Source organism: Marinobacter bohaiensis (assembly GCF_003258515.1).
GTDB lineage: Bacteria > Pseudomonadota > Gammaproteobacteria > Pseudomonadales > Oleiphilaceae > Marinobacter_A > Marinobacter_A bohaiensis.
This window is the reverse complement of record NZ_QGEH01000006.1, coordinates 1-115343: the sequence shown is the minus strand read 5'-3', so window position 1 is coordinate 115343 and position 115343 is coordinate 1. Positions and strand designations below refer to the sequence as shown.

General features: G+C 62.9%; 101 protein-coding genes and 1 riboswitch (1 of these 102 running past the window's edge). Of the genes, 69 read left to right on the top strand and 32 right to left on the bottom strand.

Annotated elements, in window-relative coordinates; genetic code table 11:
* The 8 genes from DKK67_RS19790 to DKK67_RS19755 form a co-directional block, all read left to right on the top strand.
* A protein-coding gene (locus DKK67_RS19790; RefSeq protein ID WP_111498261.1) for a stealth family protein crosses the window boundary here: on the top strand, positions 1–312 show its end. The gene continues 666 nt to the left of window position 1, outside the view; 312 of the gene's 978 nt are visible here — the last part of the coding sequence; its start codon lies beyond the left edge, outside the window; its stop codon occupies positions 310–312.
* A gap of 197 nt (positions 313–509) precedes the next feature.
* Positions 510–1565, top strand: a complete 1056-nt coding sequence (locus DKK67_RS19785) for an O-antigen ligase family protein (protein WP_111498260.1) — start codon at positions 510–512, stop codon at positions 1563–1565.
* Between the two features lie 128 nt (positions 1566–1693).
* On the top strand, positions 1694–2401 hold the full coding sequence (locus DKK67_RS19780; protein ID WP_111498259.1) for a lipopolysaccharide core heptose(II) kinase RfaY: 708 nt from the start codon (positions 1694–1696) through the stop codon (positions 2399–2401).
* Between the two features lie 123 nt (positions 2402–2524).
* Positions 2525–3607, top strand: a complete 1083-nt coding sequence (locus DKK67_RS19775; protein ID WP_111498258.1) for a glycosyltransferase — start codon at positions 2525–2527, stop codon at positions 3605–3607.
* 243 nt (positions 3608–3850) lie between these two features.
* Entirely contained in the window at positions 3851–4318 is a 468-nt protein-coding gene (locus DKK67_RS19770; RefSeq protein WP_228160718.1) for a PAS domain-containing protein, read from the top strand.
* Positions 4319–4423: 105 nt separating this feature from the next.
* Positions 4424–7516, top strand: a complete 3093-nt coding sequence (locus DKK67_RS19765; RefSeq protein WP_111498256.1) for a PEP-utilizing enzyme — start codon at positions 4424–4426, stop codon at positions 7514–7516.
* A 1-nt stretch (position 7517) separates the two neighbouring features.
* A complete protein-coding gene (locus DKK67_RS19760; protein WP_111498255.1) occupies positions 7518–8150 on the top strand; it encodes a gamma-glutamyl-gamma-aminobutyrate hydrolase family protein in 633 nt (210 codons plus the stop codon).
* On the top strand, positions 8147–8926 hold the full coding sequence (locus DKK67_RS19755) for a phosphocholine cytidylyltransferase family protein (RefSeq protein WP_111498254.1): 780 nt from the start codon (positions 8147–8149) through the stop codon (positions 8924–8926). Before DKK67_RS19760 ends, DKK67_RS19755 begins: the two co-directional genes overlap by 4 nt.
* Positions 8927–8980: 54 nt before the next feature.
* On the opposite strand, the gene DKK67_RS19750 is transcribed toward DKK67_RS19755, so the two are convergent.
* The 6 genes from DKK67_RS19750 to DKK67_RS19725 all read right to left on the bottom strand — a co-directional run bounded on the left by DKK67_RS19750 (position 8981) and on the right by DKK67_RS19725 (position 14887).
* A complete protein-coding gene (locus tag DKK67_RS19750; protein WP_111498253.1) occupies positions 8981–9901 on the bottom strand; it encodes a sulfotransferase in 921 nt (306 codons plus the stop codon).
* Entirely contained in the window at positions 9898–11052 is a 1155-nt protein-coding gene (locus DKK67_RS19745; protein WP_111498252.1) for a glycosyltransferase, read from the bottom strand. The genes DKK67_RS19750 and DKK67_RS19745 overlap by 4 nt, the downstream gene beginning before the upstream one ends.
* A gap of 19 nt (positions 11053–11071) precedes the next feature.
* Positions 11072–11911, bottom strand: coding sequence for a glycosyltransferase family 2 protein (locus DKK67_RS19740; RefSeq protein WP_111498251.1), 840 nt, complete (start codon positions 11909–11911; stop codon positions 11072–11074).
* A 101-nt stretch (positions 11912–12012) separates the two neighbouring features.
* Positions 12013–13134, bottom strand: coding sequence for a glycosyltransferase family 4 protein (locus tag DKK67_RS19735; RefSeq protein ID WP_111498250.1), 1122 nt, complete (start codon positions 13132–13134; stop codon positions 12013–12015).
* A 107-nt stretch (positions 13135–13241) separates the two neighbouring features.
* Positions 13242–14147, bottom strand: coding sequence for a lysophospholipid acyltransferase family protein (locus tag DKK67_RS19730; RefSeq protein WP_111498249.1), 906 nt, complete (start codon positions 14145–14147; stop codon positions 13242–13244).
* Between the two features lie 74 nt (positions 14148–14221).
* Positions 14222–14887, bottom strand: coding sequence for a YrbL family protein (locus DKK67_RS19725; protein ID WP_111498248.1), 666 nt, complete (start codon positions 14885–14887; stop codon positions 14222–14224).
* 72 nt (positions 14888–14959) lie between these two features.
* On the opposite strand from DKK67_RS19725, the gene DKK67_RS19720 reads away from it, so the two are divergent.
* Positions 14960–15634, top strand: a complete 675-nt coding sequence (locus tag DKK67_RS19720) for an SGNH/GDSL hydrolase family protein (RefSeq protein WP_111498247.1) — start codon at positions 14960–14962, stop codon at positions 15632–15634.
* Here DKK67_RS19720 and DKK67_RS19715 read toward each other — a convergent pair.
* The 4 genes from DKK67_RS19715 to lpxL are packed head-to-tail and all read right to left on the bottom strand — an operon-like array spanning position 15597 to position 19708.
* Positions 15597–16670, bottom strand: a complete 1074-nt coding sequence (locus DKK67_RS19715) for a glycosyltransferase (RefSeq protein ID WP_111498246.1) — start codon at positions 16668–16670, stop codon at positions 15597–15599. The genes DKK67_RS19720 and DKK67_RS19715 overlap by 38 nt on opposite strands.
* Complete coding sequence (locus tag DKK67_RS19710) at positions 16667–17785, bottom strand: glycosyltransferase family 4 protein (protein ID WP_111498245.1); 1119 nt, start codon at positions 17783–17785, stop codon at positions 16667–16669. The genes DKK67_RS19715 and DKK67_RS19710 overlap by 4 nt, the downstream gene beginning before the upstream one ends.
* Before the next feature lie 16 nt (positions 17786–17801).
* Positions 17802–18734 (bottom strand): ELM1/GtrOC1 family putative glycosyltransferase, encoded by a 933-nt coding sequence (locus DKK67_RS19705; protein WP_111498244.1) that lies wholly within the window; start codon positions 18732–18734, stop codon positions 17802–17804.
* The gene (gene lpxL, locus DKK67_RS19700) at positions 18731–19708 is read right to left on the bottom strand and encodes an LpxL/LpxP family Kdo(2)-lipid IV(A) lauroyl/palmitoleoyl acyltransferase (RefSeq protein WP_228160716.1); all 978 of its coding nucleotides are present in this window, start codon (positions 19706–19708) and stop codon (positions 18731–18733) included. The genes DKK67_RS19705 and lpxL overlap by 4 nt, the downstream gene beginning before the upstream one ends.
* A 196-nt stretch (positions 19709–19904) precedes the next feature.
* Here lpxL and waaA point away from each other — a divergent pair, with 196 nt between their 5' ends.
* Positions 19905–21164: a lipid IV(A) 3-deoxy-D-manno-octulosonic acid transferase gene (gene waaA, locus DKK67_RS19695; RefSeq protein WP_111498242.1), complete on the top strand. Its 1260-nt coding sequence runs from the start codon at positions 19905–19907 to the stop codon at positions 21162–21164.
* 25 nt (positions 21165–21189) lie between these two features.
* Here waaA and DKK67_RS19690 read toward each other — a convergent pair whose 3' ends face one another.
* Positions 21190–22572 (bottom strand): TolC family outer membrane protein, encoded by a 1383-nt coding sequence (locus tag DKK67_RS19690; protein ID WP_111498241.1) that lies wholly within the window; start codon positions 22570–22572, stop codon positions 21190–21192.
* 199 nt (positions 22573–22771) lie between these two features.
* Positions 22772–22874: riboswitch (TPP riboswitch) on the top strand.
* A gap of 188 nt (positions 22875–23062) precedes the next feature.
* Between DKK67_RS19690 and thiC the strand changes: the two genes are divergently transcribed.
* The 7 genes from thiC to DKK67_RS19655 all read left to right on the top strand — a co-directional run bounded on the left by thiC (position 23063) and on the right by DKK67_RS19655 (position 29530).
* Positions 23063–24925 (top strand): phosphomethylpyrimidine synthase ThiC, encoded by a 1863-nt coding sequence (thiC, locus tag DKK67_RS19685; RefSeq protein ID WP_162628892.1) that lies wholly within the window; start codon positions 23063–23065, stop codon positions 24923–24925.
* Between the two features lie 104 nt (positions 24926–25029).
* Entirely contained in the window at positions 25030–25659 is a 630-nt protein-coding gene (nudF, locus tag DKK67_RS19680) for an ADP-ribose diphosphatase (protein WP_111498239.1), read from the top strand.
* Positions 25659–26147 carry a DUF1249 domain-containing protein gene (locus tag DKK67_RS19675; protein ID WP_111498238.1) on the top strand — a complete coding sequence of 163 codons (489 nt, stop codon included), beginning with the start codon at positions 25659–25661 and terminating at the stop codon, positions 26145–26147. The genes nudF and DKK67_RS19675 overlap by 1 nt, the downstream gene beginning before the upstream one ends.
* 142 nt (positions 26148–26289) lie before the next feature.
* Positions 26290–27120, top strand: coding sequence for a 3',5'-cyclic-AMP phosphodiesterase (gene cpdA / locus DKK67_RS19670; RefSeq protein WP_111498237.1), 831 nt, complete (start codon positions 26290–26292; stop codon positions 27118–27120).
* A 47-nt stretch (positions 27121–27167) separates the two neighbouring features.
* Positions 27168–27758, top strand: a complete 591-nt coding sequence (locus DKK67_RS19665; RefSeq protein ID WP_111498236.1) for a YqiA/YcfP family alpha/beta fold hydrolase — start codon at positions 27168–27170, stop codon at positions 27756–27758.
* 75 nt (positions 27759–27833) lie between these two features.
* Complete coding sequence (gene gcvH, locus DKK67_RS19660) at positions 27834–28226, top strand: glycine cleavage system protein GcvH (RefSeq protein WP_111498235.1); 393 nt, start codon at positions 27834–27836, stop codon at positions 28224–28226.
* Positions 28227–28336: 110 nt separating this feature from the next.
* On the top strand, positions 28337–29530 hold the full coding sequence (locus DKK67_RS19655) for a class I SAM-dependent rRNA methyltransferase (RefSeq protein WP_111498234.1): 1194 nt from the start codon (positions 28337–28339) through the stop codon (positions 29528–29530).
* Between the two features lie 16 nt (positions 29531–29546).
* Here the strand turns inward: DKK67_RS19655 and DKK67_RS19650 are convergent, their stop codons facing one another.
* Both DKK67_RS19650 and DKK67_RS19645 read right to left on the bottom strand, forming a co-directional pair.
* On the bottom strand, positions 29547–30641 hold the full coding sequence (locus DKK67_RS19650) for an imelysin family protein (protein WP_162628889.1): 1095 nt from the start codon (positions 30639–30641) through the stop codon (positions 29547–29549).
* A gap of 15 nt (positions 30642–30656) precedes the next feature.
* On the bottom strand, positions 30657–31313 hold the full coding sequence (locus DKK67_RS19645; RefSeq protein WP_111498232.1) for a histidinol-phosphatase: 657 nt from the start codon (positions 31311–31313) through the stop codon (positions 30657–30659).
* A 247-nt stretch (positions 31314–31560) separates the two neighbouring features.
* Here DKK67_RS19645 and DKK67_RS19640 point away from each other — a divergent pair, with 247 nt between their 5' ends.
* The 3 genes from DKK67_RS19640 (at position 31561) to DKK67_RS19630 (ending at position 35761) form a co-directional block, all read left to right on the top strand.
* Positions 31561–32082, top strand: a complete 522-nt coding sequence (locus DKK67_RS19640; protein WP_111498231.1) for an RNA pyrophosphohydrolase — start codon at positions 31561–31563, stop codon at positions 32080–32082.
* A 6-nt stretch (positions 32083–32088) separates the two neighbouring features.
* A complete protein-coding gene (gene ptsP, locus DKK67_RS19635) occupies positions 32089–34410 on the top strand; it encodes a phosphoenolpyruvate--protein phosphotransferase (protein ID WP_111498230.1) in 2322 nt (773 codons plus the stop codon).
* Positions 34411–34519: 109 nt separating this feature from the next.
* The gene (locus DKK67_RS19630) at positions 34520–35761 is read left to right on the top strand and encodes a patatin-like phospholipase family protein (RefSeq protein WP_111498229.1); all 1242 of its coding nucleotides are present in this window, start codon (positions 34520–34522) and stop codon (positions 35759–35761) included.
* Positions 35762–35764: 3 nt separating this feature from the next.
* Here DKK67_RS19630 and DKK67_RS19625 read toward each other — a convergent pair whose 3' ends face one another.
* From DKK67_RS19625 to DKK67_RS19600, 6 genes are all read right to left on the bottom strand, one after another.
* Positions 35765–36154: a gamma-butyrobetaine hydroxylase-like domain-containing protein gene (locus tag DKK67_RS19625; protein ID WP_111498228.1), complete on the bottom strand. Its 390-nt coding sequence runs from the start codon at positions 36152–36154 to the stop codon at positions 35765–35767.
* 62 nt (positions 36155–36216) lie between these two features.
* Complete coding sequence (gene hslU / locus DKK67_RS19620; protein ID WP_111498227.1) at positions 36217–37545, bottom strand: ATP-dependent protease ATPase subunit HslU; 1329 nt, start codon at positions 37543–37545, stop codon at positions 36217–36219.
* An 11-nt stretch (positions 37546–37556) separates the two neighbouring features.
* Positions 37557–38087, bottom strand: a complete 531-nt coding sequence (gene hslV / locus DKK67_RS19615) for an ATP-dependent protease subunit HslV (RefSeq protein WP_111498226.1) — start codon at positions 38085–38087, stop codon at positions 37557–37559.
* Between the two features lie 179 nt (positions 38088–38266).
* Positions 38267–38920: an SPOR domain-containing protein gene (locus DKK67_RS19610; protein WP_111498225.1), complete on the bottom strand. Its 654-nt coding sequence runs from the start codon at positions 38918–38920 to the stop codon at positions 38267–38269.
* A gap of 31 nt (positions 38921–38951) precedes the next feature.
* Entirely contained in the window at positions 38952–40637 is a 1686-nt protein-coding gene (gene argS, locus DKK67_RS19605; protein ID WP_111498224.1) for an arginine--tRNA ligase, read from the bottom strand.
* 109 nt (positions 40638–40746) lie between these two features.
* Positions 40747–42918, bottom strand: coding sequence for a primosomal protein N' (locus tag DKK67_RS19600; protein ID WP_111498223.1), 2172 nt, complete (start codon positions 42916–42918; stop codon positions 40747–40749).
* A 208-nt stretch (positions 42919–43126) separates the two neighbouring features.
* On the opposite strand from DKK67_RS19600, the gene rpmE reads away from it, so the two are divergent.
* Both rpmE and DKK67_RS19590 read left to right on the top strand, forming a co-directional pair.
* Positions 43127–43345, top strand: a complete 219-nt coding sequence (rpmE, locus tag DKK67_RS19595) for a 50S ribosomal protein L31 (protein WP_111498222.1) — start codon at positions 43127–43129, stop codon at positions 43343–43345.
* Positions 43346–43684: 339 nt separating this feature from the next.
* The gene (locus DKK67_RS19590) at positions 43685–44950 is read left to right on the top strand and encodes a malic enzyme-like NAD(P)-binding protein (protein WP_111498221.1); all 1266 of its coding nucleotides are present in this window, start codon (positions 43685–43687) and stop codon (positions 44948–44950) included.
* 74 nt (positions 44951–45024) lie between these two features.
* Here the strand turns inward: DKK67_RS19590 and DKK67_RS19585 are convergent, their stop codons facing one another.
* Entirely contained in the window at positions 45025–47484 is a 2460-nt protein-coding gene (locus DKK67_RS19585; RefSeq protein ID WP_456085480.1) for a penicillin-binding protein 1A, read from the bottom strand.
* 199 nt (positions 47485–47683) lie between these two features.
* On the opposite strand from DKK67_RS19585, the gene DKK67_RS19580 reads away from it, so the two are divergent.
* The 12 genes from DKK67_RS19580 to DKK67_RS19525 all read left to right on the top strand — a co-directional run bounded on the left by DKK67_RS19580 (position 47684) and on the right by DKK67_RS19525 (position 63976).
* The gene (locus tag DKK67_RS19580; RefSeq protein WP_111498219.1) at positions 47684–48751 is read left to right on the top strand and encodes a pilus assembly protein PilM; all 1068 of its coding nucleotides are present in this window, start codon (positions 47684–47686) and stop codon (positions 48749–48751) included.
* Positions 48751–49314 (top strand): PilN domain-containing protein, encoded by a 564-nt coding sequence (locus DKK67_RS19575; protein ID WP_111498218.1) that lies wholly within the window; start codon positions 48751–48753, stop codon positions 49312–49314. The genes DKK67_RS19580 and DKK67_RS19575 overlap by 1 nt, the downstream gene beginning before the upstream one ends.
* Positions 49314–49925, top strand: a complete 612-nt coding sequence (locus DKK67_RS19570) for a type IV pilus inner membrane component PilO (RefSeq protein ID WP_111498217.1) — start codon at positions 49314–49316, stop codon at positions 49923–49925. Before DKK67_RS19575 ends, DKK67_RS19570 begins: the two co-directional genes overlap by 1 nt.
* Positions 49926–49927: 2 nt before the next feature.
* Complete coding sequence (locus tag DKK67_RS19565) at positions 49928–50479, top strand: pilus assembly protein PilP (RefSeq protein ID WP_111498216.1); 552 nt, start codon at positions 49928–49930, stop codon at positions 50477–50479.
* Positions 50480–50544: 65 nt separating this feature from the next.
* On the top strand, positions 50545–52620 hold the full coding sequence (gene pilQ / locus DKK67_RS19560) for a type IV pilus secretin PilQ (RefSeq protein ID WP_111498215.1): 2076 nt from the start codon (positions 50545–50547) through the stop codon (positions 52618–52620).
* A 141-nt stretch (positions 52621–52761) separates the two neighbouring features.
* On the top strand, positions 52762–53328 hold the full coding sequence (gene aroK / locus DKK67_RS19555; RefSeq protein WP_111498214.1) for a shikimate kinase AroK: 567 nt from the start codon (positions 52762–52764) through the stop codon (positions 53326–53328).
* On the top strand, positions 53321–54409 hold the full coding sequence (gene aroB, locus DKK67_RS19550; RefSeq protein ID WP_111498213.1) for a 3-dehydroquinate synthase: 1089 nt from the start codon (positions 53321–53323) through the stop codon (positions 54407–54409). The genes aroK and aroB overlap by 8 nt, the downstream gene beginning before the upstream one ends.
* A 36-nt stretch (positions 54410–54445) precedes the next feature.
* Positions 54446–56188, top strand: coding sequence for an AAA family ATPase (locus DKK67_RS19545; RefSeq protein WP_111498212.1), 1743 nt, complete (start codon positions 54446–54448; stop codon positions 56186–56188).
* Between the two features lie 270 nt (positions 56189–56458).
* The gene (gltB, locus tag DKK67_RS19540) at positions 56459–60907 is read left to right on the top strand and encodes a glutamate synthase large subunit (RefSeq protein ID WP_111498211.1); all 4449 of its coding nucleotides are present in this window, start codon (positions 56459–56461) and stop codon (positions 60905–60907) included.
* 71 nt (positions 60908–60978) lie between these two features.
* Positions 60979–62397, top strand: coding sequence for an FAD-dependent oxidoreductase (locus DKK67_RS19535; RefSeq protein ID WP_111498210.1), 1419 nt, complete (start codon positions 60979–60981; stop codon positions 62395–62397).
* A 32-nt stretch (positions 62398–62429) separates the two neighbouring features.
* A complete protein-coding gene (hemE, locus tag DKK67_RS19530; protein ID WP_111498209.1) occupies positions 62430–63494 on the top strand; it encodes a uroporphyrinogen decarboxylase in 1065 nt (354 codons plus the stop codon).
* Positions 63495–63610: 116 nt separating this feature from the next.
* Positions 63611–63976 carry a PilZ domain-containing protein gene (locus DKK67_RS19525; protein ID WP_204355885.1) on the top strand — a complete coding sequence of 122 codons (366 nt, stop codon included), beginning with the start codon at positions 63611–63613 and terminating at the stop codon, positions 63974–63976.
* 34 nt (positions 63977–64010) lie between these two features.
* Here the strand turns inward: DKK67_RS19525 and radA are convergent, their stop codons facing one another.
* Together radA and ettA are read right to left on the bottom strand one after the other, a co-directional pair.
* Positions 64011–65390, bottom strand: a complete 1380-nt coding sequence (radA, locus tag DKK67_RS19520; RefSeq protein WP_111498207.1) for a DNA repair protein RadA — start codon at positions 65388–65390, stop codon at positions 64011–64013.
* A gap of 70 nt (positions 65391–65460) precedes the next feature.
* The gene (gene ettA, locus DKK67_RS19515; RefSeq protein ID WP_111498206.1) at positions 65461–67122 is read right to left on the bottom strand and encodes an energy-dependent translational throttle protein EttA; all 1662 of its coding nucleotides are present in this window, start codon (positions 67120–67122) and stop codon (positions 65461–65463) included.
* Between the two features lie 277 nt (positions 67123–67399).
* On the opposite strand from ettA, the gene glyA reads away from it, so the two are divergent.
* The 8 genes from glyA to DKK67_RS19475 all read left to right on the top strand — a co-directional run bounded on the left by glyA (position 67400) and on the right by DKK67_RS19475 (position 74122).
* Entirely contained in the window at positions 67400–68656 is a 1257-nt protein-coding gene (gene glyA / locus DKK67_RS19510; protein ID WP_111498205.1) for a serine hydroxymethyltransferase, read from the top strand.
* A 60-nt stretch (positions 68657–68716) separates the two neighbouring features.
* Entirely contained in the window at positions 68717–69235 is a 519-nt protein-coding gene (gene nrdR / locus DKK67_RS19505; RefSeq protein WP_111498204.1) for a transcriptional regulator NrdR, read from the top strand.
* 51 nt (positions 69236–69286) lie between these two features.
* Positions 69287–70390 carry a bifunctional diaminohydroxyphosphoribosylaminopyrimidine deaminase/5-amino-6-(5-phosphoribosylamino)uracil reductase RibD gene (gene ribD, locus DKK67_RS19500; protein ID WP_111498203.1) on the top strand — a complete coding sequence of 368 codons (1104 nt, stop codon included), beginning with the start codon at positions 69287–69289 and terminating at the stop codon, positions 70388–70390.
* Positions 70391–70472: 82 nt separating this feature from the next.
* Positions 70473–71585, top strand: a complete 1113-nt coding sequence (gene ribBA / locus DKK67_RS19495; RefSeq protein WP_111498202.1) for a bifunctional 3,4-dihydroxy-2-butanone-4-phosphate synthase/GTP cyclohydrolase II — start codon at positions 70473–70475, stop codon at positions 71583–71585.
* Between the two features lie 43 nt (positions 71586–71628).
* Positions 71629–72105 (top strand): 6,7-dimethyl-8-ribityllumazine synthase, encoded by a 477-nt coding sequence (gene ribH / locus DKK67_RS19490; RefSeq protein WP_111498201.1) that lies wholly within the window; start codon positions 71629–71631, stop codon positions 72103–72105.
* Positions 72105–72584, top strand: coding sequence for a transcription antitermination factor NusB (nusB, locus tag DKK67_RS19485; RefSeq protein WP_111498332.1), 480 nt, complete (start codon positions 72105–72107; stop codon positions 72582–72584). The genes ribH and nusB overlap by 1 nt, the downstream gene beginning before the upstream one ends.
* Positions 72585–72622: 38 nt before the next feature.
* Positions 72623–73582, top strand: a complete 960-nt coding sequence (thiL, locus tag DKK67_RS19480) for a thiamine-phosphate kinase (protein WP_111498200.1) — start codon at positions 72623–72625, stop codon at positions 73580–73582.
* Between the two features lie 12 nt (positions 73583–73594).
* Positions 73595–74122 (top strand): phosphatidylglycerophosphatase A family protein, encoded by a 528-nt coding sequence (locus tag DKK67_RS19475; RefSeq protein ID WP_111498199.1) that lies wholly within the window; start codon positions 73595–73597, stop codon positions 74120–74122.
* Positions 74123–74134: 12 nt separating this feature from the next.
* Here DKK67_RS19475 and DKK67_RS19470 read toward each other — a convergent pair whose 3' ends face one another.
* Complete coding sequence (locus tag DKK67_RS19470; protein ID WP_111498198.1) at positions 74135–74338, bottom strand: DUF6316 family protein; 204 nt, start codon at positions 74336–74338, stop codon at positions 74135–74137.
* 76 nt (positions 74339–74414) lie between these two features.
* On the opposite strand from DKK67_RS19470, the gene DKK67_RS21690 reads away from it, so the two are divergent.
* Together DKK67_RS21690 and DKK67_RS19465 are read left to right on the top strand one after the other, a co-directional pair.
* On the top strand, positions 74415–74726 hold the full coding sequence (locus DKK67_RS21690; protein ID WP_162628888.1) for a hypothetical protein: 312 nt from the start codon (positions 74415–74417) through the stop codon (positions 74724–74726).
* Positions 74713–75387, top strand: a complete 675-nt coding sequence (locus DKK67_RS19465; RefSeq protein ID WP_162628887.1) for a DUF2057 family protein — start codon at positions 74713–74715, stop codon at positions 75385–75387. The genes DKK67_RS21690 and DKK67_RS19465 overlap by 14 nt, the downstream gene beginning before the upstream one ends.
* A 73-nt stretch (positions 75388–75460) precedes the next feature.
* Here the strand turns inward: DKK67_RS19465 and DKK67_RS19460 are convergent, their stop codons facing one another.
* The gene (locus DKK67_RS19460) at positions 75461–76999 is read right to left on the bottom strand and encodes a WS/DGAT/MGAT family O-acyltransferase (protein ID WP_111498196.1); all 1539 of its coding nucleotides are present in this window, start codon (positions 76997–76999) and stop codon (positions 75461–75463) included.
* 134 nt (positions 77000–77133) lie between these two features.
* Positions 77134–78075 (bottom strand): LysR family transcriptional regulator, encoded by a 942-nt coding sequence (locus DKK67_RS19455; RefSeq protein ID WP_111498195.1) that lies wholly within the window; start codon positions 78073–78075, stop codon positions 77134–77136.
* Positions 78076–78213: 138 nt separating this feature from the next.
* On the opposite strand from DKK67_RS19455, the gene DKK67_RS19450 reads away from it, so the two are divergent.
* Positions 78214–79215 carry a glutathione S-transferase family protein gene (locus DKK67_RS19450; RefSeq protein WP_111498194.1) on the top strand — a complete coding sequence of 334 codons (1002 nt, stop codon included), beginning with the start codon at positions 78214–78216 and terminating at the stop codon, positions 79213–79215.
* Between the two features lie 14 nt (positions 79216–79229).
* Here DKK67_RS19450 and ispB read toward each other — a convergent pair whose 3' ends face one another.
* Complete coding sequence (ispB, locus tag DKK67_RS19445) at positions 79230–80198, bottom strand: octaprenyl diphosphate synthase (protein ID WP_111498193.1); 969 nt, start codon at positions 80196–80198, stop codon at positions 79230–79232.
* Positions 80199–80507: 309 nt separating this feature from the next.
* On the opposite strand from ispB, the gene rplU reads away from it, so the two are divergent.
* The 4 genes from rplU (at position 80508) to proB (ending at position 83646) form a co-directional block, all read left to right on the top strand.
* Positions 80508–80819, top strand: coding sequence for a 50S ribosomal protein L21 (gene rplU, locus DKK67_RS19440; protein WP_111498192.1), 312 nt, complete (start codon positions 80508–80510; stop codon positions 80817–80819).
* Between the two features lie 31 nt (positions 80820–80850).
* Positions 80851–81111 (top strand): 50S ribosomal protein L27, encoded by a 261-nt coding sequence (gene rpmA, locus DKK67_RS19435; protein ID WP_111498191.1) that lies wholly within the window; start codon positions 80851–80853, stop codon positions 81109–81111.
* Positions 81112–81246: 135 nt separating this feature from the next.
* A complete protein-coding gene (gene cgtA, locus DKK67_RS19430; RefSeq protein WP_111498190.1) occupies positions 81247–82443 on the top strand; it encodes an Obg family GTPase CgtA in 1197 nt (398 codons plus the stop codon).
* Positions 82444–82521: 78 nt separating this feature from the next.
* Positions 82522–83646, top strand: a complete 1125-nt coding sequence (gene proB, locus DKK67_RS19425) for a glutamate 5-kinase (protein ID WP_111498189.1) — start codon at positions 82522–82524, stop codon at positions 83644–83646.
* Between the two features lie 86 nt (positions 83647–83732).
* Here the strand turns inward: proB and rpsT are convergent, their stop codons facing one another.
* Positions 83733–84002, bottom strand: coding sequence for a 30S ribosomal protein S20 (gene rpsT / locus DKK67_RS19420; RefSeq protein WP_111498188.1), 270 nt, complete (start codon positions 84000–84002; stop codon positions 83733–83735).
* Positions 84003–84239: 237 nt separating this feature from the next.
* On the opposite strand from rpsT, the gene murJ reads away from it, so the two are divergent.
* From murJ to DKK67_RS19360, 12 genes are all read left to right on the top strand, one after another.
* Positions 84240–85820, top strand: a complete 1581-nt coding sequence (murJ, locus tag DKK67_RS19415; RefSeq protein WP_111498187.1) for a murein biosynthesis integral membrane protein MurJ — start codon at positions 84240–84242, stop codon at positions 85818–85820.
* 94 nt (positions 85821–85914) lie between these two features.
* Positions 85915–86865 (top strand): bifunctional riboflavin kinase/FAD synthetase, encoded by a 951-nt coding sequence (ribF, locus tag DKK67_RS19410; protein WP_111498186.1) that lies wholly within the window; start codon positions 85915–85917, stop codon positions 86863–86865.
* Between the two features lie 54 nt (positions 86866–86919).
* On the top strand, positions 86920–89739 hold the full coding sequence (gene ileS / locus DKK67_RS19405; RefSeq protein ID WP_111498185.1) for an isoleucine--tRNA ligase: 2820 nt from the start codon (positions 86920–86922) through the stop codon (positions 89737–89739).
* Positions 89740–89741: 2 nt separating this feature from the next.
* On the top strand, positions 89742–90260 hold the full coding sequence (lspA, locus tag DKK67_RS19400; protein WP_111498331.1) for a signal peptidase II: 519 nt from the start codon (positions 89742–89744) through the stop codon (positions 90258–90260).
* A 5-nt stretch (positions 90261–90265) separates the two neighbouring features.
* Positions 90266–90718 (top strand): FKBP-type peptidyl-prolyl cis-trans isomerase, encoded by a 453-nt coding sequence (gene fkpB, locus DKK67_RS19395; protein WP_111498184.1) that lies wholly within the window; start codon positions 90266–90268, stop codon positions 90716–90718.
* Positions 90719–90754: 36 nt separating this feature from the next.
* Positions 90755–91708 (top strand): 4-hydroxy-3-methylbut-2-enyl diphosphate reductase, encoded by a 954-nt coding sequence (gene ispH / locus DKK67_RS19390; RefSeq protein WP_111498183.1) that lies wholly within the window; start codon positions 90755–90757, stop codon positions 91706–91708.
* A 239-nt stretch (positions 91709–91947) separates the two neighbouring features.
* A complete protein-coding gene (locus DKK67_RS19385; RefSeq protein WP_162628886.1) occupies positions 91948–92406 on the top strand; it encodes a GspH/FimT family pseudopilin in 459 nt (152 codons plus the stop codon).
* Positions 92397–92828 carry a type IV pilus modification protein PilV gene (gene pilV / locus DKK67_RS19380; RefSeq protein ID WP_111498181.1) on the top strand — a complete coding sequence of 144 codons (432 nt, stop codon included), beginning with the start codon at positions 92397–92399 and terminating at the stop codon, positions 92826–92828. Before DKK67_RS19385 ends, pilV begins: the two co-directional genes overlap by 10 nt.
* On the top strand, positions 92825–93901 hold the full coding sequence (locus tag DKK67_RS21975; RefSeq protein WP_111498180.1) for a PilW family protein: 1077 nt from the start codon (positions 92825–92827) through the stop codon (positions 93899–93901). Before pilV ends, DKK67_RS21975 begins: the two co-directional genes overlap by 4 nt.
* Position 93902: 1 nt before the next feature.
* Entirely contained in the window at positions 93903–94445 is a 543-nt protein-coding gene (locus DKK67_RS19370) for a pilus assembly PilX family protein (protein WP_111498179.1), read from the top strand.
* Between the two features lie 3 nt (positions 94446–94448).
* The gene (locus tag DKK67_RS19365; protein WP_111498178.1) at positions 94449–97886 is read left to right on the top strand and encodes a pilus assembly protein; all 3438 of its coding nucleotides are present in this window, start codon (positions 94449–94451) and stop codon (positions 97884–97886) included.
* A gap of 118 nt (positions 97887–98004) precedes the next feature.
* Positions 98005–98418, top strand: coding sequence for a type IV pilin protein (locus DKK67_RS19360; protein WP_111498177.1), 414 nt, complete (start codon positions 98005–98007; stop codon positions 98416–98418).
* Positions 98419–98437: 19 nt separating this feature from the next.
* Here the strand turns inward: DKK67_RS19360 and DKK67_RS19355 are convergent, their stop codons facing one another.
* The 3 genes from DKK67_RS19355 to DKK67_RS19345 form a co-directional block, all read right to left on the bottom strand.
* Positions 98438–98995 carry a GspH/FimT family protein gene (locus DKK67_RS19355; RefSeq protein ID WP_111498330.1) on the bottom strand — a complete coding sequence of 186 codons (558 nt, stop codon included), beginning with the start codon at positions 98993–98995 and terminating at the stop codon, positions 98438–98440.
* A gap of 139 nt (positions 98996–99134) precedes the next feature.
* Positions 99135–100514: a sigma-54-dependent transcriptional regulator gene (locus DKK67_RS19350; protein WP_111498176.1), complete on the bottom strand. Its 1380-nt coding sequence runs from the start codon at positions 100512–100514 to the stop codon at positions 99135–99137.
* Between the two features lie 55 nt (positions 100515–100569).
* Positions 100570–102201, bottom strand: a complete 1632-nt coding sequence (locus DKK67_RS19345) for a sensor histidine kinase (RefSeq protein WP_407657900.1) — start codon at positions 102199–102201, stop codon at positions 100570–100572.
* Positions 102202–102298: 97 nt separating this feature from the next.
* On the opposite strand from DKK67_RS19345, the gene DKK67_RS19340 reads away from it, so the two are divergent.
* Complete coding sequence (locus DKK67_RS19340; protein ID WP_111498175.1) at positions 102299–103954, top strand: NAD+ synthase; 1656 nt, start codon at positions 102299–102301, stop codon at positions 103952–103954.
* Between the two features lie 48 nt (positions 103955–104002).
* Here DKK67_RS19340 and DKK67_RS19335 read toward each other — a convergent pair whose 3' ends face one another.
* Positions 104003–104836, bottom strand: a complete 834-nt coding sequence (locus DKK67_RS19335; protein ID WP_111498174.1) for an outer membrane protein assembly factor BamD — start codon at positions 104834–104836, stop codon at positions 104003–104005.
* 100 nt (positions 104837–104936) lie between these two features.
* Here DKK67_RS19335 and rluD point away from each other — a divergent pair, with 100 nt between their 5' ends.
* From rluD to clpB, 3 genes are all read left to right on the top strand, one after another.
* Positions 104937–105908: a 23S rRNA pseudouridine(1911/1915/1917) synthase RluD gene (gene rluD, locus DKK67_RS19330; RefSeq protein ID WP_111498173.1), complete on the top strand. Its 972-nt coding sequence runs from the start codon at positions 104937–104939 to the stop codon at positions 105906–105908.
* Positions 105905–106645, top strand: a complete 741-nt coding sequence (gene pgeF, locus DKK67_RS19325; protein ID WP_111498172.1) for a peptidoglycan editing factor PgeF — start codon at positions 105905–105907, stop codon at positions 106643–106645. The genes rluD and pgeF overlap by 4 nt, the downstream gene beginning before the upstream one ends.
* Positions 106646–106835: 190 nt before the next feature.
* Positions 106836–109418: an ATP-dependent chaperone ClpB gene (gene clpB, locus DKK67_RS19320; protein ID WP_111498171.1), complete on the top strand. Its 2583-nt coding sequence runs from the start codon at positions 106836–106838 to the stop codon at positions 109416–109418.
* A gap of 108 nt (positions 109419–109526) precedes the next feature.
* Here clpB and DKK67_RS19315 read toward each other — a convergent pair whose 3' ends face one another.
* Positions 109527–109973 (bottom strand): DUF4124 domain-containing protein, encoded by a 447-nt coding sequence (locus DKK67_RS19315; protein WP_111498170.1) that lies wholly within the window; start codon positions 109971–109973, stop codon positions 109527–109529.
* A gap of 530 nt (positions 109974–110503) precedes the next feature.
* Between DKK67_RS19315 and DKK67_RS19310 the strand changes: the two genes are divergently transcribed.
* The 4 genes from DKK67_RS19310 to pssA all read left to right on the top strand — a co-directional run bounded on the left by DKK67_RS19310 (position 110504) and on the right by pssA (position 114786).
* Positions 110504–112222, top strand: a complete 1719-nt coding sequence (locus tag DKK67_RS19310) for an acetolactate synthase 3 large subunit (protein ID WP_111498169.1) — start codon at positions 110504–110506, stop codon at positions 112220–112222.
* Between the two features lie 5 nt (positions 112223–112227).
* The gene (gene ilvN / locus DKK67_RS19305; protein ID WP_111498168.1) at positions 112228–112719 is read left to right on the top strand and encodes an acetolactate synthase small subunit; all 492 of its coding nucleotides are present in this window, start codon (positions 112228–112230) and stop codon (positions 112717–112719) included.
* Between the two features lie 66 nt (positions 112720–112785).
* Complete coding sequence (gene ilvC / locus DKK67_RS19300) at positions 112786–113802, top strand: ketol-acid reductoisomerase (protein ID WP_111498167.1); 1017 nt, start codon at positions 112786–112788, stop codon at positions 113800–113802.
* Between the two features lie 150 nt (positions 113803–113952).
* Positions 113953–114786 (top strand): CDP-diacylglycerol--serine O-phosphatidyltransferase, encoded by an 834-nt coding sequence (gene pssA / locus DKK67_RS19295; protein WP_111498166.1) that lies wholly within the window; start codon positions 113953–113955, stop codon positions 114784–114786.
* Positions 114787–115343 lie beyond the last annotated feature (557 nt).

Here is a 115343-nt window from a genome sequence, read left to right as displayed (position 1 = left end):
GAGCACCCCCAGCAGTTGCGTTCCAACGCGGCTTATCGCTTCAGGAGCATCAAGCAGCTATGGACGGTTTCATTGGCCAATCATCTGGAGTTGGCCCATGAAACCGCTAGAATCTCGGGCTCGCCCGAATACCTTTACTTGGGATCCGCGCCGGGCAGTAAGGAAATACAGTTGCTGGCCTCCGTCGATGAGCGTCCCGAGTGCCGTTTTTTATGCGCTCAGAGCCTGGATGGGGCCAGTGAAGAATTCATGGCGTTCTGGGTGTCGTGGATGGATCGAACCGTTGGCCGTTTTCAGGGGGATCAGTATTGAGTGAAGTGAGCCTGCCGTGGGCGGGGCGTCGGGGTGTTTCAGGGAGTCTCCGAGCTCCGCGTTGGGTCAACGTATCCCTGTTGCTTTTCCTGTCTTTTTCGTTGTTACTACCTTGGAAGGCCGTTTACGGCGTTTTTCTGTTCGCGGGTGTGTTTCCCGGCGTCCTCTGGGTTTGCATCGCGCCCCGGAGTCGGCGGTTGGTCAACGACAGAACGATCTGGCTGGCCCTCGCCATGCTTGGCTACATGACGGTGGGCACTTTTCTGCCGGATGGACTGAAGCAAGACGAGCAGTTTCAGGTTGTGCGCTGGGCACTGAGCACGTCGATCTTCATGCTGGCGGTTTTCGTGGCCGCACAGCGATGGCTCGATCAACCCCGTTACCATGCCCGCCTGATCGTGAGTGTTGCTTTTGTGGCGTCCCTGCTGGCCATTGCCCATTATTTCTGGGCGGGCCAGTATCCATCCCGGATCAGCGGTTTCGGCTATTTGAGCCATCCCATTCTGGGGCCGTCGGCGCTGATTGCCTTCTGGGCGGTCGGCATGGTGACGTACCGCCTGGATGAAAACCGCGAGCGCTTTGACCACCTCGTTATGGGGCTGTCGGCACTGAGCATCCTGATCCTGGTGATTCTCTCGCAGAGTCGTGGGCCGTTGGGGGCGCTGCTTGCCTTTATGGTGCTTTACTCGGCCTCGGTACTGCTGGTGAGTCGCCGCGCCCGGGCGCGTCAGTACCTGGTCGGCGGCGTGATTCTCGCGCTTGTGTTCGCAGCGGCGGCCTATCCCTTTCTCAGTGACCTGCTGGCGGGCATGGTGGCGCGCGGGTTTTCCCATCGTCCGCAGATCTGGATGACCGTGATCCAGAACCCGCCTGAATCCATCTGGATCGGCGCCGGAGCGGCTTCCGATTTCAGGAACTCCGAGGCGGGCCTGTTGCTCCATGAGCAGATGGGCGTTGCGATCAAGCACCCTCACGACCTGCTGCTCAGCGCCTGGCACTACTCCGGGTTCATCGGCGCCGGCCTGTTGCTGCTGCTACTGGGCTGGGTGCTGGTGCGCATCGTGAGGCAGCTGGGCACGGCGCATCGCCGCCTCGTGCCGTTCGCCCTGTTGCTGCTCCTGCTGATTGGCCTGCTCAACCTGACCGACGGCCACATGGTGATTGCGCCGCCCAGTCCCGACTGGCTGTTTTTCTGGCTGCCACTGGCGTATCTGATGGCACTCGCCCGATGCTGCGAGTCTCGTGGCGAGTGAATCGGGTAGGGCGGCCCGCCTGTATGACGAAGAGCGCATCAGCCCGCTGGGGCTTTCGTCCCTGTAACGGCGCTGGCCGGCGTCGCCGCCCATTCGCTTCCAGGCCTTTTGCTGGCTAAGGTTTTGATATGTCCCTTTCCTTTGATCACGGGGAGTACCGGGTTGTTTCCCGTTTGAACGAAGCCCAAAGCGGCCGGCTGGTTGAGGCCGTGGTGGCGGGAGACGTCGATCGCGAGACGGTGTTTCGCGACAACTGGCGCACCCTGAGCGCCCGCGTGCGGTTTGAAAACCAGTCTTTGTTGCTGAAAGTGCCGAGGGCACGGAACGGACGGCGTTGGGAGCGTTTCCTGACGCGGTTTCGCGGAAGCGATGCGGTGCGGACGTTCCGGCATCTCGAGCGCATGGCCGCGATGGGGTTTTCGGCACCGGAGCCGGTGCTGGCCTGCGAGCAGAGACAGGGAGGCGCTGTGGTCGATTCCTTTGTCTGCTACCGGTTTGTCGATGGGCGTCCGGCGCGGCCGGAAGATGCGCCGAAGGTCATCGCGGCTCTGCAGGCCCTGCACCAGAAAGGGTACCTGCGAAGCGATGCGCAGATGGCCAACTTTATCGTGAACGGGGAGCGCATCACCTTCATCGATTTTCGACTGAAGAAACCCCGGTTCCTGCCCGCCTTGCAGAAGGCGCGAGAGCTGGACCGTTTCCTGAGGAGCTGTCCCGAGGCACGTCGCAGCCTGGACCCATCGCTGGCGTCGTCGGGATGGCTGAGGCTGGCCACGCGATTGGAAGATGCCCGGTTTGCCCTGAGAAACCTGAAGAGACGGCTCCGGAAGCGATAGGTTCGATCGTCAGGACGCCAGAGTGGGTCGTGGAAAAGACGGATATTGGAAACGACAGCCAGCGAATAAAAAGGGTGGTGAATGAGACCCCAGTGGATAGACCCGGAAGGACCCTGATTGACCATGAAAAAAGCGGTATTGTTTTGCCCGTCCCGTGTCTGGGGCGGCATCGAAAAGAACGTACTCCTGAGAGCCCGTTTTCTGGCTGAGACCGGTGTTCAGGTCTACGTGATTCTGCTCAAGGGCTCGTTTGCCGAGCGTTTCGCCGGTATCCCCAATGTCGATGTGGTCGAGGTCAAGTCCAGGGGCGGGGATTTCAATCTCTCGGTGGTGACGAACTACGTCCGGATTCTGAAGCGCATCCGGCCGGATGTTGTTTTCGCGGCGCTGAAGAAAGACTGGTGGCTGGTCTCGCTGGCCTCGACCCTGGCCGGTGTCGATCGCGTGATCCTCTACCTGGGCATTTCCCGGCGCGTCAAAAGCCCGATCAAGTACTTCGCGATCTTCCGGCTGATGAAGTCGGTGCTGATGGTCAACAGCGACTCCCTCAAGCAGGAGATGCTGAAGCATCGGCTGTTTTTTCACGAGGGCAATGTGTTCCGGGTTTATAACGGATTCGACGTCGACGCGAAGACGCCGGACCGGACGGATTACCGCAGGCTGTTTGACCTGCCGGACGATGCCGTGATCGTTGGTTGTGCCGGACGTTTCAGCCCCCAGAAAGGGTTTGATCAGTTGCCGGATGTGTTGGCGGCACTGCCGGGCAACGTCCATATCGTGCACGCCGGGGAAGGGGAGTACGAGGACGAGATCAAGGCGGGGATTATGGCCCGTGAGGAAGCGAGCCGGATTCATTTTCTGGGCTACCAGAAAGACATGGCGTCGTTTTTCAGCGGAATCGACCTGTTCCTGCTGTGTTCGCGTAATGAGGGCATGGCCAATGTGCTCAATGAGGCCATGAGTTACGGCAAACCGGTTGTCTCGACACGGGTACCGGGCAGTGAAGAGCTCCTGGCCCATGGGCGCTACGGCATACTCGTCGATATTGACGACGTGCCGGCCATGGCCGCCGGAATACGATCGCTCGTCAACCGCGAGCAATCGTTTGACCCGTCAGACCTGCAGGCGTGGATTCGCGAAGAGTTCGGCATGCAGAAGATGGTTCGCGAGACCAACCGGCTCTTTTTTGAAACGGATCTGGGGTGATGTCGAGTTTGGGCGTGTGGGCGTAGCCCGGACATCACGGTTATTGGGCGCCTCTCGATATACGGGGTTGTTTTGGCAGTAAAATATCACCTCAGGGCTTTCTGGATAGATTCCTGGAACCGGCTTCGTTTTGGCGCGGATGCGCCGCGTTACGCCGAACGAATCTGGGTGCCCCCCGGCGCTTGCAAACGGTACGTTGAAGCGGCGGACCTGGCGAGTTTCTTTGGCGCACGGGTTCGCCAGATGTCCGGCCGCGTCGTGCGCGATTGGCCGGAGCACCTCGAGCAGCCTTTCGAGAATCATCCCAAGCTCACCTATTGCTGGGGGCACTGGCGCGATGGCAAGGACTGGCAGGCGTCCGGCGCGATCGACTTCATGCTCAGCCGGATCGCGGTGTCTCCCACCGGGGTGACGGACAAATGCCGCACGCTTGAAGACGTCGAGCGGCGTTACGCGGCGCTGGATGACATCTGGGACGACGTGCGATCCCGCGGCCGGCTACCCACGAGGCAGGAGCTGGAGCCCGGTACCTTCCGTGAAGTGGGCGGCGTTCTCATGCACCTGGGCCCAGGAGGCGAACCGATTTTCTCCGGAGCCGGCTGCCATCGCTTTGCCATGGCGATGCTGCTCGATGCGTCGTTCCCGGCCCAGCTTGGTTGCGTCCACGTCTCCGCCCTGGAACAGATGGCCGAGTGGCGAAGCCAGCGCTGAACCGCGCTGTCGAACTCTGGGCGGATAGGGCCGCCGGAAAACAATCGTGTAAACTGGGCGCCGCCCGAAAACCCGGCGGCTGGCCTGCGCTGCAGGCCAGCCCGAATGCCGGACCGTTCACCCTTTGATTCTGGTCACGTTTTGAAAAACGATCTCGCGAAGCTGGTTATCCTGGGAGCCGGTCGCCCGTTCCGGGGCGATCAACACAGTGTATTGCGCAGTGCCTCCGGCCAGAGCCGGGTGCTGGACTGGGTGCTGCAGGCGGCACGTTCCGTTGTGGACGATGTGCATTTCGTGGGCGGCTATCAACTGGACGAAATCTGCCGGGTTTATCCGGATATCCAGTATTCGGTCAACCCAGCCTGGCAAAGTACCGGCGCCGCGGCATCGTTGCTGACCGCGCCCTTGAGCGCGAGCGGACGCTATGTGGTGTCCTACGCCGATGTGCTGTTCCGTTCGTCCTCGATCCAGACCCTGGCGGCCAGCGACGCCGATGTGGCGGTGGCGGTGGACAGCCAGTGGCGACAGCGTTTCGAAGGGCGCTCGCAGGCGGACCTGGCACGCTGCGAGAAGGTGAACCTGCACGGCTCGCAGATTACCCGCCTGGGGCGGGACATTCTGCCGGCCACGGCGGACGCCGAGTTTGTGGGGCTGGTGTCGTTCGGATCCCGGGTGGCGGAGTACCTGGCGGCCCAGGGCGCGTCGTTCCCGGAAGAAATCCGTCGTGGCAACCTGAGCCAACTGCTGGAACTCCTGCGCGTGCGCGGGTTCAGCATGGAGGCGGTCGATGTCGAGGGTGATTGGGCGGAAATGAACGAGCCGCAGGACCTGACACGCTTCATCATGGGCACCAAGGCCCAGACCCTGAGGCGCCTGCAGGGCCTGATCACCCACAGCCGCATTGAGGACCAGGTCAGTTTCACCGTGGCTGAGTGGCAGTCCGAACCACAGGGCGTGCTCGAACGTATCCGGCGCAAACTGGGCGACCGGGCTTTGGTGGTGCGTAGTAGCGCCTTGACGGAGGATGGCTTTGCCTCGGCCAATGCCGGCGCCTACACCAGCGTTCTGGGTGTGGACGGCGCATCGCCCGGGGCGGTCAAAACGGCGATTGCCGAGGTGGCCGCGTCCTACCCGGATAACGATCCGCGCAACCAGGTGCTGGTCCAGCCCATGGTGGACAAGGTATGCGCCAGCGGTGTGGCCTTCACCCGTACCCTGGCCCATGGCGCGCCTTATTACGTCATCAATTATGACGACATCACCCGCAGCACCGAGTCGATCACCAGCGGCGCGAGCCGCGATCACAAGACGTTGCTGGTCTATCGCGGGGATGGCGTGGAGGGCGCCCGGTTGCCGCGGCCGGTCGATAAACTGTTGCCGGCCCTGCGGGAACTGGAAGGCCTGCTCGATTACGATTCCCTGGATGTGGAGTTCGCCATCAGCGAGGGCGGCCAGGTTCACGTCCTGCAGGTGCGCCCGATCGCGGTGGAGCACGAAGAGAACGATGCCGGAGCGGTGGACGCCGTGCTGCAACAGGCGATGGCCCGTTTCCGCCGGGCCCAGGCGCCGTCGCCGTTCGTCGTTGGTGAGAAGGCCTACTTCGGCGTGATGCCCGACTGGAACCCGGCGGAGATCATCGGCACCCGGCCGGGGCGGCTGGCCATGAGCCTGTACCGCTTCCTGATCATGGACGACATCTGGGCCACCCAGCGCGCCGAGTACGGTTATCGGGATGTTCGTCCGCAGCCGCTGCTGACGGCCTTTGCCGGGCATCCTTACGTGGATATACGCGCCAGCTTCAACTCCTTTATTCCCGCCACCCTGGGCGACGACCTGGCGGGCCGGCTGGTGGATTTCTACCTGGACTGGCTGCGAAAGCACCCGCACCTGCACGACAAGGTCGAATTCGACGTGGTGCCCACCTGCTTCGCCCTGGACTTTGAGCGTTGGCGCCAGCGGCTGACGAACGAGGGCGGTTTCGCCGGCGCTGAGGTGGAGGCGCTGGAATCCGGACTCAAAGCCGTCACGGCCGGTGCGTTTGAACGGACGCCGGCCGACCTGGCCGCGGTGGACACCCTGGAGGCGCGATTCCAGCGGATCATGGAGCGAGACCTGCCGCCGCTGGAGCGGGCCCTGGTGCTGCTCGACGATTGCCGCAGCCTGGGCACGCGTCTGTTCGCGCATCTGGCCCGCAGCGCGTTCGTCGCGGTGACCTTGCTGCGCTCGGCGGTCAGCGCCGGCCTTCTCGATCAGGAGGCGGTCGACGCCTTCCTCAACTCGATCCGCACGGTCACCCATCGATTCACCGACGATGCGGCGCAGACGGCGTCGGGCGCGTTGGCGTGGGAAACGTTCGTCGAGCGGTACGGTCACCTGCGCCCGGGCACCTACGACATCACGTCGCTGAGCTACGCCGACGATCCGGAGCATTTCCTGCGTCCGGTGGTGGAGCGCGCCAGCGGTGACACCGCCGTGCATGCCGACACCGCCGCCTGGGACCGGTCCCGTTCGGCGTTTGCCGAAGCCCTGGGTACAGTGGGGCTGCCGGGCGATATCGAGGTGGTGGAACGTTTCATGCGAGCGGCCATCGAGGGGCGTGAGTACGCCAAGTTCGTGTTCACACGCCACCTGTCGGCGGCGCTGGACGCGCTGGTCGAGTTCGGCCAGTCCCGCGGGCTGGATCGCGAGGCGCTGTCGCACATCCCGCTGGGTGCCTTCCGGGACGTGTCTGCCGGTACCGTCAGTGAAGTGGACGAAACCGCCTGGCTGACCGGCGAAGCGGAGCGTGGGCGTCATGCCCAGCAGCGGGCCGGCCTGGTGGAGTTACCGCCGCTGCTGTTGGACGAGTCGGACTTCCGGGTGTTCCTGTACCCGTCCAGTCAGGCGAACTTCGTCGGCAGTGGTCGCATCACCGCGTCCTGCCTGGCGCTGGACAAGACGTCCCCCGAAAGCGGTGCGCTGGAAGGCAGGATCGCCCTGATTCCCCAGGCGGATCCGGGCTACGACTGGCTGTTCGGCCAGGGCATCGCCGGCCTGATCACCATGTACGGCGGCGCCAACTCGCATATGGCGATCCGGGCCGCGGAGTTCGGCCTGCCGGCGGCCATCGGCGTGGGTGAGGCCCGCTACGAGGCATTGGCGGTCGCCTCCGTGCTGGAGCTCGATGCCGCCAACCGCCGTATCCAGGTGGTGCGCTGAGATGCGGATCGGGATCACCCAGCGTGTCGAGGTCGTGGCCAGCTATGGCGAACGCCGCGACTGTCTGGACCAGGCCTGGACGGCGCTGCTGGGGCGTCTGTCGCTGGTGCCGGTTCCCGTGCCCAACAGCCTTGAGCGCATCGACGACTGGCTGCTGGCCAACGACCTGGACGGTTTCATCCTGACCGGCGGCAACGACATCGCCTCCCTGCCAGGCGCGCGCAATACCGCGCCGGAGCGGGACCGCACCGAGACGGCCATCCTCGACCACGCCGCCGCCCGCGCCAAGCCGGTGCTGGCGGTGTGCCGCGGTTTCCAGATGCTGGTGTTGCACGAGCACGGCCAGCTGGCACCGGCGGAGGGGCACACCGCCGTGCGTCATCCGGTCCGGCCGGTGGCCGATGAACCGCTGTTCCAGGCGTTTGCTGAGGTCAACAGCTTCCACGACTGGGGCGTGGTCAGCGTGGGCGACCGGGGCCTGGTGGCGACGGCGTTCTGTGACGACGGCACCATTGAGGCGGTCCGCCACCGCCAGCATCCCTGGATCGGCACCATGTGGCACCCCGAGCGGGAACAGCCCTTCGCTGAGGCCGATCTGACACTGATTCACACTCTGTTCCGAGGTCCTTCGTGAGAACCATTATCCTGGCTGCCGGACAAGGCACCCGACTGCGCCCCTACACCGATCACACCCCCAAGTGCATGGTCGAACTGGCCGGCACGCCGTTGCTGCACCGGCAACTGGCGACCCTCGACGCCGCCGGCCTGGGTGACCGGCGCGTACTGGTGGGCGGCTACTGCGCCGACAGGCTCGACGGGCAGGGCGCCGACGTGGTGCTCAACCCCCGCTACGACCAGACCAACATGGTCGCCACCCTGTTCTGCGCCCGCGACAATATGGTCGACGGCGAGGATCTGCTGGTCTGCTACGGCGACATCATCTACGAGCCCAACGTCCTGCAGGCCATCCTCGACGGTGACGCGCCCCTGTGCCTGGCGGCGGACCGGGAATGGCGCCGGCTCTGGCAGCTGCGCATGGAAGAGCCCCTGGACGATGCCGAGACCTTCGTCATGGACGCCGACCGGCGTGTGGCCGAGTTGGGCAAGAAGCCGCAGTCCTACGACCAGGTACACGCCCAGTACATGGGCCTGATCAAGGTGCGCGGCGACCGGGTCGCCGACTTCAAGGCCGCCTACGATGCCCTGGATCGAGACGCGATCTACGACGGCAAGGACTTCGACAACATGTACATGACCAGCTTCATCCAGCACCTGATCGACAGCGGCTGGGACACCCGCGCCTGTCTGGTGGACAACGGCTGGCTGGAAGTGGATACCGCCGACGAACTGGAGACCTACCAGCGCATGGCGGAGGACGGTTCGTTGCAGGACTACTGCCGGCTGGCCTGATCGGTACGGCGGTCGGCTTTTGATGGGGGTGTCCCATCCCGAAGGAAGGTCGGGCTAGAGGCGGTCGCGCAGGGCCTGCATGACGGCCAGCCGCTCCCGGTGCGGCGCCAGCAGGGACTGGATCTCTTCGGTCCGGCCGATGCCGATGTTGCGCACGGACTTCGACGGATCGAAGGGGGCGCCCTCGCGCTGGGCATTGTTCAGCCCGAGGAAGCGGCCAATGCGCTCGGCCTCGCGCTCGTGGCGCTGCACGAAGGACTCGAAAGACACCGGCAGCACCAGTGATTCGCCCAGCTGTTCGCGCAGCGCCAGCAGGCTTTCCAGCTTGCGCTGGATGCCGTCCAGCACGTAGGCCACGGGATCGCTCATGTCGCCCTGGAAGGCCGGGTCGGATTTGCGCTTGCCCAGCTTGCCCTGGCGCACCACCTCGGCGAACTGATCCTGCAGATCACGGTGCACCACTATCAGCCTGGCTGGCGCAAACACCTGCGGCCAGATATCGGCGTGCTCGCCCACCCAGACCGGCTGGTCCCAGACCACGGCTCGCTTGCCGGGCGCGTAGGCAGTGCCCAGGGCGTGCATCCAGTCGTTCCAGATCGCGGGGTCGCGGTGGTCGCCGCCCTGCGCCAGATGGCGCCGGTAGCGGTTGATGTAGTCGCGTTTCAGGCGGTTGTGGTTCACCTGATTCTTCAGCGGCAGTTTGCCGGTGTCGGCACCCCGCCACTGTTTCAGGTAGGCCTGGGGCAGGCGGCCGAACACGGTTTCGATCCACAGCAGCCGGGCCATACGCCGCGCGCTGGCGCGATCGGGTGTCGACAGCATGCTGGCGATGCGGCCGCGACGTTTGAAATCGGTGAATTCGCCGCGGAAGGCGACGCAGTCCGGGTGGCCCTTGAGGTAGTCCACCACCGCGCCGGAGCCGGACCAGTAGATGCCGGCCACCAGGATGTTGGCGGGAAACGCGTTTGCCGTCATGCCGGGTCCCGGTCCTGCCCCAGGAACTGGGCGACGACCGTATCGCTGTTAAACGGCGCCAGCCACTCCGGCTTGACCTCGATGGGCAGTTGCGCCAGCGCCCGGGTCATGCCCTCGGCCAGCCCGCGCGGCGTGCGTGGCGTCAGGTATTGCGCCAGGTCGCCCCGGAACACGTCGGTCACGCCGCCGCGGCTTTCCACCGACAGGATCGGCGTGCCACAGGCCAGGGCTTCGGTCAGCACGATGCCCAGCCCCTCGTATTCCGAAGCCAGCACGAACAGGTCGGCCTGACGCATCCAGGGGTAGGGATTGGCGCGTTTGCCGGCAAACAACACTCGGTCGGCAATACCCAGCTCCTGCGCCCGGGTTTCCAGCGCCGATTGGCGCTCGCCCTCGCCGACAATCACCAGATCCTGCTCTGGCTGGGCCAGGGCATAGGCGTCCAGCAGCAGGTCCTGGCCTTTCTGCGGGACCAGCCGCGCCACGTTCAGGATATAGGGGCGCTGTGGCAGGTCCGGGTCCTCCTGCCGGGCCAGCTTGCGGATCGCGCCGGTCGGGCAGGGGTTGGTAACCACACGCAGGGACAGCGGCCGAATCCGGCCCTGGGCGAAGGCGTCCTCGGCGGAAGCCTGCACGCCGGAGGAGACGCACACCAGGTGGCGGCGATCGAACACCCGTTTCCATTCCAGGCGTTTCTGCCAGGCGGGCCGGTCGTGGTGGATCACGTTTTCCAGCACGTAGATGTTGCGATCGTCGCGGAAGGACCAGAAATATTTATAGGTGCCCAGGCCGCGGAAAATGATGCGGTCGAAGCGCCCGTAGCGTTTTTCGATGCGACGGATCCTGCCCTTCAGCAGCCAGCCCAGCAGCCAGCCCACCCACAGGAAATGGGATTTGGGCAGCAGCACGCCCAGCAGCAGCCGCGACAGCAGGAACACGGGGATGCCGATCACCGACTTGAGCAGCGCCTGTAACTGGTCGAAATGATGCAGGATGACTCCCGGCTGGGCGGGCTGCAGGTCATTGGGGCGGTTGCGGCAGGCCATCAGGTGGCTTTCATGACCTTCCTCGGCAAAGGCGTCGGCCAGGTTGACGGCGACCCGCTCCATGCCGCCCATCTTCAGGCTGTGAACGATGACGAGTGTTCTCATCGGATGTCCTGTCCCTGGATCAGTTCTGCGCGGGCGCGCCGTCCTTGCGGATGCCATTGGCGGCCCAGAAGGTGCGCTGCTCTTTCACCGCCTTGCGGATGGCCTTGTTGCGGGCCCAGATGTCCGGTTTGGAGTAACCCCGGGCGTGATCCAGGTGCAGGCATACGGTGCTGTAGCGGATCTGCTTCGACTTGTGGCCGTAGTTCCAGAGGCGCTCGCCCAGCTCCCGGTCGAGGCCGCCGTACTGCATGTCTTCGTTGAAGCCGTTGACGGCGATCAGGTCGCGGGTCCAGGTGGAGCTGTTCATGCCATTCCAGCTGGCGGCCGCCGGCGTGATGGCGTTGAGCAGGCTGCGCTTGAATTCGCTGGGGGTCAGCTTCCACAGCTTGTGGGTCCGGGGCTGGCCATGGGCGACCAGCCACTCGGGATCGAAGATGGCGCCGGAGCGGATGGCGGCCTCGTCGATGGTCTCGCTGACCGGCATGGTGAGCTTGATGTAGCCCCCGGACAGGAAATAGCCCGGCTCGGCCAGGGCCCGGTGGGTGGCGATGAAGTGCGGCTGGGGGATGCAGTCGCCGTCGGTGAAGATCAGGTAATCGCACTCGGTCTCGGCGATGGCCTTGTTGAGGATCTGGCATTTACGGAAGCCGTCGTCCTCGTGCCACACGTGGTCGATGGTCAGCCTGCCGGCCGCCTTGAACTCGTCGATCAGCGCCCGGGTGTCGTCGGTGGAGCCGTCGTCGGCAACGATAACCCGGAAATCCGGATCGGTCTGGGCCTCATAGCCAATCAGGACCTTGCGCAGCCAGACTGGGGAATTGTAGGTGGTGATAACAACGCCAATGTGTGTCGGGGACATGGAATCGACCAAATTCGTGGGTAATACGGTGGACTCCGGGACGGCCCGGAATGGCCCAGATTATACAGATTTTACGGGGAAAGGGGCGTTTGCCGAGCGTTTCAGGCGGGGTGTCGCCGCCGACTGGAACGTGCCAGACGCGCGGCGCCGGGCCGACCGGCCTGGTGCAGAGGCTGGCAGGCCTCCAGGGTGCGCTCGACGGTGCGTTCGTGGGAGAACAGACGGGCCAGTTGGCGTTGCCCTTCCAGACCCAGGCGTCGGCGTTGGACGGAGTCGCCATGCAGGGTCTGCAGGGTGCGGGCCAGGGCGTCCGGATCGGCGGGCGGGATCAAGGCGCCGCAACGTTGATCGCTGATCAGGTCGCGGTTGCCCAGGATGTCGGTGGCGATGACCGGCACCGCCACGGCCATGGCTTCCTTGATGGCCCGGGGCAGACCTTCCCGCAGCGACGGCTGGATGTAGATATCGGCCCGGTGCAGCCATTGGGCGGCTTCGTGCTGACGGCCGGCCAGGGTGATGGCGCCGGCCGCCGGGCCCTGGGCGACCCACTCCGGGGCTTGCGGGTCATGATCCCCGAGGACGACCAGGTGGGCCCCGGGCAGATTGGCGCGGTGGAAGCCTTCAATCAGCGATTGCAGCCCCTTGTAGGGGCGCCCGGCGGTGTTGCCGATGAACATGCAGACGCAGGTGTTGTCGGGCAGGTTAGCCAGGACCGGATGGCTGGGTGCGGACGCCTCCGGTAGCCACGCCGGGTCGAAACCCTTGGGGTTAAGCACCAGTTTGCGACGCGGAACGAAGCGGCTCATGTAGTCGTAGACACTGCTGCTGACGCAGAAAATACGGGCCACCCGCGGGTTGAGAATACCCAGCCAGAAGGTGGGGTCGAGTTGGCGGATGCGCGACAGGGTGCCCCGATAGCCCACCACGTGCACGCCGCTGAACAGTGTGGCCCAGAGCGCATTGGCCAGCGACGACGAATCGATGGCGTAGATCAGGGAGATGCGGTCCTCGCGGATAACGCGGCGCATCTGGCGAATCAGGGCGGGGCGCAGTTTGCCCTTGATGGCCGCCATTTCCTCGAACAGCCCGCGGCGCTCCAGTTCCTCTCGTCCCTGAGTGGTCCGCGCCGCCAGTACCCGCACGCACAGCCCCCGGTCATGGAGACTGAGTGCCAGGGCCAGCTCGGACTGGTCCAGGTGGGGTTTGCAGATGAGAATGCGCATGCGGGCCGCTCGATCGGGGATTTGACCCGATTCTGGCCGAACCGTGTGACGCGGCGGTTAAGGTCGCATGACGATTGTTTTGCGAAGCGATCGATTGGCGGGGCGAATTACTTGCAGAGCTTGCCCGGATGGTACGGGTTCGGCAGCCCGGTGGGGCGATGGCGGAAGCGTTTGTATTCCCACTGGTACTGGTCCGGGATACGCCGTACGGAGCGTTCCACCGAGGCGTTCAGGGCGGTTGCCGCGATGACCGGGTCGTTCTCCGCCATACCCGGTTCGCATTCGCGGATCACGATCCTGTAGCCCGCCGCATCCGGCAGCCGCTCGGCGTAGGTGATCAGCACGGCGGCGCCGGATTTCTGCAGCAGCTTGGCGGCCAGGGTCATGGTGCGCACATCCATACCGAAGAAGGGCGCGTAGGCATTGCCTTTGCCGCGCGGGCTCTGGTCCGGGAGGATGCCGGCCACGCCGCCTTCGCGCAGCAGGGTGATCAGGCGCGCCAGCCCGCGGCGGTCGCCGCGTACCAGCTCCGAGCCCAGCCGGCCGCGCACGCGGATCATGTAGTCCTCGAACTCCGGCATGTGAGGCGGGCTGTACAGCGCGGCCATCTTGTAGCGCGAGGAGAAATAGAGCCCGGCCAGCTCCCAGTTGCCCAGGTGCGGCGCCAGCAGAATCAGGCCCTGGTTCGGGTCACGGCGGCTGAGTAGTTCTTCGCCGTCAATCTCTTTAATCAGGTCCAGGCAGCGTTCCACCGGCCATTCCCACATCAGCGGGATTTCCATGAAGGTGCGGCCGGTCTGCTTCATGCTGGCCCGGGCCAGGTCGCGACGTTGATCTTCGGGCATGTCCGGGAAGCCAATGCCCAGGTTGATCTCCGTCACCCGCCGGGATTCGCTGCGGCACCACCAGCCCAGCAGGCCCAGGCCGGTGCCCAGAGCCTGGGCGACACGCAACGGCAGCTTGCCGGCGAGCTTCAGCAATGTGGTCAGGATCGAGATTTTCGACAGGGCCATGTGCCTTGCTTCCTGGGTGGGTACGGACAGGGCTGGAAACTACATGATCCGTGCGTTGAGTGCCAGTATCCGGCTCACGGTGAGCGGCGGATGCGCGAAGCATCCTCCCAGGAGCCGGAGCGACCACCGGCCTCCCAGGCAATGCGCTGATGGAAGCGGGTGATCTTGCGGTCGATGTAGCGATCCCGGTAGGCGGGGAGTCGCGACAGCGCGTCGGGTACTGACGGCGCGCCCAGGCCGTCCACCAGGAACAGCTCCGGCTGGTCGTCGCGGGTGACCACGACCAGGTTGTGAGGCAGCAGGTTACGGGTCAGCACGCCGGTCTCGCGCAGCCAGTCGCAGAAGCGGGCCACGGCGCCGTCGATGGCGGCGGTCTGTCCCCGCTCCTTGAGATACTGCTCCAGGGTCGGGCCGGGGCGGCCGTCTGTCTCGAGAATCAGGTCGCTGACGTTCGCCTCGCCCAAGGAAGTGACGACGCTCGGGTACAGTTTCGGCAGATGGCGCCAGGCTTCGTCTCCGGCGTGCTTCAGGGCGGGTTGCTGGTAGGCCCGCCATTCCTGTCTATTATCATTGATGCGTTGCTTGCCCAGCAGCTTCTTGTACCAGGCTTGCCGGGCGTAGCGGGCGTCGATGTTTTCCGGGCGCAAGACCTTCAGGCAGCGTCGCGGGTCGTCCGGGTGGACGTAGCAGTATCGGTTGAAGCCCGCGGCGAAAGGGGCGTGCTGGCTCAGGTCAATCATTCGGGCGCATCCAGTCAGTGTGCCGCCAATGTACCATGATGGCAGAGGCCTTCGGGCCCGGGAGTTGATCCGATGTCAGGCGCTGGCTGCGTGGCCTACGGCGACTGCAACACCGAAGGTGTCGACGGCTATGCCGGCGCGCTCTGGGCCGCGCTGGTAGCGGATGCATGGGGGCTCCGCCTGACCAACTGTGGGCACACGATGAGCACTACCCGGGAACTGCGCCGCTACGCTGAGTTCTTTCCGCCGGCGGACTATTCGCTGGCGCTGATCCAGTACGGCCTGGTGGACGCCTGGCTGACCTTCCGCGGCGCGCCCTACGTGCTTTACTACCCGGACAACCCCTGGCGCAGGTTCCTGCGCAAATGGGTCAAGAAGATCAAGAAACGGGCTCGACGTTTCCGGTTGCACGAGCGGCTGGGATCGGTGGAGCAGGTACCCCTGCCCGAGTACCTGGCGCATATCCGTCAGGTGGTGACGTCCGCGCCGGACACCCTGTTCGTGCTTGTGGCCACGGCGCCCAATCGCGATGAGTCGCGCAATCCGCACATCCGGCGCTATAACGCGGCGCTTGAAACCCTGGCGCGGGAACTGGACAACGCCGTCTATGCCGATGCCTACGAAGCGATCTGGGCGCAGCGGGACCGGACCCTTATGGCGGACGGCACCCACCTCACCGAAGCCGGCCACCGCTTGCTGGCGGACCGGGTTATCCGCGCTCTGCGTCAGCGCCAGCAGGCGGCGTGAGGGCCTTGAGGCGTTCGTAGAAGGCCAGGGTACGCTGCACCATGCCATCCAGCGTCAACTCGCGTTCGGCCTTGGCGAAGGCTTCTTGTTGCTGGTCTCGTAGCGCGTCCGGATCGGCCAGCGCGCGGCGCAGCAGCGTGGCGAGCGCCTCGGCGTCGTGTCCCGCCGCCAGTGCCGACTCCGGCAGGAAAGCAGCCACGCCGCTGACCGGCGTGGACAGCACCGGGCAGCCCTGCAGCAGCGCTTCGATCAGAATGTAGGGAAACCCCTCGCGCTCGGAGCTGATGATGCAGGCGTCGGCCCGGGCCAGCCAGGGGGCGATGTTGGCCTCGTAACCGGGCAGGGCGATGCGGGCTTGCTGGCCGGTGTCTTCAATCTGCCGGGCCAGGGCCTCGCGCTGGCCACCTTCCCCGAGGATGACCAACTGGCCGGCGTCATCCGGCAGCCGGGCCCAGGCATTGATCAACGAGTGGAAGCCCTTCACCGGCTCCAGGCGCCCGGCGGCAACGGTCAGCGGGTGTCGTGCCGGAACCGGCCAGGTGGTGCGGGTGTCGGGGCCGGCTGGCGCTGCGCCGTTGTAGATCACGGTGGCGTTGGGATGGTCGAGACGGGCGGCGAGCTCGTCGCTGACGGCGATGACGCCGTCCATCTTGGCGAAGGCGCGATGGGAGGATTTGGTGCCGTGCAGCGTGCCGACGTATGTGCACTGGGCCGCATCGCGACGGCGCTTGACGTTGCCCAGCAGTTGCGCGGCCTTGTTGCCCTGGGCGTGAACAATGTCCGGGCGAATGCGCCGCAGCAGGCGCCGGATACGCAGACCCAGCCAGGGGTGGCGGCGGCTGAAATGGACCGGGATCGGGTGGACGTGGGCCATCTCCTGGAAGCGTTCGGAATAGTCCGGTGCCGCCAGGATATGGATCTCGTGCCCCGCCTGGGCCAGGCCCCGCGCCAGTTCCAGGGTGTGTTTCTCCATGCCGCCCCAGGTGGTTCCGGGGGTGGCGAGTATGAGAGCGATCCGCCGCGTCGGGCCCGTCACGCGGCCGACTTCCCGTGTCTGGCCAGCAGTTGGCGATAGACCACCAGGGTCGCCTCGGTCTGGGCTTCCAGGCGGAAGCGCTCGGGGATCTGGATGGCCGGCTCCGCTTTGCCCAGCAGTGCCTGGATCTTGTGCACGAAGGCGGTGGTGTCGTCCGGCGGCACCAGGCCGTCGGGAAAACAGGCCTGCAGGGTTTCTGCGGCTCCCCCGCGCTCGTAGGCGACCACCGGCGTGCCGGACGCCAGGGCTTCGGTCAGGGTGCGGCCGAAGGGTTCGGGCTTGGTGGACAGGTGGCACACCAGGTCGGCAAACAGGTAGAGCTCGTGCATGTCGCTGCGCTGCCCCAGGAAGGTGACGTGCTGTTCCAGCTTCAGGTCGCGCACGCGCTGTTCCAGTTCCCGCATGAAGTGCACCTTGCCGCCTTCCAGTCCGCCGGCGATAACGCCGTGGATACGGTCGTCGTCGCGCACCAGGCGGGCGACGATGTCGAGGAACGTGAGCTGGCCTTTCCAGCGGGACAGCCGACCGGGCATGAGCAGGATCCGGCGGTCATCCAGCTGAGGATAATCTGCCAGCAACGCGCGACGCCAATCCGGGTCCAGCGGGGCCTCGCGGAAGGTCCGGGTATCCACACCGCGCTGGATCACGGTGACGTCGTCGGGCTTGACCGGGTAGCTGTCCAGAATGTACTGGCGCACGCAGTCGGACACGGCGATCAGGTGCTCGGCCTTGCTCATGATGGCGCTGTAGCGGTTCACCGAGTACATGCCGTGGAAGGTGCTGACCAGGGCCGGACGTTGCTCCGGTGGCAGCTTGTTCCAGGCCAGGTAGACAATCCACGCCGGCAGGCGCGAGCGCACGTGAATGACGTCCGGCTGCAGTTCCCGGATCAGACGGCGCACCGGTCGCACCTGCTTCAGCGACGCCAGCGACTTGCGGTGCACCGGGCGGGTGATGTGATGCGAACCGCGCGCTTCGAGCGCCTGCACCATGGGCCCGCCGGACGACAGCACGTAGGACTCGTGGCCGCGCTTGACCAGCTCGCTGGCCAGTTCCACGGTGCCACGTTCGACGCCGCCGCTGGTCAGGGCCGGCAGAACCTGGAGGATTCTCATGTCCCGCCTCCCAGCATCATGGTCGGGCTCCGTCCGCTTGCGACAACAGCCAGCGGGCGGCGCGGTCGGCCTCCCAGAGGGGCTCAGGCTGCGCTGCGCCCTCGGTCATGATGGACGGGGCCTGCGCAAAGGGCGCAACGCGATGCTCGTCCAGTAATTGCGTCACGCCGTGCGCCACGCGACTGCCGTCGCGGGGGCTGAGATCGAACACCCCGGTGGGAATGCCGGCCGTGAGGGATTCGTAGACCATGGACACGCTGTCCGGCGTGATCCAGCAGGCACGGCTGTCCGCCAGCGCATGGCTCAGCCAAAGGCTGTGGGTGTCGCGATGATCCCTGAAGGTGAAGTGCGCCCCGGCTCGGCTCCTGAGTGCCACGATAACCTCCTCCGGTGTACGGCGGCTGGATGAGACGGTCCAGTGCCACTGAGGATAGCCTGTGCGAAGTCGGTCCACCTGGTCCAGTATCGAGTCCGCATTCCAAGCGAAATGTTTGGACGGCCCGCCGATCAGCATCAGGCCGTGACGCTTCTGCGACAGTCGTGCCATGGGCGTCATGGTGTTGAGGGCTCCGACGGTGACCAGCGTACGGCCGTCGGCCTGCGGCCGATCGTGGGCCGGGATGATGGCGTAATCCACCCAGCGTCGCGGGAAACCCGGGCGCATCAGCACCACCGTGCGAGCCCGCCGACGCAGGGACAGCAGCAGCCGATGGGTGCCGCTGCCGGCGGCAACGATCCAGTCGGGACTTTCCAGCGCTGGATCTGGCATGATCGGCGCCCGCCCCAGCCAGGCCCGCCAGCGGCTGACTCTTATGGCGCTGGCGTCGATCCAGTAAACGCGCGCGCCGGCCAGGGCCTGCAACCGGTTGGTCAGGCCCCGCAACTGGCTCTGGTGACCGGGGCGGTCGTCGTGCAGGCACCAGACGATCGGCGGCGCGCGTTCACTCATGATCGCTTCTTGCGCTTTTTGCGTTTGCGGTAGAACCCCGGATCGTCCCGCGATGGCCGCGTCTTGAAGCGGCGGTGCATCCACAGGTACTGGTCCGGGTGCCTGCGGATCTCACGCTCGATGGTCTGGTTGATGCGTGTGGCATCGGCCAGGTCATCCCCGGAGGGAAATTCCTCGAACGGAGCGTGGAAATAGATGTCGTAACCGATGCCATCCTCGCTCCGGAAGTGGCTGAACGGGATCACGGCGCAGTCGCTGCGTTCGACGATGCGGGCGGTGGCGGTGATGCTGGCGGCCGGCACATTGAAAAAGGGCGCGAAGACGATGCCCTTACGGCCGTAATCCTGGTCGGTGGCGTACCAGACGATGCGGTTGGCCTTCAGGCGCCGGAACAGGCCGCGCAGGTCCTTGCTGTCCAGGGCCACGCCGTAGCGCCGTTCCCGGGCCCGGGTCATGATGGCGTTCATCAGCGGGTTGTTGTGATCGCGCTGCATCACGTCCGCCTCAATGAACATGCACACCAGGCTGCCACCCAGGTCCAGCGTGCTGTAATGCCCGCCCAGCAGCAGGATGCCCTTGCCCCGGGCGAGGGCGGCATCGACGTGTTCCAGGCCATGCACGCGGGTGATGGGGCGCAGGTCTTCCGGGTTGCGGAACCAGGCCAGGCCGATTTCCATGACACCAATGCCGTTGGAGTGGAACGACTTGCGGACCAGGGCCTCGCGCTCGGCGGCGCCCAGCTCGGGGAAGCACAGGTCGATGTTGGTGCGGGTGATGTGGCGGCGGCTGGACAGGGTGCGGTAGGCCAGCTCGCCGATCAGTTTGCCGATCGCCCACTGCAGTCGCATGGGCAGTCGCGACAGCAGCCAGATCAGCCCAATGGACAGCCAGGTGGGCCACCAGCGTGGATGCCGGTAATGGGACAGGTCCGTGTCGCGGACGCGTTTGCGTTTCCTGGTTTTCGTCGAACTCACATCGGCTCCGGTCGATTCAGTCATCGGCGAAAGTTTATCAGCAAATCCGGCATTTAGCCGGGCAACGTCTTGATAACGGCGGCGCACGGGTGGTCTATGCTGTTGCTGTCACTCCGGAGACGGGGTGTGGAGGGGCGTAATGTGCGGCACGATTCGTTAGAATCGCCGCCAATCCTGATTCCGGCCTGGAGTTCCGATGCTTCGTTTTGTCTATTCCGTGACCTTTCGTCTGATCCTGCCGTTTGTGCTGATACGCCTGTGGTGGTTTGGCAGACGGTCCCCGGACGCATTGAAGCACTGGCAGGACCGGATCGGCCTGATTCCGTCGGTCGAGGGTCCGGTCATCTGGGTGCACGCGGTCTCCGTGGGGGAAACCATCGCCGCGGCGCCGCTGATCAAAACCCTGCTGGCGCGCCGCCCGGATGTCACCGTGCTGATGAGCGCGATGACGGCCACCGGTCGGGCGCGGGCGCAGGCACTGTTCGGGGACAAGGTGCGTTACGCCTACTCCCCCTACGATACGCCCGGTTCGGTGCGCCGCTTCCTGAGGCGTGCCCGGCCCGAGGCACTGGTGATCATGGAAACCGAGCTGTGGCCCAACATGATCTATGAAACCGCCGCGGCGCAGACGCCCATCTTCCTCGTCAACGCGCGCATGTCTGAACGCTCCGCCCGGGGCTACAAGCGCTTTGGCCATGCCAGCCGCCGCCTGTTGCAGCAGATTAACTGGATCGCCGCCCAGGCCAGCAGTGATGCCCGCCGTTTTGTGGATATCGGTGCTGAAGAGGATGGCGTATCGGTGACCGGCAGCATCAAGTTCGACGTGCGCGTTACCGAGGCCCTGCGCGAGCAGGCGGCGGCCCTGCGCGAGGCCCTGGGGCGGGAGCGGCCGGTCTGGATCGCGGCCAGTACCCACGACGGCGAGGATCGCCAGATTCTCGAGGCCCATGCCCGCCTTCGCGAGCGGATGGACGATGCCTTGCTGATCCTGGTGCCGCGCCATCCGGAGCGGTTCGACGATGTGGCGGATCTGGTCGGGCAGCAGGGATTCAATCTCCTGCGCCGTTCATCCGGTACCGTAAACCACGATTGCCAGGTCTACCTGGGCGATTCCATGGGAGAGTTGATGCTGCTCTACGGCGTTGCGGATGTGGCCTTCGTGGGCGGGTCGCTGATCGAGCGGGGCGGGCACAATCCGCTGGAGCCGGCGGCCTGGGGCATGCCGGTGATGACCGGACCGCATGTGTTCAACTTCGACGATATCTACGACCGCCTGGAGCGCGGCGAGGCGCTGGTCCGGGTTGGCGACAGTGGGGAGCTGGCCACGGCGGTGGCCGACTGTTTGCAAAACGAGGCCCGGCGCGAGGCGCTGGGACGCCATGCACTGGCGGTGGTGGACGCCAATCGGGGAGCTCTGGAGAAGGTGGTCAACGGCATCCTCGCCAAGCTCGACTGAACCTGGGGGATGCCGTGGTTTCCGTTTACTGATCCTGCATAGGATCGACGGTCTTGCTCTCGTCGGCAATTGCTTCGATGCCGGGTGCGGAGGCGCTGAGCCAGCGGTTCAGGTCCACCAGGTCCTGCGGGCTCAGGGTGCCGGCGGTCAGCTTCAGGTTCAGGGTGTTCACCACATAGTCGTAACGGGCGTTGGCGTAGTCCCGCAGGGCTTCGTAGTAGTTCCGCTCGGCATCGAGTACTTCCACGATGTTGCGGGTGCCCACCTCGTAGCCGGCCCGGGTCGCATCCAGGGCACTGCGCCGGGACACGATCGTCTGCGCCTGGGAGTTCACCGACTCGATGTTGGTGTTGACCGTGCGGTAGAAGCTGCGGGTGTTGACGCTGACGTCGCGCCGCACGGTGTTCAGGCTCTCCTGGGCGGCCACCACCTGCGCCCGCTGCTGGCGGATGCTGGCTTCGGTGCCGCTACCCTCGTACAGGGGCACATTCAGGTTCAGCGCAATCACACCCTCGGTGTAGGTCCCGTCCTGGGTACCCTGGGTCGGCGACTGCTGGTTGATGCCGTCGTATTCCGTGTTGCCGTAGCTGGCACTCAGGTCCAGGGTCGGGTAGTGGCCGGCCTTGGCCACATCCAGCAGCGAGCGGTTGGACTGCAACTGGTAGGCGGCGGACTGGATGCGCCAGTTCTGTTGCAGGGCGATGTTTTCCCAGGCGGCCGGGTCCATGGGCTGTGGCCGCGACAGAGGGAAGTCCTGTTCCAGGTTCTGCAGGTCTTCGGCGTTCTCGCCGATCAGGCGGCTGAGCTGTTCCCGCGCCACGTCCAGGTCGCCTTCGGCGGCGATGCGCTCGCTCTTGCTGGCGTCGTAGGAGGCGCGTGATTCGTATACCTCGGTGATGGCGATCAGGCCCACCTCGAAACGCTCCTGGGCCTGGTCGTACTGGCGTTCGAAAGCGGCTTCGGCGGCCTTGACCGTGGTCAGGTTGTCTTCCGCCCGCAGCACGTTGAAGTAGGCGGTGGCGACATCCAGGATCAGCTGTTGCTGGGCCAGGCTGTAGTCGGCCCGGGCGCTTTCGCTCTGGAACTCGCTGGCGTCCAGGTTGAACCAGGCGTCCAGACGGAACACCGGCTGGGTCAGCTCCAGGCCGTAGGTGTAGCTCTTGTACGACTCGTCCGTGGCCGGCCCGTCGGTGTCCGTGTGGCTGGCGGTGCCGACGGCGTCCAGTTGGGGCAGGAGGTTGCTGCGGGTGACGTCAACGTTGGCCTGCTGGGCCTCGTAGGTGGCTCGGGCCGAGGCGATGCCAGAATCGTAGGCCAGTGCTTTCTCGTAGGCGTCGATCAGGTCGAGGGCCATCGATGGCTGGGCGACGAACAGGCCTACCAGGCCGGTGAGCAAGGGTTTCTTCATGAATTCTCCTGCCTGCGCGTTTTTTTTGGTGAGCGTCCTGCCTGCCGACCCGGGCGTCGGCCGGATGGGGGAAGAACCCCGGCGCTGGACATTATGGACAATAATACGGCGTATCTCTACACTCCGGATGACCACCGGAGACATATGGGGCGCTCGGCTTGGTTCCGCGTCCCGATCGAATGCCTCCGATGATCCAGTTTGCGTCTTGACGGGGTGCCGGCGTGCCGGCTGAGATTGCCTCAGGCAAAACCCGAGAACCTGATCCGGTTAGTACCGGCGTAGGAATCACAGACACGCTTCTCTATGTAGCGGCTCAGTTGTGGCAGTTGTTCAACGGTCCTGCCCGTTTCGGGCGCCGGGATCGGCCAGACCGCCACCTCGTCATACGCGCTCCGTCCAGAAGGGCATTCCGCCTCGATGGATTTCAGTTCGCCGCCGGCTTCTCCGGCGGGCAACGAAAGAGGACGCTACCATGACGAGTACCAAGCCCATGTTCCTGAGCGAAGCCGCCCGGGTCGACCAGGCCGCGGTGGACCCGCTGCCCAGTTCCCGCAAGATCTATGTCACCGGCAGCCGGCCGGACCTGCGCGTGCCCATGCGCGAGATTCGCCTGAGCGATACCACCACATCGGACGGGCCGCAGCCCAATGCCCCGCTGGTGGTTTATGACACCTCCGGCCCTTATACCGACCCGGCCGCCGACATCGACCTGCGCCGGGGCCTGACGCCGGTGCGTTCGGCCTGGATCGCCGAGCGTGACGACACCGAAGAGCTGCCCGGTTACAGCTCCGACTACACCCGCCGCCGCCTGCGCGATCCGGCGCTGGACACCCTGCGGTTCGACGATCATCGCAAGCCGCGCCGGGCCCGTGCGGGTCGCAACGTCAGCCAGATCCACTACGCGCGCCAGGGCATCGTCACGCCGGAAATGGAGTATGTGGCCATCCGCGAGAACCTGAAGTTGCAGGAGGCGCGGGAGCAGGGTTGGCTGGACGACCAGCACCCCGGCCAGTCCCACGGTGCGGCGATCCCCAGTGAGATCACGCCGGAGTTCGTGCGCGAGGAAATCGCCCGGGGCCGGGCCATCCTGCCGGCCAACATCAACCATCCGGAAGTTGAGCCGATGATCATCGGCCGTAACTTCCTGGTGAAGATCAACGGCAATATCGGCAACTCGGCGGTCAGCTCGTCCATCGAGGAAGAGGTGGAGAAGCTGACCTGGGGCATTCGCTGGGGCTCGGACACGGTGATGGATCTGTCCACCGGCAAGAACATCCACGAAACCCGCGAGTGGATCATCCGCAACTCGCCGGTACCGATTGGCACGGTGCCCATCTATCAGGCCCTGGAAAAGGTCAACGGTGTGGCCGAGGACCTGACCTGGGAGATCTTCCGCGACACCCTGATCGAACAGGCCGAGCAGGGCGTGGATTACTTCACCATCCATGCCGGCGTGCGTTTGCACCACGTGCCGCTGACCGCCAAACGCGTCACCGGCATCGTCTCCCGCGGTGGCTCGATCATGGCCAAGTGGTGTCTGGCCCATCACCGCGAAAGCTTCCTCTACGAGCACTTCGAGGACATCTGCGAGATCATGAAGGCGTACGACGTGTCCTTCAGCCTCGGCGACGGCCTGCGCCCGGGCAGCATCGCCGATGCCAACGATGCCGCCCAGTTCGGCGAGCTGGAAACCCTGGGTGAGCTGACCAAGATCGCCTGGAAACACGATGTCCAGTGCATGATCGAGGGGCCGGGCCACGTGCCCATGCACCTGGTCAAGGAAAACATGGACAAGCAGCTGGACTGCTGCGACGAGGCGCCGTTCTACACCCTCGGGCCGCTGGTTACCGACATTGCGCCGGGCTACGACCACATCACTTCAGGCATCGGCGCGGCGATGATCGGCTGGTACGGCTGCGCGATGCTCTGTTACGTCACGCCCAAGGAGCACCTGGGACTGCCCAACAAAGACGACGTCAAGACCGGGATCATCACCTACAAGATCGCGGCCCACGCCGCCGATCTGGCCAAGGGGCATCCCGGCGCCCAGTTGCGGGACGACGCTTTGTCGCGGGCGCGCTTCGAGTTCCGCTGGGAGGACCAGTTCAACCTGGGCCTGGACCCGGATACCGCGCGCGCCTACCACGACGAGACCCTGCCCAAGGATTCGGCCAAGGTGGCGCATTTCTGTTCCATGTGCGGGCCCAAGTTCTGCTCCATGAAAATTACCCAGGAAGTTCGGGATTACGCCAGTGAGCAGGGGCTGGAAACCCGTGACGCGATCGATCGCGGCCTGCGCGAGAAGTCCTCCGAGTTCAAGGACGGCGGCGCCCGGCTTTACGATCGGGTGTAGCCCCGGGCGACATCGCTGACCTGACCTGTCGACAGGGGCGGGGCTTGAAATATCGGCCTCGCGCCCTCTATTGTTCTGCTTCACTCCCGCAAACAGGCAGGCTCATGTCCGAGACGACCCGCAAACCCTTCCAGTTCTCCCAGGATGACGTTCGCATCGACAAGCGCGAGACCGTCTTCCAGGGCTTTTTCCGCATGGAGCGGCTGCACCTGAGCCACGCAATGTTCGCCGGCGGTCAGACCGGGGCGTTCGAGCGTGAGCTGTTTCTGCGCGGCGATGCCACCTGCGTGCTGCCGTATGACCCGGTGCGCGACGAGGTCGTGCTGCTGGAGCAGTTCCGGCCCGGGGCTCTGTGGCGCGATCAGTCGCCGTGGCTGCTGGAACTGGTGGCTGGTATGAATGAGCCGGGGGAAACGCCGGAGGATGTGGCCCACCGCGAGGCGGATGAGGAAGCCGGTCTGACCTTCCGGCGTCTGGAGAAAATCTGCCAGTATCTGGTGTCACCGGGTGGGACGACCGAGATGGTGTCACTGTACTGCGGACACGTCAGTACCGAGGGCGCCGGCGGCCTGTACGGGCTCGCCGAAGAGAACGAAGATATTCGCGCACATGTAATGGCGGCGGAGGATGCTTTGCGTATGATAGCGGATGGACGGATCAATAACGCCGCCGCGATCATCGCGCTGCAATGGCTGGCCATGCAGCGCAACCGACTGAAGGAAGAGTGGAGCTGATGGCTCAGGACACCGGCACGACATTACAGCGCAAGAAGGCCTATGTGCCGGACCTCCGGCGTTTCGGGGCGCTTTGCGAGGCCAACTACGGCCGCATCCGGCGCCTGCGCCTGTTGGCGGAGGAGCATCCGGACGTGGCGGAATTCGAGTTGCGCGACGGCGATGCCTATTTCGGACGTGTGCGTATCGAGCAGCTGCAGCAGTCGCGCTTTACCGAGACCCTGCTGCTGGAGCAAATCCACAACGCCGGCCGCTGGCTCAACAACCCGCACCTGACGGTCCGGGTCTACCACGACGCCGGACTGGCGGAAGTGATCAGCTGCTACCGCTACAACCGGATCGAGGCGATCAACGACTACCCCAACCGGTTCATGCATCACCCGGACGAGAAAACCCAGGTCAATGCCTTCCTGGCGGACTGGCTGGCGTTCTGCCTGCGTTTCGGGCACGTCCCCGCCGGGCGCATTGCCTGGCCGGTCGCCGACTGATAGCGCCATTCACGTCAGGGCGTTGATCTCCCGTCGAATGTGACAGGTTTTCAGGAAAATCCGCGGTGGATCGGTTACTGTATACACAATCGAAATTGTGTACCGTTATGGATCAGATCCGTCCTGGAGTTGCGGCCCTGTCATGCACACCCCATTCACGCCTTCGTTAACAGAACGTCCTGCCGGCGCGCCGCTGCGCGTCCTGCAGGTGACGGATCCGCACCTGATGGACGACCCCGATGGCGTCCTGCTGGGCATTAAGACCAGCGAAAGCCTGCAGGCGGTACTGGACCTGATCGACCGTGCAGAGGACGCGCCGGACCTGGTGCTGGCCAGCGGCGATATCTCGCAGGATGGCAGTGAGGGATCGTATCGCCAGTTCCAGGCGATCATGGCGCGGTTTGCCTGCCCGGTCATCTGGATGGCCGGCAACCACGACGATGCCGCGGTGATGGCGAAGGTGATCGCCGGTACGGACGCCGCCCAGCGCCGGATCATGGCGGGCGGCTGGCAGATCGTGTGTCTCGACTCGTCGGTGCCCGGCCACGTGCATGGCGAGATCGCACCGCAGGAGCTGGCTTTTCTGCGCGACTGCCTGGACGACGCTCCCGACACCCCGACGTTGGTGGTTTTTCATCATCACCCGGTAGACATCGGTTGCCCCTGGATGGAGCGGATTGGTCTGGTCAACCGCGCCGAGCTGCGGGTCGCCATTGCCGGCCATGCCCAGGTGCGCGGGTTGCTGTGGGGGCATGTCCACCAGGAGTGGGACGACCAGCGTGACGGTATGCGCCTGATGGCCACGCCGTCCACCTGCATCCAGTTCGAGCCCGGATCCACCGACTTCTCCCTGGACGACAGGGCGCCCGGTTATCGCTGGCTCGAACTCTATCCCGACGGCGGGCTGGTCTCCCATGTGCGCCGTACGACCGACTACCAATACAACATCGAGCGTGATAGCCACGGTTACTGATGTCCCGCTAACCGGCGTCGCTGAACGTCGTTACGATTGAGAGCCTTATGTCCCAACAGCCCCGTCTGATCTACCTGCACGGTTTCCGGAGTTCGCCGCAGTCCCAGAAAGTCACCGAGCTGCGCGAGTGGCTGGCGGCGCGTGACGTACCGGTGGAGCTGGTGACGCCCGAACTCGGTTTTGCCCCCGACGAGGCGGTCGCCCGGGTGGCGTCGCTGGTGGACGAGGCCGGTGATCGCCCGGTGGGGCTGATGGGCAGCTCGCTGGGGGGCTATTACGCGACCGTGGTCGCCGCGCGCAGCGGTCTTCCCGCGGTCCTGGTCAACCCGGCCGTGGCGCCTTACCGGCTGCTGCGGGGCTACCTCGGCGTGCAGGAGAATCTGTACACCGGTGAACGCTTCGAAGTCACCGAGACGCACATGCACCAGCTCAGTGACATGGATCCGGGTCCACTGGCGCACCCGGAGCGGTTCCTGGTGTTGCTGCAAACCGGCGACGAGACCCTCGACTTCCGGGAGGCGGTGACCCGCTATGCCGGCGCCAGCCAGTGGATCCAGCCTGGCGGTGACCATCGCTTCCAGGATTTCCCCCGGGTGTTGCCCGCGGCCCTCGCTTTTTTGGGCATGGGAAGCTTCTGAAGCCCGATGTGCGGTTCTTTGAGCCGTATGGATTGAGGTAAACTGGCACAAAATTCCCTCAAAGGACATGCAACCATGAGTCAGATCCCTGCGGACCTGAAGTACATCGAAACGCACCAGTGGGTCCGCGTGGCGGCCGACGGCACGGCGACGGTGGGCATCACCGACTTCGCCCAGGACCAGCTGGGTGACGTGGTTTTCGTGGAACTGCCGGAAGTGGGCGCCCAGGTCAACGGTGGCGAAGAGGCCGGCGTGGCGGAATCGGTGAAATCCGCGTCCGACGTGTTCAGCCCGGTCAGCGGCGAGGTGATCGGAATCAACGAGTCCCTGGAAGAAGCTCCGGAGCTGCTCAACGAAGATCCCTATGGTGAAGGCTGGCTGTTCCGGGTGCGCCTGAAGGACGAAGGCGAGCTCGATGGCCTGATGGAGGCCGACGCCTACGGTGAGCTGATCGCCGACACCGAGTAATCGATTCGGCGGGGGCGGCCAGATCGTCTGGTGACGGCCCGCCTGCTTTCCTGTCCCCGGCCGGGCCCCGTATAATTCCCGCCTTTCCCCTCTCTATAAATGGTCTGTTTATGTTTCCCCAGCTTTATCTTCGCAAGGGGGCCGAGCGCCGTGTTCGCGCCGGTCATCTCTGGATCTACAGCAATGAAGTCGATACCCGGCGCACGCCGCTGACCGGCTTCGAGGCGGGGACGCAGGCCTGTCTGATGGCGGCCAACGGTAAGCCGTTGGGCACGATTTTCGTCAATCCCCACGCCCTGATCTGTGGCCGCCTGATCAGTCGCAACCCGGATCAGGGCATGACGCCGCAGCGGCTGACGGAGCGGCTGGAGACCGCGCTGTCGATCCGCGAGCGGCTGTTTGAACGTCCGTTCTACCGCTGGGTGTTCGGCGACGGGGACGGCCTGTCCGGTCTGGTGATCGACCGGTTCGGCGACGTGGTGGTGGTGCAGGTCTCCACCGCCGGCATGGAAACCCTGCGCGACTCGCTGGTGCGCGCCATACAGAAGCTGGTGCACCCGCGCTGCATCGTGTTCAAGAACGACGGCAAGATGCGCCAGGTGGAAGGGCTCGACAGCTACGTCACGGCTGCCCTGGGCGAGTTGCCCGAACAGCTCGAGGTGGAGGAGAACGGAGTCAAGTTCCTGGCGCCGCTGGCCGGCGGGCAGAAAACCGGCTGGTTCTACGACCACCGCATGAACCGCCAGCGTTTGCAGGCCTACGCGCCGGGCAAACGGGTGCTGGACGTGTTCAGCTATGTCGGCGGTTGGGGGGTGCAGGCGGCCGCGGCCGGGGCCAGCTCGGTGACCTGCGTGGACAGCTCCGCGCAGGCGTTGTCCGCCGTGCGTGAAAACGCCGGACTCAACGGCTTGCAGAACGTGGACACGCTGGAAGGGGACGCCTTCGCGGTGCTCAAGGACCTGTGCGACCAGAAGGAAAAATACGATGTGGTGGTGCTGGACCCGCCGGCGTTGATCCCGCGGCGTCGTGACCAGAAAGCCGGTGAGCAGGCCTACGCCCGGCTCAACCAGCTGGGCCTGCGGTTGTTGTCCCGGGACGGGCTGCTGGTGTCCGCATCCTGTTCCATGCACCTGTCGGGCGAACGGCTGGTGGACATCATTCGCGGCAGCGGCCGACGCATCGACCGGTTCGTGCAATTGCTCGAGCAGGGCCATCAGGCGCCGGATCATCCGGTCATCCCGGGCATTCCGGAAACCGACTACATCAAGAGCTGCTTTGTGCGGTCGCTGACCGGGTTTCTTTGATCCGGCGATCGGCCAACTAGCCGGCGTCTCCGCCCGTGCTCAGGCGCTGGCTGACCCTGTCGAGTTGTTGTCGGGCGGCCGTCAGCGCCTCGGTATCCAGGGGGCGCTGCATCGGATCGATGGCTTCCAGCCGCGCCGCCAGCTCGTTCAACGCCTGGTCGATGGGCGCGCGGACCTCGCTGTTGGGCAGGCCCATCGGAAGCCACTGCTGGCGGATGTCGGCGATCAGGCGACGATACTCCGTGATATCCGTCCCGGCCTGGGGGCTGTGCAAAAGCGGCATGCCGTTGCGGTCTTCGGCGTCGGGGTTTGAGATCAGTGCGTCCAGCGCAGTCCCCAGGGTGGCACCCAGCGCTTCGTCAAGCGACGCCATAAACCGGCGAGGATCTTCCAGTAGCGGCGCCAGGCCCGTCACCAGATAGGCTTCATTGCCGGTGCTGCATAGCGCGCTGGCGTCCCGCTTGAGTTCCCCCGCGATGACGCGCAGCAAGGCCTGGCGCCGGGCCGGCGCATCGACCACCTCATCGCTTTCCGGTGCCGTGCTGCCGGTAAATCGTTCCACCGTTGCCTGGGGATCGCTCTCCCCCGCGGGCCAGAGCAGGGCTTCCAGCGGGTGGAATCCCAGCGTCAGGTAATAGAAGTCGATGGACTGGTGTTCCTTGCGCAGGTGGGCCGGTGTCAGCGGCACTTCGGAGTAGGCAAGGCCGCTGTGGGGGTAGCCGGGGACCTGGTCAAGGTAGCCGGGCAACTGCCGGTGGGCATCGATGGGGTCCCGGTCATTCTTTTCCTGCGGCATGGCCAGGCCCGCCAGGCGATAGCCGAACGCCAGCGACTGATAGCGGGCGTGCGCCGTTTGCCAGTGCTGCCGTGCCGTTTCCAGCTTGGCGACATCCGGTGCATCGACGAAAGCCTGGCTGGCGCCGGTCAGCGCGGCGGTGGTGTCACAGGTCTGCCGGGCGAGCAGCCGGACCTGTTTCTGGAGTCCGTCGGGGACGCGGGTCGCGTGCTCCATCGGTGCCGACGCTTCCCGCTCGCCAGCCGGCTCCTGCTTGGAGCAGCCGGCGGCCAACAGCAGCGCGCCGAGCAGGCAGGGCAGGGCGCTTTTACCCATCCTTGGCATCATGGATCAGTCTCGCAGCGTGATGATCGGCCAGTCGCGGTCTTTGGCCAGGGCGCCGAGCTTGGGATCGGGGTCCACCGCGACCGGGTGGGCGACCTGCTCCAGCAGTGGCACATCGTTATGGGAGTCGCTGTAGAACCATGCGTCGCCGGCACTGCGGCCCTGAGCGTCGAGCCACTCCGCCAGCCGCGTGACCTTGCCGTCCTGGAAGCTGGGGACGCCGGCCACACCGCCGGTGTAGACGCCGTTGACCATTTCCGGTTCGGTGGCGATCAGGTCGTCCACGCCCAGCAGGTCGGCGATGGGCTGAGTGACGAAGCGGTTGGTGGCGGTGATGATCAGCAGGAAGTGCCCCTGGCGCCGGTGCTTTTCCAGCAGGTCGAAGGCGGCGTCCAGCAGCATCGGCCGCACCCGCGTCTCGACAAACCGCTGACGCAGGGTGTCGAGCGTGTCCAGATCGTGCCGGGTCAGCGGCTCGAGAGAGAACTCCAGGTAGCGCCGGATGTCCAGGTCGCCGTTGAGGTAGTCCTGGTAGAACTGGTCATTGGCCTTTTCGTAGACCGTCGCGTCGACGACGCCCTCATTGACGAGGAAGTCGCCCCAGGCGTGGTCGCTGTCGCCCCGGATCAGGGTGTTGTCGAGATCGAAGATTGCCAGGGTCACTGTTCGCTGTCCTTTCCGAAAACTGAGGCATTCGGGACCCGTCGGTGGCGAGTCCGGGAGGCGGATTCTAGCATGGCCCGCGGCATAGGGTCTGGTTTGCCCGCCGGTACGCTTTCTGCAAGAATGAAGGCAACTTAGGCAAATTGCGGTTTCTCGTTGTCCGTCCGGGCAGGCGCTGTGAGCGGGCAATACAGGGCGCCGCGAGAGGACGAACGAGCCGCTGCTGACAACATTACAGGACAATAAAGTGATCGACTCCGACGGCTTCAGACCCAACGTCGGAATCATTCTGGCCAATGATCGGGGTGAAGTGCTCTGGGCAAGACGGATCGGGCAGGACGCATGGCAGTTTCCCCAGGGCGGGATCAACAGCAACGAAACGCCAGAGGAAGCGCTGTATCGTGAGCTGGGCGAAGAAGTCGGACTGGTGCAGCAGGATGTGGAAATCATCAGCTGCACAAGAGGCTGGCTGAGATACCGTCTACCCCGGCGAATGGTTCGCCATCATTCGCACCCGGTCTGTATCGGGCAAAAACAGAAATGGTTCCTGCTGCGGTTAGTGTCACCCGACGCCCACGTCTGCGTCGACCGGACAGACTCGCCGGAATTCGACGGCTGGGAGTGGGTGAGTTACTGGTACCCGCTCGGTCAGGTCGTTTCCTTCAAGCGGGAGGTTTATCGGCGGGCCCTGCGGGAGCTGGCCCCTCGATTATTCCACAATATGGAGCGCTGGCAGGGAAGGTCGGCGTTCACGGACAGGACGGATTAACTGCGTATGTTGAGCACGCTGCGAACGATCGTTCAGGAAGTCAATGGTGCCCGGGATCTTCAGGAAGCCCTGGATATCATCGTCTCCCGCGTGCAGCATGCCATGAACACGGAAGTCTGCTCGGTGTACCTGCTGGATCCGGATTCCAACCGGTATATCCTGATGGCCACCGAGGGCCTCTACAAGAAGGCGGTGGGACACGTCAGCCTGGCGCATTCCGAGGGGCTGATCGGCCTGGTGGGCTCCCGGGAAGAGCCCATCAACCTGGAAGACGCCACCGCCCACCCGCGCTACCGCTATTTCCCCGAAACCGGTGAAGAACGTTTCCGCTCTTTCCTCGGTGTGCCCATTATCCACCACCGCCGTGTGCTCGGCGTGCTGGTCGTGCAGCAGCGCGAGAGCTCGCGCTGTTTCGACGAGGGCGAGGAAGCCTTCCTGGTCACCATTTCCGCCCAGTTGGCCGGCGTCATCGCTCACAGTGAGGCCACCGGCGCCATCAGCGGGCTGTCGCTGACCGGTCAGGAAGCCCAGGACGTCAGCTTTAAAGGGGTGGCCGGGGCGCCTGGCGTGGCGATCGGCAAGGGCGTGGTGGTCTATCCCCCGGCCGACCTGGACGCGGTGCCGGACAAGACCGTCGAAGACGTCGCCGCCGAGGAGGAGCTGTTCCGCCATGCCGTCAGCGCGGTGCGCGAGGATATCCAGTTGGTGGCGGAGCGCCTGGCGCCGCAGTTGCGACCGGAGGAGCAGGCCCTGTTCGAGGTCTACCTGCGGATGCTGGACGACAACGCGCTGCCCGGAGAGGTCATGCACCGCATTGCGGAAGGCCACTGGGCCCAGGGCGCCCTCAAGCAGGTGGTGCAGCAGTACGTGCGCCACTTCGAGATGATGGGGGATCTCTACCTGCGTGAGCGCGCCGTGGATATCCGCGACCTGGGCCGGCGCCTGCTGTCGCATCTGCAGGAAGGTGGCCCGCAGGATGTGGCCTACCCCGAGCAAACCGTGCTGGTCTCCGACGAGCTGACTCCGGCGATGCTGGGTGAGGTGCCGCGCGGGCAGCTCGTGGGGCTGGTGTCGGTGCGCGGCTCCAGCAACTCCCACGTGGCCATCCTGGCGCGGGCCATGGGGGTGCCCACGGTGATGGGCATGATCGACATGCCGGTCAACCAGTTGGACGGGCGCGACCTGATCGTCGACGGCTTCGAGGGGCAGATCTACGCCTCGCCCTCCGCCGACCTGCGCTCCTTCTACCAGGAAATCTGCGACGAGGAAGCGGCCCTGTTCCGTGGCCTCGAGGAGCTGCGCGACAAACCCTGTGTCACCACCGACGGCGTGCGGGTGTCGCTGCTGGTGAACACCGGCCTGATGACCGACGTGGTGCGCTCGCTCAGCCACGGTGCCGAAGGCATTGGCCTGTACCGTACCGAAGTGCCGTTCATGATCAACGAGCGCTTCCCGTCGGAGCAGGAACAGCGGGAATACTATCGCGAGCAGCTTGAGGCCTTCGCGCCCAATGAAGTCACCATGCGCACCCTGGATATCGGCGGTGACAAGGCGCTGACCTATTTCCCCATCAGCGAAGAGAACCCGTTCCTGGGCTGGCGCGGGATCCGGGTGACCCTGGATCATCCGGAAATCTTCCTGGTGCAGGTGCGCGCGATGCTCAAGGCCAGCGAAGGGCTCAATAACCTGCGCATCATGCTGCCCATGATCAGCAATATTTCCGAGGTGGAGGAGTCCCTGCACCTGATCTATCGCGTCTACCACGAGGTGCGCGAAGAGGGCTACGACATCCAGATGCCCAAGGTAGGGGTGATGATCGAGGTGCCGGCGGCGGTGTACCAGATCCGTGAGCTGTCCAACCGGGTCGATTTCCTGTCCGTGGGCTCCAACGACCTGACCCAGTACCTGCTGGCGGTGGATCGCAACAACCCTCGGGTGGCCTCGCTCTACCATTCGTTCCACCCGGCGGTGCTGCAGGCGCTGTTGCGGATCGTTGACGATGCCCATGCGGTCGGCACGCCGGTGAGTATCTGCGGCGAATTGGCGGGAGACCCCGGCGGTGCCGCACTGTGCATGGCCATGGGCTATGACGCCCTGTCGATGAACGCCGCCAGCCTGCCCAAAGTGAAATCCGTGATCCGCAGCATCGATTCGGCCTGGGCCCGTCAGTTGCTGGAAGACGTGCTGGAGCTGGACTCCCCCCATGTCATCAAGAGCTGCGTTGACCTGGCGCTGCGCAATGCCGGTTTTGGCCGCTACCTTCGGCCCGGGCGGGCGTTGCCCGAGGCGGCGGCACTCAGTCAGGTCCGGCAGTCGCGAGGGGCCTGATTGGCTGCCCGACTAGGGTGTTTACTCTAGGCGAGACTGTTAGCTTGGACGCATCCTGATCCAACAGGCGGCAGCACGGTTCCTGTCGCCCTGCAACGCGCGGAGTTCTATGGTGGCCACTCAGACAGACATCAAACGGAAACTTCGCATCGGCCTGGCCCTTGGCGGCGGCGGTCCGCTGGGGGGCATTTATGAGATTGGTGCATTGCGGGCGCTGGATGAAGCCCTCGACGGCATCAACTTCAACGATCTGGATGTCTACGTCGGGGTGAATGCCGGCTCGTTCGTGTCCGCCAATCTCGCCAACCAGATGACCACCGCCCAGCTGTGCCGGATTTTCGTGAAGAACGAGTCGGAGGTGCACCCCTTCCATCCGGAGGTTTTCTATCGGCCGGCGTTCCGGGAAATCGGCAACCGCCTGCTGGCGGTGCCCGGGCTGGTGGCCAGCGCCCTGGGCCGTTTCGTGCGTAACCCCTATGACCAGAGTTTTCTGGAGGCCATGACCATCCTGGCTCAGGCGGCACCGGCCGGGCTGTTTGACAACGAAGGGCTGCACGATTACCTGGCCCGCGCCTTCAGCATGCTCGGGCGGACCAATGATTTCCGCCAGCTGCGGCGCAGTCTCTATATTGTCGCGGCGGATGTGGAAAGTACCGAAGCGGTGTGTTTCGGCGCGCCGGGCTTCGACCACGTGCCGATTTCCCGGGCCATCCAGGCCAGCACCGCGTCGCCGGGTCTCTACGTGCCGGTTCAGATCGACGGCCGCTATTACGTGGATGGCACTCTGCGCAAGGGGCTGCACGCCTCGGTGGCGTTCGAGGACGGTGCGGATCTGGTGCTGGCGATCAATCCCCAGGTGCCCATCGACGCCAGCGCGGCGGTGCGGGCGGGTACCATGCAGCCCGGCGTGTTGACCCGCTCGGGCATGCCCAACGTGCTGGCGCAGACGTTCCGCACCATGGTGTATTCGCGAATGCAGTCCGGCATTGCCCAGTACGCCCGGGAATACCCGGACAAGGACATCCTGCTGTTCGAGCCCACCCGGGACGACGCTAAACTGTTCTTCTCCAACGTGTTCAGCTTCCAGTCCCGGCGGATGGTGTGCGAGCACGCCTACCAGATGACCCGGCGTGATCTGTTGGCCCGTGCGGACCAGATCGAGTCGGTTCTCGCGCCCTATGGCATCGAGCTGCGCCGTGATCGCCTGGAAGACGATCAGCGCACCATCAGTACCAGTCTCTATGGGGAGTTGCTGCCGGTGTACGTGGCGAAGAAGAACCGACGTTCCGCCCGGGATCGGTTGTCCTCGGGGCTGGATAACGTCAGCGATATCCTGCAGAAGGCGCTGTAAGGATCAGGGCGTCCAGCCCGAGACGTTGGCCGGGTCGCGGGAGCCACCTTCCCGCTCCAGCCGGTCGAGATAGTCCTGCCAGAAGCGGGCTTTCTGTTCGCCCAGCTCCTCCAGATAAGCCCAACTGAACAGGCCCGAGTCGTGGCCGTCGTCGAAGCTCAGCTTGAGCGCGTAGTTGCCCACCATCTCGGCGCCGGTGACCAGCACGTTCCGCTTGCCGGTCTGCAGGGTGCCCGGCCCTGCGCCGTGGCCCCGCACTTCGGCCGACGGGGAGTACACCCGCAACAGCTCAAACGGGAGCTCATGAACGTCGCCGTTGGCGTAGCTGAGCTGGAGGATGCGGCTCTGACGGCGGATCCGGATGTCGGTGGGGCGAGGGGTGGAGGTGGTCATAAGGTCTCCAGTGGCCCGTGAAAGGGCCGGGGCGCGACTGACGTCTCGCCCCGGCGAGGCCGTTACAGGATATAGCGGCTCAGGTCTTCGTCTTCGGACAGGTCGCCGAGCTTTTCGTCCACGTAGGCGGCGGTCACCTCAAAGTCGCCGGTCACGCCGTCGCCGGCATCGAAGGAAACGCTTTCCAGCAGGCGCTCCAGTACGGTGTGCAGACGGCGGGCGCCGATGTTCTCGGTGCTCTCGTTGACCTTCCAGGAGACCTGGGCCAGGCGCTCGATGGCGTCTTCGGTGAAGTTCAGCTTGAGGCCTTCTGTTTCCATCAGGGCCTCGTACTGCTGCACCAGGGAGGCATCCGGTTCGGTCAGGATGCGCTTGAAGTCTTCCGGCGTCAGGGCCTGCAGCTCCACGCGGATGGGCAGGCGGCCCTGCAGCTCCGGGATCAGGTCCGACGGTTTGGACAGGTGGAAGGCGCCGGAGGCGATGAACAGGATGTGGTCGGTGCGCACCATGCCGAACTTGGTGCTCACGGTGCTGCCCTCGATCAGCGGCAGCAGGTCGCGCTGCACGCCCTCGCGGGACACGTCCGCGGAACCGGTTTCCGAGCGCTTGGCCACCTTGTCAATCTCGTCGACGAAGACGATGCCGTTCTGCTCGACCACTTCGATGGCTTTCTGCTTGATCTCTTCCTCGTTCACCAGCTTGGCCGCTTCTTCCTCGCGGACCCGGACCAGTGCATCGGCGACCTTGATCTTGCGGGTCTTCTTGCGGTCCTTGGACATGTTGGAAAACATGTTCTGCAACTGGTTGGTCATCTCCTCCATACCCGGAGGCGCCATGATTTCCACGCCCGCGCCGCTGTTCTGCAGCTCGATTTCGATCTCTTTGTCGTCCAACTGGCCTTCGCGCAGCTTCTTGCGGAACAGCTGGCGGGTGGAAGAGTCTTCAGAGCGCTGGCTGTTCTCCTCGAAACTGCGAGCCGGCGGCAGCAGGGCGTCGAGGATGCGCTCCTCGGCGGCGTCCATGGCGCGGTGCTCGTTACGCTTGATCTCTTTCTCGCGCAGCATTTTGACCGCCATGTCCGCCAGGTCGCGAACGATGGATTCCACGTCGCGGCCCACATAGCCCACTTCGGTGAACTTGGTGGCTTCCACCTTGATGAACGGCGCGTCGGCCAGCTTGGCCAGGCGGCGGGCGATTTCGGTCTTGCCCACACCGGTGGGACCGATCATCAGGATGTTCTTGGGCGTGATTTCGTCACGCAGGGCCGGTTCCAGCTGCATGCGGCGCCAGCGGTTGCGCAGGGCCACGGCGACGGCCCGCTTGGCCTCTTCCTGGCCGACAATGTGTTTGTTGAGTTCGTGTACGATTTCGCGTGGGGTCATTCCAGACATGGGAACTCCAATCAGTCTTTGCCGGACAGCACTTCGAGGGTGCGGTTGTGGTTGGTGTAGATGCAGATGTCGGCCGCGATATCCAGGCCCTTCTCCACGATGTCTTCGGCGTTCAGTTCGGTATTTTCCAGCAAGGCCCGGGCTGCGGACTGGGCAAACGGGCCCCCGCTGCCGATGGCGATCAGGCCTTGTTCCGGTTCGATCACGTCGCCATTGCCGGTGATGATCAGCGAGGCGGTTTCGTCGGCCACGGCGAGCAGGGCTTCGAGTCGTCGCAGTGCCCGGTCCGTGCGCCAGTCCTTGGCCAGTTCCACCGCCGCCCGGGTCAGGTTGCCCTGGTGTTTTTCCAGCTGCGCCTCGAAGCGTTCGAACAGGGTAAAGGCATCCGCCGTACCGCCGGCAAAACCGGCCAGCACCTTGTTGTTGTACAGGCGCCGGACCTTCCGGGCATTGCCCTTCATGACGGTGTTGCCGAGGGAAACCTGGCCATCGCCGCCCATGGCAACTTCATCACCACGGCGAACGGAAAGAATCGTTGTCATACCTGCTCCAAATACGGGTGAGCTCGTTGGGGAAATCAGATTGTCTTAGATATGGCAGTGAAGGCGCCGATTTCAAGGGTTTGGCCCGATCGGGCCCGGGTGACATTTTGGCAATGCGAGCGGAGGCGGGGAGAGGGCGGAAAAGCCGTGCCGGGGTTGCCCGGCACGGTGTCGGCTGGTCAGCCTTCTTTCGGGACTTTGCGCACCAGGGGCTCGATGTTGATGCTGACGAGCTTGTCGACGGCGCTGTTCATCTTGCTGCGGTTCTCGAAGGGGCCGACGTTCACCCGGTACCAGATGCTGCCGCTGTCCAGGTGCACTTCTTCGATGCTGGCGTGCAGGCCCTGGAAGGCGATCTGGGCGCGTTGGCGTTCGGCGTCTTTCTCGCCACGGAAAGAGCCGGTCTGGACCAGATAGCGGTATTTGCGCTCAGCCGGGGCGGGGCCGGGATCGTAGGCTTCCACCTTGGGCGGCACCACTTCGGATTCCGGCAGCATTTCGTAGAACTCGAATGACTGCTTCTGCTCCGTTGTGCCGCTCCCGGGCTTGGCCGATTCCGGCTGGGCCGGTTTCGGGGCGGGTTGGGCCGCTTCACTCTGCGCGGCCTGCTGAGCCGGCGTTGGCAGCGAGTTCAGGTAGGCGATAAAGCCGATGAAGCCGCCCACCAGCGCCAGGGACAGAATCCAGCGCAGGGACAGGCCGCCGGACTGCTTGGGCGGTGCGCTCTTGCGCTTGGCCGGGGCCCGCTTGGCGGGTTTGGCCTTTTTGCCGCTGCTGGGGGTGGACGTCGCCGCCCCGCCGGAGCGGGACTTCTTGGCGTAATCACGGGACATCGATGGGCCTCGCGCTCAGTCTGCTCTGCGGTTACATCTCTTCCGGGGCGCTGACACCGATCAGGTCCAGGCCGTTGACCAGAACCTGCTTGACCGCCAGGCACAGGGCCACGCGGGCGTCGCGAATCGCGGTGTCTTCCACCAGAACCTTGTGCGCGTTGTAGTAGGTGTGGAACTGGCCGGCCAGGTCGCGCAGGTAGTGCGTCAGGTGATGCGGCTCACGCTGCACGGCGGCGTTGGCGATCAACTCCGGATACTGGGCCAGGCGGTTGGCCAGGTCGCGCTCTTCCTCCAGGGTGAGCCCGTCCAGGTTGCCGGCCAGGGCCAGCGGGTCCGGCGTGACGCCTTCGGCGGCCAGTTTGCGCAGCACGCTGCAGATCCGCGCATGGGCATACTGGATGTAGTAGACCGGGTTTTCATTGGTCTGGGAGCGCGCCAGGTCGATATCGAAGGTCAATTGCGAATCGACGCGCCGCGCGGCCAGGAAGAAACGGGTGGCATCACGGCCCACTTCGTCGATCAGGTCGCGCAGGGTGACGTAGCTGCCGGCGCGCTTGGACAGTTTCACTTCAACGCCGGAGCGGGTGACCAGCACCATCTGGTGCAGCACATAGTCCGGCCAGCCTTCGGGGATCCCTTTCTGCAGGGCCTGCAGGCCGGCCCGCACCCGGGTCACGGTGGAGTGGTGGTCGGCGCCCTGTTCGTTGATCACGGTGGTGAAGCCGCGCTGCCATTTGTCCAGGTGATAGGCCACGTCCGGCAGGAAGTAGGTGTAGCCACCCTCGGACTTGCGCATCACCCGGTCCTTGTCGTCGCCGAACTCGGTGGTGCGCAGCCAGGTGGCGCCGTCCTGCTCGTAGGTGAAACCGTTGTCGGTCAGCGCCTTGACCGTCGCCTCGACCTTGCCTTCCGTGTACAGGGAGGATTCCAGGAAGAAGACGTCGAAAGCCACGCCGAAGGCTTTCAGGTCCAGGTCCTGCTCGTGGCGCAGGTAGGCGACGGCGAACGCCTTGATGGCGTCCAGGTCGTCGGCGTCCGCCTTGGCGGTGACTTCGCGGTCGTCGGCGGTGACGGTATCGCCGGCCAGGTAGGCCTTGGCCACGTCGACGATGTAATCACCGCGGTAACCGTCGGCGGGCCAGCCGTCGTCTTCCGGCGTCATGCCCTTGGTGCGGGCCTGGACGGACAGCGCCAGGTTGTCGATCTGGGCGCCGGCGTCGTTGTAGTAGAACTCGCGGGAGACGTTATAGCCGTTGGCCTCCAGCAGCCGCGCCAGGCAGTCGCCAATGGCGGCACCACGGCCGTGGCCCACGTGTAGCGGCCCGGTTGGGTTGGCGGAGACGAACTCGATCTGCACCGATTCGCCCTGGCCACTGTCGTTGCGACCATACTGCGCGCCGGCCTCGATGATGGTGCGTACCACGTCGAAGCTGCTGGCGTCACTCATGAAGAAGTTGATGAACCCGGGCCCGGCGATGTCCACCTTGGTGACGGCGGCGCTTTCCGGCAGGCGCTCGATCAGGGCTTCCGCCAGCTGTCGCGGCGGTTTTCCAGCGGCCTTTGCGGTGGCCAGGGCGACGTTGGTGGCGAAGTCACCGTGGGCCTTGTCGCGGGTGTTGTCGACATTGGGCGTAAAGGTCTGGTCCTCGGGCAGAATGCCGTCGGCCTGGAGCGCCGAAATGGCGGCTTCGAGTAGCTGGGTTACCGTATCTTTCATGCTGGCAGATGACTCTGTCGGATCGGAGCATTGATGGGCGCACGCGCCCGACTTTTCGGGGATCGCGTATTATCGCGGAAAGCCCCCCCTTTCTCAATGCGGCATACCGTTACCCGGTTTCCAGCGGGTCCACGTCCACCTGCCACTTGAGCGATGCCGGTTGTTTCTCGGCCTCCAGCGTCATGCACAGTTGCGACAGGGCCTGTTGCAGGGGCGCCTTGCGCTCGCTGAGCAGGATCAGTTGGGCCCGGTGGCGGTCGGCGCGGCGGGCGATGACGGCCGGCAGTGGCCCCCAGACCTCCAGGGTGTCGGCCGGTAGTCGCGCCTTGGCGTTGTCGAGCAGCGCCAGGCTCTGCTCCATGGTGGGCGCCTCGGCCCGCAGCAGGGCCATGGCGCGGTAGGGGGGCATCTGCACGCTGGCCCGCTCGGCCAGGATGTGGTCCGCCATGGCGAGGTAGTCGCCGCCGCACAACTGGTTCAGCAGCGGGTGCTCGCTGTGGCAGGTCTGGATCAGGACGGAGCCGGGAATGCGCCCGCGCCCGGCGCGCCCGCTCACCTGCAACAGGGTCTGGACCAACTGCTCCGGGGCGCGGAAGTCGACGCTGAAGAGCCCGCCGTCGGCGTTGACCACCACCACCAGGGAGACGTTGGGGAAATCGTGCCCCTTGGCCAGCATCTGGGTGCCCACCAGGATGCAGGGCTCGCCGCTGTTCACGGTTTCGAGGATGCGGTCGATGCTGCCCCGGGTGCGGGTGCTGTCCCGGTCGACGCGAATCACCGGGGTGTCCGGGAAGCTGGCCTGTAGCACGTCCTCGGTGCGCTCGGTGCCCTGGCCGATGGGCTTGTAGGCCTCGCTTTGGCATTCCGGGCAGGTGTCGGGCGCGGCGGTCTGGAAATCGCAGTGGTGGCAGCGCAGGGCGCGGTCGCGGCGATGATAGGTGAGCTTGGAGTCGCAGCGTGGGCATTCGCTGAGGTGGCCGCAATCAAAGCACATCATGACCGGGGCGAAGCCGCGCCGGTTCACGTACACCAGCACCTGCTCGCCGCGTTCGATCCGTTCGCCGATAGTCTGCAGCGCTCGGGGCGACAGGCCGCCCTCCAGCGGGCGGCTGCGGATGTCGAGCAGTCGCATGGCCGGAGGTCGGGCGTCGCCGACCCGTTCCTCGAGCTTGACCAGTCGGTATTTGCCGGACTGGGCGTTGTGGTAGCTCTCGATCGAAGGCGTGGCCGAGCCGAGGATCACCGGGCAGTCGTTGCGGTGGGCCCGCAGCACCGCCAGGTCCCGGCCCGAATAGCGAAAGCCTTCGCCCTGTTTGAACGAGGTGTCGTGTTCCTCGTCGACGACGACGGCGCCCAGATCTGTAAAGGGCAGCGTCACCGCGGAGCGTGTGCCGATGACGATGACCGGCTCGCCGCGGCGGATGCGCAGCCAGGTTTTCAGACGCTCGCCGTCGTTCAGGGCCGAGTGCCAGACCGCGATGCGTGCGCCGAAGTAGCGGGTGAAACGGCGCACGGTCTGCGGTGTCAGGTTGATTTCCGGTACCAGCACCAGCGCCTGGCGGTCTTTCGGCAGGTACGCCTGTAAATAATGAAGATAGAGTTCGGTCTTGCCGCTGCCCGTGATGCCGTAGAGCAGGGTGGCGTTGAAGCCGTCGCCGGCACGGGGCAGTTGGTCGAAGGCGGTCTGTTGCGCTGGCGTCAGGTCCGGCAGCGTGTCCAGGTTCCCGTCGTCCGTACGCTGTGTGCCGGGGGAGGCCGCTTCGATCAGCCCGCGTTCGGCGAGCCCCTTGATCTGGGCGCTGGTAAAGCCAGCGTCGCGGATGCTGCGTTCACTGGCCGATGTGGGTTGGTGCCGCAGCCATTCCAGCAGTTCCTTCTGCCGCCGGGCCTGGGTCGGCAGGTCGCCGGCATCCGCCGAAGGAGGCGCTTGCCAGGCTTTTCCCTGGGGAATCTCGGCCGGCCGGCCGCGGCGCAACGCCGGTGGCAGGCCCATGAACAGGCACTCACCCAGTGGATGCTGGTAGTAGGCGGCGGCCCATTCCAGCAACTGGCGGGTTTCCTCCGGCAGGACGGGCCAGTCTTCCAGGACCTGCGCTATCGGCTTCAGCGCAATATGGGCCGGCGGTTCGACGCCGGTTTCCACGACAATGCCGACCAGGCTCTGACGCCCGAAGGGTACCCGGACCCGTTGTCCGGGGGTTACGGTCATGCCGTCCGGGACAAGATAGTCGAATAGCCGGCGCAGGGGGCGCGACAGCGCAATGCGTGCCGTTTGGCTCACAGAGACTCCATGCAGTTGGTCCTGAATTCGGGGATCAGTGGCGCAGTATAGGGGAAGCTTGCTACAGCCTCATCTATTGCGAAACGGTGCAGTTCTGCTATAGTTCGCCGTCTGATTTTGGCAGGAGCCCTCCTGTCAAGGCGTTTACTTTACAATGCGGTGCCTGGCAAAAGATCAGGTGGCGGCATGACCTAGCGAGGTTTTTCTCATGAGAGAAGGTATCCACCCCAAGTACGAAGACATCACCGCGACCTGCAGCTGCGGTAATGTCATCAAGACCCGTTCCACCATCGGTCGTGACATGCAGCTGGACGTTTGCTCCCAGTGTCACCCGTTCTTCACCGGTAAGCAGAAGGTGATGGACACCGCGGGTCGTATCGACCGTTTCCAGAAGCGTTTCGGCGGCCGTATCAAGAAAGGCAGCTGATCCGTTCATTGCAGCCGGTCTCCTCAGGGTGGTCGGTCACTGCGAAAAAGGCGCCTTCGGGCGCCTTTTTTTGTGCCTGGCTGTTTTTTTGTTCCACGCTATTCAAGCGACTTCGAGCTGTTCAGTAATTGTTCAGGAGCCCTTGTTTGCTCTGGGTAGGCGAGCCATAATGTCGCGCTCCCGTCAGCGCTGGCGGGGCTAAAATAAAGCGAGAATAAAGTCGAAGTTTCTGCCGTGCGATGCGGCGGTATAATGGAAAAAACCTTATAAAGCAGGTTACGTCTTCGACGGCAATAACGTATCTCCACTCTTTTAAACGTGACAAACGGAACAGTGGCAATGTCTCAAGATCTGAAAACAGCGGCCCTCGATTATCACGCCAACCCGCGCCCCGGTAAGCTGAGCGTCGAAATCACCAAGCCGACCCGGACATCCCGCGATCTCTCCCTGGCCTACAGCCCGGGCGTGGCTGAGCCGGTTCGCGAGATTGCGAAGGACCCCGAGAACGCCTACAAGTACACCGCCAAGGGCAACCTGGTGGCGGTCATCTCCGACGGTTCCGCCATTCTGGGGCTGGGCAACCTCGGGCCTCTGGCGAGCAAGCCGGTCATGGAAGGCAAGGGCGTCCTGTTCAAGCGTTTTGCCGGCATCGACGTGTTCGATATCGAGGTGGATTCCGAGAGCCCGCAAGCGTTCATCGAAACCGTTGCCCGCATCGCGGATACCTTTGGTGGCATCAACCTGGAAGACATCAAGGCGCCGGAATGCTTCGAGATTGAGCGTGCCCTGAAAGAGCAGTGCAACGTGCCGATCTTCCACGACGACCAGCACGGCACCGCGATCGTCACCGCCGCCGGCATGCTCAATGCGCTGGAGCTGCAGGGCAAGACGCCGGAAGAGGCCAAGGTGGTCTGCCTGGGCGCCGGTGCGGCGGCCATTGCCTGCATGAAGCTGCTGATCAGCTGCGGCATCCGTTCCGAGAATATCTTCATGCTGGACCGCAAAGGTGTCATCCACGCCGGTCGCGACGACCTCAACCAGTACAAGGCGATGTTCGCCAACGAGACCGACAGACGCACCCTGGATGACGCTATCGATGGCGCCGACGTGTTTCTGGGTGTCTCCGGTCCGGATCTGCTCAGCGCCGAGCAGCTCAAGAAGATGGCGCCCAACCCGATCGTGTTTGCCTGTTCCAACCCGGATCCCGAGATCAGCCCGGAAGTCGCCCTGGCGACCCGTGATGACCTGATCATGGCCACCGGCCGCTCGGACTACCCGAACCAGGTCAACAATGTGCTTGGCTTCCCGTTCATTTTCCGGGGCGCGCTGGACGTTCGTGCCACCGCCATCAACGAGGAAATGAAGGTGGCGGCGGTTCATGCCATCCAGAAACTGGCCAAGGAGCCGGTGCCGGCGGAGATCTGCGAGGCTTACGGCGTGGACAGCTTCGAGTTCGGCAAGGAGTACATCATTCCCAAGCCGATGGATGTGCGTCTGCTGGAGTTCGTTCCGGCGGCGGTAGCCCAGGCAGCGGTAGACTCGGGTGTGGCGCGTCACGCCTACCCGGCCCATTACCCGCTGAAGTCTCTGGACGACATCAAGTAAGGCTGCCGGTAGCCACAAAAAACCCGCCAGATCGCTGGCGGGTTTTTTTATGCCCGGAGTTTCGCTTCCCTAAGTCAGAACAGCTCCTGGGGCAGGACCGTATCGCCGTTGGCGTCGTTGCGAATGGTTTCGCTGGCCTGCTGCTCGGGGACGTTCTCTTCCCGGAACAGTTCGAATACCGCGTTCGTGTTGCCTGGCGCGGCGCGTTCACCGGTTTCCGGATCAATCTTGACCGTCACGATGCCGTTCGGGCGGGGCATGAACTCCGATGGTGTGTCCTTGAGCGCGACTTTCATGTAGTCGAGCCACACGGGCAGGGCGGCGACGGCGCCGTATTCACCGCGCCCCATGGGTTCCGGCGTGTCGAAACCGACGTAGGCGGTGGTCGCGATGCGGTGGTTGAAGCCGGAGAACCAGGCGTCGCGCTGCTCGTTGGTGGTGCCGGTCTTGCCAGCGATGTCGTCCCGGTTCAGGGCCAGGGCGCGCCGGCCGGTGCCGCGTTTGATAACGTCGCGCAGGATCGAATGCATGATGTACACCGCCCGCTGGTCAGCCAGGCGCGGTGCGGTGCGTATGGCGGGAAAACCTACTTCCGGCGTGGGCGACTGGTCGGCGATCTCGGCGCAGTTGTCGTCACACTGGATGACGCTGGGTGCGGCGTAGACGATGTGGCCCCGGCTGTCTTCGATCCGGTCGATCAGGTAGGGGGCAACGTCATAGCCGCCGTTGGCGATGACCGCGAATCCGCGGGCGACGTCCATGGGCGAGAAGGTCCCGCTGCCCAGCGCCAGGGTCAGGTCGTGGGGCAGGTTGGACGTGTCGAATTTCAACTGGTTGAGGTAGTCGATGGTGTAGTCGATGCCGATCGAGCGCAGCAGACGGATCGAGACCAGGTTGCGCGACTGGTACAGCGCCTTGCGCAGGCGCGTGGGGCCTGCAAAGCGGCTGCCGGAGTTTTCCGGGCGCCAGGAGGTGTCCATGTTGGTGTCGTTGAGGACGATGGGCGCGTCATTGATGACCGTCGCGGCGGTCTTGCCTTTCTCCAGGGCGGCCAGGTACAGGAACGGCTTGAAGTTGGAGCCGGGCTGGCGGCGCGCCTGGATGGCCCGGTTGTACTTGGACTCCTGGTAGCTGTAACCGCCGGACAGGGCCAGAATGCCTCCGTTCTGGGCGTCCAGGGAAATCAGCGCGCCCTGGACGTCGGGCAGCTGCGACAGGGCTACTTTCGGAGTGGGCGGCGCGGAGGTCTCGCCGTCATCGCCTGATGGGTTGGCGTCGCTGTCGCCGGACGGTGCTGGGTTGATGGTCTTGGCGTAGACGATGTCGCCCACCTTGAGGACGTCGGCGGGTTTCTTCGGTGCCGGACCGCGTCGGTCCTGATTGCGGTACTCGCGGGCCCAGGTCATGGTGTCGAACGGCATGTCCGTCTGCCCCAGCGACTGAGCGTAGACTGTTGCGGAATCATCATCCAGGGCGGTGACCACTACCGGCTGCAGGGCATCGTAGGATGGGTAGTTGCCCAGGAGTTTGTCGAACTCGCCACTCTCCAGCGTGTCCTCGTCGGCGGTGCCAAGCGGGCCACGATAGCCGTGGCGGTGGTCGAAGCTTTCCAGGCCGGCCTGCAGGGCATTGCTGGCGGCGGCCTGCTTGTCGCTGTCGATGGTCAGGTAAACCTTGTAGCCATCGGTGTAGGCGTCATCGCCGAAGCGGCGGACCATCTCCGAGCGCGCCATCTCGGCCACGTAGTCGGCTTTGAGTTCGGTTTCAGCGCCATGGTAGCTGGCGGTCACAGGGGTGTCGGTGGCCTGACTGTACTCCGTATCGGAGATGAAGCCCAGTTCGTGCATGCGCTGGAGGATCCAGTTGCGCCGGATCAGGGCGCGTTCCGGATTGGCCAGCGGATTGTAGGCGGAGGGCGCCTTGGGCAGACCGGCCAGCATGGCCATCTGTGCCACTTCCAACTGATCGACCGGCTTGCCGTAATACACGTTGGAGGCGGCCTGGATGCCGTATGCCCGATTCCCGAGATATATCTTGTTCAGATACAGTTCCAGGATCTGCTGTTTGGAAAGTTCACGTTCTATCTGAAGGGCAAGCAATATCTCATTGAACTTTCGAATAAACGTCCGATCACGTGTCAAAAAGTAATTTTTTGCAACCTGCATCGTGATGGTACTGCCCCCCGAACGGATCGATCCGGTGGTCACCAGTTCCACGGCAGCCCGCACCAGGCCTTTGATGTCGACTCCGGCGTGCTCGTAGAATCGCGAATCTTCGGCCGCCAGGAAGGCATGTAACTGAGTTTTAGGGATCTGTTCGATTGTGATCGGGGCCCTTCTCTTTTCACCGAATTCTGCTATTAATCTGTGGTCGCTTGAATAGACCCGAAGCGGTGTCTGGAGTCGGATGTCGACCAACTGGTCCACAGACGGTAATCCCGGCCTCAAATAAAGGTAGAAGCTGGAAAGCAGCATGGCGCCTATGGAAAGACCCAGTAAAAACAGCCATGTGGTGACGCGAGTAAAGCGGATCATTCGGGACATTTTTTCTGACAACTGTAGGATATAGGTCTATCATCTGAGAAATTGCTTTAGAAGGATAAGGCATCCTCAAAGTTCAACATGCCTTTCTTCTAATCACGAAGAAAGAGCATTGTAGACGCAAAGCAAAACAAATTCTCTCTGAATAAAAAATACGTAACCGGGTGCATTAAACCAGGTATAGGGTGAGCGCGTGTTCGGATTGTTCGGTAAGAAGTCCAGTGCCGTACTGGGCATCGACATCAGTTCTAGCTCGGTCAAGCTTCTGGAGCTCTCCAGACTGAGTGGCGAGCGGTATAAGGTAGAAAGCTATGCGGTTGAACCGCTGCCTGCCAATGCTGTTGTCGAAAAAAATATCACGGATGTGGAAGCTGTCGGCGACGCCATAAGGAAAGTGGTGAGCAAGGCCCGGACCGGGGGCAAGCAGGCAGCAGTGGCCGTATCGGGTTCGGCGGTGATCACCAAGGTGATCCAGATGACCGGCGGCCTGAACGAGTTTGAAATGGAAGACCAGATCGCACTGGAAGCGGATCAGTACGTTCCCTATCCCCTCGATGAAGTCGCTATCGACTTTGAGGTCCAGGGGCCTTCCGAAACCAACCCCGATCAGGTGGACGTCCTGCTTGCGGCCTGCCGCAAGGAGAACGTCGACATCCGCGAGGATGCGCTGTCCATTGCCGGACTGTCCGCCAAGGTCGTGGACGTGGAAGCCTACTCCCTCGAGCGGGCCTACACGCTCATCGAGTCGCAGTTGGACGCCCAGGGTGAAGAGCTGGTTGTCGCCATTGTCGACGTGGGTGCGACCATGACCACCCTGAGCGTGCTGGCCGATGGCAAGACGGTCTACACCCGCGAACAGATCTTCGGTGGCAAGCAGCTCACCGAGGAAATCCAGCGCCGCTACGGTCTGTCCCTGGAAGAGGCCGGCTTGGCCAAGAAACAGGGCGGCCTGCCGGATGACTATGAGTCCGAAGTCCTCTCGCCGTTCCGCGAGGCTGTCGTCCAGCAGGTCGCGCGGGCGCTCCAGTTCTTCTTCGGCGCAAGCCAGTACAACGCCGTGGACTATGTCGTCCTTGCCGGTGGTACCGCGTCTATCCAGGGGCTGACTGAAATGGTCGAGGAAAAGACCGCGACCGCCACGCTGGTGGCCAACCCCTTCGCCGATATGGCCGTGGGGTCCCGGGTAAACGCATCGGCTCTGAGCAATGACGCGCCGTCGTTGATGATTGCCTGTGGTCTGGCGATGAGGAGTTTTGACTGATGGCGAAGATTAACCTCAGACCCTGGCGGGAAGAACTACGGGCGGAGAAGCAGCAGCAATTTGTGGTGATGCTGGTGGGTGCCGTGATCGTAGCGGCGGGCCTTGGATTCCTGTGGAAGACTCAGGTCGATAACCAGATCAACTACCAGGAATCGCGTAACGCCTACATCAAGAATGCCACCAAGGAGCTGGATTCCCAGATCAAGGAAATCGAGAATCTGCGTCGCCAGCGCGACGAGCTGATCGCCCGCATGAAGGTCATCCAGGATCTGCAGGGCAAGCGCCCGGTGATCGTTCGGGTCTTCGACGAGCTGGTCAAGACGCTGCCGGATGGGTTGTTCTATACGGATCTCAAGAAAGCCGGGGACACCGTTGCCATCGTCGGTATGGCGGAATCCAACAGCCGGATTTCCAGCCTGATGCGTCAATTCGACGAGTCCGAGTGGTTTGCCAATCCCAACCTGACCAACGTGTCAGCGGCCGACAGCCGTCGTGCCGGGTACAGCCAGTTTAACCTGTCGGTCCAGCAGAAGACGCCGGAGCCCGAGGAGGAGGATAAGTAATGAGCCTCGCGGACTCACTGAAAAGCCTGAACGAATTCGACATCAACGATCTGGATGTCAACAACGCCGGCATCTGGCCGATGCCGGTGAAGATTATTGTGGCCCTGCTGCTGTTCGGCCTGATTCTCGGCGGCGGCTACTGGTTCTTCATCAAGGATCAGTACGCCCAGTTGGATCGGGTGGAGAAACAGGAGGTCGAGCTCAAAGGTGATTACGAGCAAAAGGCCTACAAGGTGGCCAATCTGCCGGTGTTCAAGAAACAGATGGCGGAAATGGAGGAAACCTTCGGCGCGCTCGTTAAACAGCTGCCCAGCGACACCGAAGTGCCGGGTTTGCTCGAAGATATTACCAACACGGCGCGGGGCAGTGGTCTCGAGCTCCAGGAGATCAAACTGCAGCCGGAGCAGCAGCGCGATTTCTACATCGAGCTGCCGATCAATATCCAGGTTCGCGGGACCTATCACGAGCTGGCGTCGTTCGTCAGCAGCATTGCAGGGCTGCCTCGTATCGTGACCCTGCACGACTTTACGATCAAACCGACAGGTGGTGAGGGGGATCTGCTGAACATGCAGGTTCAGGCCCGTACCTACCGTTACCGGGCTGGGGAGTGAGCATGATGAAACAGCATGCATGGAAAGCCTGGACCTGTGTCTGTATGGCGTCGTTACTCTCGGCCTGTTCGCAGAGCAGCGGCTTTTCCGATCTGGACCAGTTCATGGCTGAGGCTCGTGCAAAGCCGCGGGGCCACGTCGAACCGTTGCCGGAATTCAAGGCATACGAAGCGTTTACCTATTCGGCATCGGATCGTCGTGCGCCTTTCGAGGTGCCGATCGAAGTGCAGCTGACCATGGTGGATGATCAGCCGCAGAGCAACATCGAGCCGGACCTGGATCGGCCCAAGGAGGTTCTCGAGAGCTTCCAGCTGACCGATCTGAACATGGTGGGCACGCTCAAGCGGGCCGACGGCGGTAACGGTGGGTTGTACGCGCTGATCAAGGACAACACGGGTGGTATCCATCGGGTTCACAAGGGAAATCACATGGGACAGAACTACGGTCGCGTCATCGGCGTCAATGAGACGCGCCTAGAGCTTGTGGAAATTGTTCCCAACGGCCGTGGCGGTTGGGTAGAGCGTCCCCGAACCCTATCGCTGGATGAGGGCTAAGGAGCGGCAGAATGAACAAACAAAGAACAGGTTGTAAGCAAAACAGGTTGGGGTCGAGGCTAACGATGTTCAGAAAAATTGTAATGATGTTCGGCATGGCAGCGCTCGGCATGGCGTCCGGGTTGGCCCATGCCGTCAGCCTGAATGATGTCGAGTTCACTTCCCTGCCCGGAGAGGGGACGGAAGTGGTGCTGAAATTCGATGGCACACCGCCCCAGCCGACGGGTTACACCATCGAGCGTCCGGCGCGGATCGCGATAGACCTGAAAGGGGCCAGCAGCGCGCTGGAATCGCGTAGTCTCTCGCTGGGCAGCGGCAACGCGCAGAGCATGACGGTGGTTGAAACCAAGGATCGAACGCGCCTGATCTTCAACCTGGTGGAACTGGTTCCCTACAGCACCGACGTTGAAGGCGACGCGATTGTCATGAAGATCGGTGGCGAGTCGGGCTCCGGCAGCGCCGCCTCTGCAGCGACCGCGGCGGCCTCGACGTCCAGCGCGTCTTCATCATCATCGCGCGCGATCAAGGGCGATGCGATCTCCAACGTCGACTTCCGTCGCGGAGCCGATGGCGAAGGTCGTGTCGTGGTGTCACTGAGCAACCCCAAGGTGCCGGTGGACCTGTCCGAGAGCGGCGGCCGTATCCGTCTGGTCATGGACGGTGCCAATGTGCCCGAAGCCCTGCGCCGTCGTCTGGACGTTACTGACTTCGCCACGCCGGTCACCCGCGTGGATACCTTCATGCAGGGCGACAACGCGGTGATCGAGATCCGCCCGGAAGGCAACTACGACTACCTGGCCTACCAGGCCGGCAGCGAGTTCACCGTCGAGGTGGAGCCCCTGACCGAGGAAGAGGCGGAGAGCCGCCGCGAGGATAAATTCCCGTACACCGGTGAAAAGCTGTCCCTGAACTTCCAGGACATCGAAGTGCGCTCCGTCCTGCAGCTGATCGCGGACTTCACCGGCCTCAACCTGGTGGCCAGTGATACGGTGAGCGGCAGCATCACCCTGCGTCTCCAAAATGTGCCCTGGGATCAGGCGCTGGATCTGATTCTCAAGACCAAGGGTCTGGACAAGCGTCAGATCGGCAACGTCCTGCTGGTTGCGCCGGCCGATGAAATTGCCGCCCGCGAGCGTCTCGAACTGGAAACCTCCAAGCAGATTGCCGAGCTGGCCCCGGTGCGTCTGGATATCATCCAGGTGAACTACGCCAAGGCCGCGGACATCGTGGCGCTGATCCAGGCGGACGACGAACTGATTTCCGATCGTGGCTTTGTGTCTTCCGATGCACGTACCAACACCATCAGCGTGCGGGAAACCAGCGAGAAGCTGGAGCAGATCCGTCGACTGATCTCCACCTGGGATGTGCCGGTGCGTCAGGTGCTGATCGAGGCGCGGATTGTACGGGCCCAGACCAACCTGGCGGAAGAGTTCGGTGTTGAGTGGGGCTTCAGCGGTCGTGGTGACGCCAATGGCGGCGACAACAACGCGGTTGTGGGCGGCTCTGGAAGTGGCCTGTCCGGCATTACCGGAGGCGGCGCACTGGATCTGGCCAATAACGACCTGAACGTAAATCTGGGTGTTTCCGATTCCAACGCGTCCTCCATCGCGTTTGGCTACGTGGGTACCGACTTCATGGTCGACCTGGAGCTGTCAGCCTACGCCAGCGACGGCAAGGCCGAGATCGTGTCCCAGCCCAAGGTCGTGACGGCCGATCGCCAGACCGCCAAGATCCTGTCTGGTGAGGAAATCCCGTACGAAGAGGCGTCTTCCAGCGGTGCTACGTCCGTCTCCTTCAAGGAAGCGGTACTGTCTCTGGAGGTGACGCCGCAGATCACGCCGGACGACAAGATCATCATGGATCTGCAGGTCAACCAGGACTCCCGCGGCGAAGAAACCACAGCCGGTCCGGCCATCAACACCAACGAAGTGGCCACGCAGTTGCTGGTGCGCAATGGCGAAACAGTTGTGCTGGGCGGTATCTTCCAGTCTGAGCAGTCGGTGACTATCACCAAGACGCCGTTCCTGGGTGATATTCCCTACCTGGGCGCGCTGTTCCGCAACACCAATACGGTGGACGAGCGCAGCGAACTGCTGGTGTTCATTACACCGAAGATCCTCAAGGGCGACCTGATCGACTGATCGCCCGGGTTGATCCGAGAGCCGTCCCGATGGGGCGGCTTTTTTGTGCCTGAGCGTTTTGTGGGAGCCCGTGGCGCTTGAGTTATCTGTACTCAGTCGCCTGTGCTATGCTCAGCGCCCTGTACCGAATTGAGTGGAACTATGTCGTTGCCAGATCGTATTGTTCTCGTCGGTCCGATGGGTGCGGGGAAAAGCACGATCGGCCGACTACTGGCCAGGGAGCTCGGATACCGCTTTATCGATTCCGATCGTCTGATCGAAGAACGATGCGGTGCCAATATCCCCTGGATCTTCGACGTTGAAGGCGAGAGCGGTTTCCGCAAACGCGAGACCGGCATCCTGGAAGAGCTGTCGCACGAACACGGCGCGGTCATTGCGACGGGAGGCGGTGCCGTGATGCTTGACGAGAACCACGGCCACCTGTGCCGGGACGCCGTCGTGGTTTACCTGAAAACCTCCGTAGACCAGCAATACGAGCGCACCCGTCGCGACCGCAATCGTCCCCTGTTGCAGCAGGAAGATCCGCGCGGCGTCCTGCAGGCATTGTTCCGTACGCGGGATCCGATCTACTCCCGCCTGGCGGATGTGGTCATGATGACCGATCGCAAGAGCCCGCGTCTGGTGGTGCGCCAGCTTTTGAACCGCATCAAACCGCGCGTACCGCGCAAAAAGCGTCAGTTGAGGAAGGAAGGGCAGCACAATGTCTGATTTGACCCGTCGGCTCACGGTGGCGTTGGGTGAGCGCAGCTATCCGATCATCATCGGCCAGGGCCTGATCGGCCGCGAAGACCTGAGCGACTACGTTGTTGGCGAGCAGGTCCTGATCGTGACCAATGAGGCGGTGGCGCCGCTTTATCTGGAGCAGGCTGTGGCCAACTTCCCGGGGAAGTCGGTCGATCACGTGATCCTGCCCGACGGTGAAAAGTTCAAGAACTGGGAAATCCTCAACCGTATATTCGACGCCCTGCTGGAAAAGCGCCATACCCGCAAGACCACGCTGGTCGCTCTGGGAGGCGGGGTGATCGGGGATATGACCGGTTTTGCCGCGGCCTGTTACCAGCGCGGTGTGCCGTTTATACAGATTCCCACAACGCTGCTGTCCCAGGTGGACTCGTCGGTTGGAGGCAAGACCGGCATCAACCATCCCCTGGGCAAGAACATGATTGGCGCCTTCCATCAGCCGGAAGTGGTACTGATCGATACCGATAGCCTGAAAACCCTGCCGCCCCGGGAACTGCCTGCCGGGCTGGCCGAGGTGATCAAGTATGGCCTGATCCGTGAGCCGGAGTTCCTGGCCTGGCTGGAGCAGCGGGTGGATGACCTTCGGGCGCTGGAACCGGTGGCGATGGTGGACGCGATCTATCGGTCCTGTGCCTGCAAGGCGGACGTGGTAGCGGTGGATGAGCGCGAAGGAGGGCTTCGGGCCATTCTCAACCTCGGGCATACCTTCGGTCACGCCATCGAAACCTTTACCGGCTATGGTACCTGGTTGCATGGCGAAGCGGTGGGTACCGGCATGCTTATGGCGGCAGATCTTTCCCGGCGTTGCGGTCATTTGTCCGAGACGGACGTGGCCCGTATCCAGCTGCTGCTTGATCGCGCCGGTTTGCCGCTCGAGCCGCCGGCGGGAATGACGCCCGATGATTTTCTGCGATTGATGGCGGTGGACAAGAAGAATGTCGATGGCGCGTTGCGCCTGGTGTTGCTCGAGGCCATGGGAGAGGCCGTTGTGACATCGGATTTTCCGTTCCCGCTGCTGGAAGAAACCCTCTCTGCATACTGTCATTGACCCGGCCGATGACGCCGGTCACGGATGAAGTGACGCATGATCGACGATAGGCTTACCAGCGACCCCGGCAGTCTGTTTCAAAAGCTGCAGGAGCGCTATGGCCTGGGGCAGGATCCCCTGGCTATGGAACACCCCTTCTTTCCCGGTGCTCAGCGCCAACATACTCTTGAAACGCTGCGGCACCTGTCGGCCTTCGGCGACATGGCCCTGGTGGTGACCGGAGCGCGCGGGTCCGGCAAGACCCGGTTGCTGGCCGAGCTGGTTCGTGGCGAGTCGGAGCGGCTGGACTTCCAGCGTCTGGAGGTCGCCGATTGCCACAGCGAGCAGGCCCTGTGTGATCGATTGCTGCGTATCGCGCATCACGGGTTGGGGGCAGGGCGCTCGCCTCGCGACGCTATTTTGGGCTTCTTCCGCTGGAGCGAAACCGCCACATCCAAGGGGCGCCGGATAGTCCTGCTGATTGACGACGCCGATCACATGCCGACCGCGCTGCTTCAACTCCTGCTGACGGCCTATTGCCGTGGTGATCGGAGTCAGGGAGCGGTGCCGGTTCTGGCGGGGGCTGAATCCCTGGTGACCGATCTGGTCGAGGTGTCGGGCCTTGAATCGTATGTCCACCCCTTGCGCCTGCGGCCCCTGAACCGGGACGAGTTGGCCGACTATTTGCGCCCCCGGTTGCAAAAAGCCGGTGGCGATACGTCCGACTTGCTCAGCGGCGCCCGTCTCAAGAAATTGCACGAACTGAGCCAGGGCAGTTTTGGCCGGCTCAGGCGAACGGCGCCTGCGGTCTGGCTCGACATGGCGGGGCATCAACCCGCTGCAGTGGCGCGTCGCCGGTCGTTCAGCGTCCGATCGTTGCTGATCCCTCTGGCCCTCGTCGTCTTGTTGGGCGTGTCATGGCTGGTGGTGTCCTGGCAGTATGATGCAACCGTGGCGTCCCAGGAGACGGCATCGGAGCCGCCGGCGGAACGGAAGACGGTACGACTGGGGCCGGGCGCGGAAGAGTGGGCGGAGGCCGCCGATCACCCGGCCGATGCCGGCGTCGCTGAGTCCGGAGCTGCGGGGACGATGGCACGTGGGAATCCGGAGGCTCCGTCAGTCTCGCCGGAGGCTTCAGGCACGCCCGCCGCCGATGCGGGCGCGGATGGGGAGTCCGCGACCCCGGTTCCGGTTGAGTCTGACGACGATGTCCAGAGGGCGACGCCGGTGGACGAATCTGCGGTGTCGTCTGAGGGGGTGGCAACGGGCGTTGCCGAAGATGCGAATGCGCTGTCGGGTGCAGCTCCGGGAGCCGCCGATGACGAGGCAGCCGTCGGTGAGCCATCGGAAACGTTGTCGGAAACCGTGCCGACGCAAGGACCTTCGGGCCCTGACGCGGAAGAAGAGGATGCCGTTACACCGGAAGCGTCCCGGCCGGCTGAGGCGCCGCCAGTGGACGGGGCTCAGTCGAACGATTTGTCACAACCGGCGGAAGAGGCACCCGCTTTCCAGCCGGACCTGCCGCAGCGCTTCCGGGATGTCGCGCCGCTCAGAACGGAATCCGGCGTGACCGCGCAGTTCATTGCCGGCTTCGAAGAGGCCACGGCCATCGATTTCCTCAACCAGCACCCGGACGTGACCGAGCTCGTCTATACACGCTCTACACGGCAGGGTAAACCGTGGTATGTTGTGATTTACGGACGGTTCCCCAGTCGTGAAGAAGCGCGCGCGGCCATTGCGCGCCTGCCGGGGAACCTGGCCCGGCACGACGTCTGGATTCGTTCATTATCAGGCCTCTAGCCGGGTAGGGCTGGCCCGGCCGAGGCTGCTCGGGCCGTATTCCGGAGTGACGTGAAACCGTTTGCGTTACCGGATTGATCTTATTCTTTTTTATTCTTTTCACGCCGCTTTGTTATTTCCGTAGTCTCGCTAAAAATTGCTCAAGAATTTGAGTACGTACTAGCACGCATGTAAAATGGCCAGCCCCCATTTTCAGGGTCGGCGGGTTATGTGCCTGGGCTCGGCATCTATCCCGTTGATTGAAAAGAATTTTTATATGAGAGAACGCTTATGATGACAGGTTTGTATCATCCCAGTGAGTTCCGGGACAACTGTGGATTTGGCCTGATTGCCCACATGAAGGGCGACGCCAGCCACAAGTTGCTGCAAACTGCCATCGAGTCGCTGACCTGCATGACCCACCGCGGTGGGATTGCGGCGGACGGCAAGACCGGTGACGGCTGTGGCTTGTTGCTGCAGAAACCCGACGCCTTCCTGCGCAAGGCTGCCAAGGCAAGCCTGGGCAAGGAACTGGGTGACCTCTACGGCGTCGGCATGATTTTCCTGGATCAGGACGACGCCAAGGCGGATCGCGCCCGAAAGGTTGTGGAAAAACACCTGGTGGACCAGGGGCTGGACGTTGTGGGCTGGCGTGAAGTCCCCACCGACAGCGACTGCCTGGGGCCGATGGCGCTGGACTGCCTGCCGCGTATCGAGCAGATTTTTGTGGAGCCGGCGGGCAAGAGCGAGCGGGAATTCGGTATCGGGCTGTTTCTGGGTCGCCGCCACGCCGAGCGAGAGCTGGCCGACGACAGCGAGTTCTACATCTGTAGCCTGTCCCACAAGACCATCGCCTATAAAGGCCTGATGATGCCGGTGGATCTGCCCACCTTCTATAAGGACCTGGGCGATCCCGACCTGCAGACCGCGATCTGCGTTTTCCACCAGCGCTTTTCCACCAACACCATGCCGCGCTGGCCGCTGGCGCAGCCGTTCCGTTTCCTGGCCCACAACGGCGAAATCAACACCGTTGACGGCAACCGCAACTGGGCCATCGCCCGGGCGTCCAAGTTCAAGTCACCGGAGCTGCCTGACCTGCAGACCCTGCAGCCGCTGGTCAACCGAACCGGTTCGGACTCCTCCAGCATGGACAATATGCTGGAAATCCTGCTCGCCGGCGGTGTCGACCTGTTCCGGGCCGTGCGCATGATGATTCCGCCCGCGTGGCAGAACGTCGACACCATGGATTCCGACCTGCGCGCCTTTTACGAATACAACTCCATGCACATGGAGCCCTGGGACGGCCCCGCCGGTCTGGTGTTGTCCGATGGCCGTCATGCGGTCTGTATGCTGGACCGCAACGGCCTGCGCCCGGCGCGCTGGGTGATCACCAAGGACGATTTCATCACGTTGGCGTCCGAGATCGGCACCTACGGCTACAAGCCGGAGGACGTGGTGGCCAAGGGCCGTGTCGGACCGGGTCAGATGCTGGCGATCGACACTGAATCCGGAGAAGTCCTGCACACCAGGGACATCGATCAGCGCCTCAAGACCAGTCAGCCCTACAAACGCTGGCTGCGCGAGAACGCGCTGCGTGTTGAGGCCACGCTGAATCAGGACACCCCCGAGTTCCGCTTGATGGAAAGCGACGACCTCAAGGTGCACCAGAAGATGTTTCACGTGTCGTTCGAGGAGCGCGACCAGGTGCTGCGGCCCCTGGCGGAAAGCGGCCAGGAAGCGGTGGGCTCCATGGGTGACGATACGCCCATGGCGGTGCTGTCCAGCAAGGTGCATCACGTGGCGGACTTTTTCCGCCAGAAGTTCGCCCAGGTGACCAACCCGGCGATTGACCCGCTGCGCGAGTCCATCGTGATGTCCCTGGAGACCTGTCTGGGCGCTGAGCGCAACGTGTTTGAGGAAACCCCGGATCACGCCAATCGGATCATCCTGTCGACACCGGTGCTGTCTCCGGCCAAGTTCCTGCGCATCGAGAGCAACGATCGCCCGGGCTTCGAAGTGGGCCGGATTCGCCTGAGTTACCGGCCGGAAGTCGGCCTCAAACAGGCGGTCGAGGCCGTCTGTGCCGAGGCGGAGCAGGCGGTACGCGATGGCAGGGTGTTGCTGATCCTGAGCGACAAGGACCTGAAAGAGGGAGAGGTGCCGGTCAATGCCCTGATGGCAACCGGCGCGGTTCATCATCACCTGGTCCAGAAGGGACTGCGCAGCGATGCCAACCTGATCGTTGAAACTGGTTGGGCGCGCGACTCTCACCACTTCGCGGTACTGTTCGGCTTTGGCGCGACGGCGGTCTATCCGTACCTGTCGTATCAGATCCTCAACGACCTGATCCGCACCGGCGAGGTGATGATGGATCCGATCGAGGCCAAGAACAATTACCGCAAGGGCATCAACAAGGGGCTGCTGAAGATCCTGTCGAAGATGGGTATCTCCACCATTACCTCGTATCGTGGTGCCCAGCTGTTTGAAGCCATCGGTCTGGCCGATGAGGTCGTGGACATGTGCTTCTGCGGTGTGCCCAGCCGTATCCAGGGTGCTGGTTTCTACGATTTCCAGCAGGACCAGGAGCTGCTGGCCAGCCTGGCCTGGAAGCCGCGCAAGCCGATTTCCCAGGGTGGTGTACTCAAGTACGTCCACGGTCAGGAATACCACGCGTTCAACCCGGACGTGGTCAACACCCTGCAGCGGGCGGTGACCGACGGTAGCTATGGCACGTACCGCGAATACGCGGCGCTGGTCAATGAGCGCCCGGTAGCGACGCTGCGCGACCTGCTGGGTTTCCGCGACGGCATCGCGCCGATCGATCTGGACAAGGTGGAGCCGGTGGAAGCCATCTTCCCGCGCTTCGACTCGGCCGCCATGTCACTGGGTGCGCTGTCGCCGGAGGCGCACGAGGCGCTGGCGGTGGCCATGAATACCCTGGGCGGGCGCTCCAACTCTGGTGAGGGCGGTGAAGATCCGGCCCGTTACGGCACCGAGAAGCGCTCCAAGATCAAGCAGGTGGCTTCCGGCCGCTTCGGTGTCACCGCCGAGTACCTGCGCAGCGCTGACGTCATGCAGATCAAAGTGGCCCAGGGCGCCAAGCCAGGCGAGGGCGGCCAGCTGCCCGGTGGCAAGGTCAACGAGCTGATCGCCCGTCTGCGCTACTCTGTACCGGGGGTGACCCTGATCTCTCCGCCGCCTCACCACGACATCTATTCGATTGAGGACCTGGCGCAGCTGATCTTCGATCTCAAGCAGGTCAATCCGCAGGCACTGGTGTCGGTCAAGCTGGTTTCCGAGCCGGGCGTCGGCACCATTGCCGCTGGCGTGGCCAAGGCTTACGCCGACCTGATCACCATTTCCGGCTACGACGGCGGTACCGCGGCCAGCCCGCTGACTTCGATCCGCTATGCCGGTTCGCCGTGGGAGCTGGGCCTGAGCGAAGCGCAGCAGGCGCTGCGTTCCAACGACCTGCGCGGCAAGATCCGCCTGCAGACCGATGGCGGCCTGAAGACCGGGCTGGACGTGGTCAAGGCCGCGATCCTGGGCGCCGAAAGTTTTGGCTTCGGCACCACGCCGATGGTGGCGCTGGGCTGCAAGTACCTGCGCATCTGTCACCTGAACAACTGTGCAACCGGTGTCGCCACCCAGAATGACCACCTGCGTGAAGAACATTTCAAGGGCACGGTCGAGATGGCCATGAACTTCTTCCGCTTCGTGGCGGAGGAAACCCGCGAGTGGATGGCCAAGCTGGGTGTGACCAACCTGGAAGAGCTGGTCGGCCGCACTGACCTGCTGGAAGTCCTGCCGGGCGATACCGCGCGTCAGAAACAGCTGGACCTCGCGCCGATCCTCGGCAATGACCTGATTCCGGCGGACAAGCCGCACACCTGCCAGGTGGAGCGCAACAAGCCGTTCGATGAGGGCGCCCTGGCTGAGCAGATGGTCAAGGACGTCACCGGCGCCATACAGAGCAAGTCCGGTGGTCACTGGCAGTACCGCGTGACCAACTGCGACCGCTCGATCGGCGCCCGCCTGTCTGGCGAGATTGCACAAGTGCACGGCAACAAGGGTATGGTGGACGCCCCCATCACGCTGGACCTGAACGGTACTGCCGGCCAGAGTTTCGGGGTGTGGAACGTCGGCGGCCTGAACCTGATCCTTGAGGGCGACGCCAACGACTACGTGGGCAAGGGCATGACCGGCGGCAAGCTGGTGGTCCGTCCGCCTCGCGGCAGCAGCTTCGAGACGCAGGACACGTCCATCATCGGCAACACCTGCCTGTACGGCGCCACCGGCGGCAAGCTCTTCGCCGCTGGCACCGCGGGCGAGCGCTTCGGTGTGCGTAACTCCGGCGCCCACGCGGTGGTCGAGGGGGCTGGCGATCACTGCTGCGAATACATGACCGGCGGCCTGGTGACCGTGCTGGGGACCACCGGCCACAACTTCGGTGCCGGGATGACCGGCGGTTTTGCCTACGTGCTGGACCAGCAGAACACCTTTGTCGACAAATACAACCACGAACTGGTGGAAATCCAGCGTATTTCCAGCGAAGACATGGAGCCGTACCGCAACCATCTTCGCAGTGTGATCCGCGAGCATGTGGCTGAGACCCAGAGCGAATGGGCCGAACACATTCTCGACAATTTCGACGACTACATTGGCCGTTTCTGGCTAGTGAAACCGAAGGCCGCGAGCCTGCGGACACTGCTGGCCAGCACACGGGCCCGACCGGAGTAAATCTCCGGCCCAGCCCGCAGGCGCGGGCACTGTTGAATCGTTGTCGAAGTTGAATCCTTGAGAGTGATGTGATGAAAGAGAGACTGAATAACGACTTCCAGTTCGTTGAAGTCGGCCGTATCGACCCGAAAAAAGTACCGGCTAGCAAGCGCAAGAAGGAATTCCAGGAAATCTACCACCCGTTCAAGCAGGAACAGGCGGCCAGCCAGGCGCACCGCTGCCTGCATTGCGGGAACCCTTATTGCGAGTGGAAGTGTCCGGTTCACAACTACATTCCCAACTGGCTCAAGCTGGTGTCCGAAGGCAACCTGCTGGAGGCCGCCGAGCTGTGTCACCAGACCAACTCTCTGCCGGAAGTCTGCGGCCGGGTGTGCCCGCAGGACCGTCTGTGCGAAGGGGCCTGTACCCTGAACGACGGCTACGGCGCGGTCACCATCGGTTCGGTGGAGAAGTACATCACCGACACCGCCTTCGCCCTTGGCTGGCGTCCGGACCTGTCCCACGTGAAGTGGACAGACAGGAAAGTCGCCGTGATCGGCGCCGGTCCGGCCGGGTTGGGGTGTGCCGACATCCTGGCGCGTAACGGCGTCAAGCCGGTGGTTTTTGATCGCTATCCGGAAATCGGCGGCCTGCTGACCTTCGGCATCCCCGAATTCAAGCTCGAGAAGAGCGTGATGAGCCGTCGCCGGGAGATCTTCGAGTCCATGGGCGTCGAGTTCAAGCTGTCCACCGAGGTGGGCAAGGACGTGCTCCTGGAAGACATCATCGATGAATACGATGCGGTCTTCATGGGCATGGGCACCTACACCTACATGAAGGGCGGCTTCCCGGGCGAGAACCTGCCGGGCGTCTACGACGCGCTGCCGTACCTGGTGTCGAACGTGGACCGTCGCCTGGAGCTGGGCGCCACCGATGGCGAGTTCATCGATATGAAAGGCCAGCGTGTGGTGGTGCTCGGGGGCGGTGACACCGCCATGGACTGTAACCGCACGGCGATCCGCCAGCAGGCGGCCAGTGTGACTTGTGCCTATCGTCGGGATGAGCAGAACATGCCAGGCTCCGTGCGAGAGGTAGCCAACGCCAAGGAAGAAGGCGTCAAGTTCATGTTCAACCGCCAGCCGATCGCCATCATTGGCGAGGATCGGGTGGAAGGGATCAAGGTCGTGCAGACCCGCCTGGGCGATCCCGACGAGAACGGTCGTCGTCGTCCGGAAGTGGTGCCCGGCAGTGAAGAAGTCATTCCGGCCGATGCGGTGCTGGTGGCGTTCGGTTTCCGCCCCAGCCCGGCTGAATGGTTCGACAAGCTGAGCGTGAACGTCGACGATTCCGGTCGTGTGACCGCACCGGAGCAGGCGGAATTCGCTTATCAGACGTCCAATCCGAAGATTTTTGCCGGCGGTGACATGGTCCGTGGGTCGGATCTGGTCGTAACGGCTATCTGGGAAGGGCGTCAGGCCGCCGAAGGGATCCTCGACTACCTGGACGTCTGAACACGACGTATCGAGCCAGCGACGGGAGCAGTATGACAGAACTCAGAAACGACCGGTTTTTACGGGCCCTGCAGCGCCAGCCGGTAGACCGCACGCCGGTCTGGATGATGCGCCAGGCAGGGCGTTACCTGCCGGAATATCGCGCGACACGGGCCCAGGCCGGGGACTTCCTGAGTCTGTGCAAGAACACCGAGCTGGCCTGCGAGGTCACGCTGCAGCCGCTGGAGCGCTTCCCGCTGGATGCGGCGATCCTGTTCTCGGACATCCTGACGATACCGGATGCCATGGGCCTGGGGCTCTATTTCGAGACCGGCGAAGGGCCGAAGTTCAAGCGTACAGTGCGTTCCGCGGCCGATGTGGAGGCGCTGCCGACGCTGAGCGCCGAAACCGACCTCGATTACGTGATGGCTGCCGTATCCGCCATCCGCGGGGCGCTTAACGGCCGTGTGCCGCTGATCGGCTTCTCCGGCAGCCCCTGGACGCTGGCCACCTACATGGTGGAAGGCGGTTCTTCCAAGGACTTCCGCGAAGCCAAGAAGCTGATGTACAGCGAGCCGGACGTCATGCACGCGTTGCTGGGCAAACTGGCCGATGCGGTCACCGATTACCTCAACGCCCAGATCCGCGCTGGCGCCCAGGTGGTGCAGATCTTCGACACCTGGGGTGGCGCCCTGTCCAGTTGGGCCTACCAGGCTTTTTCCCTCGATTACATGCAGCGGATCGTCGATGGCCTGATCCGTGAGCACGACGGCCGCTACGTGCCGGTGATCCTGTTCACCAAGAATGGCGGGCAGTGGCTTGAGTCCATGGCGACAACCGGGGCGGACGCCCTGGGTCTGGACTGGACGACCGACATCGGTCGCGCCCGCGCCCGGGTGGGCGACCGGGTGGCCCTGCAGGGCAACATGGATCCGGCGATGCTGTACGCGCCGCCGGAGCGCATCCGGCAGGAAGTCGCTGACATCCTGGCCCGCTATGGGCGTGGCACTGGCCATATCTTCAATCTGGGTCACGGCATCACGCCGGACGTGGATCCCGCGCATGCCGGCGCCTTCATCGAGGCGGTGTGCGAGCTCAGCGGTGCCTATCACGATTAGGTGAGCATCCGCGCCGGATGGCTGTCCGGCGCGGTGCGAACTATAGTGTCAGAAGGAACTGGACACGATCCGGGCAGAGTCCGGGAAAGGAGCGCGGCACTGTGAGCGAAACCAGCATGGCCCACAATCGGCGCCGATTCGAGCGCATCCTGTTCGACGCGCCCTGTGACATCTACGTCGGCGACAATGCCTGGTCCAGCCAGGTCATGGATATCTCTCTCAAAGGGGTGCTGGTCCGGCGCCCACCGAACTGGACCTCCCGTCTGAACGATCCATTCGAGATTACGATTCACCTCAACGACCAGGACACCGGCATCGTGATGTCCGTGGCCTTGCGCCACGTCGAGGATGAGGTGCTGGGGTTTCAATGCCAGTACATCGATCTGGACAGCGCCGCCCACCTGCGTCGTCTGGTGGAACTCAATCTGGGGGACCCGGCCCTGCTGGACCGGGAGCTGCGCCATCTCGGTGAGCAGCGATAGGTGATGGCGGGCGTCGTCCGTGAACGCCCGCTCGTTACATGTCGAGCAGGGCGTCGAGCGCTTCACTCAGTTTGGTGATGGCTTTCACCTTCATATTCTCGATCGGTTTGCGCGGCACGTTGGCCTTGGGCACCAGGGCGCGGGTGAAGCCGTGTTTGGAAGCCTCGTAGATCCGTTCCTGGCCGCTGGGCACCGGGCGGATCTCGCCGGACAGGCCCACTTCCCCGAAAATCACCAGATCCTGCGGCAGTGCCTTGTCACGGAAGGACGAGACGATGGCGGCCAGTATCGCCAGGTCGGCGCCGGTCTCGTTGACTTTCACGCCGCCGACGACGTTGACGAACACGTCCTGATCCGCCACGTGCATGCCGCCATGACGATGCAGCACCGCCAGCAGCATGGCCAGCCGGTTCTGGTCCGTGCCCACCGCCACCCGGCGCGGGTAGCTGCCCTGTGAGATGTCCACCAGTGCCTGGACTTCCACCAGGATGGGGCGGGTGCCCTCCCAGACCACCATCACCACACTGCCGGGAGCGGCGTCCTCGCCCCGGTTGAGGAAGATGGCGCTGGGGTTCTTCACTTCTTTCAGGCCCTGCTCCAGCATGGCGAACACGCCCAGTTCGTTGACCGCGCCAAAACGATTCTTGATGCCGCGCAGGGTGCGGAAGCGGCTGTCGCTGGAGCCTTCCAGCAGGATCGAGCAGTCGATCATATGCTCCAGCACCTTGGGCCCGGCCAGGCTGCCGTCCTTGGTGACGTGGCCCACCAGGAACAGGATGGTCCCGGTCTGCTTGGCGAAACGGGTCAGCAGGGCGGCGCTCTCGCGTACCTGGGACACGCTGCCCGGCGCCGATTCCACCTCGCTCATGTGCATCACCTGGATACTGTCCACCACCAGCACCTTGGGCTTTTCCGCTTCCGCCACCTGGATAATGCGCTCGACGCTGGTTTCCGACAGCATCTTCAGATCCCGGGTAGGCACGCCCAGGCGTTTGGCCCGCAGCGCCACCTGCTGCATCGATTCCTCACCGGTGACGTACAGTGCCGGGAGCTGGCCGGCCAGATGGCAGACGGTCTGCAGCAGCAGGGTGCTCTTGCCGGCGCCGGGGTGCCCGCCCATGAGGATTGCCGAGCCTTCCACCAGGCCGCCACCCAGGACCCGGTCCAGCTCCTTCATGCCGGAGCTGACGCGCTCCTGTTCCGCCAGGCTGATGGAGTCCAGCGACTGCACGCCGGACAGGCTGCCGGCAAAACCCTCGAAGCGGGCGCCGCGGCTGCCGCCGCCGGACACTGAGCTGACACCGCGGACTTCGCTGATGGTGTTCCAGGCGGAGCAGGCGGAGCACTGGCCCTGCCATTTGGAGTAATCCGCACCGCATTCGGTGCACACGTAGGCGGTCTTGGTCTTGGCCATGGAAGCTCGGTGATTGCAGGTGGAAGGGAAAGGGCAGCCGACCGGATGGCCGGCTGCCGGGAAGCGCGGCTTACGCCAGCTTCTTGTACTTCATGCGCTGGGGCACCATGGCGGAATCGCCCTTGCGCTGTTTGTGGTCCTCGTCGTACTCGGTGAAGTTGCCTTCGAAGAAGACGGCTTCACTGTCACCCTCGAAGGCGAGGATGTGAGTGGCCACACGGTCGAGGAACCAGCGGTCGTGCGAGATCACCAGCGCCGCGCCCGGGAAGTTGAGCAGCGCCTCTTCCAGTGCCCGCAGGGTTTCCACGTCCAGGTCGTTGGTCGGTTCGTCCAGCAGCAGGACGTTGCCGCCCTGCTTGAGCAGCTTGGCCAGGTGCAGGCGGTTGCGCTCACCGCCGGACAGGTCGCCGACGCGCTTCTGCTGGTCGCCACCCTTGAAGTTGAAGCGGCCGACGTAGGCGCGGGACGGCGTCTGGTAGTTGCCCACCTGGATGATGTCCTGGCCGTCGCTCAGCTCTTCCCAGACGGTCTTGTCGCCGTCCAGGTCGCGCATCTGGTCGACGTAGGACAGCTCGACGGTCTCGCCCACGGTGATGGTGCCGGAATCCGGCTGCTCGGTGCCGTTGAGCATGCGGAACAGGGTGGACTTACCGGCCCCGTTACCACCGATGATACCGACGATGGCCCCCGGCGGTACGCGGAAGTCGAGGTTTTCGTAGAGCAGGCGACCTTCGAAGGCCTTGCTCACGCCTTCCACCTCGATCACCTTGTCGCCCAGGCGCGGACCGGGCGGAATGTACAGCTCGTTGGTTTCGTTGCGCTTCTGGAAATCCTGGGAGCTCATTTCCTCGAAGCGGGCCAGACGGGCCTTGCTCTTGGACTGGCGGCCCTTGGCGTTGCTGCGCACCCATTCCAGCTCGTGCTTGATGGTCTTCTGGCGCGCGGCTTCCTGCTTGGCTTCCTGCTCCAGGCGTTTCTCCTTGGCTTCCAGCCACTGACTGTAGTTGCCTTCGAAGGGAATGCCCTGGCCGCGGTCCAGTTCCAGGATCCAGCCGGCGACGTTGTCGAGGAAGTAGCGGTCGTGGGTGATGGCGACCACGGTGCCGCTGAAGTCGTGCAGGAAGCGCTCCAGCCAGGCCACGGATTCGGCGTCCAGGTGGTTGGTGGGCTCGTCCAGCAGCAGCATGTCCGGGCCGGACAGCAGCAGGCGGCACAGGGCGACACGGCGGCGTTCACCACCGGACAGGTTGACCACCTTGGCGTCCCACGCCGGCAGGCGCAGGGCGTCGGCGGCGACTTCCAGCTTGCGCTCGATGTCGTGACCGTCGGCGGCCTGGATGAAACTTTCCAGCTCGCCCTGTTTCTTGGCCAGCGCGTCGAAGTCGGCGTCCGGCTCGGCGTAGGCGGCGTAGACCTGATCCAGCTCGGCCAGGGCATCGTGGATACCGGATACGGCTTCGTCGACGATTTCCTTCACCGTTTTGCTGTCGTCCAGTTCCGGTTCCTGGGGCAGGTAGCCAACGTTGATGCCTGGCTGCGGGCGCGCTTCACCGATGTAATCGTTGTCGATGCCGGCCATGATGCGCAGCAGCGTCGACTTACCGGCGCCGTTGAGACCCAGTACGCCGATCTTGGCGCCGGGGAAGAAGCTCAGGGAAATATCCTTGAGGATTTCGCGTTTGGGCGGAACCACTTTGCCCACGCGATTCATGGTATAGACGTATTGAGCCATGGTCAGGCAATGTCCTCTCGATTCGAACGATTGAAATGGGGACGATCCGGGGCCTTTAGGGAGCCTCATGAGAGGCGCTGGATTTACCCCGGTAAGACCGGATTCTGAAGGCCCCCTACGGTAGCGAAACCGGGTCACTTTGGCAATTCGGCGGGACCGGCGCGGCGGGCGCGAAAAACCCGTATCATGCGGGTTAAAAGATGATTTTGGAGGGCTATCTGGGCTAGAATACGGGCCCTTCAAATTTCTGATCAGCCATTACAGGGGCAGCGCATCCATGTTTAATCGTGAAATGAAAATCGCCGGCTTCGACGATGATGTCTGGAGTGCCATCCAGGCCGAGAACCAGCGCCAGGAAGAGCACATCGAACTGATTGCTTCGGAGAACTACACCAGCCCGCGAGTCATGGAAGCGCAGGGTAGTGTGCTGACCAACAAATACGCCGAGGGCTACCCCGGCAAGCGCTACTACGGCGGCTGCGAGCACGTCGATGTGGTCGAGAATCTGGCCATCGAGCGCGCCAAGGAACTGTTCGGCGCCGCTTACGCCAACGTCCAGCCGCACTCCGGTTCCCAGGCCAACAGCGCCGTCTACATGGCGCTGGTCAAGCCGGGCGACACCGTGCTGGGTATGAGCCTGGCCCACGGAGGTCACCTGACCCACGGTGCCTCCGTCAACTTCTCCGGCAAGATCTACAAGGCGGTCCAGTATGGCCTGAACCCGGAAACCGGCCTGATCGACTACGATGAAGTGGAGCGCCTGGCGGTCGAGCACAAGCCGAAGATGATCGTTGCCGGCTTCTCCGCCTACTCCCAGCACCTGGATTTCGCCCGTTTCCGCGAAATCGCCGACAAGGTCGGTGCCTACCTGTTCGTGGACATGGCCCACGTCGCTGGTCTGGTGGCCGCCGGCGTCTATCCTGACCCGATGCCCCACGCCCACGTAGTGGCGACCACCACCCACAAGACCCTGCGCGGTCCGCGTGGAGGCCTGATCCTGGCGTGCGCCGACGAAGACATCCAGAAGAAGCTGAACTCCGCCGTATTCCCGGGCGGCCAGGGCGGCCCGCTGATGCACGTCATCGCCGGCAAGGCGGTGTGCTTCAAGGAAGCCATGAGCGCCGAATTCCGCAGCTACCAGCAGCAGGTCATCAAGAACGCCCAGGCCATGGCCAGCGTGTTCGTTGATCGCGGCTACGAGGTGGTGTCTGGCGGTACCCAGAACCATCTGTTCCTGCTCAGCCTGATCAAGCAGGACATCACCGGCAAGGATGCGGACGCGGCGCTGGGCAAGGCGTTCATCACCGTCAACAAGAACGCGGTCCCGAATGACCCGCGCTCGCCGTTTGTCACCTCCGGTCTGCGTATCGGTACCCCGGCGGTCACCACCCGTGGTTTCGGCGAAGGCGAGTGTCGCGACCTGGCGGCCTGGATCTGCGATATTCTCGACGATCTGGAAAACGAGGAAACCATCAGCCGCGTACGCAGCCAGGTCAAGGCGCTGTGCGAGCGTTTCCCGGTCTACGCCGGCTGATAGCCACTGAAATTTTCGGGGCGCCGTTGAGGCGTCCCGCGTTGTCTGGGAGCGGACGACATGCATTGTCCTTTTTGCGGTGAGGCAGATACCAAGGTGATCGACTCGCGACTGGTGGCCGATGGCGACCAGGTGCGGCGGCGCCGTGAGTGCCTGTCGTGCAAGGAACGCTTCACCACCTTCGAGTCGGCGGAACTGGTGTTGCCGCGGGTCGTCAAGCAGGACGGCACCCGGCAACCCTTCGACGAGGACAAATTGCGCTCGGGCATCATGAAGGCGCTGGAAAAGCGTCCGGTCAGCATCGAGGAAATCGAGGCGTCGCTGAACCGGATCAAGTTCCGGCTGCGTTCCCGCGGCGAGCGGGAAGTGAAGTCCATGGAGCTGGGCGAGGAAGTGATGACCGAGCTGCGCCAGCTCGACCAGGTGGCCTTTGTGCGCTTTGCGTCGGTCTACCGCAGTTTTCAGGACATCAACGAATTCAAGGAAGAGATCGAGCGCCTGACCGTGCACATGGGCGACAACGCCGACCCGGTGGATGTGGCCAAGGCCCTGACCGCGCCGTCGAAATCCAAGGACTGAAGGCGTCTTCCATTGAGTAGAACAGCGAGCCCGGCCCCGAGCGACGCCGAGATGATGGCGCGGGCCATCCGCCTGGCCTGGAAAGGCCGTTATTCGACCCACCCTAATCCCCGTGTCGGTTGCGTTATTGCCCGTGACGGCCAGGTGGTTGGGGAAGGCTGTCACGAACGGGCCGGTGAGCCCCATGCCGAAGTGTATGCCTTGCAGGCGGCTGGCGATGCGGCGCGGGGCGCGACCGCTTACGTCACCCTGGAGCCCTGCAGCCACCACGGCCGCACACCGCCCTGCGCCGACGCACTGGCGACCGCAGGGGTCGCCCGGGTGGTGGTGGCCATGACCGATCCCAACCCGGCCGTGGCGGGGCGAGGGCTGCAGCGCCTGCGCCAGGCCGGCATTGAGGTTGTCGAAGGTGTGCTGGCCGACGCCGCCGAATCGCTGAACCCGGGATACCTGCAGCGCATGCGCCGGCAGCGACCGTTCATCCGGGTCAAGGTGGCCGCCAGCCTGGATGGCCGCACGGCCATGGCCTCCGGTGAAAGCCAGTGGGTCACCGGGGCGGCGGCGCGACGCGACGTCCAGCGCCTGCGGGCGATGAGTGGGGCCATTGTTACCGGCGTGGGAACGGTGCTGGCGGACGATCCCTCGCTGACCGTGCGCCCGGACGACATGGGGGCGCTGGGCGACGCAGTGGCACCGGGCGCGCAGCCCCGACGGGTGATCCTGGACCCGTCCCTGAAGACGCCGCCGGGAGCCCGGATCCTGAGCACCGGCGAGGTCTGGATTCTGTGCGATCCGGCGCAGCTCGACAGCGACCGTGCCGAAGCCCTGTCCGCCGCCGGTGCACGCCTGCACGGATTGCCCGTCGAAGACAGCGGCATGGCGTTGTCGGCGCTGAGTGGATGGCTGGCCGGAGAAGGCGTGAACGACGTGCTGGTGGAAGCCGGCCCCCGGCTTGCCGGCAGTTTCGTGGCCGGAGGCCTGGTGGACGAGTTCTGGCTGTATCAGGCGCCGGTGTTCCTTGGCAGTGAGGGGCGGCCTACCGTGACCCTGCCCATCGACCGGATGGCGGACCGGAAGCACTGGCGCGTACTCGATCGCCGTCAGGTTGGCGACGACCAGCGGCTTATACTGGTACCGGATACAGCGTCCGCCTGACGGCATCGGGCGGCGGCAAGTTCAGGACGAGGCCGGTCATTCGAAGGGCGGCCTGTCATTTTAATCAAGGGTGCAATGTCTTATGGCACTGAACACGATCGAAGAAATCATCGAGGACATCCGTCAGGGCAAGATGGTGATCCTGATGGACGACGAGGATCGCGAGAACGAGGGCGACATCGTCATGGCAGCGGAGTTCTGCACGCCCGAGGCGATCAACTTCATGGCGCGTTACGCCCGCGGCCTGATCTGCATGCCGATGACACGCCAGCGCTGCGAGCAGTTGCAGCTGCCGTTGATGGTGCGCCAGAACGACTCTGGCTTCGGTACCAAGTTCACCGTCTCCATCGAGGCCGCCGAGGGTGTGTCCACCGGTATTTCCGCCGCCGACCGTGCACGTACGGTGCTCGCCGCGGTGGCTCGCGATGCCCAACCCACCGACATCGTCCAGCCGGGTCATATCTTCCCGCTGATGAGCGATCCCGGCGGGGTGCTCAGCCGGGCCGGGCACACCGAGGCGTCCTGCGACCTGGCGTCACTGGCCGGCGCCGAGCCGGCCGGTGTGATCTGTGAGGTGATGAACGACGACGGCACCATGGCCCGTCGTGAGGACCTCGAGACGTTCGCCGCCGAGCATGACCTCAAGATCGGCACCATCGCCGACCTGATCCACTACCGCACGCTGCATGAGCGCACCATCGAGTGCATCGAGGAGCATGATCTGGACACCGAATATGGCGTGTTCCGGCTGCGTACGTATCGCGACACCATCCACGGCGGCACTCATCTGGCGCTGACCATGGGTGACGTGGGTCAGGATGATCCGGTATTGGTGCGGGTGCATATTACCGATACCCTGCGTGACCTGCTGGGCGCCCGTCGCACGGGTTCTCACAGCTGGCCGCTGCATCGCGCCCTGGAAAAGGTGGGCAGCGAAGGGCGCGGTGTGGTCGTCATCCTGAACAGCGGCGAGGACAGCTACAATCTGGATGACCGGATCCACGAATTCTTCGACGAGGGCGCGCGGCCTGCCGCCAAGGGCAGTTCCGGTGTCTACTTCACGGTCGGTACCGGGTCCCAGATCCTGCGGGACCTGGGCGTGGGCAAGATGCGCCTGCTGAGCGCGCCGATCAAGTTCTCCGCCATTTCCGGTTTTGACCTGGAAGTGGTGGAGTATCTACCGTTTAACCCATAATCGCCGGCGTCCGTCGAGACGGGTCCGGAAACAGGAGTCAGAGATGTCTGGAATCAAGACGCTGGAAGGGGATTTTACCCAGTGCAGTGGTCGCTATGCGCTTGTCGTCGGCCGGTTCAACGCTTTCGTCGTTGAGAGTCTGGTGGACGGGGCGATCGATACCCTGCGTCGTTACGGCATTGCCGAGGACGATATCACCGTCGTGCGTGTGCCCGGTGCCTACGAGATGCCGCTGGCCGTCAAGCGTGTCGCCGAGACCGGCGAATACGACGCCATCATTGCCCTGGGCGCGGTGATTCGCGGTGGTACGCCGCACTTTGACTATGTGGCCGGCGAAGCCTCCAGCGGTCTGGGCGCAGTGAGCCTGGACACCAATGTGCCCGTGGCCTTCGGTGTCCTGACCGTGGACTCCATCGAGCAGGCCATCGAGCGCTCCGGCACCAAGGCCGGCAACAAAGGCGCCGAGGCGGCCGTCACCGCGCTGGAGATGGTCAGCCTGTTCAAGAAGATAGGTGAATGATGAGCGACCAAGAAGGTACTCCGGTCGAAGGTGCGGCCACTCCGGGAGCTCCCAAGGCCGGTGAACGTCGCCGCGCCCGCGTTCTGGCGATGCAGGCGCTCTACCACCGCCATTACTCCAAGAGCTCCATCAGTGCCATCGAAGCGGAGTTCATGGTGGACAACGACATGTCCAAAGTGGATTCCGCCTATTTCCGGGATCTGTTGCGCGGCGTCCACCGGGAGCAGGACGACCTGGACCGCACGTTCGAGCCCTACCTGGATCGTCCCCTGGGCGAAGTGGACCCGATCGAGCTGGCCATCGTGCGTCTGGGCACCTACGAGCTCAAGCATCGGATCGACGTGCCATACCGGGTGGTGATCAACGAAGGGATCGAGCTGGCCAAGCGTTTTGGCGGTACCGAGGGCCACAAGTTCGTCAACAGCCTTCTGGACAAACTCAGCCGGCGCCTGCGGCTCGCGGAAACCCGTCCGCGCTAGCGGGCGGCGTTGCTGGACGGTCCGGGCCGGAGTTGTCGATGGGCGAATTCGAACTGATCCGACAGATTTTCGAACCCGTTGCCCGATCGGTCACGCACCCCGACCTCCGGCTCGGCATCGGCGACGACTGTGCGATCCAGCAGATCGGCCCCGGTCGCGAGCTGGTTTTCTCCGTCGATACCCTGGTGGAGGGTGTCCACTTCCCCGCCGATTATGATCCCCGCCACCTGGCGACCCGGGCGCTGGGCGTGGCGGTCAGTGACCTGGCCGCCATGGGCGCCGATCCCGTCTGCTACACGCTGGCCCTGACTCTGCCGGAAGCCCGTCGACACTGGCTAGAGGCGTTTGCTGAAAGCCTTGCCAGCGCCAGCGACGATTTCCGGATTGCCCTGGCCGGTGGCGATACCACACGCGGGCCGCTGACGCTGACCCTGCAGGTTCACGGTACGGTGCCGGCGGGGCAGGCGCTGCGTCGCAGCGGTGCCGCGCCGGGTGACCTGATCGTTGTTTCCGGCAGCCTGGGCGACGCCGCCGGTGCGCTGGCGTGTCTGGAGCAGCCCTCGCCGACACTGGCCCAGGAGCACTTACTGGCACGCTACCATCGACCGTTGCCGCGTCTGGCCCTGGGCACGGCGCTGCGCGGGCTGGCCACATCGGCCATCGACGTGTCCGACGGCTTGCTGGCGGACGTGGCACACCTGGCCCAAGCCTCCGGCTGTCGCGCCGATCTCGACGCGGCCAGCATCCCGTTGTCTTGGTCATTGCGCGAGGTCTGCGGCGAACAGGCGCTGTCGCACGCGCTGTCCGGCGGCGACGACTACGAACTCTGTTTCACCCTGCCGCCGCGGCACTGGCAATCCCTGCAGGCAGCCGTTGACGTTCCCCTGGCCCGGGTCGGTGAGATGGTTGCGGGGCAGGGTGTCCAGGTCCACAACGACGGTACGTCGATTGCCAGCGGGATTGGCGGATACGACCATTTTGGAGCCCAGGGTGACTGATTGGAGCCACGCATGACTGATCCCTCCCTCGAGCAGGAACCGGAACAGATTGAACCGCTGCTGCCGCCGCACTTCCTCAAGGATCCGGTGCACCTGCTGGCCTTCGGCTTCGGCAGCGGAGCCATCAACCGCGCGCCCGGCACCTGGGGTAGCCTTGCCGCCATTCCGCTGTATTTCATCCTGTTCTGGTTGCCACCGGTGGCCTACTGGGGCGTGGTGCTGGCCGCCTTCCTGGTGGGGATCTGGCTGTGTGGCAAGACCGCCCGGGACCTGAAGGTGCACGACCACGGCGGGATCGTCTGGGACGAGTTCGTGGGCATGTGGATCGTGCTGGGTCTGCATCCACAGACCCTGGAAGGGGTCTTGCTGGCGTTCGTCGCCTTCCGTTTCTTCGATGTGCTCAAACCCTGGCCGATCAATTGGATCGATGATCGCACGCCTGGCGGTCTGGGGATCATGATCGACGACGTCATCGCCGGCTTCATGGCCATGGCGCTGGTCTACGCGCTGGATAAGACGCTGATCCCGTTCGCCCTGTAACCCGACGGGACACTAGTACAGGCGTTCCGGGGCCGGCAGCAGGCGCACCACGTGAAGGAAGCGTTTGAGACCGGTTTCGGCGCGATTGCGGGTGGCGAAGGGGCCGCTGTCGAAGCCTTCGCGCGTGGTAAAGTACCACTCGCCGCTGACGCAGAAGAAGCGGCTGCTGCGGAACGGCACCGGGCCCTGTTCTCCCTGGCGATTGCTGGTGTCCATGTCAGTGTCTCCTGCCACCGGCTCGTCGCGTCATTATTGTGTCGCTGCAGTTGTGTCGAGGCCGGAGCAAAACGGTTTGCTGGATGCCGATGCGTTCAATTTAATCGATCCGCACGGCAAATCAACTGAAAATCGACGTCATTGCAAAGCGTTGCGAACAGCCTCGCAGAGTATGTCGGCCATGGTCGAGATAAGGCGACGCCTTGCGCTCGGCCGGACCAATCGTCAAAATGCCGAATCGGTTGCCGCGAATCCCCGCGGCCATCTCCTCATTTCCGAATCATCGTCGCGAGGTTTTCATGTCTTCTGGTCAAAACGGACAGGGATTCAAGCAGTGTCTGAAATTGGCTGCGCTTTTGGTCACGGCCTTGGTTGTGGCGGGCTGTAGCAGCTCGTCACTCAGGAGTATCCAGACCTGGGATGGCCCTTCCGCCCAGGCCGGGCAGGTGGCGATTCTGGAAAAGCCCGAATCGATCAAGATCCTTTCCGTCAATGGCCGGGAGGTGAACAGCTACCTCATGGACGATATCGAGCTTCGCTATGAGCTGCTGCCGGGGCAGAACACGGTGGCGTTTACCTACAAGACGGTGTGGGCGAATCAGAAGTCCTCGCAGGACGAGGGCTCCAAGGTCAATGTGATCGAGACTGATCCCCTGCAGGTGGTGATCAATGCCCAGGCCGGACGCACTTACCAGTTTGTGGTGCCCAAGGCCTCTTCCCAGCGTGAAGCCGAGCGGATGGCCCAGAACATGCAGATTCGTGTGGTGGACGAGCAGAACCGTCAGGTGGCCGTGTCCGGCGACTACGTTGCGCCCAAGCCGCAGCTGCCCCAGTTACCGCAGGCGCCGGCATCGAATACCGCGCAGACGGTTGCGCCTGCAGCAACGGCCGGAGCCGCTGTGGGGGCGGCAGCCGCCTCTTCGTCCGGTTCCGCGCCGGCGGTGCCGTCGGCCGCCGAGGGACTGCCCACGCTTGAGGGTCTCAAGCTGCTGTGGGAACGTGCCTCGAAGGAAGAGAAGAAGAATTTCCTGCGCTGGGCGTTCCAGTAAGCCAAGCGACTGAGCGATTAGAAAGAACCGGGCTTTGCCCGGTTTTTTTATGTCTGCCGGTCGGGAGGGAGTCTCATCCTCGCAGCCGTTTGATCGATTTCTGCAGCGTGCTTTCGATCAGGTTGAGGGTGTCGTCCAGCAGCGTCGAACCGTGTCCCTCGCCGGGCAGGTCCGGTGGTTGATCGGCTGGCATGGACTCCGCGGCTTCCTCGATCGCCTGCAGACTCTCCTCCACCAGGTCGACCAGGCGTTCGCCGTCGGGGACCACATCGGGACACAGGGTGAAATTCAGGGTGAGCTGACCTTCGTAGCTGACCGCGACGATCACCAGTCCCATGCTGTCGAACAGCGGCGCCAGGTTGTACTGGTGCGCCAGCTTGGCGCCCTGCAGATACATCGGCACCTGGGGACCGGGTACGTTGGTGATCGGCACGTTGAACACCGGACGGTAGCGCTGCGCCAGTTGCAGCTCGCCGTACAGGCGGGCCGACAGGGCCAGCATGGTGGATGGCACGAGTTCCGTCAGGCGATCGGCGGCGATGGCTTCCTGGTAGGGTTCGGACGCCACTGCGTTCCAGTGGATGCGGCGTATCCTTGAGGCCGGGCACGGAATGTCGGTGGCCAGGTTCAGCAGCATCGCCGACATCTGGTTGCCGGTGGGGCTGCGCAGGCTTTTCGAACGCACCGACACCGGGGTCATCGCCACCAGCGGGCGTTTGAGGTCACCGTCGTGCTCCGCTATGTAGCGGCGCAGGACTTCCGCGCAGAGGCCCAGTACCACGTCGTTGAGAGTGACATCCCCGATGCTGGTCTTGACGCCCTTGAGCCGCGACAGAGACAGCGTTTTTCCCAGTACCTGGCGGTTGGCGGTGATCTGGCGGTTGAACGGCGAATGGGGGGCCGAGAACAGCGGGAGTGGCAGGGGCAGTTTGCTCAGTTGGCGCTGGATGACGCCGCGGGTGGCGGCTTCCGCCGCGTGGGCGGCCAGCGAGGCGATCCGGAATGGCTTTCGGGCCAGGTTGCTTCCCACCTGCAGCAGGGCGCGCCGTTCGCTGGGGGCCGCTTTCGGGTACCAGGGCTGGGGTGGACGTATGGGCTCCGGGGTGGCGCTGTACTCAAGCAGCTTGCCCATGATTTCCTCGCCGCTGAAGGCATCGATCGCCGCATGGTGCAGGCGCACGATCAGGGCAAAGCCGCTGGCGGATTCGCTGCCGGTTTCCGCATCGGTCGCAGCCAGCCCATCGACGAAGGTGATGTGCCACAGCGGGCGGTCGCGTTTGAGCGGCTCCTGCATGATGCGCGAGGCCAGTGCCAGCAGGCTGTCCTGGTCGTTGCGGGCGCCCATCTTGACGTAGGCCAGGTGGCGTTCGATGGAGAAGTTGGCGTCGTCGACCCAGTAGGGGGCGCCGAGCCTGAGTGGTACCTGCTTCAGCTTCTCACGGAAGAAAGGCACCAGGTGTAGCCGGCTGCGCAGGTAAGATACGAATCGGCTGAACGTCAGCGGCTGGTCACAGGATTGACCGTCGAAAATATAGATCCCTCCGATGTGCATGGGCGCGGTATCGGATTCCAGGTAGAGAAAGGACGCATCCAATTCGGACAACTGCCGCATCTGGGACTCCCTGCGTTAACAGCCTCGGGTCTATGGGGAACGTTGGCCATTGTGCGTTCCCGGTCCGGCAGCGTCGAGGCGCATACCGGCCTGATTTCTGGCTTCTGGGGCCTTTCCGGGCTCAACCGTTTCGGCTATTGGGTGTGTGGATCGATCCAGCGGCTGAACTGGTGCGGTTCCGAGAGTTTGTCCCAGAACCATTTCAGGGCGTTGCCCTGGCACCTGAGTTCGCCGTTCTGGTTGTCCTGATGCCGGGCCAGGTGAATGACGGCTGGCTGGCGCACGGCCTCCACATTCAGCTCCACCAGTTCACCGCTGGCGAGCGATTCTCTGATCAGTGGCTCGGGTAGCCAGCCTACTCCCAGTCCGGCCTTCTGCGCACTGATCTTTTGCGCGATGTTGCTGACGGTAATGGTGCGCTGGCGCGAAAAAATGCCGGTCGTGCCCGGTTGCAGGTGGCGTGCCGAGTCGGCGGCGACCACCGCCGGGTAGGCCGATACCACCTCCTCGTTGATCGGGCCCTGGTGGCGGGTGAGCGGATGGTCCGGCGCCACGGCATAACGAAACGGAATCTGCCCGAGGATTCGGGTCATGAACTGGCCGGCAGGACGGCTCATGGCGTCGGCGCCGAAGACCAGGTCCACTCGGCGACACTGCAGCGCATCCCAGGCTCCGGTGAACACCTCCTCGACCAGTTGGATCTCCACCGGCACGCCCAGCGCCTGGAACTCGCGAATGGCGGGGTACAGTGCTTCCATGGGCAGCAGGCTGTTGACGGCGATCTTGATCCGCGTTTCCCAGCCCTGTGCCACCTGCTTGGTGGCGTGGGCCAGGGCATCGGTGGCGTCCAGCAGGGCGCGCCCCTCATCCAGCAGGTAGCGCCCGGCGGGGGTGAGCCTGGCGCGATGACCGGTCCGGTCAAAAATATCGATGCCCAGATCGTCTTCCAGTTTCTGCACGGTGTAGCTGATGGCCGAGGGCACGCGAAACAACTCGCTGGCCGCGCCGGCAAAACTGCCCTTCCGCTCGATGGCGTCCAGGACTTTGAGGGCATCAATGGTGATGGCGTTATGCATGTTCAGTCAGTTTGAAGGAGTTGGCCAGAATTCATCGTTTGAGTCCCTGTCAGTGTAATCGTAGTCTGCGGAAAAGGGCCAGCCGGGCGGACTCGATTCCCGGAGCCCAAGTACGAATCCATTGAAACGGGAGGCCCCATGGGATTGCTGATTGACGGCCAATGGCACGACCAGTGGTACGACACGTCGAAAACCGGCGGCAAGTTCGAGCGGGAAAGTGCGCGATTTCGCAACTGGGTGACGGCCGATGGCGAGCCGGGGCCCACGGGTGAGGGCGGCTTTCCGGCGGAGTCGGGTCGCTACCACCTGTATGTCTCCATGGCGTGTCCCTGGGCGCATCGCACACTGGTATTCCGCGCCCTGAAAGGATTGGGGCGCCATATCTCAGTCAGCGTGGTGCATCCTCACATGCTGGACAATGGCTGGGAGTTCCGGCCCGACTCCAGCGACCATCGGGATGACATCAACGGAAAGCGGTTTATGCACGAGGTATACACGCAAGTAGCGCCGGACTACACCGGCCGCGTGACCGTGCCTGTGCTCTGGGACAAGCATCGCCAGACGATCGTCAGTAACGAATCGGCCGAGATCATCCGCATGTTCAATCGCGCTTTCGATGGTCTCGATGGCGTACGATCGGACCTGGATTTTTATCCTGCCGGCTTGCAGGGCGAGATCGAAGCCGTCAATGAGCGGGTCTACCACACCGTGAACAATGGCGTTTACAAGGCGGGCTTCGCCACGTCCCAGGCCGCCTACGAGAAAGCCTTCGGGGAGCTGTTCGATTCACTGGACTGGCTGGACGAGCGGCTGGCGTCATCGCGTTTCCTGGCGGGTAATCGGTTGACGGAAGCCGACTGGCGCCTGTTCACCACGCTGGTTCGTTTCGACGCGGTTTACTTCGCTCACTTCAAGTGTAACCGCCAGACCCTGGCGAGCTTCCCCCACCTGGCCGGCTACCTGCGGGACCTGTACCAGGTGCCGGGGATCGCCGGGACGGTGGACATCGAGCAGATCAAGCAGCATTACTACGTCAGTCAGCGGACCGTGAACCCGACCCAGATCGTGCCCGTCGGCCCGCGGTTGAACTTCGAGTTGCCCCACGGTCGTGAGGCATTGGGAGAGATGCCGGCGTTCTGACGCCGGCCGGATTTTCAGGCGGTGCGTGCGACCGCCACTTCCGTCAGCAGGATCAGCGCGTCGCGGTGGTCCGACGCGGGCAGCGACTCGGCGCAGGCGCGGGCCTGTGCCGCTTCGTCGTGGGCTTTCCGAACGGTGTAGTCCAGCGCGCCGGAGGTCTCGACGATCTCGATAATGCGCGACAGATCGTCCAGGCCACCCTTGCGAATCGCCTGGCGGATCAGCTGCGCGTCGGCTTCCGGCGCATTGGCCATGGCATGGATCAGCGGCAGGGTGGGTTTTCCCTCGGCCAGGTCGTCACCGACGTTCTTGCCCATTTCGGCGGCGTCGCCCCGGTAGTCGAGCACGTCGTCCACCAGTTGGAACGCCATGCCCAGGTGCTTGCCGTAGGCTTTCAGGTTCTCTTCCTGTTCCTCCGTGGCGCCGGCCAGCAGGGCGCCGGTATGGGAGGCGGCCTCGAACAGCATGGCGGTCTTGTTGTGGATGACCGTCATGTAGTGACTTTCCGAGACGTCCGGATTGCGGGTGTTCATCAACTGCAGGACTTCGCCCTCGGCAATCACCGCCGTGGCGTTGGACAGGATGTCCATGATGCGCATGCTGTCGAGCTCGACCATCATCTGGAAGGCGCGGGCGTAGAGGTAGTCGCCCACCAGCACGCTGGGTGCGTTGCCCCAGCGGGCGTTGGCCGTCGCCTTGCCGCGACGCAGGTCGGACGTGTCCACCACGTCGTCGTGCAGCAACGTCGCCGTGTGCAGGAATTCGATAACCGCGGCCAGCTTCAGGTGGTTGTCCTGGCCGTAGCCCAGGGCCCTGGCGGAAAGCAGGACCAGCAGCGGGCGCAACCGCTTGCCGCCACTCTCCACGATGTACTGGGCAATCTTTTCGACAAGGGGAACATCCGAGGAAAGGCGGTGCCTGATGAGGTCGTTGACGCGGGAAAAGTCGTCCGCGACGGTGTCGTAGATACGCTGCGCTGTCATGCAGATGATCCGGTCTGAAAGGAGGGAGAACGCGGCAATGCTAGGTTTTGCTCCGGGGACTGTCAACTTGAGCGGCCCATCGGCTTCGGGCTGGATGGCGTTGTTGGCCCAATGGGGCGATTACGTGCGAAGAGTGCTTGTCACCGGCGGCTGGTTTTCGTACAATTGCGCGCCCTAACTCATCCCAACCTGCGCTCCCTGCTATAGGGTTGCCGAAGCGCTTCCCTTAGAACCAGGTGGATTCAAGAGCAGGGATGGGTCAATCGCGGCCCCGTCAGTTATCGGGGCGGCCGACAAGCGGAGAAGACCATGTACGCAGTTATTGTCAGCGGTGGTAAGCAGCACCGCGTCGCTGAAGGCGATGTCCTGAAGCTGGAAAAGATCGAAGTTGAAACCGGAAGCAACGTCGAATTCGACCGCGTCCTTCTGGTTGCCGATGGCGACAGTGTCAAAGTGGGTGAGCCGGTGGTTGACGGTGCAACCGTCAGCGCGGAAGTGGTTCGTCACGGCCGCGGCGACAAGGTGAACATCATCAAGTTCCGTCGTCGCAAGCACAGCATGAAGCGTCAGGGCCACCGCCAGTGGTTCACTGAGGTCAAGATCACGGGTATCAAGGGCTGAGGCTCTGAAACCCCATTAAAGGAGGCTAGTCATGGCTCATAAAAAGGCAGCAGGTAGTACCCGTAACGGTCGCGATTCCGAGTCGAAACGACTTGGGGTCAAGAGCTTCGGTGGTCAGTCCGTCAGTGCCGGCAGCATCATCGTGCGTCAGCGTGGCACCCGTTTCCACGCTGGTGTCAACGTCGGCCTGGGTCGCGACCACACGCTGTTCGCCAAGGCGGACGGTGTTGTTAAGTTCGAGACCAAAGGTCCGGAAAACCGCAAGTTCGTGAGCATCGTTCCAGCCCAGTAAGGGGCTCGACGCTTACCAGGCGAAAGCGGTTACAAAAAGCCCCGCAAGCTTGCTTCAAGCCTGCGGGGCTTTTTCGTATGGGTTATCCGGTTTTCTTTATAATGGCTGTGCATTCACTCCAGACGGGCGGGAATCATGAAATTTGTAGATGAGGCGACCATTCGGGTCCAGGCGGGCAACGGCGGTCACGGCTGCCTGAGTTTTCGCCGCGAAAAATACGTGCCCAAAGGCGGCCCCGATGGCGGTGATGGCGGCGATGGCGGATCGGTGTACCTGGAGGCCGATTCGGCCCTCAATACCCTGGTGGACTACCGTTTTCAGCGCTCCTACAAGGCGCAGTCCGGCGAGGGCGGTGCCGGGCGGAACTGTTCCGGTCGCAAGGGCGAAGAGTTGGTGCTGTCAGTGCCGGTGGGAACGACCGTGGTCGACATGGATACCCACGAAGTGCTGGGCGATCTGACCCGCGCCGGTGAGCGGCTGAAAGTGGCCCAGGGTGGTTTCCACGGGCTGGGCAATACCCGCTTCAAATCCTCGGTCAACCGGGCGCCGCGTCAGACCACCAACGGTACCCCGGGCGAGGTGCGTAACCTGCGCCTGGAACTGAAGGTGTTGGCGGACGTGGGGCTGCTGGGGCTGCCCAATGCCGGCAAGTCCACATTCATCCGTGCAGTGTCGGCAGCGCGTCCCAAGGTGGCGAACTATCCCTTTACCACGCTGGTGCCCAATCTGGGTGTGGTTAGTGTGCAGGCCCACCAGAGTTTCGTGGTGGCCGATATCCCCGGTCTGATCGAGGGGGCGGCCGAAGGTGCGGGCCTGGGCATCCGCTTCCTCAAGCATCTGGTGCGCACACGGTTGCTCCTGCACATGGTGGACGTGGCGCCTTATGACGGTACGTCACCGGTTGAGAGTGTGCGAGCCATTGCCGGCGAGCTGGAAAAGTTCAGCGAAACCCTGGCCGGTCGCGAGCGCTGGCTGGTGTTCAACAAGGTGGACGTGCTGCCGGAAGACGAGCGCGAGTCCGTGTGCCAGTCGATCGTCGACGAGTTGGGCTGGGAAGGCCCGGTGTTCCGTGTTTCGGCGTTGAGTGGTGAAGGTACCAAGCCGTTGTGTCAGGCGGTGATGCGCTGGATCGAGCAGCGTGCCGAGGAAGAGGCGGACAACCCGGAGTTGGCCGAGCGTGAAGCGGAATTGCGCCGGCAGATGGACGACGAGGCGCGTGAGCAGATCGAGGCGATCAAGGCCGCCCGTCGTGCCGATCGCGAGAACGACGACTTCGATGACGACGACGATGATGATGATGACGGCGTCGAGGTGGTGTACGCGCCGGAGTAAACGGCGCCGAGCAGGTGGCCGTCCGTCAGTCGGGCGGCTGGTAATGACCGCCAGGTTTGGGGAGTAGGCAGGTAGGCTATGTCAGAACGTCGACGGATTGGGGGCGCCCGGCGCCTGGTGGTGAAAATTGGCAGCGCCCTGCTGACCAACGATGGTCGGGGTTTGGACGTACCGGCGCTGGCCGGCTGGGTCGACCAGATGGCCGCTTTGATCCGTAGCGGTGTTGAGGTGGTGCTGGTTTCCTCCGGTTCCGTGGCCGAGGGGATGAGCCGGCTGGGGTGGTCGGCCCGTCCGCAGCACCTGCATGAGCTCCAGGCAGCCGCCGCCGTTGGGCAGATGGGGTTGGTCCAGACCTGGGAGGCGCAGTTCAAGCGCCACGACTTGCACTCCGCCCAGGTCCTCCTGACTCACGACGACCTGTCCGACCGCAAGCGTTACCTGAATGCACGTAGCACGCTGCGAACCCTGCTGGATCTGGGGGTGATTCCCATCGTTAACGAGAACGACACGGTGGTCACCGACGAGATCCGTTTCGGCGACAACGATACGCTTGGTGCGCTGGTGGCGAACCTGGTCGAAGCCGATGGCCTGGTCATCCTCACCGACCAGGATGGTCTGTTCGACCGGGATCCCCGCAAGCATCCCGATGCGCAGTTGGTGGATGAGCGCCTGGCCAGCGACGGCGAGCTGGATGCCATGGCGGCCGGCGGGGCCGGCATGCTGGGGCGTGGCGGTATGCAGACCAAGGTCCGCGCGGCGCGTTTGGCGGCGCGCTCCGGTGCCTTTACCGTGATCGTGGGAGGCCGTCTCGAATCCGTGGTGCAGCGTTTGCGTGACGGGGAGGCGTTGGGCACGCTGTTGTTGCCCGAGCAGGAGCGTCTGGCGGCGCGCAAACAATGGCTGGCGAGTCATCTGAAAACCCGCGGGCAACTGGTCCTGGACGCCGGTGCGGTGCGGGTGCTGTGCAAGGGTGGGCGCAGCCTGTTGCCGGTAGGGGTGCGTTCCATTTCCGGCCAGTTCCGGCGGGGCGAAATGGTGTCCTGCGTTGACGAGGCGGGGCGCGAAGTGGCTCGTGGCCTGGTGAATTACGACGCGGATGAGGCTCGGGCGATTGCCGGGCGTTCCAGTGACCGGATCACCGAAGTGCTGGGCTACGTGTCCGACGAGGAGGTTATCCACCGGGATAATCTGGTCATTGTGTGATCTGACATCGCGTGGCGTAACGTCGCGCCACTGAATTTCAGGCATAAAAAAACCGGCCATTGGCCGGTTTTTTTCAGACTGCAGGATCAGGCGCTTTTCAGGGCCTTGATCTTGGTCGACATGCGGCTCTTCAGGCGGGCCACCTTGTTCTTGGTGTAGATGCCCTTGTTGACCATGCTGTCGAGAATCGGCTGGGCAGACGTGAAGGCCGCCTGGGCTTCTTCGTAGTTGCCAGCTTCGATCTTGCTTTGTACTTTCTTCACGTAGGTGCGCGACATGGAACGCAGGCTAGCGTTGTGCTTGCGGTTGTTCTCGTTCTGACGAGCGCGCTTACGGGCTTGGGGAGAGTTTGCCACCGTATAACTCCTGAAATTCGTTTCTGAACAATAACGGGCGCGCCAACAATCAGCGCCTCAAAATAAATGACGCGGAACTATGCCGTTTAAGGGGCGTGATGTCAAGTGAAATCCCCCTCAAATCCCCGTCGCGCGGGGCTGTGGTAGACTGCCGTGCGCCGGCGGTCGGAGGCCCTGAAAGGGGCCATCCAGAGGCCGTCAGCGTCCCATGATTCCGTGCGAAAAGGAAGTGCATTGATGGCGTCCGAGCCAGCCCAGAAGGTTTCCAAGGAGTCTGCTCCCAAAGCGCCCGGTCTGCTGCGCTCTTCCGGCGTCGTTGGTGTCATGACCATGTTGTCCCGGGTGTTGGGGCTGGTGCGGGACATGGTGATTGCCCGCTACTTTGGCGCCGGCGCCGGGGCGGATGCGTTCTTCGTCGCCTTCAAGATTCCCAATTTCCTGCGTCGCCTGTTTGCCGAGGGTGCGTTTTCCCAGGCGTTCGTGCCGGTGCTTTCGTCCTACCGGGAGAAAGAAGCGATCGGCGCTGTGCGCCAACTGGTCAATGCCGTGGCGGGCAGCCTGGGTCTGGTGCTGCTGGGGGTGACGCTGGTGGCGATGCTCGGTTCGCCGGTGCTGACCATGGTGTTTGCGCCCGGGTTTATTGACGAGCCTGAAAAATTCGCCCTGGCCAGCGACATGCTGCGCATTACCTTTCCCTATCTGTTACTGATTTCGCTGACCGCCTTTGCCGGGGCGATCCTCAACAGCTACGACCGCTTTGCCGTGCCGGCTTTCACGCCGGTCCTGCTCAATCTGGCGATGATCGGCGCGGCGATTTTCCTGTCGCCGCTGATGGAAACGAAGGTGATGGCACTGGCCTGGGGTGTCTTCATCGCCGGGGCGCTGCAGCTGTTCTTCCAGCTGCCGTTCCTGATGCGTCTCGGGCTGTTGCCCAGACCGCGGGTGGATTATCGCCACGAAGGCGTGCGGCGCGTGCTCAGGCTGATGGCGCCGGCTCTGTTTGGCGTCTCGGTCAGCCAGATCAATCTGCTGCTGGACACGGTGCTGGCCTCGTTCCTGCAAACCGGCAGCGTGTCCTGGCTGTATTACTCCGACCGCCTGTCCGAGTTGCCGCTGGGGGTGTTCGGCGTGGCGATCGGCACCGTCATCCTGCCCAACCTGTCGCGCAAGCACGCGGCGGAGGCGCCGGATCAGTTCGCCCGCACGGTCGACTGGGCGATTCGTGCCGTCCTGCTGATTGGTGCGCCCGCGGCGCTGGCGCTGGCGATGCTGGCGGAGCCGCTGATAGCCACGCTGTTCCACTACGGTGAGGTGACCGGGCGCGATGTGGTGATGTCGGCCCAGAGCCTGCGAGCCTATTCTGCGGGCCTGCTGGCGTTCATGCTGATCAAGGTGCTGGCTCCGGGATTCTTCGCCCGTCAGGACACGCGCACGCCGGTGAAGATCGGGGTCATCGCGATGGTGGCGAATATGGTTTTCAATCTGGCGCTGGTGCTGCCGCTGGCCCACGCGGGGCTGGCGCTGGCGACGTCGCTGTCGGCCTGGCTCAACGCAACCCTGCTGTGGCGCGGGCTGCGCCGGGAGAAGGCCTGGCAGGTGCAGGCCCGTTGGTGGCGCTTCCTACTGCAGTTGCTGGTGGCCAATGGCGCCCTGGCGCTGGTGGTCTTCTGGCTGAACAGCCCGGTCGATCAGTGGTTGGCCATGAGTGGGCTGCAGCGGGCGCAGCAGATGGGGTTGTTGGTGGTGGCCGGCGCGGCGGTTTACTTCCTGGTGCTGGTGCTGGCCGGTGTGCGCTTGCGTCACTTCCGGCTGAAATAGGTCCATGCCTCGGTATGGCGCATCTTATCCCGCTGCGCCAGATCGTTTATAATCGCGTGTTTTATCACCAAGACCCGCCAAAGGTGCGTAGTTCATGCGTCTCATCAGAGGCCTCTCCAACCTGAGAAGACTCAAGGCCCGGGCCGATTCACCGTTGAGGAACGGTTGTGTGGCCACCATCGGCAATTTCGACGGGGTGCACGTCGGCCACCGGACCATCATCGAGCAGGTAAAGACCCGCGCCCGCGATCTGGGTGTGCCCAGCCTGGTGATGGTGTTCGAACCCCAGCCCCGCGAGTTCTTCCAGGGTAACGAAGCGCCGCCGCGCCTGACCGGCTTTCGCCAGAAAATGGAAGCCCTGCGCGAGGAAGGCGTCGACGTGGTGCTGTGTGTCCGTTTCGATGAACAGTTTCGTCAGTATTCCGGGATGGGGTTCATCGAGGACATCCTGATCGATGGCCTGGGCGTGCGTCATCTGGTGATCGGCGACGATTTCCGGTTCGGCTGCGACCGTGCCGGCGATTTCGAACTGCTGGAACGCGTCGGGCAGCAGGAAGGGTACAGCGTGGAAAGTACGCGTACCGTGGAAGTCCGGGGTGAGCGGGTCAGCAGCACCCGGGTACGCCAGGCGCTGCAGGCCAATCGCCTGCGCGAGGCCTCGGAACTGTTGGGCCGGCCCTACGCGATCGGCGGCCGGGTGGTGTACGGGCGCCAGTTGGGACGCCAGATTGGCGCGCCCACCGCCAACATCAACCTGCAACGGCTCGCGGCCCTGCGCGGTGTCTACGTGGTGCGCGCCGAGCTGGAAGACGGGCGCGCGTTCGACGGCGTTGCCAACATCGGCCTGAGGCCCACCGTTGACGGCCGCCAGCCGTCCCTGGAAGTGCACCTTCTGGACTTTACTGGCACACTGTATGGCCAGCATATGCGGGTGGTTTTCCGCCATCCGCTGCGGGACGAGATCAAGTTCGATTCCGTTGATGCGCTCAAGGCCCGAATTGAGCAGGATTTCCGTGACGCCCGCACCTGGCTGGCCGCACACTGAAACCACCCGAGTCGCATTTCAACTGCATGATTCACCATTGACCGATAGAGCACTATGAGCGATTACAAGCACACCCTGAATCTGCCGGAAACCGGGTTTCCGATGCGTGGCAACCTGGCCAAGCGCGAGCCGGACATGCTCCAGCGCTGGCAGGACGCCGATATCTACGGGAAACTGCGTCAGGCCCGTCAGGGCCGGGATCGCTGGATCCTCCACGACGGCCCTCCGTACGCCAACGGCAGCATTCATATCGGTCACGCGGTCAACAAGATTCTCAAGGACATGATCGTCAAATCCCGCAGCTTCATGGGCTACGACGCGCCCTACGTGCCGGGCTGGGACTGTCATGGCCTGCCGATCGAACACAAGGTGGAGCAGGAAATCGGCAAGGCGGGCGTGAAGGTGGATTACAAGACCTTCCGCCAGGCCTGTCGGGATTACGCGGCCAAGCAGATTGAAGGGCAGAAAGCCGACTTTATCCGCCTGGGTGTGTTTGGTTCCTGGGACAAGCCCTACCTGACCATGGACCCGCAGGTGGAAGCGGACATCATCCGGGCGCTGGGTCGCATCGTCGACAACGGCCACTTGGTGCGCGGTTACCGGCCGGTGTACTGGAGCGTCGTGGGGCAGTCCGCGCTGGCCGAGGCGGAAGTCGAGTATCAGGACAAGACGTCCACCCAGATCGACGTGCGTTTCACTGCCGCTGATCAGGACGCGGTGCTATCGGCGTTCGGCGTCTCCAGCGGCGAGGGCGCCGTCTCCGTTGTGATCTGGACCACCACGCCCTGGACCATCCCGGCCAACCAGGCGGTGTCGCTCAACGCCGAACTCTCCTACGCGCTGGTGCAGGTGGATGCCGGCAACGGCCCCGAGCGCCTGGTGCTGTCCAGCGATATGCTGGAAGACATCATGACCCGCTGGTCCATCGAGGATTACCAGGTCCTGGGTACCTGTGACGGCGCGGCGCTGGAGGGCCAGAAGCTGCAGCACCCGTTCTACGACAAGCAGGTGCCGGTGGTGCTGGGCGATCACGTGACCACCGACGCCGGTACCGGCGCGGTGCATACGGCGCCGGACCACGGTATGGAAGATTTTGAGGTGGGTAAGGTCTACGGCATCGATACCCTCAACCTGGTCCAGGCCGACGGCACCTACACCAGTGCGGCCGGCGAATTTGCCGGTGTGCATGTCTATAAGGCCGACGATCCGGTCTGCGCCGCCCTGGAGCGTGAAGGCAAGCTGGTGCGTAAAGAGAAATTCCAGCACAGCTACCCGCACTGCTGGCGCACGAAGACGCCGCTGATCTACCGCGCCACGCCGCAGTGGTTCATCAGCATGGAAGCCAAGGGGCTGAAGGAAGGCGCCCTGGAAGCCATCAAGGGTGTGCGCTGGGTGCCGGCCTGGGGCCAGAACCGGATCGAGGCGATGGTGGAGCAGTCCCCGGACTGGTGCATCTCGCGTCAGCGGACCTGGGGTGTGCCCATTGCGCTGTTCATCCACAAGGAAACCCAGGAGCTGCATCCGGAAACCCCGGAGCTGATCGAAGCGGTCGCCAAACAGGTGGAAGAGGGCGGCATCGACGCCTGGTACGACCTGGACGCGGCCAGCCTGCTGGGTTCCGACGCCGAGCACTACGACAAGGTGACCGACACCCTGGACGTCTGGTTCGACTCGGGCGTGACCCACGCTTCGGTCCTGTCCAAGCGTGAGGACCTGGGCCAGTTCCCGGCCGATATGTATCTGGAAGGCTCCGATCAGCATCGTGGCTGGTTCCAGTCCTCCCTGAAAACCTCCATCGCCATCAACGGCGTAGCGCCGTATCGCCAGGTGCTGACCCACGGCTTCACCGTGGACGGCAAGGGCCGCAAGATGTCCAAGTCCCTGGGCAATGTGATCGCGCCGCAGGAGGTGATGAACCAGTTGGGCGCCGATATCCTGCGGCTGTGGGTGGCGGCGACCGACTACAGCGGTGAGATGACGGTCTCCAACGACATCCTCAAGCAGACCGCCGACGGCTACCGCCGCATCCGCAACACCGCGCGCTTCCTGCTGAGCAACCTGACCGGCTTCGACCCGGCGCAGCACGCCGTGGCGCCCGAGGACATGCTGGCCCTGGACCGCTGGATGGTGGATCAGGCGCTGGCGATGCAGCAGGCGCTGGACGAGGATTTCCAGAACTACGCCTTCCTCAAGGTCTACCAGAAGCTCTACAACTTCTGCGAGGCGACCCTGGGCGGCTTCTATCTCGACATCATCAAGGACCGCCAGTACACGACCCAGGCCGACAGCCTGGCGCGGCGTTCCTGCCAGACCGCCCTGTACCATGTGGCCGAGGCGCTGGTGCGCTGGATCGCGCCGATCCTCAGCTTCACCGCCGATGAGATCTGGCAGCACCTGCCGGGCGAGCATGGCGAGAGCGTGTTCCTCGAAGAGTGGTACGACAAGCTCGTCCCCCTGCCGGATGACCTGACTATGGGCCGCGACTACTGGGCCGTGATCCAGGGCGTCAAGGAAGCGGTCAATAAATGCCTGGAAGACGCCCGTAATCGCGGCGACATCAAAGGCTCGCTCAGCGCGGAAGTCACGCTTTACTGCGAAGGCGACCTCAAGGCGGACCTGGAAGCACTGGGTGAAGAACTGCGCTTCGTGCTGATCACCTCCGGCGCCCGTGTGGCGACGCTGGCCGAAGCGGGCGAGGCGGAAGTGTCCGGTTACGAAGGCCTGCGCGTTAGCGTGTCGGCCAGCTCGAACGAGAAGTGCGACCGCTGCTGGCACCATCGCGAAGACGTCGGCCAGCATCCGGCGCATCCCAAGCTGTGTGGTCGCTGCATCGAGAACATCGATGGTCAGGGTGAACAAAGGGCGTTTGCCTGATGATGGCGCGGGCAGAAGAGGCGAGCGTAACCCGCTCGCCGTTGAACTGGCTGTGGCTGGCGGTCCTGGTGATCGCCCTGGATCTGGGTACCAAGGCGCTGGTTTCGGCAACGCTGACGTATGGCGAGCCGGTACCGGTGTTGCCGTTCTTCAACCTGACACTGTTGCACAACACCGGCGCCGCGTTCAGCTTCCTGGCGGGCGCTGACGGCTGGCAGCGCTGGTTCTTCGTGGTGCTGGCCGTGGTGGTCAGCGTGGTGCTGGTGCGCTGGTTGGCGCACCTGAAGTCCGACGAGCGGTGGCTGGCGGTTGCCATCACCCTGATCCTCGGCGGCGCCATCGGCAACCTCTACGATCGCGTTGTGCACGGCTACGTCGTGGATTTCCTACACTTCTATTGGAATCAGTACCATTTCCCCGCCTTCAACCTGGCGGACACGGCGATCACCATCGGCGCCGTCATGATGGTGCTGGACATGTTTCGCAAGCCGTCCGATGCGTCGTCGGACCAGGGGGAATAGCAAGCATGAGTGCGCTTCCTGTTGAAAAGGGCACCCGGGTAACGCTGCATTTCGCGCTGCGTTTGCCCGATGGCAGTGAAATCGATTCGACCTTCGGTAAGCGACCGGCGACCCTGGAAATCGGGGACGACAACCTGCCGGCGAACTTCGAGGCGTACCTGATCGGCCTGACCGCCGGCGACCGGCAGACCTTCGAAGTGCCACCGGAGAAAGCGTTCGGCCAGCACAACCCGTCCAACATCCAGACCTTCAAGCGTTCCGAATTCGGTCCGGACATGGTGCTGGAACCGGGCGCGGTGATTTCGTTCGCGGACGCTCGCCAGGGCGAACTGCCGGGCGTGGTTCATCACGTGGAAGGCGATCAGGTAGAGGTGGATTTCAATCACCCCCTGGCGGGGCGTACACTGACCTTCGAGGTGGAAATCGTCAGCGTCGAACCGGCGCAGACGACCCACTGATCAGCGCAACTGACTTCGAGCAAATCAGGACAGGCAATGCAAATCCGACTGGCCAACCCCCGTGGCTTCTGCGCCGGCGTCGACCGCGCCATTGAAATCGTTAACCGGGCGCTCGATGTATTCGGCGCGCCCATCTACGTGCGCCACGAAGTCGTGCACAACAAGTTCGTGGTCAACAACCTGCGCGAGCGCGGCGCGATTTTCGTCGACGAGCTGCACGAAGTGCCCGACGACCATCTGGTGATCTTCAGCGCCCACGGCGTCTCCCAGGCGGTGCAGAATGAAGCCAAACGTCGTGGTCTCAAGGTGTTTGACGCCACCTGTCCGCTGGTCACCAAGGTGCATCTGGAAGTCATGCGCTACAGCCGGGACGGCCACGAGTGCATCCTGATCGGCCACGAGGGCCACCCCGAAGTGGAAGGCACCATGGGGCAGTACGACCGCAGCAACGGCGGCGACATCTACCTGGTGGAAGACGTCGAGGACGTGGCGAACCTGGACGTCAAAGACCCGTCCCGCCTCGCCTACGTGACCCAGACCACCCTCTCCATGGACGACACCGCCCGCGTCATCGACGCCCTGCGCGAACGCTTCCCCGAGATCCAGGGCCCGCGCAAGGACGATATCTGCTACGCCACCCAGAACCGTCAGGACGCGGTTAAACAGTTGGCCGGCGACTGTGATCTCATGCTCGTGGTGGGCTCCCCCAACAGCTCCAATTCAAACCGCCTGCGCGAACTGGCCGAGCGCATGGGCACTCCCGCTTACCTGATCGACAACGCCGACCAGATCGACCCGGTCTGGCTGGAAAACCGCCAGTCCGTCGGCGTCACCGCCGGTGCCTCCGCCCCGGAAGTGCTGGTGCACGACGTCATCAAGAAGCTGCAGGACCTCGGCTGCAACGCGCCGGAAGAAGTGCCCGGGCGGGAAGAGAATATCGTGTTCTCGATGCCGAAGGAGTTGCGGATCAAGGCGGTTGAGGTGAGCTGATAAGCCCGCCTCGCCAGCCTTGAGTTCCTGGCCCAACCTGAAGCGCCTTCAAGCCCCACCATACCGCGAAGCGATTTCTTCGCTCTCGACTAGCTCCCCTGATACCCGAATTGCGCACCGGTTCACGAGACCCATGGGGCGTGTACCGGTTATCCGGCATTCCTGACCGTTCGTCGCTATGCGCTTTCTGCTGCACCATCGATTCCTATACTGGAACCATGAAAATAGGATCGGTGGCTATGAAGTCTAAGCGTGGTTTTACCTTGATCGAGCTGTTGGTGCTGCTCATGTTGATCGGCATTGTGGCGGCGATTGCATTGCCCGGTTTCGGGCGTCTCGTCGAAAACAACCGTATCAGCTCGCTTTCCAACAGTGTCATCGGTGTTCTGAATTATGCCCGTTCCGAGGCGGTTCGCCGTGGAACCATCGTCAACGTTGTACCTACAGACGGTAGTTACGACGACGGCATCACGGTACAGGACGCTGGCGGCAATTCCCTGCGTGAGATCGAAGGGCCGGGCGGTGGCGTTTCCCTTGCCATGACCAGTGGAGCAGCCCTCTCGTTCCGGGCCAACGGAATGAGTGGCCAGGGGAATACGGTGCAGTATCAGGTCTGTGCTGATTCCGGTGAGGATGGCACGGAAATCAGTGTGACGGCTGGCGGTTTGGTCCGTTCAGCGCAGATTGTATGTCCCTGAGGAATGGAATGATGCGAAAGACAGTCCCCCGTCGCAGGGGCGCTCCAGTGGGGCAGCGCGGCTTTACCATGATCGAGGTTCTCGTCGCCGTGCTGATTCTTGCGATCGGCCTGCTCGGTGTTGCCGGTGTCCAGCTGCTCTCGATGCAGCAGACGTCGAACTCCAATATGCGTTCCGTTGCGACGATCTATGCCCAGGATGTGGCTGAGCGAGTTCGTGCCAATGGTGGTGCCAACTTGGGCGCGAGCGACCTGACCGCTATAGAAAATAACATGCAGAAGACGCTTGGCCCTGATGGCGACCTAACCGTGGAGATGGACGGGGATTTCGTGGATGTTCAGGTCCAGTGGAACGAGCGGGATCCGTTTGGTGGCAGCGATGGCGAAAGCGCTCAATCAATCACCCTGAGAGCCAGACTGTGAGTTTGAATATGAGGTTAAGTCGACGTTTCGGATTCTCTGGCCAGCAGGGCCTCTCGATTATTGAGCTCATGGTGGCGCTTGCGCTTGGGGCCTTGTTGACCATTGGGCTGGTGCAGATTTTTACGTCCAACAGCCAGACGTTCCGGCTGAACGAGGCCGAAGCCCGGGCGCAAGAGGCCGGGCGTATTTCGACCGACATCGTTTCGCGAGCTTTGCGGAATTCGGGCTATTTTGGCTGTTACCCGATTAACCCGGTCACGAACAGTCTCGATACCACGGACGATGATTACCAGCCCGGTCTGTATGACTATGAATTCGACGGTCTGTCCGCGGAGAATGCATTCCGGCCCAACGATGCGGTAGCAGGAACGGATTTCTTTGCCGTATCCGGTCTCCGTTCCAGCGGGGGTGTCGCCGCGGAAGCAGACGTGGTGTCTGCGTCCATCGAAGTGGACGACGAAGGGAATCTCGAAGCTGGCAGTATCATCATGATCAACGACTGTGAGAATGGCGATATTTTTGAGATTTCGGAGGTTCAGAACGACGGCACGACCATCACGCTGGTCGGCAACAATCAGGACAATGTTGATGGCCAGCCTGGCAACGACTTTTCCGCCAACGCGCCTGCGGCCTGCCCGGTAGGAGAGGATTGTTTGGGGTCGAGCTATGACGAGGGTGTGCAGATCCGCAATCCATATACCGAAATCTACTACATCGGGACGGGGCCTACCGGCAATCCTGCCCTGTTTTTCCGCGATGCGTCAGGCTCGGCCGTGGAACTGGTGGATAACGTTGTCGATATGGCCGTGCGATTCGGCGAGGGTACGGTAAATGGTGGAGTCACGAACTGGGAGGACAATCCGGCGTCCGTTGCCGACTGGGGGGGCGTCATGGCTGTCCAGACCAGCTTTCTCGTTCGTGCAGGACAGAACAATGTGATCGCGCAAGCAATGAGCTACTGCTTTCCGGGATGGCTTGATTGTACCGATGACAACAACCTCACGACGGCGCCGGATCAACGGCTCTACCGGGTATATACCCTGACCACAACGCTTCGAAACAGGATTGACTGAGATGAGCATCAAACGTCAGCAAGGGGTGGCCTTACTGTTGTCACTGGTAATCCTGCTGGTTCTGTCCCTGTTGGCCATATCCGGGATGCAGGGCAGCGTTATGCAGGAGCGCATGGCGACGGCGCAGCGGGATGGGGTAATGGCGCTTGAAGTAGCGGAAACCGCGTTGGCCGAAGTTGAAGGGCAGTTGGATCAGATGACCGACCTGGGTGGTTTCGGTTCGGATACCGGGTTCTACGACGTCAATGACGCCCCGAGCCCGTTCGACGAGGATACCTGGACGGCTGACGGCTCCGCGACCGCCAGCTCGGTTGACGGCATGACGCCTCGCTATTTCGTGGAGTATCTGGGCAAGGTTGTACTGGACGAAGAGGGGCAACTGCCTCGGGACCAGGGGCAGTACGGGAGCTCGGATCAGGTCGAGATGGATTACGCGCGCATAATTGTCATGGCTCAGGGACCGTCGGGGCAGAGTCGCCGGTTGCTGGAGAGCTATTACGTATTCGAGCCCGAAGGACTGGCGGGTGCCGGGGCAGGAGGTTAAATCATGAAGTGGATGGTTGAGAAGTTCAGGGTATTGCTGGTCGGGATGGCCATGGTGCTGCCGACGGCCGGTTATTCCGCCGCGCCGGATCTGGCTCAGGAGCCGCTTTTTGTGGGCTCTCCGGTGGCTCCTAACTTGCTGTTTATTATTGATGACTCTGGCTCGATGGAGCGAGAGTACATGCCAGATAGCATCTCTCGTTATTCAGGCGTGGAATACACTTGTAATGAGTGGACAGGACGTGGGCGCAATCGGCGCTGTGTGGATGGAGAGTACTCGGGTGATAAGGCCTACTATCCGTTCTACTATTCCGCGAAAGTTAACAAAGTCTACTACAGCCCAAGTATTACTTACCTGCCGCCTTTCAAGAAAGATGGGTCCGGGAGGATGTCTGGTTCCTCGTATACCAATGCATCTGAAAACGGTTATTACTCAAGTAGCAACAATAATGACTTGAGTGATGATGAGTTTGAGTTCGGGAACTACGATTTCAAGAATGGCTTTTATTACGCTTTTGATTCTAGTAACTCAGGCTGTGGCGGAGCAAATGATGTTTATGAAAGCGACTGTTACGACTATGTCGACGTCAATAATCTGAGTGCGTCTGATAAGGCTAATTTCGCGAACTGGTATTCATACTATCGAACGCGGATGATGATGAGTAAGGCCGGCATCGGCGAGGCTTTCAATTCGTTGCCGGAGTATTTTCGACTCGGTTGGGGTGCGATTAACAATGGTCGCCAGGACGTCGATGACGCCGATAACATTCGAGCCGTCGAACAGGGCGTTCGCGAGTATTCATCAAATCACCGGACCAATTTCTATGATTGGTTGTATGGCGAGTATGGCAATGGGAGCACTCCGTTACGACGGGCCCTTGAAGGTGCTGGAGAATATTACGAAGAAAGCCTTCATGCCTGGCGTGACAAGCCCGAGAACGGCAACTCGTCTGGTAATCCCGCGAGGGAATGTCGGCGTGCCTACACGATCTTGATGACTGATGGGTATTATAACGGGAGCGATCCGTCCGATAACGTAGAGAAGTCGGATGACGAGAGTGGTAAATCCATAAATAACCCGAAAGGCGAGAACTACCAGTATTCCCCGGTAGATCCGTTTAAGGATGGTCGTAACGATATTACGCTGGCCGATGTGGCCATGCACTACTGGAAGCGTGATTTGCGGTCGGATTTGGAGAATTTTGTACCAACCAGCGGTTCAGACCCAGCCTTCTGGCAACACATGTCCGTTTACGGCGTCGGGTTGGGGGTTACGGGCTCTGTTGACCCAGACTCGGCGTTTGATGCGATATCAACGGGTGATTACGTTGACTGGTGGGCTGGTAGCAGCGGTGAAAACAAGATCAATGACTTGCTTCACGCCAGTGTCAACGGGCGCGGTGGCTTTTTCAGTGCTGATGACCCAGAGACCTTTGCCACTCAGTTGGCGGGGACCATTGGCGATATTACGGCCGATGCAGGCTCGGCAACGGCGGTAGAGTTTGACGTGTCTTCGTTCCAGGAAGGGGCGCTGATTTTTTCCGCACAGTTTGACCCCAATGGCTGGTCGGGTGATCTCCAGGCTCTGGAGCTGGGAGGTGAAGATGAGCCGACCGTTCCCGACGCTGAAACCGCCATAGAAAACGGCGACGGGTGGTCGGCCAAAGCCATCCTGGACAACCGTGATCTCACAACCGACGATCGAACGATCATTACCTACTCGGATGACAGTTCGAAAGCCGTTGCTTTTCGTTGGGCCAACCTGGACACCGATCAAACCGATGACCTCAGCTACGGTGGCTCGGCGACTTTCGGTCAGCAGATTCTGAGCTTCATTCGAGGTGACCGAAGTAACGAGGATGGGTCGAAGATCCGGGAGCGCAGCAGCCGGCTTGGCTCGATCGTCAATTCGTCTCCGGAATATGTCGGTAAACCTGATGCCGGCTGGCCCGAAAACGCGCCGTTTGGCGTTGACGGCGAGCGCTATGCGGCATTCGCCAGTGCCAATGAGAATCGTACTCCGATCGCCTATGTGGGCTCCAACGACGGCATGTTGCACGGGTTCAATGCGACGGCCGATGGCGGTAATGAGGTGCTGGCCTATATTCCCAATTTTGTCTATTCCGACGGTGCCGACGACCAGGGGCTGCACTACTTGGCTGATCCGGACTATCAGCATCGGTATTACGTGGATTTGTCGACTCGTCAGCAGGATATTTATACCAAGGGGCGTGCGGCGGATGGCAGTGTGACTGCCGATAAAAGCTGGCGTAGTGTCCTTGTCGGCGGCGGCCGGGCCGGCGCCAAAGGTATCTACGCGCTCGATGTGACGGATCCGTCAGCCTACTCTGAGACGGATGCTGGGAAATTCGTGCTGTGGGAGTTCACAGCGGAAGACGACAACCGTCTTGGCTATGTTACCCAGCCTCCCATCGTGAGCATGGCGAAGTGGGGAACTGATGACGTGCGCTGGACAGCGTTTGTCGCCAATGGCTATGACAGCACTGCCGGAACCACGGGCTTCTTTATGCTCGATGTTGAAGGTGGGCTTGATGGTTCCTGGGATAATGGGGACTACCGTTACATTGAGTTTGAGAACGGTGGGGATGGTCTCTCACCGCTCACGGTTCTTGATACCACAGGTGATTATCTGTCTGACCGTATCTATGCCGGAGACCTGGATGGGAACGTTTGGGTAGCTACCGTGTCCACCGACGGAACCTGGGCATCCGACTACACCGTGTCTGCCCAGGACGACACTCCACAACCGCTGTTTACGGCGAGCCTCAACCAGCCGATCACTGCGGAGCCCAAAGTGGTAGCGCATCCCGACATGCCACGAGCCGGAAACGTACCGAACCTGTTGATCTTCTTCGGTACGGGGAAATACCTGGAAACGACGGATGTCTCCAATACGGATGGTCAAAGCGTCTATGGGGTCTGGGACCGGGGAGAGTCATCGCTGGACCGTGATGATCTCGCGTCGCGGACCTTAACGGAGGGGACTCAGACTGTTGATGGTGAAGTGCTCACCGTCCGGCAGTCTGGTGGCGATGACATTACCTATGGAAACGGCCAGTACGGTTGGTATGCGGATATGACTGACAGCGGCGAGCGGGTGATCGTCAGCGCCCAGACGCGCGGAGAGTTTATGTATATCAACTCGATGGTCCCCGATCTGGATCCTTGCCAATCGGGGGGCAGCGGCTGGCTGATGGCGTTTGGCCTGGATGGCCGGACACCGGAAGCAAAGGCGTTTGTGGATTTGCCTGAGAGCGTCGTGGGCTACAAGGTAAATGGGTTGCCCAACCAGTCAACCATCCTCGGAACCTTCCGTTTCACTCCGACTTCGGATGGAAACGTCGATGTTACTAAAATTCCGCCGCTCAGCGGCAGCGTAGCCGGTGCCGGTCGCCGCGGCTGGCAGGAGCTGGTCGAGTAATATCCGGTTCCTTTGGGCCGGTCCGATCCCATACGGACCGGCTCTTCCAGAAAGACCGACGCATTGCATAAAGGGCCGGCAGCTTGATGGCAGCCCATCAACGAGTAAGGAAGTAGTAATGAATCACCGATCACCAAGCCGTGGGTTTACCTTGATTGAACTGATGATCGTCGTGGCGATCATCGGCATCATTGCGGCCATTGCCTACCCCTCATACATGAACAACGTGCGGGACACTCGAAGAACAGCAGCCCAGGCTGACCTGATGGATTTGGCCCAGTGGATGGAACGGCAGTATTCCGCTGACTATAGCTACCTGGAAGGCGGGAATACGCCAGCTCTGCCGTTCACCGCGTCTCCCCAGAGCGGTACCAGCTTCTATAACCTCAGCCTGGTGGCCGGCGATATGACCCAGACCACGTATACGCTGCAGGCCGTGCCTACGGGCGACCAGGCCAACGACGACTGTGGAACGCTCACACTTAACCATACAGGTGCCCGGGGAAGCGCGGGCGGCGGTGACTGCTGGTAAGCCTTGAGCAGCGAATCGCTCAGCAATCGACGGGAGCGCCGTCGGAACCCTCCGGTATCCCGTCGCCGTCACTGTCTGGGGCAATGCGGATACGGCCGCCGCGGCTGATGATTAGCTGGGCGGCTTGCGTTCTGTCCCGGTTTTCGGGGCACCAGGTGATGTTGCCCAGATCGCTGTAGATGAGTCCGCTAGGCTGATACTGGAAGTAGCTGCTGTGTAGAGATCTTGCCTTTAGAGTGCCTGTTTCCGGTGAAGGCAAGGTGCGAAGGATGTGGGTTGCCGCGCTCAGCCCGCGCTCGTTGTATGGATCCACAAACAACGAAAGCGGGCCATTCCAGTCGTTTCCACAATGATTGGTTTCGTCCAGGGGGCAAACCGTAACAATCCGGCTGGAGTCGATAGCATAGTGGCGTGCGAAAGACATGAATGACAGCAAGTCGTGAATCGAGCTACGGCGTTGCGCTCCATCGATTAAATCGCTCATGGAGGGGATAGCGAATGAGAGGAGTATCGCGGCAAGGACGAGCGTCAGTAATAATTCGACCAGGCTAAAGCCTTGAGCGAAATAAGTCTTCATTCCTTTGAGTCCTTATTTCCATAGATTTCGAGAAATGTTCAGCGAGTGGGCGCTTCCTGCGCCTCGCTTCCTATCGACGTTATCGGAAAGAGCAGTACGGGTTCAAGCCTTTTTGACGCATTTGGCGACAGGTTAGGTCTCACTCCATCCCCAACTTCTTCAACTTATACCGCAACGCCCGAAAGCTGATCCCCAGCTTTTTAGCCGCCGCCGTCTTGTTCCAGCGGGTGGCTTCCAGCGCTTTCTCGATGGCCTTGCGTTCAATCGACTCCAGGTAGCTTTCCAGGTCCAGCTCGCCGTCTTGTGGTAATTCGACGGTGATGTCCCGTTCCTCGTCGGCGATCACTTCCACCTGGGGCGTGGGCACCGGGGCGCCGCCCATCTGCAGGTCGGCGGCGTCGATGCGGTCGCGGTCGCACAGGGTGAAGGCCCGTTCCAGGACGTTCTCCAGTTCCCGCACGTTGCCGGGGAAGGCGTACTGGCGCAGTTTGTCCAGAGCGGCGCTGGTGAGCGTTGCGGCGTCGCATTCGTAGTCCCGGGCCAGTCGATCGAGAATGTGTTTGGCCAGCAGTTCGATGTCTTCCCGGCGCTCGCGCAGAGGTGGGACTTTCAGTTCGATAACGTTGATGCGGTAGAACAGGTCCTGGCGGAAACTGCCGTCCTGGACCAGTGCCGGCAGGTCGCGGTGGGTGGCGCTGAGAATGCGCACGTCCACCGGCACTTCCCGGGAGTCGCCCACCGGCCGCACGGCTTTTTCCTGGATGGCCCGCAGCAGCTTGACCTGCATGTTCAGCGGCAGGTCGGCGACTTCGTCGAGGAACAGGGTGCCGCCGTCGGCGGACTGGAAGAGGCCCGGTTTGTTGTCGGTCGCCCCCGTGAAGCTGCCTTTTTTATGGCCGAAGAACTCGCTTTCCATCAGCTCCGACGGAATGGCGCCGCAGTTGACGGCGATGAACGGGCCGTCCTGGCGTGGCCCCTGCAGGTGGATCGTCCGCGCGACCAGTTCCTTACCGCTGCCGGATTCACCGCTGATGAACACGGGCGCCTGGCTGCGTGCCAGTTTGCGCGACTGGTTACGCAGGCGACGGATGGACTCCGACTGGCCGAGCAGCAGGCCCGGTTCGTCCTCGGCCGTTTCGTCCGCAGCCGGGCCGGAGAGTTTGAGCGCGCTGTTGACCAGTTCCCGCAGGCGCGGCAGTTCCACCGGCTTGGACACGAAATCGAAGGCGCCGGCCTTGAGCGATTCAATGGCGGTATCCATGCTGCCGTAGGCGGTGATCACCGCGACCGGCGTTTGCGGACAGGTCTGCTGGATCCAGTGGACCAGGTCGATGCCGTTGCCGTCCGGCAGGTTCATGTCGGTCAGGCACAGCTGCGGCGGCTCGCTCTCCAGCTGCCGTTTGGCGGAGGTCAGGTCCGCGGCGGTGCGCACCTCAATGCCCATGCGCATGAGGGTGATTTCAAGCAGCTCGCGAATATCCGGTTCGTCGTCGATGATCAGCGCTGTTGGAGTGGTCATTCTTGGCTCTCGTTAGGGTCGTTGACGTCGATCGAGATCAGTCGGTTATCCTGCATCAGATCAGGCGGCGATGATGCGCGAAGGTAATGCGGAAGCAGCAGCCCGGCTGTTCATTGTCGAGTAGCGCCAGGTGGGCCTGGTTGGCTTCGCAGAGTTCCCGCGCCAGGTAGAGCCCCAGACCGGTGCCGCTCTGGTCGGTGGTGAAAAAGGGCTCGAAAATATGCTCTTTCTTTTCATCGTCGATCCCGGGGCCCGCGTCCTGGATATCGATGTAGCTGCGCTCGCCGTCGCTGGTGACGCCGACCGTAATGCCCAGACAGGCCTTTCCGCTGTGTATCTCGCTGTAGCGCAGGCCATTGTCGCAGAGGTTGACCAGCACCTGCGCCATCTGACTCCGGTCGAAGCGGGCCGGAGGGGCATTGTCCGGCAAAACGAGGGTAATGTCAGGGCTCCGTTCACGGTCTCCACCGACGCCCTGTCGGTAGTCGTCCACCAGTTCGGCCAGCCACTCGTTGATATCGACCAGTTCGGTGTTGGCCGGGCGCCGACGGGACAGATCCAGCACGTTCTCAATGATGCCGTTCACGCGGCGCGAGTGACGCTGGATGATGTCCACCATCTTGCGGTCTGCGGCGTCGCAGTTGGGGGATTCGTTCAGCAGTTGGGCGGCGTGGCTGATGGCGCCCAGTGGATTGCGGATCTCGTGGGCAATGCCCGCTGTCAGTCGGCCCAGGGAGGCAAGTTTCATTTGCTGGGCCTGGAGCGTCACCTTGCTCATGTCCTCAATGAAGATCAGGATCAGGTCGCCGCGTTCCTGGTGCAGCCGGGTAAAGTTGGCCTGCAACATGGGCGCGACAGGGGCGGCCTGGAACGGCTCGGTCCGCGTTCCGGGGAACTCGAGCCACTGGTCCAGGCGTTCCTTGAGCGGTTCCGGCAGGTGCTGGACGGGTTGGGTCTGGCCGCTGTCGCCAAACAGCAGTTCGTGGGCCGCCGCGTTGGCCAGACGCAGCTGGCCGAACCGGTCGGTCACCATGATGCCGGTGCGCATGCGCTGGATGATCTGCTGGTTGATCTGCTCCAGCTCGTGCAGGCTGCGAGCCCGTGAGCTGGCGAGCTGTTCGCTGCGGATCATTCGCCGGGTGATGCTCTGGAGCAGGAATGCGGCGGCGAAATAGAGGATGCCCAGGGAGCCTGCGCGGACCACTTCGTCGGCGTTGGTGTCGAGGGTGAGGGCGGCCCAGCCGGCGACGCCCAACGACCCGATGGCGGCCAGGGCCGCATAGAACAGACCCACGCGGCTCGGCGTCAGGATGTTACCGGCCGCTACGGTGACAATGATCAGGTTGGCCAGGCCGCTGGTCATGCCAACGCTGAAGAAAAGCAGGCTGTGCAGCGCCACGATGTCGATCAGTATCGACAGCGTGATGTGCCGTTGCCGTGGCCGGAAACCGGTGAACAGCATGAGCGCGGTGAAAACGTTCAGCGTGAGGTAGATTAGCACGCAGATCTGGTAGATCTCGGGCAGGCGGAATTTGGTGTCCAGGGTGCCGGGGTCGATGAACAGCAGCCCGGTCAGGATCAGGCTGATCACCAGCCGGTAATGGTTATAGATGCGGAACAGGCGCGGGCGCTGGCTTTGCTGGAAAGGGAAAGAGTCGGTCTGTGCCGTGGGCGGACTGTCCGTCATCATCATGGGTTGCTGGATAAGCCGGTCGGTGGTCGAAGCGATTCAGGATTCGCAGGTATAATAGCGGTTTAAACCCGCTTGTGGACAGGAGAGAGGCATGAATTCCGGTCAGACTGATAAGCCGCCCGGCCAACGTTTGCGAGTCACCATGGCCCAGGTGGATTTCCTGGTGGGTGATATTCCCGGTAACGCCGACCGCATGCTGGCGGCCGCGCGGCAGGCGGTGGACGAGCAGCAGGCGGACATCGTGGTGTTCCCGGAGCTGTCGCTGACCGGCTACCCGCCGGAAGATCTGCTGTTGCGCCCGAGTCTGGATGGCCGGGTGGCGGAGGCGCTCGACCGTCTGGCCCAGGCCCGCCTGCCGGCGGCGCTGGTGGTGGGCACGCCAATCCGGCGCGGCGGACTTCTGTTCAACGCGGCCGTGGTCATTGAGGAAGGGGCTGTTCAGGCGTCCTATCTCAAGCAGCAACTGCCCAACTATCAGGTCTTTGACGAGGTGCGTTATTTCGCGGCAGGCACCGAACCCTGTGTGACGATGATCAAAGGGGTGCCGGTGGGCCTGACCGTGTGTGAGGACATCTGGACCGACGGCCCCGTTGAGCAGGCGGCCGCGGCGGGCGCCCGGCTGATCCTCAACCTCAATGCCTCGCCCTACGACATGGGCAAGCAGGCCCGCCGCAAGGCGCTGCTGGAGCGCCGCTCCCGGGACAACAACGTCAGTATCGTTTACGTGAATCTGGTGGGTGGCCAGGACGAGCTGGTCTTCGACGGTGGCTCGCTGGTCTATGACCACTCCGGTGAACTGGCGGTGGAGGTGCCGCAGTTCGCCGAAGGGCTGTACCCGGTCGATTTCCTGGTGGATCACCATTGCCAGCCGACGACTCGCTCGCCGATCCCGGAGCCGAGCCTGGAAGAGAACGTCTACAAGGCGCTGGTGCTGGGCGTTCGGGATTACGTCAACAAGAACGGCTTCAAGTCGGTGGTGCTGGGGCTTTCCGGCGGCATCGATTCGGCGGTGACCCTGGCGGTGGCGGCCGATGCCCTCGGCAAGGACCGGGTGAGGGCGGTGATGATGCCGTTCCGCTACACCTCCGATATGAGTCTGGAGGACGCCGCCGGACAGGCCAAAGCCCTTGGCGTCCAGTACGACGTGTTCTCCATCGAGCCCATGTACGATGCCTACATGCAGGCGCTGTCGGCACCGTTCGAAGGGACGCAGCCGGACACCACCGAGGAGAATCTGCAGGCCCGTCTGCGCGGTGTGCTGCTGATGTCCCTGTCCAACAAGTTCCGTTCACTGGTGCTGACCACCGGTAACAAGAGCGAGATGGCGGTGGGCTACTCGACGCTGTACGGGGATATGGCCGGTGGTTTCGATGCGCTCAAGGACGTGCCCAAGACCCTGGTCTATCGATTGGCGACCTACCGAAATACCCAGTCGCCGGTGATCCCTGAGCGGGTGATCACCCGTCCGCCGTCCGCGGAGCTGGCGCCGGACCAGAAGGATGAGGACAGCCTGCCGGGCTACGACGTGCTGGATGACATCCTGCACCGCTACATCGAGCGGGACCTGAGCGCGGAAGCGATCATTGCGGACGGTTTCGAGCGCGCCGACGTAGAACGGGTCGTACGACTGGTGGACATCAACGAGTACAAACGCCGGCAGGCGCCGATCGGCGTGCGGATTTCAGAGCGGGGATTCGGTAAGGATCGGCGCTATCCGATCACCAACGGCTGGAAACTGGGCAAGTAAGGTGGGGCAGGGGCCGGTCCTGACCGGCCCCCGGAACACTGACGGCTTTTACTCGTCGCCCACCAGGCCGAAGGTAATGACGCTGGTCAGTGAGCGCTCTTCGTGCTTGATGGTGCTCGGCTGATAGGTCATGTTTTCGTCAAAGGCATCGCTGTTGGGGTAGTTGATGGCCAGCAGCGCGGTGGCGTCTTCGGCCGCCTTGTTCAGGTCCAGGTAGCGATAGGTGTCGATCAGCATCTTCAGGGCGTCTTCCACCACCGGGGTGTTCGGGAAGTTCTCGACAATGTAGCGTGCCCGGTTATTGGCCGCGATGTACGCCTGACGCTTGATGTAGTACTGCCCGGCGTTCAGTTCCAGTTTGGCCAGGCGGTTGCGGATGGCAATCATGCGCTGGCGGGCATCGGGCGCGTAGTCGCTTTGAGGGTAGCGGTTGAGCAACTCGGAAAAATCGCGGAAAGCCTGGCGCTGTTCTCCCGGGTCGCGCTCGCTGATGTCGATGGGGAAGAATTTGCCCGCCAGACTGATGTCCATGTTGTAGGAGGCCAGACCGCGCATGTAGAGCGCGTAGTCTGCGTGCTCGCTCTGCGGGTTCAGGCGCAGGAAACGGTCGGCCGCCGCGCGGGCGCCTTCCAGGTCCAGGTTCTGGAAGCGGGCGTAGATCAGGTCCAGTTGAGCCTGTTCGGCGTAGCGGCCGAATGGATAGTAGGTTTCCAGGTACTCCAGGTTCTGCTCGGCTTCATTGAAGTTGCCGGAGTTCATGGCCGAGCGGGCCTCCTCGTAATAGGTCTTTTCCGGCAGGACCTCTTCCTGGGGTGAGTTGGAAGCACAGCCGGCTGTGACCAGCACGATCGACAGCAGCAACAAGCGAAAACCTGATCTCATGCCTGAATCCCGTATAATGAGTGACCGAGCGCCATTGTAACGACCCTTCCCGGTGTTGTGCAGGGTGCAAACATGTTTTAGCAGAACTTCAGGGGATTGAATGACCGCAGCAGACCGAATCAGCGGCGAATTCGAAGTGCCGGCCGAACTCAGCGACCGCAGGCTTGACCAGGCTGTGGCCGAGCTCATGCCGGAGCATTCCCGCTCCCGCATCCAGGGCTGGATCAAGGACGGCAACCTCACCGTCAACGGCCGCACGCGCAAACCGCGGGACAAGGTCATGCTGGGGGACGTCATTGCCGTGGACGCCGAACCCGAAGTCCAGGTGGCCTGGGAGGCGGAGTCCATCTCGCTGGACATCGTCTACGAAGACGAGCATTTGCTGGTGATCAACAAGCCGGCGGGCCTGGTGGTGCATCCCGCAGCGGGCCATGCGGCGGGGACGCTCGTCAACGCCGTGCTGCATCACGCGCCCGAGGTGGACAAGCTGCCCCGGGCCGGCATCGTTCACCGCCTGGACAAGGATACCAGCGGTCTGATGGTGGTGGCGCGCAGCCTCATTGCCCACACCTCGCTGGTGGACCAGTTGCAGGAGCGCACCATGGGGCGCGAGTATGACGCCGTCATGGTGGGAACGGTCACCGGCGGGAGCGTGGTGGATGCGCCGATTGGTCGCCATCCGACCCAGCGCAAGAAAATGGCCGTGGTGCCCGACGGCAAGCCGGCGGTGACCCATTACCGGCTGGTTGAGCGTTTTCCGTCTCACACGCACGTCCGCTGCAAACTGGAAAGCGGGCGCACCCATCAGATCCGCGTCCACATGGCGCACATCCGTCATCCGCTGGTGGGTGACCCGGTCTACGGCGGTCGCATGCAGCTGCCGAAAGGGTGTACGCCGGAGCTTCAGGATGTGCTGCGTGGATTTCAGCGCCAGGCCCTGCACGCCCGCCGGCTTACGCTGATGCACCCGGCAAGCGGCGAAGAGATGACCTGGGAAGCACCACTGCCCGAGGATATGACGGCGCTGGTCGAGGCCTTGCGCGCCCACGCCCGTGAGCAGGAGGCTTTATGAGCCTGCCTCTGCTGATCCCGGACTGGCCGACGCCGCCCGGAGTTCGCGCAGTAGTGACCACGCGCTTTGGCGGTGTTAGTGAGGCTCCTTTCAAATCCCTGAACCTGGGGGATCATGTGGGCGACGAGCCGAAGTCTGTGGCTGAAAACCGCGCCCGCCTGGCGGACGCTCTGGGGATGCCGAACGATTCGTTTGGCTGGATCCGGCAGGTTCACGGCACCGACCTGGTACAGCTTCCCGGCGACGCGGGGAGCGAAGCCGACGCCGCCTGGACGCGCGAGCGCCGGACGGTTTGCGCGATCCTGACCGCCGACTGCCTGCCGGCACTGTTCTGCTCCCAGGCCGGCGACCAGATTGCCGCCGCACACGCCGGCTGGCGCGGGCTGGCCGGCGGGGTTTTGGAGAATACGCTGGCGGCGTTCCCCTCACCGGGATCCGTCCGGGTCTGGCTGGGGCCGGCCATTGGGCAGGATGCCTTCCAGGTGGGGCCGGAAGTCCGGGATGTCTTTGTCGAGGAAGATCCGGCACTGGTGCGAGCCATCCAGCCGTCGGTGCGCCCCGGGTATTTCCTGGCGGACCTGTGTGCACTGGCTCGCGCGCGGCTGCTGAAAGCCGGTGTTCCAGAGGGCCAGATCTACGGCGGTGAATACTGCACCTACAGCGATATCGAGCGTTTCTACTCCTACCGTCGAGACGGCCAGACCGGCCGGATGGCGAGCCTGATCTGGCTCGAGTGATGTCCTCTTTCCGGGCTTTGTGCCGGCCCTGTCGCCTCCGGGGTTGACAGGGCGCAAAGCCCGGCCAGTTTTCTTCCTTCCCTGCTTGAAGTCCTCACCCCCGCCCCTACATTTAAGACAAAGCTAAGCGCCAGAGGCCGACTGTGAGGCCTCCTGCAACCGGCGCGTCATGACGAATTGAGGACACATCATGCGAATCGACAAATTAACCAGTCGTCTGCAGACCGCGCTGGCGGACGCCCAGTCCATTGCGGTCGGCAAGGATCACAATTTCATTGAACCGCTGCACCTGATGCAGGCCATGCTGGATCAGGATGCCAGTGCCATCAAACCGCTGCTCAAGCAGGTGGGCGCCGATCCGGCGCGCCTGACCCAGGCCGTGGCCCGGGAAATCGAGAACCTGCCGGAGGTAAAGGGCTCGGCGGGCGATGTCGCCATGTCGAACGATCTGGGCCGGCTGTTCAACATTGCCGATAAACTGGCCCAGCAGCGCAAGGACCAGTTCATTTCCAGCGAACTGGTACTGCTGGCGGCCCTGGAGGATCGGGGCACGCTGGGAAGGGTGCTGCGTGAACACAACATCGACCGTAAGGCCCTGGAAAAGGCCATCGACGAGGTGCGCGGCGGAGAGTCCGTCAACGACGCCTCGGCCGAGGAAAACCGCCAGGCCCTGTCGAAATACACCATCGATCTGACCGAGCGCGCCGAGGCCGGCAAGCTGGATCCGGTGATCGGCCGGGATGATGAGATTCGCCGCACCATCCAGGTTCTGCAGCGTCGTCGCAAGAACAACCCGGTGCTGATTGGCGAGCCGGGCGTGGGCAAGACCGCCATTGTTGAGGGGCTGGCGCAGCGCATCGTTAACGGCGAGGTGCCCGACGGCCTGAAAGACAAGCAGGTGCTGGCTCTGGACATGGGCGCCCTGATCGCTGGCGCCAAGTTCCGCGGCGAGTTCGAGGAGCGGCTGAAGGCGGTGCTCAACGAGCTGTCCAAACAGGAAGGTCAGATCATCCTGTTCATCGATGAGATCCACACCATGGTGGGGGCCGGCAAGGCGGAAGGCTCCATGGATGCGGGCAATATGCTCAAGCCGGCCCTGGCCCGGGGCGAGCTGCACTGTGTCGGCGCCACCACCCTGGACGAGTACCGTGAGAACATTGAGAAGGACGCGGCCCTGGAACGCCGGTTCCAGAAGGTGCTGGTTACCGAGCCCAACGAAGAAGACACCATCGCCATCCTGCGCGGGCTGAAAGAGCGCTACGAAGTGCACCACGGTGTGGAAGTAACGGACGGCGCCATCATCGCTGCCGCCAAGCTGTCGCATCGCTACATTACCGATCGCCAGTTGCCGGACAAGGCCATCGACCTGGTGGACGAGGCGGCCAGCCAGATCCGCATGGAGATGGACTCCAAACCGGAAGCGCTGGATCGTCTGGAGCGCCGGCTGATTCAGCTCAAGATCGAGCGGGAAGCGTTGAAGAAAGAAACCGACGCCGCCTCCAAGAAGCGGTTGACCGAGCTGAGCGACGTTATCACCGGGGTCGAGCGTGAATACGCGGACCTGGAAGAGGTCTGGAACACCGAGAAGGCGGCGTTGCACGGCTCCCAGAAGATCAAGAGCCAGCTGGAGCAGGCGCGCATCGACCTGGAGAACGCGCGCCGTACTGGCGACCTGGGCAAGATGTCGGAGCTGCAGTATGGCCGCATCCCGGAACTCGAGCGCCAGCTGGATATGGCGAGCCAGGCCGAGATGATGGAAATGAAGCTGCTGCGTAACCGCGTCACCGACGAGGAGATCGCGGAGATCGTTTCCAAGTGGACCGGCATTCCGGTGTCCAAGATGCTGGAAGGCGAGCGCGACAAGCTGATGCGCATGGAAGAGGCGCTGCATCAGCGGGTGATCGGCCAGGACGAGGCGGTGGAAGCGGTGGCCAACGCGGTGCGCCGATCCCGGGCCGGCCTGTCCGACCCGAACCGGCCCAACGGGTCTTTCCTGTTCCTGGGACCGACCGGCGTGGGCAAGACCGAGCTGTGCAAATCGCTGGCCTCGTTCCTGTTCGATACCGAGGAGGCCATGGTGCGCATCGATATGTCGGAGTTCATGGAGAAGCACTCCGTGGCCCGACTGATCGGTGCGCCTCCCGGCTACGTCGGCTACGAGGAAGGCGGCTACCTGACCGAGGCGGTGCGCCGGCGGCCGTATTCCGTCTTGCTGCTGGATGAAGTGGAGAAGGCCCACCCGGACGTGTTCAACATCCTGTTGCAGGTGCTGGAGGATGGCCGTCTCACCGATGGTCAGGGACGCACCGTGGACTTCCGCAACACCGTGATCGTGATGACCTCGAACCTGGGCTCGGACCTGATCCAGACCATGGCCGGGGAAGAGGAGTATGAGCCGATGAAGAACGCGGTCATGGAAGTGGTCGGCAACCATTTCCGGCCGGAGTTCATCAACCGTGTGGATGAGGTGGTGGTGTTCCACCCGCTGGCGCAGGATCAGATCCATGGCATCGCCCGGATCCAGATCGACTCGCTCAACCGCCGTCTGCGCGAGCAGGAGATGACACTGACGCTGACCGATGCGGCCATGAACCGGCTGTGCGAGGTGGGCTACGATCCGGTCTACGGTGCGCGGCCCCTGAAGCGGGCTATCCAGCGCCTGATCGAAAACCCGCTGGCGCAGCGTCTGCTCAACGGCGAATTCAGCGCGGGCGCGCAGATCGTCGCCGAGGTGGAGGGCGAAGGTCTGGGATTCACCGCCCAAGCTCACTAGCCGCGGTTGTTAATTCAACCTGAAACCAGAAAGGGGCCTTGCGACAAGGCCCCTTTCTTATGGTTCGGAAGAGGTTGCGAGGCGGTCTATCACCCGCCCCGGGGCTGATCAGTCCTGGCAGTCCTCGTTCGCGATCTTCTCGAACTCGGCTCTCTTCGTCTGGATTTCTTCCGGCGTCAGGAAACGCTCCTCGCCACCTTCCCGGACCTTGATGCGCGCGTGGCTGTTCAGGGTGTTGAGGTTGGCCTTGGCGATTTCGCAGTTCTTCTGGCGCTGTTTGGCAATCGCTTCTTCCTGACGGGTCAGTTTGTCTTTCTCGGCCTGCTCTTCGCGAGCCTCATCCATGGCTTGTACCTGTTCCTGCGGGCTGGCCTGGTCGCTGGAGCGGCTGGTGCCCGAGCGCACATCGACCGTTTCGCTGGTTTTGCCGGTCGGCTGGCGGTCGCCGAAGTGGGTGACGCCTTCGTCGTCTGTCCATTTGTAGACGGATTCGGCCTGGACGCTCATGGCGCCGAAGGCGATGATCAAACTGAGCAGAAGTCCTGAAATTTTCATGCGGGTACTACCTGTTTTCTGTGAGCCCGGTAATCCATTGCGACCGATGGCTACCCATCGACTGGCCCCATTCTGCCACGGGTTGTCGCCTTGTGCTCAAGATTAGCTGAAATCTGTGCGTTGGCTAACGGCTCCGCCGCTGGAAACGGGACGAACGAATCGCCGGGAAAGCGCGTGTTGCGCGCCTTTTGGCGATGCGGTGCTATTGACAGGACATTTCCCGCTGTCACAATTGGCGATTGCCTGAAAACAGGGGTGAATACGGCAGGCAATCCCGAGCAGTATCCCCGTTGATTACCACACTGAACTTAATTGCGCGTCCCGCGTGACAGGGCTGTTCAGCATCTCGCAACAGTCCGTTGATTGGCCGTCCTCCGGCACCCTCAGGAGGTTCGGTTGGCCAGGAGACAACCTCTGCGTCACTCGGTGTGGTGGAATGTCCGGTCCGGCTTCCACAAGAAGCGATGCATCGGATCCCCAGGCAGACCGGCTCAGTCCGGCACATTCACTCTATAGAGAGGGTAGAGAAAGTGGAGTTATTGTCTGGCGCAGACATGCTGATTCGTTCCCTGCAGGATGAGGGGATCGAGTACATCTACGGTTATCCGGGTGGAGCAGCGCTGCATATCTATGACGCCCTGTTCAGGCAGGACAAGGTCAAACACATCCTGGTTCGTCATGAGCAGGCCGCCGTGCATATGGCGGACGGCTACGCACGAGCCAGCGGCAAGCCCGGCACGGTGCTCGTCACCTCCGGTCCGGGTGCCACCAATACCATCACCGGTATCGCAACCGCGTTCATGGATTCGATTCCCATGGTCGTGCTGTGTGGCCAGGTGGCGTCCACGCTGATCGGCGAGGATGCCTTCCAGGAAACCGACATGATCGGTGTTTCCCGGCCGGTCGTTAAGCACAACATGTCCGTGCGGCATCCGTCCGAGATCCCCGAAGTCATCCGCAAGGCGTATTACATTGCCGCCACCGGTCGTCCTGGCCCGGTGGTTGTGGATATCCCCAAAGACATGACCACGCCCAACGAGCGTTATGAGTACAGCTTCCCCAAAAAGGTCAAGCTGCGCTCATACAATCCGGCGGTGCGCGGCCATTCCGGTCAGATCCGCAAGGCGGCGGAAATGATGCTGGCGGCCAAGCGCCCCATCATCTACGCCGGTGGTGGTGTGGTGCTGGGGAAGGCGTCCGATCAACTGACGGAACTGGCGCACCTGCTGGGGCATCCGGTCACGACGACGCTGATGGGGATTGGCTGTTTCCCGGCCTCCGACAAGCAGTCGCTGGGTTGGCTGGGGATGCACGGCAGCTATGAATCCAACATGGCGATGCATCATTCCGACCTGATCCTGGCAGTCGGTGCCCGTTTCGATGACCGGGTGACCAATGCCACGGAGAAGTTCTGTCCCGGGGCGCGGATCATCCATATCGATATCGATCCGGCCTCCATCTCCAAGACCGTCGAAGCGGACGTGCCCATCGTCGGCCCGGTGGACACCGTGTTGAAAGAAATGGTGTCGCTGGTCAAGGAGACAAAGGAAAAACCGGACAAGGATGCGCTGAAAGCCTGGTGGAAACAGATCGACGAGTGGCGCGCCTTCCATGGCATGCGCTATGAGAAGAGCGACGAGTACATCAAGCCGCAGGAAGTGGTTGAGGCGCTGTGCCGTATCACCGACGGCAAGGCGTTCGTCACCACCGATGTCGGCCAGCACCAGATGTTCACGGCCCAGTACTACAAGTTCGACAAGCCCAATCGCTGGATCAACTCCGGCGGCCTGGGCACGATGGGCTTTGGTCTGCCGGCTGCGATGGGCGTCAAGCTGAGCTATCCCGATGACGACGTGATCTGCGTGACCGGTGAGGGCAGCATCCAGATGAATATCCAGGAGCTGAGTACCTGTAACCAGTACAACCTGCCGGTCAAGGTGGTCAACCTGAATAACCAGGCTCTGGGGATGGTGAAGCAGTGGCAGGACATGAACTACGAATCCCGTCACTCGCAGTCCTACATGGAATCGCTGCCGGATTTCATCAAGCTGGCGGAAGCGTATGGCCACGTCGGTATCCGCATCGACCGCAAGGAAGATCTGGAGCCGAAGCTGCGCGAAGCCTTTGCGATGAAAGACAAGCTGGTCTTCCTCGACATTTATGTTGACCCACACGAGCACGTCTACCCGATGCAGGTGGCGCGTGGCTCGATGAAGGATATGTGGCTCAGCAAAACGGAGAGGGTCTGATCACCATGCGTCGAATCATTTCTGTTTTGCTGGAAAACGAGCCGGGCGCGCTGTCCCGCGTGGTTGGGTTGTTTTCCCAGCGCAATTACAACATCGAGACACTGACGGTTGCTCCGACCGAGGACGAGACCCTGTCGCGCCTGACGGTCACCACGACCGGTTCGGATCGCGTCATCGAGCAGATCACCAAACAGCTCAACAAGCTGATCGAGGTGGTCAAGCTGGTGGATCTCACCGAAGGCTCACACATCGAGCGTGAGCTGATGCTGATCAAGCTCAAGGCGAGCGGGTCGCAGCGGGCCGAGATCAAGCGAACCGTTGATATCTTCCGTGGCCAGATCGTCGATGTGACCAGCACGGTTTACACCGTCCAGCTGGCGGGAGACAGCGACAAGCTGGATGCCTTCATTCAGGCGGTCGGCGAGACGGGTGTGCTTGAAGTCGTGCGCTCCGGTGTTTCCGGTATTGCCCGGGGCGAGAAAGTACTCAGTATCTGATTGAAATTGTTCATTGAATCGTGACCGATAGAGACTCGGTCCGATACCTAATAGTAGGGGAATGTTATGCAGGTTTATTACGACAAAGATTGTGACCTTTCCATCATCCAGGGCAAGAAAGTGGCCATCGTCGGCTACGGCTCCCAGGGTCACGCGCATGCCAACAACCTGAAAGAGTCCGGTGTAGACGTCGTTGTCGGTCTGCGCGAGGGCTCTGCCTCCGCAGCCAAGGCTGAGTCCGCCGGCCTGACCGTCAAATCCGTCGCCGACGCGTCCAAGGAAGCCGACATCGTGATGGTGCTGGCTCCGGACGAGAACCAGAAGGCCATCTACGAGGGTCAGATCGAGCCGAACCTGAAGAAAGGCGGCGTGCTGGCGTTTGCTCACGGTTTCAACGTGCACTACAACCAGATCGTTGCGCGCGCCGACCTGGACGTGATCATGATTGCCCCCAAGGCGCCGGGTCACACCGTACGCACCGAGTTCACCCGTGGTGGCGGTATCCCGGACCTGATTGCGATTCACCAGGACGCTTCCGGCAATGCCAAGAACATCGCGCTGTCCTACGCCAGTGCCATTGGTGGTGGCCGCACCGGCATCATCGAAACCACCTTCCAGGACGAAACTGAAACCGACCTGTTCGGTGAGCAGGCCGTTCTGTGTGGTGGCACCGTTGAGCTGGTCAAGGCCGGTTTCGAGACCCTGACCGAAGCCGGTTACGCGCCGGAGATGGCATACTTCGAGTGTCTGCACGAGCTTAAGCTGATCGTCGACCTGATGTACGAAGGCGGTATCGCCAACATGAACTACTCCATCTCCAACAACGCGGAGTATGGCGAGTACGTGACCGGCCCGGAAGTCATCAACGAGCAGTCCCGCGAAGCCATGCGCAATGCACTGAAGCGTGTCCAGAGCGGCGAGTACGCCAAGATGTTCATCCAGGAAGGCAACACGAACTACCCGTCCATGACCGCGCGTCGTCGTCAGAATGCGGCGCACGAGATTGAGACTGTCGGTGAGAAGCTGCGCTCCATGATGCCCTGGATCACGGCCAACAAGATCGTCGACAAGGATAAGAACTAAGCTTCGGCTGGTTCGAGAGAAACGCGACCTCCGGGTCGCGTTTTTTCGTTGGGGCAGGGGGGATTCGTCGAATTGCGTGCCCGTCACTTGACGGAGCGGCCACCCGGATCGGCTATAATGCCGTGTGCATTCAAATTGGATAGATGTGGAATGAACGATAAGAGCGGAAAGGAAACCGAATCGGTTTCGACGGAAGAGGCGCTGCACGACGGCGAGGTGGTTGAGGAAGAGGTTGTCGAGGGCGCCCGCGTGCGCCGTAAAGGGATCTACCTGCTGCCCAACCTTCTGACGACGGCATCCCTTTTCTCCGGCTTCTTTGCCATGGTCTCAGCCGCCAACGGCATGTTTGAGAAAGCGGCGATTGCCATCTTTGTGTCCATGATCCTCGACGGTCTGGACGGTCGTGTCGCCCGGATGACCAACACCCAGAGTAAATTCGGCGAGGAGTACGACAGCCTGGCGGATATGGTGGCGTTTGGTGTTGCGCCCGGTCTGGTGGCCTTTTTCTGGCTGATGAATGGCTTTGGCCAGTTCGGTTGGGCGATCACCTTCATCTACGTGGCGGGTGCGGCGTTGCGTCTTGCTCGGTTCAACACCCAGATCGGCTCCGTCGACAAGAAGTACTTTGTGGGGTTGCCGAGCCCTTCGGCGGCGGCGGTGGTGGCCGGTGTCGTGTGGTGCTTCCACGATGTGACGCCGGAGTTCTGGATCAAGGTGCTGACCGTGCTGGTGGTTGGCGGCGCTGGTGTGCTGATGGTCAGCAACATCTTTTACCGGAGTTTCAAGGACCTTGATCTCAAGGGGAAGGTACCGTTTGCCGCAATCCTGGTGGTCGTCCTGATTTTTGTGGTGATCACGCTGGACCCAGGGACGGTTCTCTTTGCCGGCTTTCTGGTCTATGGGTTATCCGGTCCCGTGCAGGCGCTGTTGCGTAAAGCTCGCAAGCCCAAACCGGTTACTGGTGGCGGGGGCGAGGACGTCTGACCTGCCAGGCTCTAGCGCTATCCGCCAGGGGCGGGTAGCGTTTCCTTCTCCTATCCCCCGCTTAGTCCCCCTGCTACAACGATCCTTCTCTGCTCCTCTCCTTCTGTCACCTTTTCTCGTTATCCTGTTCATTGCCGCAAAGGTGTGGAGCCTGGCAGTCATAAAGAAGAGGGTGCTCCCGTAAATGGCGATAGTGGCGAGATGGTTGAAAAAATGATCGGTTCACCGGCTTTTTCGGGTGTTTCTGTACACGGCTTGAGCGGCTTGTTTCGGATAACCGAAAGAGCGAAAGAAAATTCGAAAAAAGCGCTTTACAGGTCACCGGTGGCGTGTAGAATGCGCACCACTTCTGAGGCACACAGCGGAAACGCAGCGGCCTTCAGGAGTCCGGTCAACCGCGATGGCGGCGACGCAAAAAGCGTCCTAAAATAACGGTTGACAGGGTGGCGAAACAGCGTAAAATGCGCGCCACCTTGAACGGGTCAGCCGGCAACGATTCGGCGGTTTCGGAAGCATCGAAAACGCTGAAAAATAACGGTTGACAAGGTTGAGAAGCG

What these genes read in the sequence shown, in the direction of transcription:
- DKK67_RS19780 (WP_111498259.1), top strand. Translation starts at nt 1,694, where the DNA reads ATGTCCCTTTCCTTTGATCACGGGGAGTACCGGGTTGTTTCCCGTTTG.
- DKK67_RS19775 (WP_111498258.1), top strand. Translation starts at nt 2,525, where the DNA reads ATGAAAAAAGCGGTATTGTTTTGCCCGTCCCGTGTCTGGGGCGGCATC.
- DKK67_RS19770 (WP_228160718.1), top strand. Translation starts at nt 3,851, where the DNA reads ATGTCCGGCCGCGTCGTGCGCGATTGGCCGGAGCACCTCGAGCAGCCT.
- DKK67_RS19765 (WP_111498256.1), top strand. Translation starts at nt 4,424, where the DNA reads ATGCCGGACCGTTCACCCTTTGATTCTGGTCACGTTTTGAAAAACGAT.
- DKK67_RS19760 (WP_111498255.1), top strand. Translation starts at nt 7,518, where the DNA reads ATGCGGATCGGGATCACCCAGCGTGTCGAGGTCGTGGCCAGCTATGGC.
- DKK67_RS19750 (WP_111498253.1), bottom strand. Translation starts at nt 9,901, where the DNA reads ATGACGGCAAACGCGTTTCCCGCCAACATCCTGGTGGCCGGCATCTAC.
- DKK67_RS19745 (WP_111498252.1), bottom strand. Translation starts at nt 11,052, where the DNA reads ATGAGAACACTCGTCATCGTTCACAGCCTGAAGATGGGCGGCATGGAG.
- DKK67_RS19740 (WP_111498251.1), bottom strand. Translation starts at nt 11,911, where the DNA reads ATGTCCCCGACACACATTGGCGTTGTTATCACCACCTACAATTCCCCA.
- DKK67_RS19735 (WP_111498250.1), bottom strand. Translation starts at nt 13,134, where the DNA reads ATGCGCATTCTCATCTGCAAACCCCACCTGGACCAGTCCGAGCTGGCC.
- DKK67_RS19730 (WP_111498249.1), bottom strand. Translation starts at nt 14,147, where the DNA reads ATGGCCCTGTCGAAAATCTCGATCCTGACCACATTGCTGAAGCTCGCC.
- DKK67_RS19725 (WP_111498248.1), bottom strand. Translation starts at nt 14,887, where the DNA reads ATGATTGACCTGAGCCAGCACGCCCCTTTCGCCGCGGGCTTCAACCGA.
- DKK67_RS19720 (WP_111498247.1), top strand. Translation starts at nt 14,960, where the DNA reads ATGTCAGGCGCTGGCTGCGTGGCCTACGGCGACTGCAACACCGAAGGT.
- DKK67_RS19710 (WP_111498245.1), bottom strand. Translation starts at nt 17,785, where the DNA reads ATGAGAATCCTCCAGGTTCTGCCGGCCCTGACCAGCGGCGGCGTCGAA.
- DKK67_RS19705 (WP_111498244.1), bottom strand. Translation starts at nt 18,734, where the DNA reads ATGAGTGAACGCGCGCCGCCGATCGTCTGGTGCCTGCACGACGACCGC.
- waaA (WP_111498242.1), top strand. Translation starts at nt 19,905, where the DNA reads ATGCTTCGTTTTGTCTATTCCGTGACCTTTCGTCTGATCCTGCCGTTT.
- DKK67_RS19690 (WP_111498241.1), bottom strand. Translation starts at nt 22,572, where the DNA reads ATGAAGAAACCCTTGCTCACCGGCCTGGTAGGCCTGTTCGTCGCCCAG.
- thiC (WP_162628892.1), top strand. Translation starts at nt 23,063, where the DNA reads ATGTTCCTGAGCGAAGCCGCCCGGGTCGACCAGGCCGCGGTGGACCCG.
- nudF (WP_111498239.1), top strand. Translation starts at nt 25,030, where the DNA reads ATGTCCGAGACGACCCGCAAACCCTTCCAGTTCTCCCAGGATGACGTT.
- DKK67_RS19675 (WP_111498238.1), top strand. Translation starts at nt 25,659, where the DNA reads ATGGCTCAGGACACCGGCACGACATTACAGCGCAAGAAGGCCTATGTG.
- cpdA (WP_111498237.1), top strand. Translation starts at nt 26,290, where the DNA reads ATGCACACCCCATTCACGCCTTCGTTAACAGAACGTCCTGCCGGCGCG.
- DKK67_RS19665 (WP_111498236.1), top strand. Translation starts at nt 27,168, where the DNA reads ATGTCCCAACAGCCCCGTCTGATCTACCTGCACGGTTTCCGGAGTTCG.
- gcvH (WP_111498235.1), top strand. Translation starts at nt 27,834, where the DNA reads ATGAGTCAGATCCCTGCGGACCTGAAGTACATCGAAACGCACCAGTGG.
- DKK67_RS19655 (WP_111498234.1), top strand. Translation starts at nt 28,337, where the DNA reads ATGTTTCCCCAGCTTTATCTTCGCAAGGGGGCCGAGCGCCGTGTTCGC.
- DKK67_RS19650 (WP_162628889.1), bottom strand. Translation starts at nt 30,641, where the DNA reads ATGGGTAAAAGCGCCCTGCCCTGCCTGCTCGGCGCGCTGCTGTTGGCC.
- ptsP (WP_111498230.1), top strand. Translation starts at nt 32,089, where the DNA reads ATGTTGAGCACGCTGCGAACGATCGTTCAGGAAGTCAATGGTGCCCGG.
- DKK67_RS19630 (WP_111498229.1), top strand. Translation starts at nt 34,520, where the DNA reads ATGGTGGCCACTCAGACAGACATCAAACGGAAACTTCGCATCGGCCTG.
- DKK67_RS19625 (WP_111498228.1), bottom strand. Translation starts at nt 36,154, where the DNA reads ATGACCACCTCCACCCCTCGCCCCACCGACATCCGGATCCGCCGTCAG.
- hslU (WP_111498227.1), bottom strand. Translation starts at nt 37,545, where the DNA reads ATGTCTGGAATGACCCCACGCGAAATCGTACACGAACTCAACAAACAC.
- hslV (WP_111498226.1), bottom strand. Translation starts at nt 38,087, where the DNA reads ATGACAACGATTCTTTCCGTTCGCCGTGGTGATGAAGTTGCCATGGGC.
- DKK67_RS19610 (WP_111498225.1), bottom strand. Translation starts at nt 38,920, where the DNA reads ATGTCCCGTGATTACGCCAAGAAGTCCCGCTCCGGCGGGGCGGCGACG.
- argS (WP_111498224.1), bottom strand. Translation starts at nt 40,637, where the DNA reads ATGAAAGATACGGTAACCCAGCTACTCGAAGCCGCCATTTCGGCGCTC.
- rpmE (WP_111498222.1), top strand. Translation starts at nt 43,127, where the DNA reads ATGAGAGAAGGTATCCACCCCAAGTACGAAGACATCACCGCGACCTGC.
- DKK67_RS19590 (WP_111498221.1), top strand. Translation starts at nt 43,685, where the DNA reads ATGTCTCAAGATCTGAAAACAGCGGCCCTCGATTATCACGCCAACCCG.
- DKK67_RS19585 (WP_456085480.1), bottom strand. Translation starts at nt 47,484, where the DNA reads ATGATCCGCTTTACTCGCGTCACCACATGGCTGTTTTTACTGGGTCTT.
- DKK67_RS19575 (WP_111498218.1), top strand. Translation starts at nt 48,751, where the DNA reads ATGGCGAAGATTAACCTCAGACCCTGGCGGGAAGAACTACGGGCGGAG.
- DKK67_RS19570 (WP_111498217.1), top strand. Translation starts at nt 49,314, where the DNA reads ATGAGCCTCGCGGACTCACTGAAAAGCCTGAACGAATTCGACATCAAC.
- DKK67_RS19565 (WP_111498216.1), top strand. Translation starts at nt 49,928, where the DNA reads ATGATGAAACAGCATGCATGGAAAGCCTGGACCTGTGTCTGTATGGCG.
- pilQ (WP_111498215.1), top strand. Translation starts at nt 50,545, where the DNA reads ATGTTCAGAAAAATTGTAATGATGTTCGGCATGGCAGCGCTCGGCATG.
- aroK (WP_111498214.1), top strand. Translation starts at nt 52,762, where the DNA reads ATGTCGTTGCCAGATCGTATTGTTCTCGTCGGTCCGATGGGTGCGGGG.
- aroB (WP_111498213.1), top strand. Translation starts at nt 53,321, where the DNA reads ATGTCTGATTTGACCCGTCGGCTCACGGTGGCGTTGGGTGAGCGCAGC.
- DKK67_RS19545 (WP_111498212.1), top strand. Translation starts at nt 54,446, where the DNA reads ATGATCGACGATAGGCTTACCAGCGACCCCGGCAGTCTGTTTCAAAAG.
- gltB (WP_111498211.1), top strand. Translation starts at nt 56,459, where the DNA reads ATGATGACAGGTTTGTATCATCCCAGTGAGTTCCGGGACAACTGTGGA.
- DKK67_RS19535 (WP_111498210.1), top strand. Translation starts at nt 60,979, where the DNA reads ATGAAAGAGAGACTGAATAACGACTTCCAGTTCGTTGAAGTCGGCCGT.
- hemE (WP_111498209.1), top strand. Translation starts at nt 62,430, where the DNA reads ATGACAGAACTCAGAAACGACCGGTTTTTACGGGCCCTGCAGCGCCAG.
- DKK67_RS19525 (WP_204355885.1), top strand. Translation starts at nt 63,611, where the DNA reads ATGGCCCACAATCGGCGCCGATTCGAGCGCATCCTGTTCGACGCGCCC.
- radA (WP_111498207.1), bottom strand. Translation starts at nt 65,390, where the DNA reads ATGGCCAAGACCAAGACCGCCTACGTGTGCACCGAATGCGGTGCGGAT.
- ettA (WP_111498206.1), bottom strand. Translation starts at nt 67,122, where the DNA reads ATGGCTCAATACGTCTATACCATGAATCGCGTGGGCAAAGTGGTTCCG.
- glyA (WP_111498205.1), top strand. Translation starts at nt 67,400, where the DNA reads ATGTTTAATCGTGAAATGAAAATCGCCGGCTTCGACGATGATGTCTGG.
- nrdR (WP_111498204.1), top strand. Translation starts at nt 68,717, where the DNA reads ATGCATTGTCCTTTTTGCGGTGAGGCAGATACCAAGGTGATCGACTCG.
- ribD (WP_111498203.1), top strand. Translation starts at nt 69,287, where the DNA reads ATGATGGCGCGGGCCATCCGCCTGGCCTGGAAAGGCCGTTATTCGACC.
- ribBA (WP_111498202.1), top strand. Translation starts at nt 70,473, where the DNA reads ATGGCACTGAACACGATCGAAGAAATCATCGAGGACATCCGTCAGGGC.
- ribH (WP_111498201.1), top strand. Translation starts at nt 71,629, where the DNA reads ATGTCTGGAATCAAGACGCTGGAAGGGGATTTTACCCAGTGCAGTGGT.
- nusB (WP_111498332.1), top strand. Translation starts at nt 72,105, where the DNA reads ATGAGCGACCAAGAAGGTACTCCGGTCGAAGGTGCGGCCACTCCGGGA.
- thiL (WP_111498200.1), top strand. Translation starts at nt 72,623, where the DNA reads ATGGGCGAATTCGAACTGATCCGACAGATTTTCGAACCCGTTGCCCGA.
- DKK67_RS19475 (WP_111498199.1), top strand. Translation starts at nt 73,595, where the DNA reads ATGACTGATCCCTCCCTCGAGCAGGAACCGGAACAGATTGAACCGCTG.
- DKK67_RS19470 (WP_111498198.1), bottom strand. Translation starts at nt 74,338, where the DNA reads ATGGACACCAGCAATCGCCAGGGAGAACAGGGCCCGGTGCCGTTCCGC.
- DKK67_RS19460 (WP_111498196.1), bottom strand. Translation starts at nt 76,999, where the DNA reads ATGCGGCAGTTGTCCGAATTGGATGCGTCCTTTCTCTACCTGGAATCC.
- DKK67_RS19455 (WP_111498195.1), bottom strand. Translation starts at nt 78,075, where the DNA reads ATGCATAACGCCATCACCATTGATGCCCTCAAAGTCCTGGACGCCATC.
- DKK67_RS19450 (WP_111498194.1), top strand. Translation starts at nt 78,214, where the DNA reads ATGGGATTGCTGATTGACGGCCAATGGCACGACCAGTGGTACGACACG.
- ispB (WP_111498193.1), bottom strand. Translation starts at nt 80,198, where the DNA reads ATGACAGCGCAGCGTATCTACGACACCGTCGCGGACGACTTTTCCCGC.
- rplU (WP_111498192.1), top strand. Translation starts at nt 80,508, where the DNA reads ATGTACGCAGTTATTGTCAGCGGTGGTAAGCAGCACCGCGTCGCTGAA.
- rpmA (WP_111498191.1), top strand. Translation starts at nt 80,851, where the DNA reads ATGGCTCATAAAAAGGCAGCAGGTAGTACCCGTAACGGTCGCGATTCC.
- cgtA (WP_111498190.1), top strand. Translation starts at nt 81,247, where the DNA reads ATGAAATTTGTAGATGAGGCGACCATTCGGGTCCAGGCGGGCAACGGC.
- proB (WP_111498189.1), top strand. Translation starts at nt 82,522, where the DNA reads ATGTCAGAACGTCGACGGATTGGGGGCGCCCGGCGCCTGGTGGTGAAA.
- murJ (WP_111498187.1), top strand. Translation starts at nt 84,240, where the DNA reads ATGGCGTCCGAGCCAGCCCAGAAGGTTTCCAAGGAGTCTGCTCCCAAA.
- ribF (WP_111498186.1), top strand. Translation starts at nt 85,915, where the DNA reads ATGCGTCTCATCAGAGGCCTCTCCAACCTGAGAAGACTCAAGGCCCGG.
- ileS (WP_111498185.1), top strand. Translation starts at nt 86,920, where the DNA reads ATGAGCGATTACAAGCACACCCTGAATCTGCCGGAAACCGGGTTTCCG.
- lspA (WP_111498331.1), top strand. Translation starts at nt 89,742, where the DNA reads ATGGCGCGGGCAGAAGAGGCGAGCGTAACCCGCTCGCCGTTGAACTGG.
- fkpB (WP_111498184.1), top strand. Translation starts at nt 90,266, where the DNA reads ATGAGTGCGCTTCCTGTTGAAAAGGGCACCCGGGTAACGCTGCATTTC.
- ispH (WP_111498183.1), top strand. Translation starts at nt 90,755, where the DNA reads ATGCAAATCCGACTGGCCAACCCCCGTGGCTTCTGCGCCGGCGTCGAC.
- DKK67_RS19385 (WP_162628886.1), top strand. Translation starts at nt 91,948, where the DNA reads ATGAAGTCTAAGCGTGGTTTTACCTTGATCGAGCTGTTGGTGCTGCTC.
- pilV (WP_111498181.1), top strand. Translation starts at nt 92,397, where the DNA reads ATGTCCCTGAGGAATGGAATGATGCGAAAGACAGTCCCCCGTCGCAGG.
- DKK67_RS19370 (WP_111498179.1), top strand. Translation starts at nt 93,903, where the DNA reads ATGAGCATCAAACGTCAGCAAGGGGTGGCCTTACTGTTGTCACTGGTA.
- DKK67_RS19365 (WP_111498178.1), top strand. Translation starts at nt 94,449, where the DNA reads ATGAAGTGGATGGTTGAGAAGTTCAGGGTATTGCTGGTCGGGATGGCC.
- DKK67_RS19360 (WP_111498177.1), top strand. Translation starts at nt 98,005, where the DNA reads ATGAATCACCGATCACCAAGCCGTGGGTTTACCTTGATTGAACTGATG.
- DKK67_RS19355 (WP_111498330.1), bottom strand. Translation starts at nt 98,995, where the DNA reads ATGAAGACTTATTTCGCTCAAGGCTTTAGCCTGGTCGAATTATTACTG.
- DKK67_RS19350 (WP_111498176.1), bottom strand. Translation starts at nt 100,514, where the DNA reads ATGACCACTCCAACAGCGCTGATCATCGACGACGAACCGGATATTCGC.
- DKK67_RS19345 (WP_407657900.1), bottom strand. Translation starts at nt 102,201, where the DNA reads ATGACGGACAGTCCGCCCACGGCACAGACCGACTCTTTCCCTTTCCAG.
- DKK67_RS19340 (WP_111498175.1), top strand. Translation starts at nt 102,299, where the DNA reads ATGAATTCCGGTCAGACTGATAAGCCGCCCGGCCAACGTTTGCGAGTC.
- DKK67_RS19335 (WP_111498174.1), bottom strand. Translation starts at nt 104,836, where the DNA reads ATGAGATCAGGTTTTCGCTTGTTGCTGCTGTCGATCGTGCTGGTCACA.
- rluD (WP_111498173.1), top strand. Translation starts at nt 104,937, where the DNA reads ATGACCGCAGCAGACCGAATCAGCGGCGAATTCGAAGTGCCGGCCGAA.
- pgeF (WP_111498172.1), top strand. Translation starts at nt 105,905, where the DNA reads ATGAGCCTGCCTCTGCTGATCCCGGACTGGCCGACGCCGCCCGGAGTT.
- clpB (WP_111498171.1), top strand. Translation starts at nt 106,836, where the DNA reads ATGCGAATCGACAAATTAACCAGTCGTCTGCAGACCGCGCTGGCGGAC.
- DKK67_RS19315 (WP_111498170.1), bottom strand. Translation starts at nt 109,973, where the DNA reads ATGAAAATTTCAGGACTTCTGCTCAGTTTGATCATCGCCTTCGGCGCC.
- ilvN (WP_111498168.1), top strand. Translation starts at nt 112,228, where the DNA reads ATGCGTCGAATCATTTCTGTTTTGCTGGAAAACGAGCCGGGCGCGCTG.
- ilvC (WP_111498167.1), top strand. Translation starts at nt 112,786, where the DNA reads ATGCAGGTTTATTACGACAAAGATTGTGACCTTTCCATCATCCAGGGC.
- pssA (WP_111498166.1), top strand. Translation starts at nt 113,953, where the DNA reads ATGAACGATAAGAGCGGAAAGGAAACCGAATCGGTTTCGACGGAAGAG.